General features: G+C 44.1%; 101 protein-coding genes and 1 pseudogene (2 of these 102 cut by a window edge). 72 read left to right on the top strand and 30 right to left on the bottom strand.

Annotated elements, in window-relative coordinates:
• Together HFE01_RS05735 and HFE01_RS05730 are read left to right on the top strand one after the other, a co-directional pair.
• A protein-coding gene (locus tag HFE01_RS05735; protein WP_044786059.1) for a M20 metallopeptidase family protein crosses the window boundary here: on the top strand, nucleotides 1-600 show its 3' portion. It extends 573 nt beyond the left edge of the window; only the last 600 of its 1,173 coding nucleotides appear in the window; the start codon falls outside the window, past its left edge; it ends in the stop codon at nucleotides 598-600.
• A 467-nt stretch (nucleotides 601-1,067) separates the two neighbouring features.
• The gene (locus tag HFE01_RS05730; RefSeq protein WP_167438468.1) at nucleotides 1,068-4,139 is read left to right on the top strand and encodes a X2-like carbohydrate binding domain-containing protein; all 3,072 of its coding nucleotides are present in this window, start codon (nucleotides 1,068-1,070) and stop codon (nucleotides 4,137-4,139) included.
• A 282-nt stretch (nucleotides 4,140-4,421) separates the two neighbouring features.
• Here HFE01_RS05730 and HFE01_RS05725 read toward each other — a convergent pair whose 3' ends face one another.
• Nucleotides 4,422-5,339, bottom strand: a complete 918-nt coding sequence (locus tag HFE01_RS05725) for an AEC family transporter (RefSeq protein WP_013371415.1) — start codon at nucleotides 5,337-5,339, stop codon at nucleotides 4,422-4,424.
• 237 nt (nucleotides 5,340-5,576) lie between these two features.
• Here HFE01_RS05725 and HFE01_RS05720 point away from each other — a divergent pair, with 237 nt between their 5' ends.
• Entirely contained in the window at nucleotides 5,577-6,488 is a 912-nt protein-coding gene (locus tag HFE01_RS05720; RefSeq protein ID WP_107733533.1) for a copper amine oxidase N-terminal domain-containing protein, read from the top strand.
• Between the two features lie 159 nt (nucleotides 6,489-6,647).
• A complete protein-coding gene (locus tag HFE01_RS05715; RefSeq protein ID WP_016820742.1) occupies nucleotides 6,648-7,436 on the top strand; it encodes an SDR family oxidoreductase in 789 nt (262 codons plus the stop codon).
• 90 nt (nucleotides 7,437-7,526) lie between these two features.
• Here HFE01_RS05715 and HFE01_RS05710 read toward each other — a convergent pair whose 3' ends face one another.
• Nucleotides 7,527-8,255, bottom strand: a complete 729-nt coding sequence (locus HFE01_RS05710) for a DsbA family oxidoreductase (protein ID WP_107733534.1) — start codon at nucleotides 8,253-8,255, stop codon at nucleotides 7,527-7,529.
• A 208-nt stretch (nucleotides 8,256-8,463) separates the two neighbouring features.
• Here HFE01_RS05710 and HFE01_RS05705 point away from each other — a divergent pair, with 208 nt between their 5' ends.
• The 11 genes from HFE01_RS05705 to HFE01_RS05655 all read left to right on the top strand — a co-directional run bounded on the left by HFE01_RS05705 (nucleotide 8,464) and on the right by HFE01_RS05655 (nucleotide 20,574).
• Entirely contained in the window at nucleotides 8,464-9,492 is a 1,029-nt protein-coding gene (locus HFE01_RS05705; protein ID WP_107733535.1) for a LacI family DNA-binding transcriptional regulator, read from the top strand.
• The gene (gene rbsK, locus HFE01_RS05700) at nucleotides 9,485-10,363 is read left to right on the top strand and encodes a ribokinase (protein ID WP_017427746.1); all 879 of its coding nucleotides are present in this window, start codon (nucleotides 9,485-9,487) and stop codon (nucleotides 10,361-10,363) included. The genes HFE01_RS05705 and rbsK overlap by 8 nt, the downstream gene beginning before the upstream one ends.
• On the top strand, nucleotides 10,363-10,797 hold the full coding sequence (rbsD, locus tag HFE01_RS05695) for a D-ribose pyranase (protein ID WP_017427747.1): 435 nt from the start codon (nucleotides 10,363-10,365) through the stop codon (nucleotides 10,795-10,797). The genes rbsK and rbsD overlap by 1 nt, the downstream gene beginning before the upstream one ends.
• 31 nt (nucleotides 10,798-10,828) lie before the next feature.
• Nucleotides 10,829-12,310 carry a sugar ABC transporter ATP-binding protein gene (locus HFE01_RS05690; RefSeq protein WP_107733536.1) on the top strand — a complete coding sequence of 494 codons (1,482 nt, stop codon included), beginning with the start codon at nucleotides 10,829-10,831 and terminating at the stop codon, nucleotides 12,308-12,310.
• Nucleotide 12,311: 1 nt separating this feature from the next.
• Nucleotides 12,312-13,280 (top strand): ribose ABC transporter permease RbsC, encoded by a 969-nt coding sequence (rbsC, locus tag HFE01_RS05685; protein WP_017427749.1) that lies wholly within the window; start codon nucleotides 12,312-12,314, stop codon nucleotides 13,278-13,280.
• A gap of 35 nt (nucleotides 13,281-13,315) precedes the next feature.
• On the top strand, nucleotides 13,316-14,236 hold the full coding sequence (gene rbsB / locus HFE01_RS05680) for a ribose ABC transporter substrate-binding protein RbsB (RefSeq protein WP_019687388.1): 921 nt from the start codon (nucleotides 13,316-13,318) through the stop codon (nucleotides 14,234-14,236).
• Between the two features lie 222 nt (nucleotides 14,237-14,458).
• Entirely contained in the window at nucleotides 14,459-15,466 is a 1,008-nt protein-coding gene (locus HFE01_RS05675) for an ABC transporter substrate-binding protein (RefSeq protein ID WP_107733537.1), read from the top strand.
• A gap of 32 nt (nucleotides 15,467-15,498) precedes the next feature.
• Complete coding sequence (locus tag HFE01_RS05670) at nucleotides 15,499-17,214, top strand: ABC transporter ATP-binding protein (protein ID WP_107733538.1); 1,716 nt, start codon at nucleotides 15,499-15,501, stop codon at nucleotides 17,212-17,214.
• Between the two features lie 37 nt (nucleotides 17,215-17,251).
• Nucleotides 17,252-18,232, top strand: coding sequence for an ABC transporter substrate-binding protein (locus HFE01_RS05665; RefSeq protein ID WP_107733539.1), 981 nt, complete (start codon nucleotides 17,252-17,254; stop codon nucleotides 18,230-18,232).
• Nucleotides 18,233-18,461: 229 nt separating this feature from the next.
• A complete protein-coding gene (locus HFE01_RS05660) occupies nucleotides 18,462-19,526 on the top strand; it encodes a FecCD family ABC transporter permease (RefSeq protein ID WP_107733540.1) in 1,065 nt (354 codons plus the stop codon).
• A 1-nt stretch (nucleotide 19,527) separates the two neighbouring features.
• Entirely contained in the window at nucleotides 19,528-20,574 is a 1,047-nt protein-coding gene (locus tag HFE01_RS05655; RefSeq protein WP_107733541.1) for a FecCD family ABC transporter permease, read from the top strand.
• Between the two features lie 80 nt (nucleotides 20,575-20,654).
• Here the strand turns inward: HFE01_RS05655 and HFE01_RS05650 are convergent, their stop codons facing one another.
• Together HFE01_RS05650 and aiiA are read right to left on the bottom strand one after the other, a co-directional pair.
• Entirely contained in the window at nucleotides 20,655-20,822 is a 168-nt protein-coding gene (locus HFE01_RS05650; protein ID WP_167438469.1) for a hypothetical protein, read from the bottom strand.
• Nucleotides 20,823-21,181: 359 nt separating this feature from the next.
• Nucleotides 21,182-21,937: a quorum-quenching N-acyl homoserine lactonase AiiA gene (aiiA, locus tag HFE01_RS05645; RefSeq protein WP_107733542.1), complete on the bottom strand. Its 756-nt coding sequence runs from the start codon at nucleotides 21,935-21,937 to the stop codon at nucleotides 21,182-21,184.
• Between the two features lie 466 nt (nucleotides 21,938-22,403).
• Here aiiA and HFE01_RS05640 point away from each other — a divergent pair, with 466 nt between their 5' ends.
• The 5 genes from HFE01_RS05640 (at nucleotide 22,404) to HFE01_RS05620 (ending at nucleotide 28,114) form a co-directional block, all read left to right on the top strand.
• The gene (locus HFE01_RS05640) at nucleotides 22,404-23,360 is read left to right on the top strand and encodes a tyrosine-type recombinase/integrase (RefSeq protein WP_019687381.1); all 957 of its coding nucleotides are present in this window, start codon (nucleotides 22,404-22,406) and stop codon (nucleotides 23,358-23,360) included.
• A 244-nt stretch (nucleotides 23,361-23,604) separates the two neighbouring features.
• Nucleotides 23,605-24,606 (top strand): ROK family protein, encoded by a 1,002-nt coding sequence (locus HFE01_RS05635; RefSeq protein ID WP_019687380.1) that lies wholly within the window; start codon nucleotides 23,605-23,607, stop codon nucleotides 24,604-24,606.
• A gap of 33 nt (nucleotides 24,607-24,639) precedes the next feature.
• Nucleotides 24,640-25,860, top strand: a complete 1,221-nt coding sequence (locus HFE01_RS05630; RefSeq protein WP_019687379.1) for an MFS transporter — start codon at nucleotides 24,640-24,642, stop codon at nucleotides 25,858-25,860.
• Nucleotides 25,861-26,333: 473 nt separating this feature from the next.
• Nucleotides 26,334-27,140, top strand: a complete 807-nt coding sequence (locus tag HFE01_RS05625; protein WP_107733543.1) for an HAD-IIB family hydrolase — start codon at nucleotides 26,334-26,336, stop codon at nucleotides 27,138-27,140.
• A gap of 68 nt (nucleotides 27,141-27,208) precedes the next feature.
• The gene (locus tag HFE01_RS05620; RefSeq protein ID WP_107733544.1) at nucleotides 27,209-28,114 is read left to right on the top strand and encodes an ROK family protein; all 906 of its coding nucleotides are present in this window, start codon (nucleotides 27,209-27,211) and stop codon (nucleotides 28,112-28,114) included.
• Between the two features lie 117 nt (nucleotides 28,115-28,231).
• On the opposite strand, the gene HFE01_RS05615 is transcribed toward HFE01_RS05620, so the two are convergent.
• Nucleotides 28,232-30,193 (bottom strand): endonuclease MutS2, encoded by a 1,962-nt coding sequence (locus tag HFE01_RS05615; protein WP_107733545.1) that lies wholly within the window; start codon nucleotides 30,191-30,193, stop codon nucleotides 28,232-28,234.
• A 702-nt stretch (nucleotides 30,194-30,895) separates the two neighbouring features.
• Here HFE01_RS05615 and HFE01_RS05610 point away from each other — a divergent pair.
• The 3 genes and pseudogenes from HFE01_RS05610 (at nucleotide 30,896) to HFE01_RS05600 (ending at nucleotide 35,588) form a co-directional block, all read left to right on the top strand.
• Nucleotides 30,896-31,885: a helix-turn-helix transcriptional regulator gene (locus HFE01_RS05610; RefSeq protein WP_019687376.1), complete on the top strand. Its 990-nt coding sequence runs from the start codon at nucleotides 30,896-30,898 to the stop codon at nucleotides 31,883-31,885.
• A gap of 138 nt (nucleotides 31,886-32,023) precedes the next feature.
• Nucleotides 32,024-33,858, top strand: a pseudogene (locus tag HFE01_RS05605) (ABC transporter ATP-binding protein); the annotation flags it as partial.
• Nucleotides 33,859-33,866: 8 nt separating this feature from the next.
• On the top strand, nucleotides 33,867-35,588 hold the full coding sequence (locus HFE01_RS05600) for an ABC transporter ATP-binding protein (RefSeq protein ID WP_107733621.1): 1,722 nt from the start codon (nucleotides 33,867-33,869) through the stop codon (nucleotides 35,586-35,588).
• A gap of 82 nt (nucleotides 35,589-35,670) precedes the next feature.
• Here the strand turns inward: HFE01_RS05600 and HFE01_RS05595 are convergent, their stop codons facing one another.
• Nucleotides 35,671-36,885, bottom strand: a complete 1,215-nt coding sequence (locus HFE01_RS05595) for an MFS transporter (protein WP_090890561.1) — start codon at nucleotides 36,883-36,885, stop codon at nucleotides 35,671-35,673.
• 383 nt (nucleotides 36,886-37,268) lie between these two features.
• Here HFE01_RS05595 and HFE01_RS05590 point away from each other — a divergent pair, with 383 nt between their 5' ends.
• On the top strand, nucleotides 37,269-38,372 hold the full coding sequence (locus HFE01_RS05590; RefSeq protein WP_167438470.1) for a DUF3900 domain-containing protein: 1,104 nt from the start codon (nucleotides 37,269-37,271) through the stop codon (nucleotides 38,370-38,372).
• A gap of 123 nt (nucleotides 38,373-38,495) precedes the next feature.
• Here the strand turns inward: HFE01_RS05590 and HFE01_RS05585 are convergent, their stop codons facing one another.
• Nucleotides 38,496-39,425, bottom strand: coding sequence for an L-lactate dehydrogenase (locus HFE01_RS05585; protein ID WP_107733547.1), 930 nt, complete (start codon nucleotides 39,423-39,425; stop codon nucleotides 38,496-38,498).
• 232 nt (nucleotides 39,426-39,657) lie between these two features.
• On the opposite strand from HFE01_RS05585, the gene bcaP reads away from it, so the two are divergent.
• The 11 genes from bcaP to HFE01_RS05530 all read left to right on the top strand — a co-directional run bounded on the left by bcaP (nucleotide 39,658) and on the right by HFE01_RS05530 (nucleotide 50,000).
• Nucleotides 39,658-41,049, top strand: a complete 1,392-nt coding sequence (gene bcaP / locus HFE01_RS05580; RefSeq protein ID WP_090890563.1) for a branched-chain amino acid transporter BcaP — start codon at nucleotides 39,658-39,660, stop codon at nucleotides 41,047-41,049.
• A 163-nt stretch (nucleotides 41,050-41,212) separates the two neighbouring features.
• On the top strand, nucleotides 41,213-42,463 hold the full coding sequence (locus tag HFE01_RS05575; RefSeq protein WP_102998020.1) for a YCF48-related protein: 1,251 nt from the start codon (nucleotides 41,213-41,215) through the stop codon (nucleotides 42,461-42,463).
• A 152-nt stretch (nucleotides 42,464-42,615) separates the two neighbouring features.
• On the top strand, nucleotides 42,616-42,798 hold the full coding sequence (locus HFE01_RS05570; protein WP_013371387.1) for a hypothetical protein: 183 nt from the start codon (nucleotides 42,616-42,618) through the stop codon (nucleotides 42,796-42,798).
• A 188-nt stretch (nucleotides 42,799-42,986) separates the two neighbouring features.
• Nucleotides 42,987-43,382, top strand: coding sequence for a DUF2500 domain-containing protein (locus HFE01_RS05565; RefSeq protein WP_016820772.1), 396 nt, complete (start codon nucleotides 42,987-42,989; stop codon nucleotides 43,380-43,382).
• Between the two features lie 134 nt (nucleotides 43,383-43,516).
• Nucleotides 43,517-44,266, top strand: a complete 750-nt coding sequence (locus tag HFE01_RS05560; RefSeq protein ID WP_016820773.1) for an SDR family NAD(P)-dependent oxidoreductase — start codon at nucleotides 43,517-43,519, stop codon at nucleotides 44,264-44,266.
• A gap of 119 nt (nucleotides 44,267-44,385) precedes the next feature.
• Nucleotides 44,386-44,808 carry a cell wall hydrolase gene (locus HFE01_RS05555; RefSeq protein ID WP_016820774.1) on the top strand — a complete coding sequence of 141 codons (423 nt, stop codon included), beginning with the start codon at nucleotides 44,386-44,388 and terminating at the stop codon, nucleotides 44,806-44,808.
• Between the two features lie 59 nt (nucleotides 44,809-44,867).
• Nucleotides 44,868-45,323, top strand: a complete 456-nt coding sequence (gene gerQ / locus HFE01_RS05550) for a spore coat protein GerQ (RefSeq protein WP_017427029.1) — start codon at nucleotides 44,868-44,870, stop codon at nucleotides 45,321-45,323.
• 389 nt (nucleotides 45,324-45,712) lie between these two features.
• A complete protein-coding gene (locus HFE01_RS05545; RefSeq protein WP_172494064.1) occupies nucleotides 45,713-47,014 on the top strand; it encodes a hemolysin family protein in 1,302 nt (433 codons plus the stop codon).
• Nucleotides 47,015-47,214: 200 nt separating this feature from the next.
• Entirely contained in the window at nucleotides 47,215-48,222 is a 1,008-nt protein-coding gene (gene bioB, locus HFE01_RS05540) for a biotin synthase BioB (protein WP_017427027.1), read from the top strand.
• 36 nt (nucleotides 48,223-48,258) lie between these two features.
• Entirely contained in the window at nucleotides 48,259-49,377 is a 1,119-nt protein-coding gene (locus HFE01_RS05535; protein WP_019687369.1) for a glycerol dehydrogenase, read from the top strand.
• Between the two features lie 131 nt (nucleotides 49,378-49,508).
• Entirely contained in the window at nucleotides 49,509-50,000 is a 492-nt protein-coding gene (locus HFE01_RS05530) for a hypothetical protein (protein WP_016820779.1), read from the top strand.
• A 74-nt stretch (nucleotides 50,001-50,074) separates the two neighbouring features.
• Here HFE01_RS05530 and HFE01_RS05525 read toward each other — a convergent pair whose 3' ends face one another.
• The gene (locus HFE01_RS05525; RefSeq protein WP_016820780.1) at nucleotides 50,075-51,307 is read right to left on the bottom strand and encodes an aminopeptidase; all 1,233 of its coding nucleotides are present in this window, start codon (nucleotides 51,305-51,307) and stop codon (nucleotides 50,075-50,077) included.
• A 163-nt stretch (nucleotides 51,308-51,470) separates the two neighbouring features.
• Between HFE01_RS05525 and HFE01_RS05520 the strand changes: the two genes are divergently transcribed.
• The 10 genes from HFE01_RS05520 to HFE01_RS27225 all read left to right on the top strand — a co-directional run bounded on the left by HFE01_RS05520 (nucleotide 51,471) and on the right by HFE01_RS27225 (nucleotide 61,972).
• Nucleotides 51,471-51,767, top strand: coding sequence for a hypothetical protein (locus tag HFE01_RS05520; RefSeq protein ID WP_013371376.1), 297 nt, complete (start codon nucleotides 51,471-51,473; stop codon nucleotides 51,765-51,767).
• A gap of 126 nt (nucleotides 51,768-51,893) precedes the next feature.
• A complete protein-coding gene (locus HFE01_RS05515; RefSeq protein ID WP_107733549.1) occupies nucleotides 51,894-52,697 on the top strand; it encodes an MBL fold metallo-hydrolase in 804 nt (267 codons plus the stop codon).
• Nucleotides 52,698-52,833: 136 nt separating this feature from the next.
• A complete protein-coding gene (locus HFE01_RS05510; protein WP_016820782.1) occupies nucleotides 52,834-53,853 on the top strand; it encodes an aldose 1-epimerase in 1,020 nt (339 codons plus the stop codon).
• Between the two features lie 153 nt (nucleotides 53,854-54,006).
• Complete coding sequence (locus HFE01_RS05505; protein ID WP_019687367.1) at nucleotides 54,007-54,717, top strand: FadR/GntR family transcriptional regulator; 711 nt, start codon at nucleotides 54,007-54,009, stop codon at nucleotides 54,715-54,717.
• Between the two features lie 99 nt (nucleotides 54,718-54,816).
• The gene (locus HFE01_RS05500) at nucleotides 54,817-56,361 is read left to right on the top strand and encodes a 2-isopropylmalate synthase (protein WP_019687366.1); all 1,545 of its coding nucleotides are present in this window, start codon (nucleotides 54,817-54,819) and stop codon (nucleotides 56,359-56,361) included.
• A gap of 165 nt (nucleotides 56,362-56,526) precedes the next feature.
• A complete protein-coding gene (gene fumC / locus HFE01_RS05495; protein WP_019687365.1) occupies nucleotides 56,527-57,915 on the top strand; it encodes a class II fumarate hydratase in 1,389 nt (462 codons plus the stop codon).
• Between the two features lie 203 nt (nucleotides 57,916-58,118).
• A complete protein-coding gene (locus tag HFE01_RS05490) occupies nucleotides 58,119-59,585 on the top strand; it encodes a potassium/proton antiporter (protein WP_016820786.1) in 1,467 nt (488 codons plus the stop codon).
• A 219-nt stretch (nucleotides 59,586-59,804) separates the two neighbouring features.
• Nucleotides 59,805-60,926: a phosphodiester glycosidase family protein gene (locus tag HFE01_RS05485; RefSeq protein WP_019687364.1), complete on the top strand. Its 1,122-nt coding sequence runs from the start codon at nucleotides 59,805-59,807 to the stop codon at nucleotides 60,924-60,926.
• 41 nt (nucleotides 60,927-60,967) lie between these two features.
• Nucleotides 60,968-61,570: a copper amine oxidase N-terminal domain-containing protein gene (locus HFE01_RS27230; protein ID WP_243208145.1), complete on the top strand. Its 603-nt coding sequence runs from the start codon at nucleotides 60,968-60,970 to the stop codon at nucleotides 61,568-61,570.
• Nucleotides 61,571-61,594: 24 nt separating this feature from the next.
• Nucleotides 61,595-61,972, top strand: a complete 378-nt coding sequence (locus HFE01_RS27225) for a hypothetical protein (protein ID WP_243208144.1) — start codon at nucleotides 61,595-61,597, stop codon at nucleotides 61,970-61,972.
• Nucleotides 61,973-62,088: 116 nt separating this feature from the next.
• Here the strand turns inward: HFE01_RS27225 and HFE01_RS05475 are convergent, their stop codons facing one another.
• The gene (locus HFE01_RS05475) at nucleotides 62,089-62,628 is read right to left on the bottom strand and encodes a helix-turn-helix domain-containing protein (protein WP_016820789.1); all 540 of its coding nucleotides are present in this window, start codon (nucleotides 62,626-62,628) and stop codon (nucleotides 62,089-62,091) included.
• A 271-nt stretch (nucleotides 62,629-62,899) separates the two neighbouring features.
• Between HFE01_RS05475 and HFE01_RS05470 the strand changes: the two genes are divergently transcribed.
• Entirely contained in the window at nucleotides 62,900-63,313 is a 414-nt protein-coding gene (locus HFE01_RS05470; RefSeq protein WP_016820790.1) for a DoxX family protein, read from the top strand.
• 49 nt (nucleotides 63,314-63,362) lie between these two features.
• Nucleotides 63,363-64,229, top strand: a complete 867-nt coding sequence (locus tag HFE01_RS05465) for a VOC family protein (protein ID WP_019687362.1) — start codon at nucleotides 63,363-63,365, stop codon at nucleotides 64,227-64,229.
• A gap of 70 nt (nucleotides 64,230-64,299) precedes the next feature.
• Here the strand turns inward: HFE01_RS05465 and glsA are convergent, their stop codons facing one another.
• A complete protein-coding gene (gene glsA, locus HFE01_RS05460) occupies nucleotides 64,300-65,238 on the bottom strand; it encodes a glutaminase A (RefSeq protein ID WP_013371363.1) in 939 nt (312 codons plus the stop codon).
• 175 nt (nucleotides 65,239-65,413) lie between these two features.
• On the opposite strand from glsA, the gene HFE01_RS05455 reads away from it, so the two are divergent.
• Nucleotides 65,414-65,695, top strand: coding sequence for an AMP-binding protein (locus tag HFE01_RS05455; RefSeq protein ID WP_019687361.1), 282 nt, complete (start codon nucleotides 65,414-65,416; stop codon nucleotides 65,693-65,695).
• Between the two features lie 162 nt (nucleotides 65,696-65,857).
• Here the strand turns inward: HFE01_RS05455 and HFE01_RS05450 are convergent, their stop codons facing one another.
• A complete protein-coding gene (locus HFE01_RS05450) occupies nucleotides 65,858-66,169 on the bottom strand; it encodes a hypothetical protein (RefSeq protein ID WP_017427018.1) in 312 nt (103 codons plus the stop codon).
• Between the two features lie 291 nt (nucleotides 66,170-66,460).
• On the opposite strand from HFE01_RS05450, the gene HFE01_RS05445 reads away from it, so the two are divergent.
• From HFE01_RS05445 to katA, 5 genes are all read left to right on the top strand, one after another.
• Nucleotides 66,461-67,366 carry an NUDIX hydrolase gene (locus tag HFE01_RS05445; protein ID WP_019687360.1) on the top strand — a complete coding sequence of 302 codons (906 nt, stop codon included), beginning with the start codon at nucleotides 66,461-66,463 and terminating at the stop codon, nucleotides 67,364-67,366.
• Between the two features lie 30 nt (nucleotides 67,367-67,396).
• A complete protein-coding gene (locus HFE01_RS05440) occupies nucleotides 67,397-67,888 on the top strand; it encodes an NADAR family protein (protein ID WP_019687359.1) in 492 nt (163 codons plus the stop codon).
• Nucleotides 67,885-68,784, top strand: a complete 900-nt coding sequence (locus tag HFE01_RS05435) for a TIGR02452 family protein (protein WP_107733550.1) — start codon at nucleotides 67,885-67,887, stop codon at nucleotides 68,782-68,784. The genes HFE01_RS05440 and HFE01_RS05435 overlap by 4 nt, the downstream gene beginning before the upstream one ends.
• 49 nt (nucleotides 68,785-68,833) lie before the next feature.
• The gene (cysC, locus tag HFE01_RS05430; protein ID WP_017427014.1) at nucleotides 68,834-69,436 is read left to right on the top strand and encodes an adenylyl-sulfate kinase; all 603 of its coding nucleotides are present in this window, start codon (nucleotides 68,834-68,836) and stop codon (nucleotides 69,434-69,436) included.
• 288 nt (nucleotides 69,437-69,724) lie between these two features.
• Nucleotides 69,725-71,182 carry a catalase KatA gene (katA, locus tag HFE01_RS05425; protein ID WP_017427013.1) on the top strand — a complete coding sequence of 486 codons (1,458 nt, stop codon included), beginning with the start codon at nucleotides 69,725-69,727 and terminating at the stop codon, nucleotides 71,180-71,182.
• Nucleotides 71,183-71,303: 121 nt separating this feature from the next.
• Here katA and HFE01_RS05420 read toward each other — a convergent pair whose 3' ends face one another.
• The 7 genes from HFE01_RS05420 to HFE01_RS05390 form a co-directional block, all read right to left on the bottom strand.
• On the bottom strand, nucleotides 71,304-72,614 hold the full coding sequence (locus HFE01_RS05420) for an MATE family efflux transporter (RefSeq protein ID WP_107733551.1): 1,311 nt from the start codon (nucleotides 72,612-72,614) through the stop codon (nucleotides 71,304-71,306).
• Complete coding sequence (locus tag HFE01_RS05415) at nucleotides 72,581-73,423, bottom strand: ABC transporter ATP-binding protein (protein WP_107733552.1); 843 nt, start codon at nucleotides 73,421-73,423, stop codon at nucleotides 72,581-72,583. The genes HFE01_RS05420 and HFE01_RS05415 overlap by 34 nt, the downstream gene beginning before the upstream one ends.
• Nucleotides 73,416-74,252 (bottom strand): ATP-binding cassette domain-containing protein, encoded by an 837-nt coding sequence (locus tag HFE01_RS05410; protein WP_107733553.1) that lies wholly within the window; start codon nucleotides 74,250-74,252, stop codon nucleotides 73,416-73,418. Before HFE01_RS05410 ends, HFE01_RS05415 begins: the two co-directional genes overlap by 8 nt.
• Before the next feature lie 7 nt (nucleotides 74,253-74,259).
• Nucleotides 74,260-75,114, bottom strand: coding sequence for a nickel transporter permease (gene nikC, locus HFE01_RS05405; protein ID WP_107733554.1), 855 nt, complete (start codon nucleotides 75,112-75,114; stop codon nucleotides 74,260-74,262).
• Nucleotides 75,111-76,055 carry a nickel ABC transporter permease gene (nikB, locus tag HFE01_RS05400; RefSeq protein ID WP_025364966.1) on the bottom strand — a complete coding sequence of 315 codons (945 nt, stop codon included), beginning with the start codon at nucleotides 76,053-76,055 and terminating at the stop codon, nucleotides 75,111-75,113. Before nikB ends, nikC begins: the two co-directional genes overlap by 4 nt.
• 1 nt (nucleotide 76,056) lies before the next feature.
• The gene (gene nikA, locus HFE01_RS05395) at nucleotides 76,057-77,592 is read right to left on the bottom strand and encodes a nickel ABC transporter substrate-binding protein (RefSeq protein WP_107733555.1); all 1,536 of its coding nucleotides are present in this window, start codon (nucleotides 77,590-77,592) and stop codon (nucleotides 76,057-76,059) included.
• A 204-nt stretch (nucleotides 77,593-77,796) separates the two neighbouring features.
• Nucleotides 77,797-79,260, bottom strand: coding sequence for a DHA2 family efflux MFS transporter permease subunit (locus HFE01_RS05390; protein ID WP_174821092.1), 1,464 nt, complete (start codon nucleotides 79,258-79,260; stop codon nucleotides 77,797-77,799).
• A gap of 137 nt (nucleotides 79,261-79,397) precedes the next feature.
• On the opposite strand from HFE01_RS05390, the gene HFE01_RS05385 reads away from it, so the two are divergent.
• The 3 genes from HFE01_RS05385 to HFE01_RS05375 all read left to right on the top strand — a co-directional run bounded on the left by HFE01_RS05385 (nucleotide 79,398) and on the right by HFE01_RS05375 (nucleotide 80,658).
• Nucleotides 79,398-79,967 (top strand): TetR/AcrR family transcriptional regulator, encoded by a 570-nt coding sequence (locus HFE01_RS05385; RefSeq protein WP_016820806.1) that lies wholly within the window; start codon nucleotides 79,398-79,400, stop codon nucleotides 79,965-79,967.
• Between the two features lie 195 nt (nucleotides 79,968-80,162).
• Entirely contained in the window at nucleotides 80,163-80,414 is a 252-nt protein-coding gene (locus tag HFE01_RS05380) for a YolD-like family protein (protein ID WP_025364962.1), read from the top strand.
• A gap of 37 nt (nucleotides 80,415-80,451) precedes the next feature.
• Nucleotides 80,452-80,658: a hypothetical protein gene (locus tag HFE01_RS05375; protein ID WP_107733557.1), complete on the top strand. Its 207-nt coding sequence runs from the start codon at nucleotides 80,452-80,454 to the stop codon at nucleotides 80,656-80,658.
• A gap of 126 nt (nucleotides 80,659-80,784) precedes the next feature.
• Here the strand turns inward: HFE01_RS05375 and HFE01_RS05370 are convergent, their stop codons facing one another.
• Nucleotides 80,785-81,114 carry a DUF3817 domain-containing protein gene (locus tag HFE01_RS05370; protein ID WP_016820809.1) on the bottom strand — a complete coding sequence of 110 codons (330 nt, stop codon included), beginning with the start codon at nucleotides 81,112-81,114 and terminating at the stop codon, nucleotides 80,785-80,787.
• A 330-nt stretch (nucleotides 81,115-81,444) separates the two neighbouring features.
• On the opposite strand from HFE01_RS05370, the gene HFE01_RS05365 reads away from it, so the two are divergent.
• Nucleotides 81,445-83,484 carry a fibronectin type III domain-containing protein gene (locus HFE01_RS05365; RefSeq protein WP_107733558.1) on the top strand — a complete coding sequence of 680 codons (2,040 nt, stop codon included), beginning with the start codon at nucleotides 81,445-81,447 and terminating at the stop codon, nucleotides 83,482-83,484.
• Between the two features lie 110 nt (nucleotides 83,485-83,594).
• On the opposite strand, the gene HFE01_RS05360 is transcribed toward HFE01_RS05365, so the two are convergent.
• Nucleotides 83,595-84,476 carry a helix-turn-helix domain-containing protein gene (locus HFE01_RS05360; protein ID WP_167438471.1) on the bottom strand — a complete coding sequence of 294 codons (882 nt, stop codon included), beginning with the start codon at nucleotides 84,474-84,476 and terminating at the stop codon, nucleotides 83,595-83,597.
• A gap of 185 nt (nucleotides 84,477-84,661) precedes the next feature.
• Between HFE01_RS05360 and HFE01_RS05355 the strand changes: the two genes are divergently transcribed.
• A complete protein-coding gene (locus HFE01_RS05355) occupies nucleotides 84,662-85,693 on the top strand; it encodes a quercetin 2,3-dioxygenase (protein WP_107733560.1) in 1,032 nt (343 codons plus the stop codon).
• Nucleotides 85,694-85,703: 10 nt separating this feature from the next.
• Nucleotides 85,704-87,041 carry an MFS transporter gene (locus tag HFE01_RS05350; protein WP_107733561.1) on the top strand — a complete coding sequence of 446 codons (1,338 nt, stop codon included), beginning with the start codon at nucleotides 85,704-85,706 and terminating at the stop codon, nucleotides 87,039-87,041.
• 222 nt (nucleotides 87,042-87,263) lie between these two features.
• Here the strand turns inward: HFE01_RS05350 and HFE01_RS05345 are convergent, their stop codons facing one another.
• The 5 genes from HFE01_RS05345 to HFE01_RS05325 are packed head-to-tail and all read right to left on the bottom strand — an operon-like array spanning nucleotide 87,264 to nucleotide 91,540.
• A complete protein-coding gene (locus tag HFE01_RS05345) occupies nucleotides 87,264-88,652 on the bottom strand; it encodes a HAMP domain-containing sensor histidine kinase (protein ID WP_167438472.1) in 1,389 nt (462 codons plus the stop codon).
• Nucleotides 88,643-89,302: a response regulator transcription factor gene (locus HFE01_RS05340; RefSeq protein ID WP_167438473.1), complete on the bottom strand. Its 660-nt coding sequence runs from the start codon at nucleotides 89,300-89,302 to the stop codon at nucleotides 88,643-88,645. The genes HFE01_RS05345 and HFE01_RS05340 overlap by 10 nt, the downstream gene beginning before the upstream one ends.
• 37 nt (nucleotides 89,303-89,339) lie before the next feature.
• On the bottom strand, nucleotides 89,340-90,098 hold the full coding sequence (locus tag HFE01_RS05335; RefSeq protein WP_167438474.1) for a lantibiotic immunity ABC transporter MutG family permease subunit: 759 nt from the start codon (nucleotides 90,096-90,098) through the stop codon (nucleotides 89,340-89,342).
• 1 nt (nucleotide 90,099) lies between these two features.
• Nucleotides 90,100-90,831, bottom strand: coding sequence for a lantibiotic immunity ABC transporter MutE/EpiE family permease subunit (locus HFE01_RS05330; protein WP_167438475.1), 732 nt, complete (start codon nucleotides 90,829-90,831; stop codon nucleotides 90,100-90,102).
• A 1-nt stretch (nucleotide 90,832) separates the two neighbouring features.
• Nucleotides 90,833-91,540, bottom strand: coding sequence for a lantibiotic protection ABC transporter ATP-binding protein (locus HFE01_RS05325; protein ID WP_044786015.1), 708 nt, complete (start codon nucleotides 91,538-91,540; stop codon nucleotides 90,833-90,835).
• Between the two features lie 149 nt (nucleotides 91,541-91,689).
• On the opposite strand from HFE01_RS05325, the gene HFE01_RS05320 reads away from it, so the two are divergent.
• Nucleotides 91,690-92,817, top strand: coding sequence for an NAD(P)/FAD-dependent oxidoreductase (locus HFE01_RS05320; protein ID WP_167438476.1), 1,128 nt, complete (start codon nucleotides 91,690-91,692; stop codon nucleotides 92,815-92,817).
• Between the two features lie 179 nt (nucleotides 92,818-92,996).
• Here HFE01_RS05320 and HFE01_RS05315 read toward each other — a convergent pair whose 3' ends face one another.
• The gene (locus HFE01_RS05315; RefSeq protein WP_016820820.1) at nucleotides 92,997-93,863 is read right to left on the bottom strand and encodes a MurR/RpiR family transcriptional regulator; all 867 of its coding nucleotides are present in this window, start codon (nucleotides 93,861-93,863) and stop codon (nucleotides 92,997-92,999) included.
• Nucleotides 93,864-94,037: 174 nt separating this feature from the next.
• Here HFE01_RS05315 and HFE01_RS05310 point away from each other — a divergent pair, with 174 nt between their 5' ends.
• Nucleotides 94,038-95,057 (top strand): Gfo/Idh/MocA family oxidoreductase, encoded by a 1,020-nt coding sequence (locus tag HFE01_RS05310; RefSeq protein ID WP_167438477.1) that lies wholly within the window; start codon nucleotides 94,038-94,040, stop codon nucleotides 95,055-95,057.
• Nucleotide 95,058: 1 nt separating this feature from the next.
• Entirely contained in the window at nucleotides 95,059-96,054 is a 996-nt protein-coding gene (locus HFE01_RS05305) for a Gfo/Idh/MocA family protein (protein ID WP_025364952.1), read from the top strand.
• Between the two features lie 119 nt (nucleotides 96,055-96,173).
• Here the strand turns inward: HFE01_RS05305 and HFE01_RS05300 are convergent, their stop codons facing one another.
• Both HFE01_RS05300 and HFE01_RS05295 read right to left on the bottom strand, forming a co-directional pair.
• Nucleotides 96,174-96,536, bottom strand: coding sequence for a TetR-like C-terminal domain-containing protein (locus HFE01_RS05300; RefSeq protein WP_243208143.1), 363 nt, complete (start codon nucleotides 96,534-96,536; stop codon nucleotides 96,174-96,176).
• A 1-nt stretch (nucleotide 96,537) separates the two neighbouring features.
• Nucleotides 96,538-97,449 carry an AraC family transcriptional regulator gene (locus tag HFE01_RS05295; protein WP_102998039.1) on the bottom strand — a complete coding sequence of 304 codons (912 nt, stop codon included), beginning with the start codon at nucleotides 97,447-97,449 and terminating at the stop codon, nucleotides 96,538-96,540.
• A gap of 406 nt (nucleotides 97,450-97,855) precedes the next feature.
• Between HFE01_RS05295 and HFE01_RS05290 the strand changes: the two genes are divergently transcribed.
• Nucleotides 97,856-98,842, top strand: a complete 987-nt coding sequence (locus HFE01_RS05290) for an aldo/keto reductase (protein ID WP_181955916.1) — start codon at nucleotides 97,856-97,858, stop codon at nucleotides 98,840-98,842.
• A gap of 123 nt (nucleotides 98,843-98,965) precedes the next feature.
• Here the strand turns inward: HFE01_RS05290 and HFE01_RS05285 are convergent, their stop codons facing one another.
• Nucleotides 98,966-101,200 (bottom strand): alpha-galactosidase, encoded by a 2,235-nt coding sequence (locus HFE01_RS05285; RefSeq protein WP_167438479.1) that lies wholly within the window; start codon nucleotides 101,198-101,200, stop codon nucleotides 98,966-98,968.
• 502 nt (nucleotides 101,201-101,702) lie between these two features.
• Here HFE01_RS05285 and HFE01_RS05280 point away from each other — a divergent pair.
• The 7 genes from HFE01_RS05280 to HFE01_RS05250 all read left to right on the top strand — a co-directional run bounded on the left by HFE01_RS05280 (nucleotide 101,703) and on the right by HFE01_RS05250 (nucleotide 108,923).
• Nucleotides 101,703-102,560 (top strand): GRP family sugar transporter, encoded by an 858-nt coding sequence (locus tag HFE01_RS05280; protein ID WP_102998041.1) that lies wholly within the window; start codon nucleotides 101,703-101,705, stop codon nucleotides 102,558-102,560.
• A 103-nt stretch (nucleotides 102,561-102,663) separates the two neighbouring features.
• Nucleotides 102,664-103,725, top strand: coding sequence for a LacI family DNA-binding transcriptional regulator (locus HFE01_RS05275; RefSeq protein ID WP_181955915.1), 1,062 nt, complete (start codon nucleotides 102,664-102,666; stop codon nucleotides 103,723-103,725).
• A gap of 52 nt (nucleotides 103,726-103,777) precedes the next feature.
• Nucleotides 103,778-104,950: a Gfo/Idh/MocA family protein gene (locus HFE01_RS05270; protein ID WP_167438480.1), complete on the top strand. Its 1,173-nt coding sequence runs from the start codon at nucleotides 103,778-103,780 to the stop codon at nucleotides 104,948-104,950.
• 36 nt (nucleotides 104,951-104,986) lie between these two features.
• A complete protein-coding gene (locus HFE01_RS05265) occupies nucleotides 104,987-105,715 on the top strand; it encodes a ThuA domain-containing protein (RefSeq protein WP_167438481.1) in 729 nt (242 codons plus the stop codon).
• Nucleotides 105,716-105,789: 74 nt separating this feature from the next.
• Nucleotides 105,790-106,896, top strand: a complete 1,107-nt coding sequence (locus tag HFE01_RS05260) for a Gfo/Idh/MocA family protein (protein ID WP_090890615.1) — start codon at nucleotides 105,790-105,792, stop codon at nucleotides 106,894-106,896.
• Nucleotides 106,897-107,311: 415 nt separating this feature from the next.
• The gene (locus HFE01_RS05255; RefSeq protein ID WP_167438482.1) at nucleotides 107,312-107,683 is read left to right on the top strand and encodes a hypothetical protein; all 372 of its coding nucleotides are present in this window, start codon (nucleotides 107,312-107,314) and stop codon (nucleotides 107,681-107,683) included.
• A 58-nt stretch (nucleotides 107,684-107,741) separates the two neighbouring features.
• On the top strand, nucleotides 107,742-108,923 hold the full coding sequence (locus HFE01_RS05250) for a DUF4272 domain-containing protein (RefSeq protein WP_019687328.1): 1,182 nt from the start codon (nucleotides 107,742-107,744) through the stop codon (nucleotides 108,921-108,923).
• Nucleotides 108,924-108,996: 73 nt separating this feature from the next.
• On the opposite strand, the gene HFE01_RS05245 is transcribed toward HFE01_RS05250, so the two are convergent.
• Complete coding sequence (locus HFE01_RS05245; protein ID WP_167438488.1) at nucleotides 108,997-111,735, bottom strand: putative Ig domain-containing protein; 2,739 nt, start codon at nucleotides 111,733-111,735, stop codon at nucleotides 108,997-108,999.
• A gap of 329 nt (nucleotides 111,736-112,064) precedes the next feature.
• Between HFE01_RS05245 and HFE01_RS05240 the strand changes: the two genes are divergently transcribed.
• Nucleotides 112,065-113,675, top strand: coding sequence for a response regulator (locus HFE01_RS05240; protein WP_031461504.1), 1,611 nt, complete (start codon nucleotides 112,065-112,067; stop codon nucleotides 113,673-113,675).
• Nucleotides 113,676-113,693: 18 nt separating this feature from the next.
• Nucleotides 113,694-115,343 carry the 5' portion of a cache domain-containing sensor histidine kinase gene (locus HFE01_RS05235; RefSeq protein WP_107733577.1) on the top strand. 102 nt of this gene lie beyond the right edge of the window, so the window shows 1,650 of its 1,752 coding nt (coding positions 1-1,650); the start codon lies at nucleotides 113,694-113,696; its stop codon lies off the right edge, out of view.

The following is a 115,343-nucleotide window of genomic DNA, read 5'->3' as shown; positions in this document are numbered from 1 at the left end:
ATCAACGGCAAGGGCGGACATGGCGCCAGACCGCATCAGACAGTGGATTCCATTGTTATTGGAAGTCAAATTGTGAACGGACTACAACAGGTCGTGAGTCGCAGAGTGGACCCTACGGAATCAGCAGTGTTAACGATTGGGGTATTTCAAGCAGGAACTGCCTTTAATGTAATTGCAGATAAAGCCAAAATTGAAGGGACCGTACGTACGTTTAATAAGGATATACGCAAGGAAGTCGAAAACGAAATTCGTAGTATCGTAAAAGGTCTAACGGATGCTTATCATGCGAGATACGAAATTGATTATTTGAATGGTTATCCTGCTCTGGTGAATGCCGAGGCCGAAACAGAACGGGTACGTGAGCTAGTCAGTAGGCTGTATGGAGCAGATGCTTTTATGGACTTAAAACCGGCCATGGGAGCAGAGGATTTTGCCTATTATCTAGAACAACGACCTGGAGCTTTTATTATTGTGGGCGCTCGTAATGAGGATGAACGAACCCATTTTGCTCACCACCATCCTCGCTTTGATTTTGATGAGCGTGCGTTACTCATCTCAGGACATATTTTTTTAGCGCTGGCGCTTGAATATTTGCAGTAATTTCAACCTATTAATGAATAGCCATAGCATTACGGAAGCCCGAACCGCGCATAGCGCGGTTTTTTGCTGTAAATCAAAGTATTTTGGTACCTCGTTCGAATGAAATTTAAAGAAAATAATTCATTATATGAAAAATTCATATTAGTAATTTATAAGAGGTATCAACTGTAAGTGGAAGCCAACTCTTTTATTACAAGTTATCAAGCAGAAGATCCTATTACATTATCTTGATTTTTCACACAAGGAAATGAGAAAAAGATGACGAATCTTTTGAGCAGACACCGATGTAAGCGCTAACAAAAAAGAGGTTGCAAATCTATTGGATTACTGGAGGTGAGCTTGAGAGAACGCTTGTTTGATTGATGAATGGAATAATAACGATAGGAACGAATCCGCAATTGACTGCTTACTTTTAGCTCGAAATGACTTGCATTTTTAAATGATTACGGAGAAGGAGGTTGAATTCATTGACTAAGGCAAAAAGCAGGTTGAGAATTGTATGTTTGGCGCTTATAGTAGCGGGTGCTTCCTGGACAGGCATGATAGCACCCACCCATGCTGCTCCAAGTGACGATTATACTTGGAAAAGTGTCGTTACAGGCGGTGGAGGTGGTTTTGTACCTGGTATTATTTTTAATGAAACGGAAAAAGATCTGATCTATGCCCGTACAGATATTGGAGGAGCTTACCGCTGGAATCCTGCGAGTGAAAGCTGGATTCCGCTGACGGATTCTGTGGGCTGGGAGGATTGGAACAAAAATGGTGTCGATGCACTAGCCACCGACTCTGTGGATCCGAATCGTGTATATATAGCTACAGGCACGTATACTAATTCCTGGGATAAACAAAACGGGCAAATTATGCGCTCTACCGACAAGGGGAATACGTGGCAAACTACAAAGCTTCCCTTTAAGGTAGGAGGCAATATGCCGGGACGCTCAATGGGTGAACGTCTGGCAATTGATCCGAATAAAAACAATATATTATTCTTCGGAGCTCGAAGTGGTAATGGATTGTGGAAAAGCTCCGATTACGGGGCGACCTGGAGCAAGGTGAGTAGTTTTCCGAATCCGGGGACGTATGTACAGGACCCTTCCAATGAATACACCAGTGATATTGTCGGTTTAGCCTGGATCACTTTTGACAAAAAAACGGGCTCTTCCAGTAAAGCAACACAGACCATCTATGTGGGTGTCGCAGATAAAAAGCAAAGTGTCTATCGCAGTACTGATGGCGGGACAACCTGGTCTGCTATAGCGGGCCAGCCTACAGGCTATTTGCCACATCACGGCGTTTTATCGCCAGATGGCGACCTGTATATTTCTTACAGCGATGGAGCTGGACCGTATGATGGAACAAAGGGTGAGCTGTGGAAACTGAATACAGCCAGTGGACAGTGGACTAACATTAGCCCCGTTGCCAGCAGCAGCGCAGACAATCATTTTGGATATGGTGGACTGACAGTGGACGCCCAGAAGCCAGGTACACTTATGGTTGCAACGTTGAATGCCTGGTGGCCGGATGAAACGATTTACCGCAGTACTGATCGTGGGGCAACTTGGAGCCCTATTTGGGAATTTGATGGTTATCCAGCTCGTAAGCTGAAGTACAATTTGGATATATCCGGTGCGCCTTGGCTGACTTTCAATGCCAATCCTGCACCGCCGGAAGTATCGCCCAAGCTGGGCTGGATGATTGGAGATCTGGAAATAGATCCATTTAATTCAGATCATATGCTGTACGGCACAGGAGCTACGATATACGGCTCTAAAAATCTGACCAATTGGGACAAGGGAGGTAAGCTGGACATCTCGGTAGCCGCTAAAGGGGTAGAGGAAACGGCGATTTTGGATTTGGTGAGCCCTCCAACTGGAGCTCCTCTGGTGAGTGCAGTGGGTGATGTCTCCGGATTCAGACATGATGACCTGTTCAAGGCTCCTGCTAAAATGCTGGATAATCCAACCTTTACAAGCAGCGAAAGCATTGATTATGCCGAGTTAAGCCCTTCTTTTATGGCTCGGGTAGGTAAAGCGGACTATAAAAAAGATCCAAACGCCAAATCTATCGGATTATCCAATGATGGCGGAGCGAACTGGTACAAAGCTAATAGCGAGCCTTCCGGTACAGCAGGAGGAGGCAGCATCGCTGTAGCGGCAAATGGTAATGGATTGCTGTGGAGTACATCGGACAAAGGTGTATTTTATTCCAAAACCGGAGGAAACTCATGGACAGCAAGCACGGGAGTTCCAGCTAATGCAAAGATCGCCTCTGACCGAGTAAATCCTAACAAATACTACGCGTTTGCTGCTGGGAAAATATATGTAAGTGTTGATGGAGGCGCATCCTTCACACCATCCACAGTTACTGGTTTGCCAAGTGTAGGGAATGCAGATATTGGTGCTGTACGAGGAGCGGAAGGAGATGTGTGGTTTGCTGGAGGCTCCGAGGACGGAGGGCCATACGGCTTATGGCATTCCAAGGATTCAGGTATTACATTCACCAAGCTTGATCATGTGCAGGAGGCGGATTTTGTAGGCTTTGGCAAAGCAGCACCCAATCGTACGAATGCAGCAGTGTTTATCGTTGGTAAGATTGACGGAACTCGTGGATTTTATCGTTCGGACGATGCTGGCGCAAACTGGGTGCGCATTAATGATGACAAGCATCAATATGCTCGAGTGACCACCATTATTGGGGACCCTCGGGTTTACGGACGTGCTTATCTGGGAACGAATGGCCGAGGCATTCTGGTGGCAGATCGTGTGGGTGGTGACCAGCCATCTACCGGGCAAGCAAGTATTACGCCGACGGCTGCAACCTATGAAGTGGCTAACAGTAATACCGATATTACTGTCAAGCTTACTCTTAACGGTAATACACTAGAAGCGATCAAGCAGGGGAGTGTGGCACTGAACAAAGGTGAAGATTATATGGTTAGTGAAGAAACAGTTATTCTTACCAACAAGTATTTATCTAAACTTCCTAAAGGAGAGACAACGCTCAACTTCCATTTTAGTACAGGCAATGATGCGTTGTTCACGATTACGGTGAAAGGGGATACGCCAAGTGAGCCGGGAACAGGCGAGGGTGCTCTGAAGGTGCAATCCTTCAATGGGAATGTATCTGCAACAAGTAATACGATCAGTTCCAAGTTTAAAATAACCAATACAGGAAGCTCACCCGTTTCCCTAGCAGATGTGACATTGCGTTATTATTACACCGTTAACGGCGAGAAATCACAAAACTTCTTTACGGATTGGTCAAGCATCGGTACAGAGAATGTCATTGCTAACTTCAAAAAATTAACTAATACGAAGCCAGGTGCAGATTCTTATGCAGAAATTGGTTTTAAGTCGGCAGCAGGTTCTTTAGAGCCTGGTCAGAGTGTTGAGCTACAAACCCGGATATCCAAAGCGGATTGGAGCAATTATACACAAACTGATGATTATTCCTTTAATCCCACAGCAAACAGCTTACAAGATTCCACTAAAATAACCGCTTACCTGTCTGGGATCAAGCAATGGGGAATTGAGCCTTAAATCTTCATAAAAATAATCTTAAGTCAGCCACTCTAATGAGCGAGCTGGCTTTATTTTTGGAGGAATCAGAGGTTTAAATTCAAACACATAACTATTTCACTATATGAAAAATTCATAATAGAAAAAATTCCTTCTCGCATACCATCATCGTCAAACAAACATACCACTTGAAACGAAAAAGAGAGATCGACAAGAATGTATGTTCTTATTTTGATTAAAAAGAAACGCTCCTGTCCTCAGACAAAAAGCGTTACAAATAAAGTTTTATATTTATCATACACCTCAAGTAAGATGACGGGATATTGAAATTAATAAGGTCATCGTAATGACATTCACAATCGTAGAAAGTAATACTGTCTGTGCCGCAAAGTCAGGTTCATTTTTATATTCTTCCGCCAAAATACTCGTGTTAACACCAGTAGGCATACCTGATGCAATGAGCAATGCTTGAGCGGGAATCCCCTTAAGACCTAGGAAAAACACGAGCATAAAGCCAACTATTGGACCTGCAATCAGGCGTAATACCATACTGATATACACGGCTGTCCGGCGCAAATGAAAAGGATACTGCACAATTTGTGCTCCCAAAGTAAGCAGAGCCACTGCGACCATCGAATGGCTAATATAATTTAGAGGCTCAGCCAGCAAATTAGGCAATGGACTGTGCAGTAGATTCAGGAGCAGGCCCAGCACAAGCGCGTAGGGGACAGGCATTTTTAAAAAATTAATTAAAATTTTTCGTGTATTGGCCTTACCGTTCTGTACAACAAAAGTACCATATGTAAATGTAACAAAGCTTTGAAAAGTCATAATCAGAGCTTGGACAGAAATAGCCAGCGGATCACCTTTAAACACCAACTGATTAATTGGTAGACCATAATTCCCTGAATTATCTAGCATGACACTGTTTGTAAAAGCTCCACGCATTCCGGGGCTGTATTTCAGAGATCTGGCAACGGTAGTACTGATTACGTACAGAATAGCTATGTACAGGGCATAAAAAAGTGAAACCTCACCCATGAGAATTAAAGAAATTTCAGAGTTATAAAGACCGGTGAACACAACTGCAGGGGTGATATAATAAAAATTAATTTTAGCTAGGGTATACAAATCCAATCGAAAATAATATTGCATGATACAGCCAAAACCGATAAGGACAAAAATAGGTAAAACAACGTCTAAAAGAATGGTGCCGAACATGTCTGTCTCCTCTTCTTTTTATTATACGAATGTAAACGTTAACCCTTAAAATACACGTGCATTTCCCATTATACTGTGGAAATAGGTTCACGCATAATAAAATTTATTATATTGGATTAGCCATCAGTCCCTGCAAATGCAACACTAGTAAAAAAGGGCTTCATATTTAGCTTATAGTAGCCGTTAATATATGTAGGTTATTAAACCTGGTCTTTTACTATAAGGAGGAATTGCATCATGAGAAACACATGGACAGCATTATTAGCGTGTATACTGGTCTTGGGACTGGCAGCGGGAACTGCCGAAGCTAAGCAGGGGCACCGAAATGATCAGGAGAAGAAACAGGAAGCAAATACGTCTGATAAAGACCGGAATGAAAAGAGCAGCAAAAAAGATAAACACAATGAAATCAAAAAGAATACCCCTGTTGCAGTAACGGATGATACATACGGGGAGTCCAAAGACCAAAAAGGTCGCAAGGGACACAACGGATATAACGGTCTGCTACAAGCAGTAGAAAATACAAAAGATAAGCCGGCAGGAGCGGTTATTGCGAATCTGCTGCTTACAAAATACCCGGATCGTTTGACCTCGGAGCAGGTAGCTGAACTTGAATTGATCCGAAATTCTGACAAAGCACTAACTAAGGCTGCTGAGCTACTGGATAAAAACGGAAATGTAACAGATGCCGTTTACATGCAGGAGGAGGCAGTTTTGGCTGATGTGTCCAATCTGGATAGCTACAAAAAGCTGGATGTACTCTTGAGCAAGGCTGGACGGTCATCAGGTATGAAGCTGTTCGTGAATGGTGAAAAATACGATGCCAAGCCGATTAACCGCAATGGCACCACACTTGTCCCGTTTAGAACAGCTTCCGAAGCTCTGAATGCCAAGGTTTCCTGGGATCCGAAAGAAAAGGCTGTTACTGTCAGTCGCAATGGTGTGTCCGTCAAATTATTCGTGAATAGCGCCAAAGCATATATTAACGGCCAGCCGTATTCTATCGAGCAACCAGCATCCATAGTGGATGGAACTACAATGGTACCTGTAAGGGTAATCGGAGAGGCTTTGGGAGCAAATGTTAAATGGGAGCCTGAGAGCCAGTCCGTTGTTGTATATGAGCAGTCAACAATATCTGAAGCATTATAGTGCTATAAACTAAGAAAATAGTGTATAACAGAAAGGGCGCCTGACTAAATGTCAGGTCCTTTTTTGTGTTGCCTTGCTACTTTGTACCTAGCTATTCGCATTATGTGCTGGTCATGTGTACAATTAAATAGAGAAATCTCAGAAAAGGGAGTGTCATAGATGGATTTAGGATTAACGGGAAAAGCAGCCTTTGTTGCAGGCTCCAGTAAAGGACTTGGCAAAGCAAGTGCACGCGAATTGGCACGTGAGGGTGCGAATGTTGTTATTTCTGGACGAAATGAAGCAGAGCTTCAGCGGACTCAGGCCGAATTACAGGAAACAGCGAGTGGTCGCGTTGAATATGTAGTTTGTGATGTAACCAAACCTGAACATATCTCCCAGGCCATCCGCCGTACAGTTGATTGGTTTGGCACCGTCGATATTTTGGTTAACAATGCGGGCGGCCCTCCTGCGGGCACCTTTGATGATTTTACAGATGAAGTATGGATGCAGGCCTTTGAGCAAAATTTACTTAGTCATATCCGGTTGATCCGTGAGGCGTTACCCTATATGAAAAAACAACAAAGTGGTAGAATTTTGAATATCGCCTCATCATCAGTGAAGCAGCCGATTCCGGGCCTAATTATTTCCAATACACTACGTACTGGAGTTGCCGGATTGGCGAAAACATTGTCCATGGAATTAGCCCCATATAATATTCTGGTACATACTGTAGCACCAGGGAGAATTGCAACCGATCGCGTACGTAGCTTGGACGAGCATCGAGCCGAAAAATCCCACCAAACGACGGATCAAGTTCGCAAACAAGCAGAAGAGGGCATTCCGTTGGGACGGTACGGTGAGCCTGAAGAGTTCGGTAAAGTCGTTGCTTTTCTGGCGTCATCGGCTTCATCCTATTTGACCGGCAGCACCATTCTTGTGGACGGCGGAATGATTAAATCACTATAAAAAAATAAAGAAGCGTGCCGCATCAGGTTTAATTGGTGCAGGCACGCTTTTTCATAAGTTATCTAAAAAGAGGTTTAGTTCATTGGCTGATCAGCTCTCGCGGCTTGGAAGCTCACAACCATCATCAGTACATACACCAGCTGCATCCTGTTTGGACGAGCTGCCGCTAATCATAGTGAAAGGAGAACGTTCATCCCATGCTTTTTGAAGCGCATCGTGAAATACCTCCTCAGGCTGAGCACCAGAAACAGCAAATTTTCGATCAAATACAAAGAATGGAACACCCTGAACGCCTAACTTAGCACCTTCAGTTTCATCAGCTCTAACTTCGTCGGTAAAGCGGTCACCGGCTAATATGGCAGCGGCTTCGTTATGATCCAAACCAACTTCGGCTGCCAACGCTGCCAGTACTTCATGATCCCCAGTATGCTTGCCTTCCATGAAGACAGCCTGAAATAAACGCTCGCTCAATTCCAGCATTTTGCCTTGTGTGTGAGCCCAATGCGTTAGACGGTGAGCATCGAAAGAGTTTGTCGGAACCATGGCATGAATATTGTACTCCAGACCTGTAGAACGTGCGTTTTCGGTCATGCGATCATTCATGGCATGAGCCTCTTGCAGACTAACGCCATATTTTGCTGATAGTTCCTCATTAATCGTCTTACCACTTTCTTTCACAGCATTCGGATTTAATTCAAAACTCTTGAATGTCAATTGAACCTCATCGCGATGTGGGAACTGCTGCAAGACTTGCTCCAAACGGCGTTTGCCAATATAACAGAACGGACACATATAATCAGACCAAACTTCGATATTCATCAGGAAATGCCTCCATATATATATTTTATTAAGCAACTGAGAGTGAATCAGCATACTTTAGTATAAGCAAAAGGTGAAACTTCATCAGTTACAAAAAGATTATACGGCTATTGCTTTCGATGTGCAAATAATTAATGCTTGTCAAAAAATAAATGCTATGATATTTTATATGTGTAACCGGTTACACAATTGGAGTTGAACCTACATTATGACAACAATTAAGCAAGTAGCAAGTTTTGCAGGTGTTTCCGTGGCGACCGTATCCCGAGTTATTAATGAAACCGGCTATGTCCACGAGGATACACGGCGAAAAGTTGAAGCTGCGGTGAAGCAGCTAAATTACAAGCCTAATGAAGTTGCACGTTCTCTGTATAAAAAGAAATCCAGATTAATCGGCCTGCTGCTGCCGGATATTACAAACCCTTACTTTCCCTTGTTGGCTCGTGGGGTGGAGGATCGAATGCAGGAAAATGATTTTCGTATTATTTTCGGTAATAGTGATGAGGATCGCCAGAAAGAATTAGATTACATGGATACTTTTGTTCAGAATAATGTTGTTGGGGTTATTTCATCTACCAATGACCCTGCTGCCGACTGTTACGCCAAACTGAAAATACCAGTCGTTTTTCTCGATCGGACTTCCAGTGACAGTCTCTCCGTTTATGCGGATGGAGCTCATGGCGGTCGCTTGGCTGCTCAGGCTATGGTTGCTCGTGGCAGCAGACAAATTACAGTCATGCAGGGTCCTGCTCATATTCGTCCAGCACAAGATCGTTTTCGCGGGGCGGTGGAAGAGCTTCAGCAATCCGGTATTGCTTACCATGTCGTTGAGACAACGTCCTTTTCGTTCAAGGAAGCTGAGTTGTGGGCCAAAGAGCTGTTCAGCAAGTATCCTGATACGGACGGAGTTATTGCCAGTAACGATATTGTAGCTACCGCGGTGATGCATGAGGCACATAGATTAGGAAAAAAAATCCCGGAAGATGTTCAAATTATCGGGTTTGATGATATACCATTAAGCAGCTTGTTATTTCCGCCATTATCAACAATCCGGCAGCCTGCTTATGAAATGGGCTGGGAAGCGGCAGGTCTGCTCATTCAATTGATTGAGCAGTCGCAAGCAACGAAGTCAAGTGTACCTATCCTTCATTCGAAAGTACTTACCTATTCAAGCATACAATTGCCCGTCAAATTTATCGAACGGGAAACAACGAGAAAGGTGGATCATCATGGCTAAAATTTCGGTTATCGGAAGCAGTTCGATGGACCTCGTAGTTACTTCTTCCAAGCGTCCCGGTGCTGGTGAAACGGTATTGGGAGAAAGCTTTACAACCGTACCTGGCGGTAAAGGAGCCAATCAGGCAGTAGCTGCAGCACGACTCGGGGCGGACGTTACGATGATTGGACGTGTAGGAGACGACCATTTGGGACAACAGATTTTACGCAATTTTGAAGAAAATCATGTTCATATCAACTATGTGAAACCGGTTACACATATGGAAAGCGGTACAGCACACATTGTACTAGCCGAGGGTGATAACAGTATTGTCGTGGTAAAAGCAGCGAATAATGAAGTTACACCCGCTTACGTGGAAGAAGCGCTTGATGTTATTCGAAGTTCGGATATTGTATTAATTCAACAGGAAATACCGGCGGAGACGATTGTCTATGTAAGCGAAATTTGTGCGAAGTATCAGGTACCCTTGCTGCTGAATCCAGCCCCGGCTCGTGAGGTGGAAGAAAGCGTAATTGCCAATGCAGCCTACATTACGCCAAATGAGCATGAAGCCGCCATCATGTTTAAGGATATGAGTCTTCAAGAAGCGCTGCGCAAATATCCGAACAAGTTGTTTGTAACGGAAGGCAGCAACGGTGTACGGTTTTTCGACGGAGAACAGGAAGTTGTAGTTCCTACTTACAAGGTCGAAGCCGTGGATACAACAGGTGCAGGAGATACGTTCAACGCTGCTTTTGCGGTGGCACTGGCTGAAGGAAAATCGCTGGCAGACAGTGTGAAATTTGCTAATCGTGCTGCGTCATTGTCCGTTACCAAATTTGGAGCGCAAGGTGGAATGCCAACCCGTCGTGAAGTAGAGGAGCAATTATAATGAAGAAACATGGAATTCTAAACAGTCATATATCCAAAATATTAACGGATCTCGGCCACACGGACTTTATTGTCGTGGCTGATGCCGGCTTACCAGTTCCTGAAGGCGTTACCAAAATTGATTTGGCATTGAAACTGGGTATTCCGTCCTTTCAGGACGTTGTTGATGTCATTGCCGCAGATATGATGATTGAAAAAGTAACACTGGCTGAAGAAATCAAACAAGAAAATGAACAAGCGTTACAGTATATTATGCGCACCTTTGCAGGAGAGCAACTAGAGCATTCGCAGATTATTCAGCCGACTGCCGTCATTGAGTTTTGCTCACATGAACAATTTAAGACATTAACTCGGCAAGCCAAAGCTGTCATCCGTACAGGAGAGGCTACGCCGTTTGCCAATTGTATCTTACAGGCAGGAGTTCTTTTTGGATAAATTAGTGTTGAATAAAAAAGGGGGGAATAGCATGCAGATTCAAATGAAAGGAATTCACAAAGCCTTTGGAACCAATCAGGTACTAAGTGGTGTTGACTTTGATCTCCGTGAAGGAGAAGTACATGCCCTCATGGGTGAAAATGGTGCAGGCAAATCAACGCTGATGAATATTTTAATCGGACTGCATCGACGCGATGAGGGAACGATCATCATTGACGGTCAGGAAACCTATTTTGCCAACCCCAAGGAAGCGGAGCAAAAAGGAATTGCTTTTATTCACCAGGAACTGAATGTATGGCCAGAGATGACGGTACTGGCAAATCTATTTATCGGCAAGGAAATGACTTCCAAGTGGGGATTACTAGATAGCTCTAAAATGAAAGCGCTAGCAAATGAGCAATTTAGCAAGCTTTCAGTAAACCTTCCTTTGAACGGTGAAGCAGGCGAGTGTTCAGTGGGTCAACAACAAATGATTGAAATAGCCAAAGCACTCATGACGGATGCCAAAGTGATCGTAATGGATGAACCGACAGCAGCCTTAACCGAACGGGAAATACAAAAGCTGTTTGAGGTTATTACTTCCTTGAAAAAAGATGGTGTTTCAATTGTGTATATATCTCATCGGATGGAGGAGATATTCGCGATCTGTGATCGGATTACCATTATGCGTGACGGGAAAACTGTAGATACTCAAGCGATCCCCGATACGAATTTTGACGAGGTTGTACGGAAAATGGTTGGCAGAGAGCTGACTGAACGCTACCCGGTAAGAACGCCTGCTTTTGGAGAAGTGGTGCTAGAGGTCAAAAACGCATCACATAAAGGTCTATTTGAAAATGTGAATTTTACAGTGCGCTCTGGGGAAATTGTAGGTTTTTCGGGCTTGATGGGCTCGGGACGGACCGAGATCATGCGGTCGTTATTTGGACTGGATACTTTGGATCGTGGTGAGATACACGTACGTGGGAAAAAGGTGTCTATTCGCAAGCCGGATGATGCAGTGAAACTAGGGATTGGCTTCATTACAGAAGATCGAAAAGATGAGGGCTTAGTGCTGGATTTTTCCATTCGGGAAAACATGGTGCTGACGAATCTGTTCAGTTTTACATCAAAAGGATTTATATCAGGCAAAAAAGAGATGGATTTTGTTAATACATTAATTAAGCGCTTACAAATCAAAACCCAATCAGCCGAAGCGACGGTTGGCAGTTTGTCAGGTGGCAATCAGCAAAAGGTGGTTATTGCCAAATGGGTAGGTATCGGTCCCAATGTGCTCATTCTTGACGAACCGACGAGAGGCGTGGATGTAGGAGCCAAACGGGAAATCTACCAGTTGATGAACGAACTGACCGAACGTGGAGTCGCAATTATCATGGTATCCTCAGAGCTTCCCGAGGTACTTGGCATGAGTGATCGTATTGTCGTGGTGCACGAGGGAAAGATCAGCGGAGAGCTAAGCAGGGAAGAAGCCACACAAGAAAATATTATGACGCTAGCTACAGGAGGACAGTAATATGACAACTATGAATGAAGCAAAAGGTAGCAAAGGCATCCAAATATCACAAATCACACAGAAGCTTGGCCCATTGTTGGGGCTCATTATTTTGGTGATCATTGTATCGGCCTTAAATCCCAGCTTTTTGGAACCGCTTAATATTTTGAATTTGTTGCGCCAGGTATCTATTAATGCGTTGATTGCGTTTGGTATGACCTTCGTTATTCTTACAGGCGGAATCGATTTGTCCGTTGGCTCTATATTAGCACTATCCAGTGCGTTTGTCGCAAATATGATGTTGGCCGGCTTCGATCCGATTTTGGCGATTATCATTGGCTGTGCATTGGGTGGCGTGATGGGAATGGTCAACGGCTTGATGATTACGAAAGGTAAAATGGCTCCGTTTATCGCCACACTCGCAACCATGACTATTTTTAGAGGATTAACATTAGTTTATACCAACGGTAACCCTATTACGGGGCTCGGAGATAGTCTGGTATTTCAATTATTCGGTCGTGGTTATCAGTTTGGTATTCCGGTCCCGGCGATTACGATGCTCATTACCTTTGCTGCTCTTTGGATCATTCTGCATAAAACACCTTTCGGACGCAAAACGTATGCCATCGGCGGCAACGAGAAAGCTTCGATTGTTTCAGGTATTAAAGTACCACGTGTAAAAATCTGGATTTACTCTTTGGCGGGAATGCTTTCCGCATTGGCGGGTGCTATCTTGACCTCACGCTTGAATTCAGCGCAGCCGACAGCAGGTGCTTCTTATGAACTGGATGCCATTGCGGCTGTCGTACTAGGTGGAACAAGCCTTTCGGGAGGACGCGGACGGATTGTAGGTACATTAATTGGTGTGCTAATCATCGGGACACTAAACAACGGCTTGAATTTGCTGGGGGTTAACTCTTTTTACCAAATGGTCGTAAAAGGGATCGTCATTGCTATTGCTGTATTGATTGATCGTAAAAAATCCGCATAATACACCTAATCTTGCATAGAAGGAGACACACAAATATGAAAAAGCTTACATTAATCATGACGGCCTTGCTGCTCCTGCTCATGACAGGGTGTTCCCTGGAACCGCCTGAATGGGCGAAGCCTAAAGCGGCCGCAGACCTGAAGGACATAAAAATCGGCTTGTCGATCTCAACATTGAATAATCCATTCTTCGTTTCCCTCAAAGACGGAGTTGTTGCAGAGGCCAAAAAACAAGGATTGCAGGTTATTGTGGTCGATGCACAAAATGATTCTGCGAAGCAAAGTAATGATGTGGATGATCTGATCCAACAGGGAGTAAATGCGTTACTCATTAATCCGACAGATTCGTCGGCTATCTCCACTGTGGTCCAGTCAGCGAATGCATTGAACATTCCTGTAATTACGCTGGACCGTTCCGCTGACAAAGGTGATGTGAAAGCGCTAGTCGCTTCAGACAACGTCGAGGGAGGACGGATGGCTGCCAGATACGTGATTGATCAAGTCGGAAAAGGCGCCAAGGTTATTGAGTTGGAAGGCGTTCCAGGCGCATCGGCTACCCGTGAACGTGGGAAAGGCTTCCATGAAGTGGCAGATAAGGACCTGAAGGTCATCGCCAAGCAGTCGGCTGATTTTGATCGGACCAAAGGTTTGAATGTGATGGAAAATCTACTGCAAGGCAACCCGGATGTTCAGGCGGTATTTGCCCACAATGATGAAATGGCGTTGGGAGCGATTGAAGCCATTCAAAGCTCTGGTAAGAATATTCCAGTCATCGGCTTTGATGGTAACGAGGATGCGCTTAAATCAATTAAGGAAGGGAAGCTGACAGCTACTGTGGCTCAGCAGCCTGAGTTGATTGGACAATTGGCAGTGCAAGCAGCCAAGGATGTACTTCAAGGTAAAACCGTGAAAACATCGATTCCCGCCAAACTGGAGTTAGTGGATCAATCCAAATAGGAATGGGCATGGGAACCAACCTATGAAGCATTCGAACTGATGCAAAGAATACGCATCAGTTCTTTTTTTTTTGGATATTTTGCCAAGACGATATATACACATAAATGGAAGTTTTTAATTTTTGTATTGTAAGAAGAGACGGTAAAAGATAGAATAACACTTGTATGATAATGAGAATCACTATCATTTTATGAAGGCATATATCTAAGGAGGACGTATATTGTGCAACAAAAGAACAGATTAAAAAGAGGAATTATGCTTGGTTTTGCCGTTTTTTTGATGGTTGTATTGGCTGCATGCGGAAACACAGCAAGTAGTAACCAGACCAATGAAAAGAGTGGAACGGATACTCTTAACGGGCAATCCAAATCAGTTGCCACGCGCGAATATGTTGATGCCACTGGCAAAAAGATCAGTATCCCTGCAAATCCACAGCGGGTTGTCACGACACAATATTTGGATGCGATGCTGGCTTTAGGTGTTAAACCAGTAGGGGCTGCTTCTCATGTGTTAGAAGGCGACTATTTGAAAGGAAAGATTGACGGGATTGCTGATATTGGGAATCCGACAAATGTGGAAAAGGTATTAGAGCTACAACCTGATCTGATTATAGCAACAGAAGATACCTCGCCAGAAGTGAGGGAGCAACTGGAGAAGATTGCTCCAACCGTAGCTGTTTCTTTTGGAGATGGAGATGTATTTAAGCAACTGCGGGATGTCGCAGCCGTACTAGGTAAGGACAAGGAAGCCGATCAGTGGATTGCTAGTTTTGACAAAAAGGCTGAAGAAGGTCGAAAAAAGATGGCTGGAAAATTCAAGAAAGATGAAACGATTACCATTTATATGACCTACGGTAAGGACGTGCTGAGAGTGTACGGGGCGCGAAATGTAGGACATGTCATCTACCGTTCACTGGAATTGAATCCTCCAGAGTACATACGTCAGAAGCTCGCAAAGGACCCGAAGTATAACTTTGTATACGATAGCATTTCGATGGAAAAACTGCCTGAACTGTCAGGAGATCGTATTATTATGCTGGTTTACGATGAAGCGACTAAGGACGGGATGTTGAAGGAAATTGAACAAAGTGCGCTGTGGAGAAATCTCCCGGCTGTCAAAAACCACAAAGTGTATTTCATCAAGGCCGATCCTTGGTTTACCTACTCACCACTGGCTATCGATCAATCACTGGATGAGGCCGTTAACATGTTTTCCGTCGAACCTAAATAATCAGCTCATTTAAATAGGAAGGGAGAAGTCTTATGCTAAGACGATTTTTTGAATATTACCGTCCCTACCGGACTTTGTTTATCATTGATTTTACTTGCGCCATACTAGCTGCACTGCTGGAACTGGCTTTTCCACTTGCAGTCAATCGGGTAGTTGATGATTTGCTACCCAGTGGAAATTGGAAATGGATTTTACTTGCCTGTTTATCTTTGCTTGGGATTTATGTCGTAAGCGCCGGATTGAATTATGTCGTTACCTATTGGGGACACAAGCTGGGGATTAACATTGAGTCAGATATGCGTAAAAAGCTGTTTGATCGAGTACAAAAGCAATCCTTTCGCTTTTTTGACAATAACAAAACAGGCCATCTGGTCTCCCGTATGACCAACGATCTGATGGATATTGGAGAGATTGCCCACCACGGACCAGAAGATTTGTTCATTGCACTGATGACTCTGGGCGGGGCTTTCGGTATCATGCTCAGCATTAACTGGAAGCTGGCTGTGCTGACATTCATTATTGTTCCGCTGATGATCTACCTGTCCTTGTATTTTAGTCGCAAAATGAATGCTGCTTTCCATCGCATGTTTTCTGATATTGCGGATTACAACGCCCGGATTGAAAATAACGTTAGCGGTATCCGTGTTGTTCAAGCGTTTTCCAACGAAGCACATGAAATGGATCGTTTTGCTGAGAATAATGGACGGTTTCGTAAAACAAAGCTGATCGCATATCGCATTATGGCATGGAATTCTTCAATTAGCTTTATTCTGATGAAACTGGTCTCGTTGTTTGTGCTTGTATGTGGAACATGGTTTGTTATTAAGGGGCAGATGTCCTATGGGGAATTTATCGCATTTGTAATGCTGTCCAATGTATTCCTCGCACCCATCAAACAAATTAACTCTGTCATTGAAACGTATCCCAAAGGAATTGCCGGCTTCCGACGTTACTTGGATTTGCTGGAAAGTGAATCTGACGTAGAGGATCTTCCAGGTGCGAAGACCGTTAAGCATCTCAACGGAGATATTCAATTTGAAGGTGTAACGTTTGGCTATGAAAACAAAGACAAGGTACTGCGCAAAGTGGACCTTGCTATTCATGCGGGAGAAACTGTAGCTCTTGTGGGTCCTTCAGGAGCAGGCAAAACGACACTTTGCAGCTTGCTGCCACGCTTCTATGATGTCGAGGAAGGCAGCATTAAGATTGATGGCATGGATATCCGTGAAATGAAACTGGATTCGCTGCGGTCCATGATTGGAATCGTACAGCAGGATGTATTCCTTTTTGATGGAACGATTCGTGAAAATATCGCTTACGGCAAACTTGATGCTTCAGAAGACGAAATCTGGGATGCTGCCCGTCGAGCCCAGATTGAAGAACTTGTTCGATCCTATCCAGAGGGGCTGGATACGATGATCGGTGAGCGAGGCGTAAAGCTGTCCGGTGGTCAAAAGCAACGTTTATCCATTGCCCGGATGTTTCTGAAAAATCCGCCAATTCTCATTTTGGATGAAGCGACATCGGCATTGGATACAGAGACAGAAGCTGCAATTCAGCAAGCCCTGACAGAGCTATCTCAAGGTCGCACGACACTCGTGATCGCCCATCGTCTGGCAACGATCAAAAATGCTGACCGTATTATTGTAGTTGCAGATCAGGGGATTGCCGAGCAAGGAAAACATGAAGAATTAATGGCTGTAAAAGGTGCATATAGCCGCCTGCACCAAGCTCAGTATGGAACGTAAGAGTCAATTGCGACTTCGTAAATAGAGAGAGGAATGAATGAGTTTGACAAAGAAAATGTGGATTGTGACGATGCTTTTGTCAGTCATTGTCATTCTTAGCGCCTGTAGTGGAAAGGTAAATCAGCCAGACGAAAAGCAAAATCAAGCTTCTGGTGAATCAAAGTTAGCTGCAACGAAAACAGTTAAGACGATTCATGGGGATATTCAGATACCTGTCCATCCTCAGCGGATTGTAGTAGATATGTACCAGAATGATTTATTAGCATTAGGAATTAAACCTGTGGGAAGTGTTAAATATTATCTGGATAATCCGTTTTCGAAGGATCTTGTACAAGGCATTGCAAGTATTGGAGACCGCAGTAGTGTATCCATTGAAAAAGTATTGGCTCTACAGCCGGATATGATTCTGATTGGTTCCAAGGATGCTTCTGAATATGAAAAATATAGTAAAATTGCTCCGACGATAGTCATCCCTTATGGAACATACAAGAATGTGCATGAGGAACTGACAGCTTTTGGTGAGCTGCTGGGAAAAGAACAGGAAGCCAAAACATGGCTTGCCCAATACGACCAGCGATTGCAAGCTGCACGTGACAAATTAAAGGGAATTGTTCAACCCGGGGATACTTTCACAGTAATGGAAGCCACAGATAAAGAATACTATGTATACGGTGATAATTTTGGCAGAGGAGGACAGGCGGTTTATAGAGGATTGAATTTGACACCTCCACCACTTGTCCAAAAAGAACTATTAGGCGAGACTCAATGGAAGTCAATTTCCAAGGAAGTTATTAATCAATATGCTGGCTCTTACATTTTTCTGACGGTTAACAAGGATTTGAGCGGTTATGAAGGAGACAGCATATGGAAATCACTAAGTGCAGTCCGGAATGGGAAGGTTTTTGAGCTTCAGGAGGATCGATACTGGTACTTCGATCCGATTGCTATTATGGGGCAAGCTGAAGAATTGGCAGATATGATCGTCCAGCGGAATAAAGAAAACGTCTCACAGAAGTAATGGTTTCGGTAATGTTGGCAGCCCTTTGGTATTTTTGCCGGAGGGCTTTGTTTTTTCACAAAATAGCAGGGCATTAGAGAATCGTCGAAATTTTGCTATTGAAGCCGTTGCCACATTAATTTACAATAGTAAAGATTGCATGATAATAATTCTCATTATCAAACATCATCTCCACTACAGGTTTTCGTGATACCTACATACTATTCAACAGTAAGGGTGAACCATAGTTATGAAATTATCAGAATCTTCGGATAGTCCTGCTCAAAGTAATCACAATCAGCCGCCGACTCAATTTCACTCGCGGCCATGGGCGGCTTCGCTTATCCTGACAGCCGGATTAGCACTGTTAGCGTTCGGTATCGCTCTGTCCTTATCATTTGGTGCAGCCTCAATCAGACTGGAGGAGGTCTGGAACGCCGTCTTTCATTTTAATCCAGAGCTGCAAAACCATCAAATTATATGGGAAATCCGACTGCCTCGGATTCTGGGTGGTGTGCTAATCGGAGTTTGTTTTGCCGTAGCAGGAGCCATTATGCAGGGGATGACCCGCAATCCGCTTGCGGACTCTGGCTTGCTTGGGCTGAATTCGGGCGCCAGCTTGACGATGGCGATTTGCTTTGCCCTTTTTCCAGGTACTTCCTTTTTGCAGTTAATGTTGTATTCTTTTGTAGGTGCAGCCTTGGCGGTTGTGATGGTCTATGGTACAAGCGCTATTTCCAAATCAGGTATTACGCCAGTTCGTCTTGTATTGGCAGGTGCAGCTGTCACGGCGTTGCTGTCTGCCTTAGGAGATACGATCAGTTTATATTTTAATGTTGGACAGGATTTGGCCTTTTGGTATGCTGGAGGACTTAGTGGGACCAAGTGGGTTCAGCTAGGCATTGTTGTTCCATGGGTTGTGGCAGCTTTTATCGGTGCTCTCATGTTATCACGCTCCATTACGTTACTTAGCCTAGGAGACGAAATTGCATTGAGTCTTGGTCAGCGAACTGGGATGGTAAAGGGCGCCGGGATGATTCTCGTATTGATCCTGGCGGGTGCCGCGGTATCGTTGGTTGGTTCTATAGGGTTCGTAGGGTTGATTATTCCCCACATCACGCGCAAACTGGTTGGGGTCGATTATCGCTGGATTATTCCTTGTTCGGCTATTATGGGAGCTTTACTTATCGTTTTTGCCGATCTGGCGGCCCGTATGATTAACGCACCTGAGGAAACACCAGTGGGCGTACTTATTGCCTTAATTGGTGTTCCATTCTTCCTTTATCTGGCACGTAAAGAAAGGAGGGCACTGTAAGATGAGTAACGTTACGAATGGCGCTATTGCCAAAGCAAGTCACCGTAAAAAAATCCATGATTGGATCGTTGTTATCATTTTGCTTGTATTGCTCGTTGCTGCATTCACCATAAGCGCGAATACGGGAACGATCCGGCTTTCGCCAATGGAGCTTTTTAGAACCTTGTTCGGACAAGGGACTCCACAGCAGGAATTAATTCTCTTTGAATTCCGGTTGCCGCGAATGGTTATTTCCATTCTGATCGGCGCAGGTTTGGCTGTTTCCGGTTGCATCATGCAGGGGGTATCGCGTAACAGCCTAGCGGACCCTGGTATTCTGGGGATTAATGCAGGTGCCGGGCTGATGGTTATGCTGTTTGTACTGCTTTTCCCATCGATGCAAACGATGAATTCATTATTTTTACTTCCCGCTCTTGCACTCATTGGATCGGGAGCGGCTGCTATTCTGATTTATGCTCTTTCTTACAAAAAAGGCGAAGGTATTTCTCCGACAAGGCTATTGCTGAGCGGAATTGGGGTAGCGGCGGGTATCAGTGCTACCATGATCATTATGACTCTTAAGTTAACACCTGAAAGCTACACGTTTGTAGCTAATTGGTTAGCAGGAAGCATATGGGGTTCAAATTGGAAATTCGTAATGGCTCTGCTGCCTTGGCTAATTGTATTGCTTCCTTTCGCATACTATAAATCAAATGTTATGAATGTGCTTAATTTGGGGGATCAGACGGCATCCGGGTTAGGTACACCTATCGAAAAGGAACGTATTCTTCTCCTCGCGGCTGCGGTCGGACTGGCTAGTTCAAGTGTGTCGGTTAGTGGCGGAATCGGTTTTGTCGGTTTGGTAGCTCCACATTTGGCAAGAAAGCTGGTGGGTCCGAAGCATAAAATGTTGCTTGTAACGTGTGCTTTAGTCGGAGCACTTCTGGTACTCGTAGCGGATACGATCACACGAGCCTTACCTTTACAGAAAGAAATTCCGACAGGATTAATTGTTGCCATCATAGGTGCGCCATACTTCTTATATTTGCTGAGTCGCTCAAAAGGATGAAAAATAAAAAATAACCTTCAACACCACTAAGGAAGTGGAACTGAAGGTTATTTTTTTATTTCTTGTAGCAGCCTTTCATCTCAACGGGAAGTATTCAAGGCATGAGAGGTTTGATGCAGCTCTCTGATCATTTTATGCAACGTGTAATTTTCCTGCCGTGTCACACCGTGGTGATTTTCCTGAACCAGCAGCTGATGAATGTTTCGTTTTAAAATCTCACTTCGACGTTCCAGCATTTCGGTACTCATAAATAAATGAACACTCCCTTTGTCATGAATAAATCTACATTTTAGAAATAAGCATAGACTGAATATAAGGTTGCCTTTCGACTTCTTTAAGTATATCGTGCTGGATGATCAAGGGAAAACGGAACGAGACAGCAAAATACTTATCCTCATCATCCCTACCGTGTCGACAGCTACTCACCCCATGAGTTCTTAGATATACTTCCTTATGCTGGCGATAACAGGAGATTAGGGACAATTAGCTTCACATATATGGAATCACTTATCAATTTGCTGGAAGCTGTGGTGAGGAGCCAACCAAAACTGCAAAGGTTACAACTACCTAATGAGAAGAAAAGAATAAGAGGCTACAACATTTATCATTATTTATATTGTGGATATACCGGCTGAACAGCTACTTGCTCAGGATCATGACCGAAGAACAACAGACTCGGCTTGACCTCCTGCACAATCTGCTGAATGCGGGCAATTGACTGGCGCGTCTGTTCACGGTCAAAGCCGTCAAATGGCACGTCGTTTGCGTAATTCTCCTGAGTGTAGGCAACATCAATCGTCAGCATGATCGGACCCGATTCCTTTGTTGTGATCAGCGCGGACTGATGACCCGGCGAATGACCCGGAGTATAGAGCAGTTGCAAGCCCGGAACCAGCTCATGGTCCCCTTGGAGCAGTCGGTAATTCAAGGTTGTCTGCACGCATTCCGGCGGCGCATACTCTAGATTACCGATCGCAGCGTCTGCTTCGGTCTGCTGCACATAAATCGGTGTATTCGGAAAATGCGGATTGCCTCCGGCATGATCCATATGCATATGGGAGATAACGATGGCATGAATATCGTCTGGTTGATAGCCGATCCGATCCAGTACTGCCACGATACTATCATCGGCTGTCATACGGGGGATGAAGCGTCCTTCAAACGGTGTACTTTTAAAATAATCTGGGTTGTCGATAAACGAATCTGGCATACCGGTATCTATGAGGATCGGACCGTGATCTGTCTCCAGCAGATACGACCAGATTTGCAGACGCACCAGTTCACCGGGCTGTGCATGATGGTTGAGTGAGGAGCGATCAATATCAAGCTGACCGACCGGCAACCAGTGCAATTTGTTAATCATACAATCATCCTCCAGTATTAGTTTACATAATAATTATTATGTAGTTTATAAACGAAATTATAGCTGGCAGAAAATGATGCTTGTACTTCATTGTAAGATGGGGCGATGGAGTCTCATGCTTTCGCCGTAATCCCATCTCTTTCAAAAATTAATTTCTAATAGTTTAAATGATAAGGCATGTAGGCGTCCAGCAGGAATCTGCCGTCAGACAGGCAGTATGTGTTGACGTATAATCGGATGAACAAAAAAGGGTAAGTACATAGACTGGACAAGAGAGACACGCTTTATTTATACTTAAAAAGGGCTCAAAAAACTGCGTATAATATAAATTATACGCAGTTTAGGTTTAAAACGACTTTTAGATGCTCTCCTGCATAAGATGTCGATTGGATTGTCGATAAAAATCAGACGAAAATGATTGTTTTACAGCATTTTTCGGATTTTGAACTGAATGGAGGCAAGCACGATGAAAAAAGAACTGCGTCATATGAATCTGGATACTATAGACGAAATTGATGAAGTGTATAATGAGGAGCTGGAAGCATTTTTGATCTGGATGAAGGATGCCGGATATACGATACATACGCAAAAGAATTACACAGGGGATGTAAAACAGTTTTTACGTACATTGCGTGATAAACCACTCGACCAGGTGAAAAAGATTCATGTGATGTCATATTTATCTAAAGCGCGGGAGGGAGGCGCCGGAGATAGTACGCGGAACCGCAAGCATGCTGCGGTGAATAGTTTTTTTAGAGCGCTACAGGAATTTGAATTATGCAGCACCAATCCGGCAGCGGGAATCAAAAAAGCAAAGACTGAAAAGAATCGTATGCCCGTTTATCTGGACGAGAAGGACATTCAGCCATTTTTGCTTGCGGTGGAAGGGAAATATGCAAATCGTAATATGGCTATTTTTCTGCTCATGGTCTACATGGGATTGCGGGTGGGGGAGGTTCATTCTTTGAATGTCTCGGATTACAGCCGAGAAAGACGCACATTAGATGTGTTCGGTAAAGGGCGTAAATGGCGTACCCTGCCAGTACCAACGGCTGTATGTGATTTTATAGAGCAAGCGTTGGAGGAAAGATTGACGCCGTGGAGAGGTAAAGAAGACGCGATGTTCGTATCCCAAAAAGGCCGACGTCTGGCAGTGCGTTCTATTCAACAGATTGCTACAGAAACGTTTGAACGATTCCAGCAAGAAAAGGGTATAGAACGTCGAGAGGCTTATTCCAGTCATAAGCTGCGGCATACATTTGCGACGATGCTATTACGTAAGGGAGCAGATCTACGTACCGTACAGGAGCTACTAGGGCACTCATCCATCCAAACGACCACGGTATATACTCATGTTACAGATCGAGAAAAAGAAAAAGCGATGGATAAGCTGGATATTCAGATCCCAATAACGGGATTGTAAGTATGTTCCACGAGTGTATTGTATATTGAAATAAATTTAGGTTTACATAAATATTATTATGTAAACAAATTAAAAGAATTAAAACTTGAATTGCAAATTTTAACCATGATTTTACGTTCTTATTTAATAGCCAGTATCCTATGGTCTTGACAAAGGTAATATTTTGCTACAAGATTAGTGAGATCACTTTATAAATATGGTTTATGAAGTGGTCTTACTAATTTTGTAAACAAAGGAGCACTGTATGGAAAAAGCCAATACAAATTTAATTAAAGAAATAAACTTGAATCTGGTTCGCAAAGTATTGAAGCAGGTTAGCAAGGCCACAAAGCCCCAACTGGCCGCATTGACTGATTTAAGCGTGGTGACTATCAACACTCTTATGCAGGAATTGCTTAATAATGGAGAAATTTTTGAAGATGAAATCGTTCCTTCAAATGGTGGTAGACATGCGTTAACCTATCGTTTTAATTATGAGTATAGTCTGGCACTGATTATACACATTAATGAAAAACAAGGAATGGATGTAGTATCGACCACGGTAGTTAATTTAAACGAGGACGTCCTCATGAAAGAAGAACATCCCTTTCAAATTTTTGATGCTACACAATTTTATTCCATAATTCAAAATATCATTTCTCTTTATCCCTCCATTAAAGTTATTGGTATTGGAATCCCGGGACAATCTGTAGATGGAGAGATTACAGTCAGCAGTCATGAAAGGTTGAATGGAATTCGGCTGGCAGAGGATGTGCAGAGCCAATTTGGTTTGCCAGTTATTGTGGAGAATGATGTAAATGCGGCTGTATGTGGATACGTTTACAGAGAACAGATCGATGAAGATCAATGTGTGCTAGCTGTCTATTTTCCTGAAAATTCACCACCGGGGATGGGAATTTATTTGCGTAATGGGGTTTTAAAGGGCAAGCATGGATTGGCTGGTGAAATCAAATTCCTTCCGTCTATAGTTTGGAATGAAAGCAAGGGAAGAGAAGTTTTTTTCAAAAGTGTATGTGAAATTATTCAAATATTACAGTCTGTATTCGATCCTAATCAAATTGTGATCTATAGAGAGAATATAGAAGAAGAGGCTTTCTATCATTTTTTGGAAGCCTACAAAGCTAAGCATGAGATGCCTTTGTATCCTGACATTGTTCTCTCAGATTTATTTTATGAAGATTTTAAAACAGGGTTGAGAGGGTTAACTCTAAAAGAATTAGAACGTCCTATTATTGTCTTTAAATAATGACATCATCGTATTGAGCAGAGGAGGAAAGGAATGTTGGCAACCTGGTTTCTGATTATTATTTATCTAGCGTTTATTAGCTTGGGAATCCCGGATTCCCTGTTTGGGGCAGCATGGCCTGTGATGTGGCCGGAACTTGGGGCAGCTTTTGGGTCAGCTGGAATAGTATCCATGGTCGTTGCAGGCGGAACCATTGTATCAAGTCTAGCTAGCGGAAGTATCATTGAAAAAATAGGTACAGGTAAGATTACTCTATTGAGCTGCTTTTTGACTGCAGGAGCGTTACTTGGATTTTCTTTTGCGCCTTCATTATTTTGGCTTGTACTATTAGCAATCCCTCTTGGACTTGGCGGGGGAGCTGTTGATGCAGCACTCAATCAGTATGTGGCTACTCATTATAAGGCACATCATATGAGTTGGCTGCATTGCTTTTGGGGAGTTGGAGCTACGATGGGGCCGATAATTATGTCTTTCTACATTTCGAACTACAATTCATGGAGAAGTGGTTACACAGCCGTATCCATGATTCAGTGGGGCCTTGTTATTATTTTGCTCATTACACTGCCATTATGGAAACGTGTTACCGCGATACAAAATCCCATTATTTCTGAATCCCCATCAGACTACTCACAGATGGATGACAATATCGTACATGTTGAGAACATACCCAAACAAAATCCAATTCGAATGAAAGGAGTTAAGAACACGCTCATTGCTTTTTTGTTTTATTGTGGTGTGGAAGCCACGGTGGGCTTATGGGGAGCCAGCTATTTGGTAGGCGCAAGGAACATCACAGCCGACACTGCTGCTGGTTGGATATCTTTATACTATGGTGGAATCACGGTTGGCAGGCTTATTACGGGGTTTGTAACTATAAAAATAAATAATGGTATGTTAATCCGAATTGGCCAACTTACTGCTGTTGCAGGAGGACTCATTTTGTTGCTTCCTTTGCCTGTTGCCTTTTTATTACCCGGTTTTATTCTTATTGGTTTAGGGCTTGCGCCGATTTACCCTGGACTTCTTCATGAAACACCAACACGGTTTGGTAAGGAAAATTCCGCTAAACTCATGGGGTATCAAATGGCAGTTGCTTATACAGGAACGACTTTGCTCCCGCCCATTTTTGGGATTATAGCTTCACAGGTAAGTATTCATTTTTTTCCAGTTGCAGTCGTTGTGTTCCTTCTTTTTATGCTGCTCAGTTCAGAACAAGTGAATCGGATACTGAAGAAGAAAATTTTGAAGAGTTAAGACAAATTACAACTTGACCTGAAACGCGTTTCATCGGCTAAAGTAAATATATAACCTAAAAGAGAAAGGAGAGTACCCTATGATCTCACTCATTTTATTGTGTTTAGTTATATGGGGGGGAACGTATTGTTGTTTAGTGTTATCAAGAGATCCTATAGAAGTAAAGCCTTACCGCTCCATCGATGATTTTTTCGAGTAGCTTTGTATCCACTTAATAAAGATGCTTTTTTTACTCACTTTATTAACATGTTTAATTAAGTGATTTATGAAGTGAACCGAATCTGTTTCGAGCCCATTACATTGGATAGGTTTTGCTAAAGGTCGAGATACGAATACAAGGGAGTGGGACAATGTGGGGATTGAAAATGTCTTAGGTTAATAGAGACTTTGATATTGATCCCTGGAAAGAACATAAAAAACCGTAAGTATGAACTGACAGGTAGGAAACTCTAACAATTAAGGGAGGCTTATTTATGTTTAAACTGGTAGTAAGTGATTTGGATGGTACTTTTCTGAACAATAGTGGTACTTTTGATGTTGAATTATTTAATCAGGTGTACGGAGAGATGAAAGAAAATAATATCGCCTTTGTTGCTTGTACAGGTAAGCAATGTGAAAGAGTAGAAGAGTTGTTTGATGAGCACGGAAAAGGAATCTGGATTTTGGGAGACAGTGTTACTCGTATTAAAAGGGATGGAGTTGTTGTAAAAGAGTTTACAATTGAACGTAATTTGGCATTACAAGCGATCAGTCAAATTGAAGCTTTCGCTAAGGATTTTATTATCATCGCATGTACAACTGAAGCAGCCTATGTCCACTCTCAAATTCAAGAGGAATATTACAAGATTGTGAAGGGCTCCTACAAGGAAGTGCTGAAGATTGATTCGTTTGATCAAATAAATAGCAACTTTCTTAAAATAACTGTTTACGATCCATCAGGGAGAAGTTCCATTTTAAGAAAACATATTGAAAAGACGCTGCTAGACCAAATTTATATTGTAGATTCTGAAGCAAATTGGCTGGATATTACAGCCCTTCATACCCATAAAGGGGAGACGGTAAGAAAACTCCAAGAGATATTGGGTGTTACTATGGACGAAACCATGTCTTTTGGAGATGGTGAAAATGACGTGGAGCTTATGAGTATTGCCAAATACAGTTTTGCTGTAAAAAATGCTTGTGAGAATACTAAAAATGCAGCAAGTTTTATCACCAAATCCAATGAAGAGAACGGTGTGTTATTAACGATAAAGAAAATGATGGATTTACAAAAGCATTAATATTAATTATCGTTATTAAGAGATACACTCCAGATTTCACACTACCCAATGAGAGGACTATAAGCAGCATGAAAAATAAAATACTGGTTTTTGATATTGGTGGCTCTTTTATTAAATTCAGTTTATATTTTCAAGATAAATTTATGAGGAAAGGTAAAGTTGCTACACCATTAGATTCACTAGAGAATCTGCTTATAGTCTTGAAGCAAATTCATAATCAGTTTATAGATGAATGTGAAGGAGTAGCCGTCAGCATGCCAGGTATTGTGGACTCGGTCACTGGTCATATGGTGCATGGTGGTTCGTTAAGGTATATAAACGATATCAATATGATCGAAGTTTTCAAGAAAGCGTTTCATTTGCCTATAGCTATTGAAAATGATGGGAAGTGTGCAGCTCTTGGAGAAGTATGGCGCGGCTCACTACAGGGGATCGCTGATGGTGTTGTTTTGGTAGTTGGAACAGGAATGGGCGGTGGAATCATCTCTCAAGGGAAATTGCTGAAAGGCCATCATTTATCGGCTGGGGAATTCTCCTTCATCAGAACTAACAATGAGCATGCAGACAATGTTGATTATCTGCTTGGTATGCAAGGGAGTAGTTCTGTTTTAGCTAAAACTGTTGCCAAGGCTAAAGGACTTCCTGAAGATGCTATAACAGGTGAAAAAGTATTCAAGCTTATTGAAGAAGGTGATCACACGGTACAAAAGATTTTTCAAGAATACTGTAGGAACATCGCAACACAAATTATTAATTTACAAACAATTCTTGACCCTCAAAAGTTTGTGATCGGGGGAGGCATATCTGCCAATCCTTTGCTGGTTGCTACCATTAAAGAAGAATTAGAGAAACTTTACCTGCATTCGATCTTAAATTTTGTGCGTGCAGATATTGAACAAAGTAAGTTAGGCAATGAAGCGAATTTGCTAGGTGCTATATACAACTACATGCAGTCACACCATCTTGAGGTATAAGATAAAATAAAAGTAAAAGAGCGTGCCTTGAACTTAAGACACGCCTTTTTGCTTTTTTAAGTTTACATAATATATATTATGTTTATTTGTTTGATACGTATAACATTTCAAAGCAACTTATTTTTCATTTTCCGGGGGAGATTCAATTATCAGCCCCTGAACATGCTTGCGCGTTAGAAGCTTCCGTTTTTTGCGGTTTTCCTTTGTTTCTAACACAATATCCAAATCATAGTCGTCAGGATACAATTCTGTTGCAGCGATGTGAAGAGTGAGCCTCTTTTTATTTATGATCAGCTTTTGTCCTTGAATCAAAATTCCAACATTGCCTCGTTCATCCTCGGTTTTGTAAACAATACCGGTTCGATCTAGGTAGCTGGCATAAACACTATCTCCAAGAGCAAATGGCTTGGTTATGAGCGGGTGCTCTTGTTTTCCCTGTTTTGCGACTGTGCGGTCTGTAGATGCTTTTTTAGAGGCAGGTTTATATACATCGTCAGACTTTTTATCATCAAAAGAAGGGGGAATAACCAAAAACTCCTGTGCATCCTGAGACGTTCTTCCAGCAGAAATGGCCTCAGAACGCTCGATAATGCGAGTCCACATGCCTAGCTTCAAAGCAATTGCGTATGCGTAGCTTTCCCCGGCCTCGCCGATGCGAAGTCGGTACAAGGGTTGCAACGTTTCGGTATCAAACTCCATACGAGCATTTTGGAACCCCGGTGTGTTTTCAGCAAAATGCTTGATTTCGCTAAAGTGCGTGGTAGCCACTACTGTCGCACGGCGACGATGAAATTCTTCCAGCAACGCGATAGATAGGCCTACGCCTTCTCCCGGATCAGTACCAGAGGCCATTTCGTCGATCAGGATCAGAGTAGAGCTGCCTGCCGTTTCCAAAATGCCAATCATATTGCGAATATGAGCAGAAAAGGTGCTCAAAGCATGTTCAATGCTTTGGCCATCCCCGATGTCTACCACAATGTCCTCGAATACAGCCATTCGGCTACCTTGCAAAACAGGTACCAGCAGGCCGGATTGCACCATGAGTGTTAACAAACCTACGCTTTTGAGAGCCATCGTTTTTCCGCCTGTATTCGGCCCGGTAATAATAAGTGAAGAATAACCTTCACCAATTGAGAAATCAAGCGGCACCATAGTATGGGCCATCAATGGGTGACGTGCACCATAGATATCTATTATCCCATCATCGTTAAGCTCGACAGAGACAGCATCCAGAGTCATAGCGTATTTGGCTTTAGCTAATAAAAAATCCAGTATGCCTACCGTCTCTGTATTAATGCTTAGTTCACGGTTGTATGACTCAGCCATTGCGGTCAGGTCTCCTAGCACTTTCATTTCCTCTTTTGATTCTTCTGCCATATTTGCGCTCTGTTCGAATTGCAGATTTATGATCTCGGCAGGTTCCACATAGACGGTCTGACCGCTACCTGACTCATCCAGTACATTGCCTTTCACCTGTTTGCGGAATTCTTTTTTGATCGGAAGGACGTAACGGCCATTGCGCTGACTGATCATATTTTCCTGCATGATGGATCGGTGACGGCTGATAAGAGAATCTAGTTTCCTCTTGATACGTTCTTCAGTAACTGCAATTTTTTTGCGAATTTTAGCTAGTTCTTTACTGGCATTATCCGTTACTCGACCCGAATAAATGCATCTCTCGATTTCGGATAGGAGTGACTCCATGCCATACATGGAAGAGGCATAAGCACTGACGGTTGGAGCTGATTCCGCCTTGGCATGCATATATTTCATCAGCTGCATGCAGCTTCTGATGAATTGGGCCAAATGAGAAAAATCACGCTCGCTGAACATATAGCCAGTTCCCAAGAGGTGCAGAATGTGCTCCATTCCTTCCAATGAAGGAACAGGTACGCTAGCTCCGTGGCGAATGAGCTGTAAAGCTTCGCTCGTTTCGTTAAGACGAATTTTGATTGTACGGATATCTGTAATTGGCTGCATGGAAGTGGCATGCTGCTTACCTAGGTATGAAAAAGCACATTCAGACACTCTTGTTTTAATCTGATCATATTCCAAACGCAACATTGTAGTTTCATTCATGGATAAATCTCTCCTTTAGTTGTGTATTGACAGGATTTTTTAAAACCTTTCTGAAAAACAAAAAAAGGGCGGAGAATGAACAAAACGTTCATTCTCCGCCCTTTAAGGGAGAGGGAGTGTATCATCAAATAAGCCTATAATCCAGCATGTGCTCTCATCAATTCTGCGTTTTAATCCACAGGCCAACCAACATATCAGTTCATTGGCTTATGAATAGAAAAACGTGTAAAAGGAGTTCACAAAAGTTGGAAACAAAAAAACCGTGCTGAACACAGCACGGAATAAGGCCTAGATGAAAATAATCCCTAAGGCGATTTATGATATCCGCATGTTCTTAACTAATACCAGGGTAAAAACTCAGCAAGAAACAAACCTGTCCCTAAAGGGTACAAGCGCCTGATGGTCTTCCCTGAATATGCAATTGCTTAGTTAAGAACGTTCACCGACATTAAAATCTCTCCCTTAATTGAAGATCTATCCATAATATACGATCAGACAGGTAATGAAGTCAAGGGCAACTTCTTCAATTCGATGTAAAAGTGACCATGAGGATAATGGGTTTATGTAATATATATTATGTAAACCCATTACTCAACGAATGATTATCATCTTTTAATTGAGAATGATAATCATTATAATTGTAATGGTGAATGAAACTCGTATGTCCTGCGAATCCAGCTATAAGAAGGAAGTGATGACAAGATGAAGACACAAACTTCACCGTCTACTTTTAATGAATATTTTAATCAGATAATCGATTCCAACTTAATGATTCATGAAAATAGCTCCACTCCAGCAGGAATACAGCACGAACATTTTTATCAGATACCCGAAAAGTGGGGAGACGGAATACATCGAACACATTTTTTACGCAATGGCCTTGAGCTATCACAAAGCAAAATGTTATTTCATGAGCCAGTCCAGATATCAAGAAGAATTGATAAGCCTTATCTGGAGTTGGCACTAAACATCGATTATTCCGCCACTTGGTCTGTGGATGATTTTCGTTCAGATCGTGAGCACGGGGGACATGTACAGCTCGTCTACATGAATGATGTGAAGATTCACGCAGAGATAGCAGCTAGTAATGTGATGAATCATCTAGAGCTGCGTTTTAATCCATTGCTATGGCAAGAGTTACTACAGGAACTGGGTATTCGTTTGGAGCAATCTTTTGCTTGCATAGAAGCGTTGATTACTCCTGATATGCGGGCTATTGCTCAGGAATTGTCGTCTCATTCTTATGAGGGCATAACCCGTCAGCTTTTCTTGGAGAGCAAGACGCTGGAATTGATGGCTCTGTTTTTGCAAGAAATACGCACTTCTCCACCTAAACTTTCTATGACAATTAAACCCACTGATGTGCAATGTATTCACGAGGCGCGAGACATTTTACTCCGTACACTGGTGCAGCCTCCCAGTCTGATTCGGTTGGCACAGATGGTACATATTAATGAGCAAAAACTGAAAAATGGCTTTAAAGAGCTATTCGGCACAACAGTATTTGGCTTTGTGCGCCAGCAGAGACTGGAAAAAGCCAAGCAACTGCTAGAACAGGAGCAGATTTCAGTCAGTGAAGCGTCAGCGATAGTCGGCTATAGTAACTTTAGTCATTTTGCCGCACTATTCCGTAAAACATATGGCTACAATCCAAGTGCCTACCGAAAAAATAAGAATTTATGCTCCTTATAAAACCTTCATCTTTATAAAACTCTCCTTCCAGTGGTGATGTTTCTCCCGGAATTGGCGGTAGGAAGCAGAATGTGGGCCTACAATAGACACAGGCTCAAGCATTCTGCAACTGCCGTATTTGGAAAGGAGAAATGATTCATGCAACCAAAAACGGGCATTGCCCGATTACTTCAAATCGCTGGGGAAAAACGCGGATTACTTGCTGTTTCCGCTTTATTTTCCGGTTTAAGTGCCATTTTCATGCTGGTGCCTTATGCTTCAGTTTATTTTGTACTCAAGGAGCTACTTGAGCACGCTGCACAACCTACAACAGCAGACGGGCCATTGATGATTCAATGGGGACTGATTGCTTTAGCAGGTTTATTAGCCAGCCTTATTACAATGTACATCGGCGGGCTTATCTCACATATTGCGGCTTTCCGTATTTTATACGGCTTACGCGTCAAGCTGTCTGCGCACATCGGTAAGCTCCCCTTAGGATGGCTTGGCTTAATGGCACTTCCACGGGGGCTGTCAAAAAGACCTTGGAGCAAAATGTGGAAAAAGTAGAGACGTTTGTCGCTCACCAATTACCGGATCTGGTGCAGGTTATCGTGACAGCAGTAGTGATGATTGTTGCCATGTTTAGCTTGAATATATGGTTGGCGTTCGCTTGTATCGTGCCGATTCTGCTTGCTTTCACCGTTCAAATGAGGCTGATCGGTGGCTCCAAAACACAGGATAACATCAAGGAATATTACAACTCACTGGAACGTCTAAACGGATCGGCTGTGCAGTATGTCCGTGGTATACCCGCAATCAAGGTGTTTGGACAGACGGTGCATTCGTTTCGTAAGTTTTATTCCGATATGGTGCATTATCGTGAATATTGCATGAGATTCACTGACCAATTTGAAACTGGCTTTCTCGTCTTTAAGGTAATTATTGGCTCATTCGCTGCTTTTGTACTTCCTGTCGGTGTATACCTGTTGAGTGGTAACCCGCAGAATGTTGCATTTGCCTCGGTGTTACTATTTTTTCTGGTAATGGCCCCCGGGGTGTCAGCACCCATGTTTAAAATTATGCATCTCATGTCTTCAATGCGTGATATTAATGAAGGCGTTGATCGGATTGACCGTATTTTTAAAGAACCTGCAATACAAGAGCCAGCACATCCGCAAAAGCCGACTACTTATGATGTGCAGTTCGAGCAAGTTTTCTTTTCCTATGGAAACACAGAAGAGGTTAACAAGCATGAGGACGGAGATGACAATCCATCGACCTATGTGCTGTCTAATATCACTTTTACGGCAAGACAAGGGAAAATGACCGCTTTAGTCGGCCCGTCTGGTTCCGGTAAATCGACGATTGCCAATTTGGTGCCGCGTTTTTGGGATGTACAGAAAGGTGCAATCCGCATTGGTGGGGCCGATATCCGCCAGATGAGCACATCTAACCTGATGGATACGGTTGCTTTTGTATTTCAGGAAACTTTTTTGTTTTATGACTCCGTATTTAACAATATTGCCGTAGGTGATGCGAAGGCTTCTATGGAGCAGGTTATAGCGGCTGCAAAGGCAGCACAGTGTCATGAGTTCATTTGTAAGCTGCCGAACGGCTATGATACGCTCATCGGAGCTGGCGGGGTATACCTATCGGGCGGAGAAGAGCAGCGACTTGCGGTAGCACGTGCCATTCTCAAAAATGCACCTATTCTCGTATTGGATGAAGCTACGGCATTTGCTGATCCTGAAAATGAATATGAAATGCAGCTGGCATTAAAAGAACTAATGAAAAATAAGACGGTTATTGTTATTGCACACCGTTTGTCTACTATTCAGCATGCGGATCAGATTCTGGTGCTTCAGGAAGGACGTATTGCTGAACGGGGTCAGCACAGTGAGTTGCTGGAAGTAAACGGCCTGTATGCCCACTTATGGCAGGCCTATACGGATGTCGGACAATGGCAGATTGGGGCACGGGAAGAGGAGGCGGCTCAATGATGAGAATGTTGCAAAGTATCACGGCTGGAAATCCAAGGGTACTGTTAAAACCGATATTATACACAACCTTAGCCAATATCGCAGGGTTGGTTCCTTTTGCCTTGCTGGTAGGGGCGGCCCGTCTGATTTTCGAGCCTTTCATCCATCCGGGAGCTTCGCTCCAATCTGCTGGCTTATGGTGGATTAGTGGAGGTCTGCTCCTGTCGCTACTTCTGCTGTTTCTGTGTGAGATTCCGGCTTATCGTTCCCAATACCGTGGAGCCTATGATGCCTCGGTAACCGGGAGGTCGCGTCTAGCTGAGCATTTGCGTAGACTATCTCTGGGATTTCTGAACAAACGCGATCCCGGTGACCTAGCCAATATGATGATGGGTGATTTTACAATGGTGGAACATGGGATTTCCCATTTGGTGCCGCAGATGATCGGGGCGGTGACGATGCCACTGCTGGCATTAATTGGATTATCCTTTTTAGATTGGCGGATGGCGCTGGCATTGTTTGCTGCTTTTCCGGTGGCTATTTGCTTGGTATTGCTTACTTCCCGTATCCAGCGGCGGCTGGGGGCCAATCATATGCGTGCCAAAATCAATGCTGCGAATCGTCTACAAGAGTATTTAAATGGTATTCGGGTGATTAAAGCCTACCAGCTAACTGGTGAGCGTTTTGTCCGGCTGGAGCTTGCGTTTAGAGAACTGATGCGGCACAGCATCCGTATTGAAGGGTTGTTAGGACCGATTGTATTGGCTGCTATTGCTTTCATGCGGTCTGGCTTGACGTGGATGGTTATGATCGGTGTATATCTACTGCTGGCGGGTCAGTTGGATGTTATTGTGTTTGTTTCTTTTCTGATTGTAGGAACACGTATTTATGATCCCCTAACCACTGCACTTGTAAACTTCGCTGAATTTAGATACCACGAGCAGGCAGGTGAACGTATCGTCCAATTGCTGAACGAGCCAGTGATGCCGGGTGACCAGTTGCCTTCGGAGAGACACGATATTGAACTAAGAAACGTAAGTTTTGGATATGGTGATCAGCCAGTATTGCGGAATGTGAGTATGTCTATACCGTTTCGTTCTTTCACAGCACTAGTAGGACCCTCCGGCAGCGGAAAAAGTACGGTATTGCGGATGATTGCCCGCTTTTACGACCCGGATCAGGGCAGCGTGCTATTAGGTGGAAGCAACATACAACAGATGAATACGGAAGCGCTATTGCGCAAGATATCTATGGTGTTCCAGGATGTATATCTGTTTCAAGATACCATTGCGAACAATATTCGATTTGGCAAAAGCGATGCTACACAGGAAGAAATCGAAGCTGCTGCTCGCCAAGCTTGTTGCCATGATTTTATATCCAGGCTACCCAAGGGATATGATACCCGGGTAGGTGAGGGAGGCAGTACGTTATCGGGCGGTGAGAAACAGAGGATATCCATTGCCCGCGCTATACTTAAAAATTCGCCGATTGTTTTGCTAGATGAAGCTACGTCTTCGCTGGACCCTGAGAATGAAAGGGATATTCAGCAGGCTATTAATCGTCTTGTACAAGGTCGAACAGTTATTGCGATTGCTCATCGGCTTAAAACGATTCGAAACGCAGACCGTATTGTAGTGTTGGACAAAGGAAGGGTCGTGGAGCAGGGAAGACATGATGAACTGTTGGGTAACAACGGCCTATATGCACGATTGTGGAACAGACAGCATGAGGTAAGAGAGTAATAGTCTGTATGAACTCAGGATACAAACATTAAGAAACCGCCCCGGGAGATGTCATATCTACCAAGGGCGGTTTCTTGTGGTGTTATTCAGAATCATCGGCTATGACAGCTTGTACAGGCTGCCTGTCACGTAGCAATGGTAACAACAGCATCGCTCCCAGTAAAAATAAACCGGCACTCACGGTATATACGGTGTTCAGGGAGGATTCGCGTTTGAGTGTACCGCCGATGCTCATACCCACGACCATCATCCCCGAGAACAGGGGAGAGAGGGCACCACCGACGCGGCCGATAAAAGCAGCTTCGGCATTTTTCATCATCATCGTGTTGATACCAATATGAATGCAAGGATAAAATAGACCGCTGAGTACTTGCAATGCCATTGTCAGCACAATATTGTGCGACCATCCGACTCCAAAGGTTGTCAGTGTGCTGACCAGAAGTCCAGCCGCCAGCAGCAATTGCGGCTGAACTTTTTTGGCAACCCCCATAATCAGACCGCCGCCCAACAGCATAGCCGCTCCGTTCGCCATTAACGGCCATTGTAAAAATTCCTTATCTTGTCCAAGGTTCTCGATAGCTACAAAAACCATTAATGGTTGAATAAGTCCGACCGCCAGCCCAATTATGGTAAATGTTCCTCCAAGCGTGCGAAGTGTACGGTTATTCCATACATAACGTATTCCTTCTTTAAGCTCTTCAATGAAATGAGTTGGTCGATCTATCTCAATTACTTGCTCATCTTGTGGGATACGAGTTAGAACAAGCGCAGAGATAAGAAACAACATTCCTGTTATAGACAATGAAGAGAAAATTCCAAAGTGTTGATAAATAAATGTACCGACGACAGGACCAATAACCATAAATAATGCCATGAGAGACTGAAAAAGAGCCATCACTCCCTGGAGCTGTTCTGGTGCTACATGCTGCTTTAATATTTTCATCGCAGATGGCTGAGAAAATTGAGATAGAATGGCCGAGAAGAAAGTGGATAGCAAGAGCACCTGCCATGACCCGTACCACAATGCGAGCAACACGATAAAAATAGACGCGGCCGACAGCAGATCGCAACTAACCATTGTCCGTTTAGGCCGCCAACGATCTGCAAATGTACCTCCAATGATGGCAAACAGAAAGATAGGCGCAAATTCAGCGACCGAAATGAGCGATACGTATACAGGATCATTATGGGTCAGATCTGTTACATACAACAGTATGGCAAAGTTCCGCACCCAGATGCCCAAATTTAGCAACGCATTGGAGGCAATAATGGTCCTTATATATGGATTTTTAAACAACAACAAACTCTCCTTTCTTATTTTCAGAGTATTTCTTTGAATATTTTTATAAACAAAATTATAATTTGTCTATATAATAATAGATAATATAATAAATATACTGCTATTTAGTCAAATGTTTTTTGTAATCCCTGAATAAAATAGAGAATAGAAAAGGAAATAGTCAATCATGCAAAAAAAGCGGATTAGAATAGAAAAGGGGTGGAGCACTACATATTTACAAATTGGATGGGATATCCAAATAAAAAAACAAAATTACATAATAAATATTATGTTAACTATTACGTGTCTATTATCTACCAGAATCTGAATCCGATGTACCTTTTAAAATCATAGTGATATAATTACGCGTACATGCCTGAAAAGGAGCGTATAGAACGTAAATGAACTTTCAAGTGGACTTTTTATCTTTTTTTGTGATTCAGGTAGACGGGAAAGAAGGACAAGGCGGTAGGTCCTACAAGCATTATGCTACAATGGATGACTATGATTACGATGAGAGTGATGTCAAAAAATTTCTGGACGGGGAATTTGCTCGCATTAGCAAGCGAAAGGTTGAAAAAAATCCAAGCACAGAGCAGGCACCGACTAAAATCGGCCGCTTTATCGTTGAACCGGAACATGAGCTGAGCAGTAATCCGAATTTCAATATGTTCGCTCGACTACGAGCAGCAGAGGATAAGGAAGATTTTAAAAATGCATGTGATGACCTGGTGCGGATGTACCTGGATACAAGCGCGGTACGAGGTGGAGCACTGATCATTGTACAGGCTACATTAAATACCCACTCTGACGACCCGTTTATTTTTGTACTCAAATGTGATTTTGAACCCAAAATTGCACGAATTACTGAAAGCAGCCTGGTCAGTGAGGTCGAAATGGCCATTTCAGCCCGTAATATGAAATCCATCATGTATCCCTACATGCTGGAGGAGGGTATGAACGATGAGTGGGAGCTTAAAATACATCAGTCTTCGCATGCGCGGTATTTTGAAGATTTTTTGAAATTCGTCACTTATGAGCAATCCATGCCGGAAATCGTTAATGAGCATGTCATGGGCTTTGTTCAGAACTATGTAGAAACCAAATGGCCGGATGCATCTAATGAGGAAAGACAGCAGGAAGAGCGCGATCTGGAGCTGTGGGCGGCCAGCGAAAAACGGGATCTGCAAGGAAAATGGGAACCTCTTCAGGTCGTAGAAGCTGCGCAGCATATTGTCGAGCTAAAACCGGAAATTGAAGTTCGTTTCAAACTGGATGATACGGCTGTGCGTGGGTTACTATCCGACTTTGGTGCCAAGCTGCATATCACGAAACTTCAGGATAGATATGCACTTATTATTGAAGGTGATGCATTTACGTTTGAAAAGGGATTTTCTCCGATTGAGCTGCTACAACCTGAATCCTTTGAAACGGTGGCTGAGCGGCTCAAAGAGAAACGGCAACATGAAAATGAGGGTATGGATGGCGATACACCACCTTGGTAATTTGGAACGCATAGCAGGGCGACAAACGAACGGAATTATATTATAAAAAAACGGACCTCACAACGGATGTATCCGCTGTGGAGGTCCGTTTTTGTTTAGCTTTTATATTCTTGACTTACTGAATTACATATGCACTTTACTAATTTGATCTTTCAGCTTGTCCGCAGATTGAACCAACCTTGCACGTTCCTCGTCATTGAGCGGAAGATCCAAAATTTCACGTACTCCATTGTGATCCACGATACTTGGAACACCTAAATAAACGTCAGATACACCGTTATAATCTTCCAGCAGGGTGGACACATTAAGTACCGACCCCTCGTCTCCGAGAATAGCGGCTACGATACGGTCAAGAGCCAGCCCGATGGCGTAGGATGTAGCGCCTTTGGCATCTATAATTTCATAGGCAGCATTCTTCGTATTCTCAAAAATTTCATTTTTCGTTCCTTCGTCCAACTCCAGTGGAGTTCCAGCCACGTTGGCTGTGCTCCATACAGGTAACTCAGAGTCACCATGTTCTCCAATAATATGGGCGTGGATGCTTCGTGGATCGATGCCCTTTTGCTTCCCGATCAGATAGCGGAAGCGTGCGCTGTCCAGCAACGTTCCTGATCCAATGACTCTGCTTGAAGGCCAACCACTGCGTTTCCAAGAGATGTAGGAGAGAATGTCCACTGGATTGGTTGCGATCAGCAAAATGCCATGTGTATTGACCTTGATGATATTATCAATAATACTTTCAAAAATTTCGGCATTACGTTTAAGCAGATCAATACGTGTTTCTCCCGGCTTTTGTGAAGCTCCCGCTGCAACAATGATGATATCTGCATTACGGCAGTCTTCATAATCACCCGCCCATACTTTGACACCGCCGAGAAAAGGAAGCCCATGATTCATATCGAGCATTTCCCCCTTCGCCTTTTTGACGTTGACATCAATAAAGACAAGTTCTTGCATGCGTTGGCGCAGCAGCAGGGTGTAGCCGGTTGTTGTGCCAACCGCTCCCATGCCGACAATAGCCACTCTACTTCGTTTGTAAGGTTTTAAGCTCATAAAATCCTCATCTCCTTCTCGGGTTGTATACCTTTTCATTTTGGGATATTACTTAAAAATTTATCTTTCCAACTTAGTGTACCCTATATACTAACCCACCGCAAAGAAATATGACATTTTTCCTTGACTTCAAAGGCGAGCTCGCTAATAATTAATCGAATGATAAGAACATGCACTAAAGCGTTGCAGCACCGATATTGACGCATGAAATTATGGAAAGAGGATTAGGAATATGGACTTATTTCGAAAAAAAACAGGACTGCTCTCGCACGAGGAAAGCGGATCTACAGGTCACTTAAAGAGAACAATGGGGCCTTTTGATCTCACCATGCTAGGAGTAGGATGCATCATCGGGACAGGGATTTTTGTTATTACTGGCAAGGCAGCAGCAGAAAATGCAGGTCCCGGCTTGATGCTTTCTTTTGTTATTGCAGGGATTGCCTGCGTATTGGCAGCCTTGTGCTATGCAGAGCTTTCATCTACAGTTCCCGCGGCTGGGAGCGCTTATGCATATAGTTATATTGTTTTTGGAGAAGTTCTGGCCTGGGTACTAGGTTGGGACTTGATTCTGGAATATGGAGTGGCGGCCGCCTCTGTGAGTAGTGGCTGGTCTGCTTACTTTCAAGGCTTGCTGGCCGGATTTGATATACATCTACCGTTAGCTTTAACCGCAGCCTTCGATTCGACCAAGGGGACCATTATTGATCTGCCAGCGGTGTGCATCATCATGCTCATCACACTGTTGCTTAGTCTCGGAGCCAAGGAAACGGTCCGATTCAATTTCATTATGGTTTGTGTCAAAGTCGGGGTCGTACTGCTATTTATTGGAATTGGAATCTTTTATGTTAAGCCTGCCAACTGGACACCGTTCTTGCCTTATGGATTTTCTGGTGTATTGAGTGCTGCGGCAATCGTATTTTTTGCTTATCTAGGCTTTGATGCTATCTCAACTGCTGCTGAAGAGGTACGCAATCCGCAACGGAACATGCCCATCGGCATTATTTCCTCTTTAGCGATCTGCACGATATTGTATATTGCCGTTTCAGTTGTGTTAACGGGAATGGTACCTTATACGCAGTTGGGCGTTAGTGATCCGGTTGCGTTTGCTCTCCGCTTTATTCATCAGGATTTTGTAGCTGGATTAATTTCAGTTGGTGCGATTGCTGGGATGACGACCGTTTTGCTGGTGCTGTTGTACGGCCAGACACGATTAATTTTTTCTATGTCACGAGATGGTCTTTTACCCGTTTTTCTTTCTAAGATAAATGCCAAAACTCAAACACCGATTCGAAGCACATGGCTGGTGGGTAGCATTATCGCATTGGCAAGTGGTTTGTTCCCGTTACATGCACTGACCAACTTGACGAGTATTGGAACCCTGTTCGCTTTTGCTGTAGTTTCGGTTGGGGTCATCGTTTTGCGGAAGACACGACCAGATTTAAAAAGAGGGTTTACCGTACCATGGGTTCCGTTACTTCCGCTACTGAGTGCTTTGGTTTGCATCGGTCTGATGCTTCAGCTTCATATCAGCACCTGGATCGGATTTATCGTGTGGCTACTGCTTGGATTACTGATTTATTTCTTCTATGGATATCACAAAAGTTTGTTGAATCATAAATCCTAACAATATTAGTATGAAAAAAGCCGGCATTCTTCACTTTTGTGAAGGAGCCGGTTTTTTTTGTCATTACGCGAAAAGTGTCACATAGGGGTGTTTATGGTATAATTCTGTTTCAGATAAGCTTTTGGCACGTGATTACCGCATGCCATCGAGGGAGGATTTTGATATGAAACTGCGCTGGCGTGCGCTCTTGGGAGGAGTAATGCTATTGACGGGCATCCTGCTAACTGCCTGTTCTGCTGAACCCCCAAAAACTGTAACTAAACCTCCGATTGAGGAACCAGATGACCAGGGACAAACGATAACTATTAATCCGCCGGTAACCCCAAAGGCTGGCGATCCAAACGCCAAATATGTAGTACAGACACGAATCGCGGATTTTCATTTAATCGATAACAATAAAGGGTTGGTTTGGGGAGTTACCCATAATGAGCTTCGACTTTATGATACCCATGATGGTGGGAAAACATGGAATAATATTTCTCCTTCTGAAAACGTCCAATTTCAAGACAAGCTTGAATATGGCAAGGATATCAGTTTCACAGATTCACGTCACGGTTGGGTCGTCCGCCAAAATCTGGACCAAACAGCAACAGTCATTCTAAGAACGGCAGATGGAGGGCAGAGCTGGGATGTTTCAGCGCTACCTAGCGGAGACCATGTAAGCTCGATTCAATATGTAAATCCAACCACAGGCTGGATCATGGCTTATACAAAACTGAATGAGCAGGATCAACAAAAAATGTTGTATCACACCACGGACGGAGGAGCCACGTGGAATAAAGTTGCGCAAAGTTCTGGTATGACTTCCAACAAATCAGGCTCAGGTTTACCCGATCAAGGCAGTATGGCGGGAATGAGCTTTTCTTCCAACAATCAGGGTTTTGTGGCGATTAACGTGGACAATAGCGTGAAATTGTATAAAACTTCGAATCAAGGGAAAACGTGGACTTCAGTCGCTAACAGCATGCAAGGGTGCCCTCAGGCTAAGGCAGAAGCTCAGCAGTCTCTTAAAGGTAACAGTTCCTCATACTGGATTCCGGTTTTCTGCTATGGGGATAACGGTACCAAATATAACGGGCTGTTTACGAATAATACAGGAACACAATGGAATGATGTGCCATTGGGTCTGAGTAGCAATAATAATTCTATAACTCCTGGGCGTACCTTTCTAAGCGATAAAGAAGGATGGGTTATAACCGTAAACGGAATGAGCCGTACAATAGATGGAGGCAAGACGTGGACAAGTCTCAAAGGCAACAAGGTGCTGCCTTCGAAGCTAAAAGACTACCCACGATCAGTCAAGCTGCGTTTTGCTTCTTCATCGGTAGGTTGGCTGCTTTTGGAACGACTCGACGACAAGAAATCACTGCTGTTAAAAACAACAGATGGTGGTGCGAACTGGAGAATTTTGTAATCACGATAAAGGTGATTGCCCTGGGATGTCTTCCCAGGGCGTTTTATTTTTAAAAAATTTAAATTTTATACGACAACATGTGAAAAAAATCACAAACTAACAAATGAGCCACTGTTATACTAAACCTGTAAACAACGATAGGAGTGATAATCATGAGAGCGAATCAGGATCATATGTTAACCCAATACTACCTTCAATTTTGCTACACTTGTCAGGATGCCTACGGTTGCACGACGGAAGAGGACTGCAAGCAATGCGCAGAGCGTTACGCCGAAGAAGAAGATCATGAAGTTCTGGATGAAACACAACGTTATCTCCAGCTTGTACATGTGTAAATCGATGAGCCATTCTGATATCGCCATATCTTGAGCCTCCCGGATTAATCCGTGGAGGCTCTTGGCGTTCTTGAGGGTTGCTATCAAATTTGGGCAGCAACATACATATACTGTTATAGAAGGCTTGAGGCAGGTCAGGATGCCCAGTGGTTTCCCTGTGGAATGCCTGGCGGAGAGGAGTGCGGTGCATGGGATTTGAGTCATTATGGATGTTCGATTGGCTGGGTACGGTATTGCCCGTATTTTTCGTAGTTGTGTTGGGTATTGTCGTGTTGTCTGCGGGCAGGGAAGTCATGGAATGGAGCCGGAACAAGCGGCAGCCTGTGTTGACGGTGGGTTCCCGCATTACGGCCAGAAGGACACATCTCCAACAGAGGCGCCAAGAGGAACAAGGGAGTCGTACCTATACTTTCTATTATGTAACCTTTGAAGTGGAGAGTGGCGACCGGATGGAGTTTAAGGTATCAGGGGAAGAATATGGTCAATGTGCTGAAGGGGATGAGGGACGGCTTACTTTTCAAGGTACAAGGTATATCGGGTTTCAGCGTCTTAATCGTTATAGCTTGGAGCAGGTTAAAATGTAGGATTCAGTCAAAAACATTCATGCTCATTTACAGCCTTCTGCGAGGAGCCAGGGTAGGGGGCTGTGAATGTTTCTTGTACGGCACATTTTGGTACATATATACTAAAACAGAGTAGTTCAGAGGAGGAATAAGTCGTGTCATTTGAAGGACAAGTTGTTATTGTAACAGGAGCGGCGCATGGCATCGGGAAAGAGGTCGCTTTTGCCTATGCTGCTCAGGGTGCCAAAGTTGTATTTGCTGACTACAATGAGGAAGAGGGCGCCGCAGCCGCTGCAGCAGCCCGGAACGAGGGTCATCAGGCTATTTTTATTCCTTGTGATGTGCGTAAGGAAGCAGATATTGTAGCGCTGATCCGTGCCACGGAAGAAGAATACGGTACAATTCATACGTTGATTAACAATGCAGGCGTATCCAGATGGAAATCTCCATATGAGTTAACCGTAGCAGAATGGGATGACATTCTGAATACAAACGTACGCAGTTGTTTTATTGCAACCAGAGAAGCGGCTAAGGTAATGAAGCGAAACGCAGAAGGGGGCTCAGTGGTTAATATGACCTCTACACGAGCTTTCATGTCAGAGCCGGACACAGAAGCCTACGCAGCATCCAAAGGAGCCATAGCCGCCCTTACACACGCGATGGCCATATCGCTAGGAAAGGATAGGATTCAGGTCAATTGTATTAGTCCAGGATGGATTGAAACCGGGGATTACGAGCAATTACGTGCGGAAGACCATCAACAGCATCCGGCTGGGCGAGTAGGGACCCCTAAAGACATCGCACGAGCCTGTCTGTATTTAACACAACCCGGCAATGATTTTGTAACAGGCACGAATCTAGTGGTCGATGGTGGCATGACGCGTAAGATGATCTACGAGCCATGATAAAAGCCTAAATGAGTAGTCCCATTCTTGGGGCTATTTTTTTATTTTCTGGACTGTCACCTATTGGGCATTTGTACCATAGGATAGGGTATGTGAAGGAGAAGCAAGGAGGGGACGCGGTGGCTGTAATCAAGACCAACTCAGAGGATGTGAGGACCCTCGCCCGGCTGATGCGGGCTGAGGCTGAAGGTGAAGGCGAGTCAGGAATGCTCATGGTTGGCAATGTCGGTGTGAACCGAATTTTAGCCAATTGCCTAGATTTCCAAGGGATACGCCTCATGAATGACATGGTGTTTCAAAGCCCCGGAGGTTTTGAGGCTACTCAGAAGGGGTATTTTTATCAGAGGGCCCGTGATCGGGACATTCGACTTGCCCAGCGTGTAATCAATGGTGAAAAAATACGTCCAGCATCCAATGCATTATGGTTTTTCAGACCGGCTGGAGACTGCCCGGGTACCTGGTATAACCAGACCAATACCGGACGCTTTAAAGCCCATTGCTTTTTTAGCCCGACTGCACAGGACTGTCCTAATGTATATTAGACACCTTTCAGGATGGCTTGAAGAATTTAAAAATTAAAACCATTTTAGGAGGAATTTAAATGATTTCACAGCAAGCTTACCGTCCCGTATCTTATGCTTCCGGCAATGGATATCCCGAATGGCCAAGAGGAATGGCTCCAGCCGGAACCATGCAACCTATGACTGGCTTTCCACCTCAAGTAAGTAGTGGCAGCCCTATGACACCAACGGGTACGGTAGTGCAGGTTCAGACTCCTCAATACGAGCAATCATACATCGAGAATATTTTACGCTTGAACTTGGGCAAAACGGGAACTTTTTATATGACCTATGAAAATAACCGAGAATGGAATGCTAAAATATTCAAAGGCATTCTGGAAGCAGCAGGTCGGGACCATATTATTATTAGTGATCCGGCGACAGGCAAACGGACCATTCTGCTGATGTTAAACCTAGATTATGCAACTTTTGATGAGCCATTGTTGTACCAATATCCCGGCGTCATCGGGAACCCGGGCGGATCTCCGGTTCGCTGATGCCTTCATATATATGAGTTTACATCCTCTGCCAAACGGCAGGGGATGTATTTTGTTTATATTCTTTCTCAAATATAGTTGCTTTCTTGGTGGTAAGAGGCGAAAATGAGAGCTTTTCGACCTAAATGATAGAGGGATTGATTTTTCTGACATTGCTTGTAGTTTGACTGTATAGAGTATAGTTATATAATTAAATATAAGCTGATGAATGATTTAAACATTTATGCGGAATATGGCTTATGGAAGCCGGAAGGGGTGAATGTGTTGGGAAGTTGACGCTGCTTATGATGTGTTATCGTTCTGTCTATGATGAAAATATCCGAAGGAGGTGCGCCTGTCTGCCGTAATGACGGCTGATGGGGAGCATATTGAGTGACCCTTTACCGAGTATGTTTAACTTAATTATTGTTTTTGCATTAGTATTATTGAATGGATTTTTTGTATCTGCGGAATTTGCCATGGTGAAGGTCAGGGGCAGCCGTATCGAAACCTTGGTGGAGGCGGGCAATAAAAAGGCCGTATACGCCGCCAATATGATACACAATTTGGACGCTTATTTGTCTGCCTGCCAATTGGGTATTACCTTAGCATCGTTGGGACTGGGATGGATCGGAGAGCCGGCCATCGCACATTTGATTGAGCCTATATTTACTGCCGTTGGCTTGGGAGCGGTATACGTACACGGTACTGCCGTGGTGATTGCATTTATTGTCATTACGATTCTGCATATTGTGTTGGGTGAATTGGCACCCAAAACGATAGCTATTCGTAAATCTGAGACTATTACACTGTATTCGGCCATGCTGATGACTTGGTTTTACAAGTTGATGTATCCATTCATATGGGCGTTGAATGGAATGGCGAACAGCCTGTTGCGTTTGTTCCGTCTGGAGCCGGTATCCGAATATGATGATTCCGCGCATACGGGGGATGAAATACGCATTCTGATGAAAGAAAGCAATAAGAGCGGACTAATTGATAATACGGAATTGGCGCTTGTTGATAATATATTTGATTTTGCCGACACGACCGCCAGGGAAATCATGATTCCGCGCACGGAGATGATCTGTTTATACAGTAATGAGTCCACAGAAGAAAATCTCGCGATTGCAACGGAAAGCATGAGAACCCGTTATCCAATCTGCGCCGAAGATAAGGACCATATTATCGGCTTTATCCATATTAAAGATCTTCTACGTGCGAACACGCTGGATACCCGTACGATGATTCGCCCGATTCTTGCTGTTCCTGAATCAACGCAAATTAGTGATCTGCTCAAACGCATGCAGCGTAGCAAGACGCAAATTGCAATTTTGATTGATGAATACGGTGGCACATCGGGTATGGTAACATTGGAAGATATTATGGAAGAAATCGTCGGTGAAATTCAGGATGAGTTCGACCAAGAACGTCCGAGTTGTGAGCAGATTAATGACGAGGAATTTTCCATTGACGGTATGTTATTAATTGATGAAGTGAACGATCGTTTCGGGCTAGATCTTGATCATGAGGATTATGATACAGTAGGGGGCTGGCTCTACTCACATGTAGAGGTTATCCCTCCACAGCCAGGTCAGTCTGTAGTGTTTGAAGGATGTATGTTCATTGTAGAAGAAGTTGAAAACAAGCGGATTTCACGTATTCGGCTAATCAAACAGCCTATCATCGTGGAGGAAGCAGGAGTCTCATAATGGAATAAATATGGAAAGCGACCTTTAATGATGTGGGGTCGCTTTTTAATTTGTCTTCTTTACATAAAGGATGTGAATTGGTATGATATCTGTGTTATTGTCAACCTAATACATAATTATTAAGTTGACAATAGAGTGGATTTCCTTACGGTAAAAATCTTATCTGCTTACATAACCATCTAAATGAGGGAGGATGAAGTATGAATTTATTCAATAAGGCTGTAAATTGGGACTCATTAGCTGAAAAAGCAATACATTTCAGCAATCTGACGCTGGAAGAAGGCACGGCGGTACTGGAAGCGGACGATGTGGAAATATTACCGATTATGCAAGCTGCATTTCAGGTAAGGCATCATTTTTACGGAAAAAAAGTAAAGCTCAATATGATCATGAATGCCAAAAGTGGTCTGTGCCCGGAGGATTGTGGTTATTGCTCACAATCCATCGTTTCTACGGCACCTGTCAGCAAGTATAGTATGCTGGATAAGGAATCATTGTTGGCTGGGGCAAGGGAAGCCCTAGCACGAAAAGCGGGGACATATTGCATTGTAGCTTCCGGCAAAGGTCCGACAGATCGGGAACTGGATCAGGTGATTGATGCTGTACAAGAAATTAGTCGTACCATGCCGCTCAAAATTTGCGCTTGCTTGGGGATTCTCAAGGGAGATCAAGCACAGCGATTGGCAGATGCTGGGGTACACCGTTACAATCATAATTTAAATACAAGTAAAGCCAACTATCCCTCGATTACGACCACACATACATATGACCAACGCATCGAAACTGTGAAAATGGCTCAATCACACGGAATGTCTCCATGCTCTGGCGTTATTATCGGTATGGGGGAGACGAATGAGGAAATCGTTCAAATGGCTTATGCCTTACGAGAGTTGGATGCCGACTCTATTCCGATTAATTTTCTGAATCCAATCCCCGGAACCCCTTTGGGAGAAGCACAGCGGATCTCGCCGATCCAAGCTTTAAAGGTGTTGGCACTGTTTCGGTTCATCTGTCCATCCAAAGAAATACGCGTCGCAGGCGGAAGGGAATTGAATTTACGCTCATTACAACCGCTAGCCCTTTATGCAGCAAATTCGATTTTTGTAGGAGATTATTTAACGACAGCAGGCCAAGAAGTTACCGCTGATCATCAAATGATAGAAGATTTTGGCTTTGAAATTGAGATGTGTGCCCTTTCAGCCGTATAATAGAGATTGTACAAACATGGAAGGGAGAGTTGAATGATGAGCGAAAAAGTATTTATTAGTCCAGGTAAATATGTGCAAGGGAAAAATGTGATTGATAAAACAGGTGAATATGTTAAGCCTTTAGGCCATACGGCTTTGGTTATTGCGGACAAGCTGGTTTGGGAGATTGCAGCCGATCGAGTGGTCAAAAGTCTGGAGCAGGCTGATATCACTGCTATAAAGGTTGAGTTTCAAGGAGAAGCATCCAAAAATGAAGTAAACCGTATTGCTGATGAGGGACGAAGCGGCCAGGTTGATATTGTCATTGGTGTAGGTGGCGGTAAAACACTGGATACCGCCAAAGCCGTTAATGAGCTACTCGGTTCCTCGGTGGTGATTGTTCCAACAACCGCCTCTACAGATGCCCCTACCAGTGCTCTATCTGTTTTGTACACGGATGAGGGTGCATTTGATACGTATACCTTTTTCAGTAAAAATCCGAGCTTAATCCTGGTTGACACGAAGGTCATATCTCAGGCACCGCCTTTGTTCCTCTCCTCAGGTATTGCGGATGCCATGGCAACGTGGATTGAAGCCCGTGCAGTCATTGAAGCTCGTGCTACAACTATGGCTGGCGGCTTGCCAACCTTGGCGGCAGAAGCCATTGCGTCCAAGTGCGAGGAGGTTCTTTTCGATTACGGACTGCAAGCTTATGAATCTGTGAAGCGCAAAGTCGTTACACCAGCGCTTGAAGCGGTGGTGGAAGCCAATACATTGCTAAGCGGTTTGGGCTTTGAAAGCGGCGGCTTGGCAGGTGCACATGCCATTCACAATGGTTTTACCGTACTCGAAGGAGACATTCATCACCTGACGCATGGCCAAAAAGTAGCTTTTGGCACCTTAGTACAGCTTGCCTTGGAAAAAAGACCTTTAACTGAGGTGGAGCGGTATATTGATTTTTACCTAAAACTCGATCTGCCGGTTACGCTGGAAGACATTAAGCTGCAGGAAGCTTCCCGAGAGGATTTGTACCGAGTAGCTCAGGCTGCTACCAAAGAAGGCGAAACCGCTCACAATTTACCATTTGCTGTTACAGCGGATGATGTGCTTGATGCGATTTTAGCGGCTGATCAGTATTCAGTTGCCTACAAGACTAAAATTGGACATAGAAACTAATCGCATACGAAATAAGTAGATTCAAAGGTCGCTGATAAGCGGCCTTTTTCCATTATTTAACTTGCAGCTTATGGTATGATTTTCATGGTACATAATTAGAAAATTACCTAAAATTTGAGAGGGGTTTAGCGATGGCCAAATGGAATGTAGAAGACCAAGGTATTCAATATAGTATTGAGTACAAGCGTGGCTTTACCGGAGGAAAAATTATTGTGAATGGTAGCGAGCAGAAGGTGAAAAGCCAGAACGCATTTTTGAACTTGATTGATTTTCCAATTCGATTGAAGGAGAAAGCTGTGAATGTTGTGGTCATTGGCAACAAAGCAGATTTAGCTGTGGACGGTATTTATCTTGGGTCCAATCAACCTTATGTTCCAGTAAGTAAGGCTCCGGGCTGGAGCTGGGCTTTTGTCGTGGTCAGCTTAGTTATAGGGTGGCTATTTGCAGGTATCTTTGGTCTGTGTTTGGGGATATTAGGCAGCATGTTTTATGTGAAATCATCTTTATCCTTACATCAAACCATTAATCGAAGAGTTGTAAGCTGCTTTATTGTCTTTTTCATCATCAGCATAGTACAAATCGTATTTGGACTTGCAGCGAATTATTGGATTAATACACTGTAAATGTATGTAACATAACTTAAAGATGAAGCAAGAAGGCTCTCTCGCATCAAGCGGTGAGAGCCTTTTTTACCGTGTTAAATCGCCCAATTTCCTTTACGGAAGATCGGTTCCTCAGTACCGTCTTCGGTAACGCCATTGATGTCCATTTCACCTGAACCAATCATAAAATCGACGTGAGTCAGACTGGAGTTCAGACCGTTGGCAGCCAACTCCTCTTGAGTCATATCCTTACCGCCTTTAAGATTGAATGCATAAGCATTACCGATAGCCAGATGGTTAGAGGCATTTTCATCAAACAATGTATTGTAGAATAAAATGTTTTTATCAGAGATCGGTGACTTATGAGGCACGAGCGCAACCTCGCCCAGGTAGTGTGAACCTTCGTCCATTTCTACGAGATGCTGGAGAGTCTCCAAACCGGTTTCGGCCTGTACATCGACAATACGTCCATTTTCAAAGGTCAGTGAGAAGTTGTCGATGATATTGCCACTGTAGCTGAGTGGCTTGGTGCTGCTGACTTTACCGTTTACTCCCGTTTTAAGTGGAGCAGTAAATACCTCTTCAGTAGGCATGTTGGCTACAAAAGTATGTCCCTGTTGGTTGACGCTTTCGGCTGCTACCCATAGATGGTCTTTTGCCAGTTCGATAGTGAGGTCTGTACCTGGCGCCAGATAATGCAGCTTTTTATAGCGTTTGGAATTTAAAATATCAGCTTTGCTGGATAGGGTTTTCAAATGCTCATTCCACGCCTCCACAGGGTTGTCCAGATCCACACGTACAGTGCTGAAAATGGCTTCCCACAGTTTATCCATTTGCTCGGAAGCTGGCAGATCAGGGAATACTTTGGCTGCCCATTCTGCTGAAGGATAAGCAATCAGAGACCAGCTAAACTTGTCAGCCATTTGGTATTCACGGTATTGACGTAACTCATGGGATCGCACACGCTGGGCAGCGGTAATTCTGCTGGACGGAATCCCTTGAAGCAAATCAGGATTCTCGGCAATGACATGGAGCACTGCAGCGCCATTTTCGACTTCTTCTGTCATTTCGGCTGCGTACCATTTGGGGGCAATATTAAAAGTTTCATCAGGAGCTAGTTCATACTGTAATCGGGTAACCGTCTCATCACTCCATTTTACTTTTACCAGCTTAGCTCCCACAGTATACGCTGATTTAACGATAAGTCGTACGAGTTCGGCGGACAAGATTGGCGCATGAACGATAAGTGTCTGCCCAGGTTGGACATTGGCGCCCACTCGAACGGCTAATTCCGCATATTTCTGCAATTTTTGTTGAAAATCTGACATGTAACTTTCCTCCATTTCACGAACAAGCCTCAAATAAGAATAGGGTAATTCGCACAGTTTTTTTGCAAATTCCACACATAGCTTATATATTGTACAATGTAACGAAAAGGTTCACAAATCAGTTTTGGTACTTTTTAGTGAAAATGAAAGGGCGGATAAATAAATGACGGAGCAAAATTCTTCTCAGGAATTGAAAGAAGTACATATTCAGCAGGCGCAAATGACTAGAGATGAGAACGGTGCATATTTAGGCCAAGTGGTATTTGGAGTAGACGGACAGAGTTCTATATATGAAATCACCTTCCACAGTAAAAAGGGAAAGGAGTGGGATTATAGTCTCCATTTTGCAGGAGAGCCACGCTTGGAGGAAGAGATGCTACAGATGGATAGCTGGATTGAAGAGAACGATGATCTTTTCGACTATTTGCTGGATGCGGCATGGAGTAAATTACCCGAGTAATGTAAACATGGTCTATTTTCGTGACAAGCGGATTATATTTAGCAGTGTCCGCATAATCTGCTGACATGGGGGAAGCCTAAAGGTCGAGTATAACAGGAAATTCCATGTGAATAGGAGGGTGAAGCTTTGGCAAATCATCTGTTCACCGAAGGAATGACGGCAAATGAAGAGGCTGCTCCCGATCTCCTGAGCTTACGGACGCTGTTTGTAAATGTGTGTTTTATTGGAGAGCCGGGAAGCCGATCCTGGGTGCTGGTGGATACGGGGATGGCAGGATTCACAGACTCGATTATACGCCTAGCTGAAGAACGGTTTACGGGTCCTCCGGTTGCTATTGTGCTTACTCACGGTCATTTTGACCATGTAGGTTCGGTTATTGAGTTGGTTCAGCATTGGGGTACACCTGTTTATGCACACCCTTTGGAATTACCTTATTTAACGGGAATGAAAGATTATCAAAAACCTGACCCTAGTGTTGGGGGAGGCTTGATGTCGGGAATTTCCTTCTTGTATCCCAATGATGCTATAGATCTAGATGATCGCATCACCTCCTTGCCCCAAGATGGCAGTGTCCCCGGCGCCCCTGGTTGGAAGTGGCTGCATACACCAGGACATACGCCTGGTCATGTATCGCTTTTTCATGAGCGGAGACGCTTAATGGTAGCTGGTGACGCTTTTATCACGGTAAAGCAGGAATCGGCCTTGGCTGTGCTTTTACAGGAAAAAGAAATCCACGGACCGCCTGCGTATTTTACAACAGATTGGCAAGCTGCACAGCGGTCAGTGAAGATGTTAGCCGGCTTAAAGCCTGCAATTGCAGTTACAGGGCATGGACATTTCATGCAAGGTACCGAGCTGACTAATCAGTTGGAACAGCTGGCTGGAAATTTTGAACACATGGCAGTACCCAAACAGGGACGTTATGTGTAATATGTGTGAAGGACGATGCCTTGTGGGGCATCGTTTTTTTGCGTGGACGTGGAATTTTTTTGCTGGACATGGTATAGTCAAGCCAAAAGCTAAACGCTTTCATTAAACATCGTCATTTCATCAAGGAGGATTTTTGATGACACAACAGCATACTGCAATTGGTGATCTTTATTATGGAATACCGGCGATTCGTCTTAAATTTGGACGATATGAAGCGGTTGCCCTGCCAGGAAACGGCGCAAATCTGATTTCTTTTCGTGACAATGAGACGGGATATTCTTTTTTACGTGAGCCGGATGCTGAGAGCATAGAGGCTTTTAAGCAAAGCCCATCCGTTTACGGAATTCCTTTCTTATTCCCTCCGAATCGATATGAGGATGGAAAATTCCTGTGGAATGGTGTTACATATGAGCTGCCAATTAATGAAGAGGCTACCCATAACCATTTGCACGGCTTTTTACACACCGTTCGGTGGGAGGTTGAGGATTACGGTTCCGGGGAGCAAGGTAGTTATGTGGTAATGAATCAGCATGTAAGGGAAGGGCATCCTATGTTCCGTTATCTACCCTTCACCTTTACGATGAAGCTGACGTACAGCCTTGACGAATTTGGCCTGCATCAGCGTTATGTGATCCATAACGAGGGGGATCAGCCGATTCCCAACTTGTTTGCCTTTCACACAGCCATTCGGGTACCGTTTGTACCTGATAGCTCGCCTGAGGATTACAAGATTAAGGTTACGATCGGTGAGCGGCGTGAGCTGACAGATCGGTTGTTGGCCACTGGACAGTTCCAACCTTTATCCCCGGAAGAGGAACTGATGAAGACAACAGGAGTTAGCCCTTATTTTGCCTCTATGGATAATCATTATACGGCGGCTCCGCAAAATGGACGTAACTATATGGAACTCACACACAGTAAGACAGGTGCTACCCTTGTATACGATGTAGGCACTGCTTATAAGCACTGGATGATCTGGAACAACAAAGCGAACCAGGAATTCATCTGTCCTGAACCGCAAATGAACATGATCAATGCACCGAATCGACCAGACTTGCCTGCGGAAGACATCGGGTTAATTGCACTGGCTCCGGGACATATTTTTGAAACAACCAGCCGTCTGTATTGTGTTACTCCGAATAAAACGAAATCTTAATATGTTCTTTATCCAAATAAGCTTGCATCGTGGTGAACGGTGCAGGCTTTTTCGATTGCTAAGGCTGCAGTTACAAGACCACTAAGAAAGATTATGAAAAAGGTTGCAGAAAAGCAATGTGTCATAGTATGATACGAAACAGGAGATGATCAGATGAATCATGGAATGATGCCTTTTCAAGCTGTTAAACGCAAGCAAATTGCAGATGAAGTGGCTGAGCAGTTGCAACGAAAAATTGCTGCTGGTGAATGGAATGTAGGCACTAAGATTCCAACCGAGCCCGAGCTTATGAAGCTATTTGGAGTCGGGCGATCTACAGTTCGGGAGGCGGTTAGCGTACTGGTGCATGCCGGTCTATTAGAGAAAAAGCAAGGACACGGGACCTTTGTCTGCCAACCGACGACTTCTCAAGAACCATTGGATTACCGACTAAGCCGTGCTGAAATTATTGAAGTTTATGAAGTGCGGAGCGTGCTGGAACTGGAGATTGCCAGATTAGCTGCGTTACGTCGTAATGACGAAGATTTACGCTTGATGCGAGAGGCACTGGACCGTCGAGCTGCGACATTGGCCGCTGGAGATATGAATGGGTACTTGGATGCGGATATCACTTTTCACTTGGCTGTTGCAGCAGCTACAGGCAATAAGGTGCTTACGGACGTATACCGCAGCTTTGTAGAGGCTATTCGCAAGGCGCTGAGAAATCTGATTACCGATCCGGTGATGCCAAATCATTTTACACTTCAGCATGAAAAAATTTATGAAGCGATCTTGGATCAGGATGGTAAGGCTGCAGAGCTATATAGTATTCAGCATTTGGACGGCACCAAGCTGGAGCTGCAAAAGCATATGGGAAGTTCCTAATTTTTTTAATCCTAAACATCAGATGATCGGATGAATAAAATGATGTATAAACCTTCTACTTTGAGCATCTCCTAAAATCAAACCAAAGGTGGTATCTGTATGCGCAAAATATGGGTGTTGGACACAACGTTAAGAGATGGAGAACAATCACCAGGAGTTAGCTTAACCAGCACAGAAAAGGTGGAAATCGCTCTTCAGCTTCAAAAATTAGGCGTAGATCGGATTGAGACCGGCTTTCCGGCAACCTCACCTGGTGAGATCATCAGCATGCAGGAGATTGCCAAACAGGTCACCCAAGCAACACTGGTTGGTTTTGCACGCTCGAAAGAGCAGGATATAGATGCGGTCAGAGAAGCTCTACGGGGAGCGGAGGACGCTTGTCTTCACTTGTTCCTGGCTACCTCACCTATTCATCGCCAGCATAAGCTACGAATGGATAAAGCGAAGGTATTAGAGACCGCTGCTGCTGCCATTCGTTATGGACGTAAGTATTTCAGCAAGGTAGAATTTTCGGCAGAGGATGCCAGTCGTACCGAGTTGGACTTTATTTGTGAAGTTGTAGATATGGCAATTCGCGCTGGAGCGACCGTCGTCAATTTACCGGATACCGTGGGTTATGCCTCGCCAGATCAGTTTGGAGAAATGTTTAGATTCGTAAAACAACAAGTACCAGGTATTGAAAAAATACAGCTTAGCACACACTGTCATGATGATCTTGGGATGGCAACAGCTAATACGCTGGCAGCTATCCGTAACGGTGTAGATCAATTTGAAGGTACCATTAATGGCATTGGCGAGCGAGCCGGAAATACACCTATCGAGGAGGTCGCACTGGCCCTTGACACGAGAACCGATCTCTATGGTGCACAAACGAGTCTGGTTTTGGAGGAACTGTATGCTACCAGTCGACTGGTAAGCAAACGTACTGGAATGTCGGTACCGGGGAACAAGGCCATTGTTGGGGCCAACGCATTTGCACATGAGTCCGGTATACACCAGGACGGAATGCTAAAGGAGCGTACAACATATGAGATCGTGTCTCCTGAGCGCATTGGTTTGAAGACCAGTAAACTTGTATTAGGCAAGCATTCGGGAAGTCATGCGTTTAAGGAAAAACTGGCGGACATGGGGTTTGATGTTTTGACAGAGGAACAACTTCAGGCTGCATTTCGCAAATTCAAAGCCTTGGCAGATAAGAAAAAACAGGTGTTGGATGAGGATTTACTTGTCCTGATGGATGAAAGCCGCAATGCCTCACCTCAAATTTACACACTAAATTCTATTCAGGTGTCCTATGGTAATCAGTCGGTTCCAGTCGCCTCTATACGGTTGAATAAGCAAGATGGCACATCAATTGATGAAGTTGCGATGGGTAATGGTTCTGTAGATGCGATTTTTCATGCGATTGACAAGGCTAGTGGTGAAGTGGTGGAGTTGGAGGATTACTCCATCCAGTCTGTAACGTATGGCAAAGATGCGTTGGGGGAAGTTCACGCTATTTTGAGGCAAGGTGAGTACACAGCACTGGGAAGAGGTACTAGTACAGATATTTTGGAAGCTAGCGCTAAAGCTTATATCGACGCACTAAATAAGCTACTGGGCAGAAAAGTAGTGCATGCCAAAAGCAACATCACGATTAACTGAGGCTGGTAATCAAGCTCATAGCTGAATTTTTTCTTCTATCTCCTCTAACCTTATCGTAAAAAAGCGCTTGCAAAATATATGATAACATTTGAAATTTAATGTATAATAGGCAAAGAAGATCACCATATTTTGTCTGAATTACATAGGCCAAGAGGAGGAAATGAGTTGAACTACCGCATTGAAAAGGATACGTTGGGCGAAATCAAAGTACCGGCAGATCGTTTGTGGGGAGCGCAAACACAGCGCAGTAAGGAAAATTTCCCGATTGGCTCGGAGAAAATGCCATTAGAGGTCATTCAGGCGTTCGCGGTACTCAAAAAAAGTGCGGCGATCAGCAATTATAAGTTGGGTAAGCTATCTCAGGAAAAACAGGATGCCATTATTTATGCAGCGGATGAAATTCTAGCTGGACGAGTGGATGACCATTTTCCATTGGTTGTATGGCAGACAGGGAGCGGTACGCAGTCCAATATGAATGTCAATGAAGTGATTGCTCATCTGGGCAGTGAATGGTTACAAAAACAGGGAAAAGATGCGAAGCTGCATCCGAATGACGATGTGAATATGTCGCAAAGCTCAAATGATACGTTTCCTACAGCGCTTCATGTAGCGGGTGTCATTGCGGTCGAGGACCGTTTGTTGCCTGCCATTGATAAGCTGAAAGAGACTTTTCAACAGAAGTCAGAACAGTTCAAGGATATTATCAAAATTGGTCGAACCCATTTGCAGGATGCTACACCACTTACACTGGGTCAGGAAATTAGCGGCTGGTATGCCATGCTGGATAAAAGCAAGCGGATGATCGTCGACATGGTTCAATATATGAAGGAGCTGGCGATTGGCGGAACAGCAGTGGGCACAGGAATTAATGCTCATCCAGAGTTTGGTTCCCGAACCTCTGCGGAAATTTCCGGCTTCACTGGCAAAACGTTCACTTCTGCACCTAATAAATTTCATGCGCTGACCAGTCACGATGAAGTGGTGGCTGTACATGGAGCAATCAAAGCGCTAGCTGCGGATTTGATGAAAATCGCCAATGATGTTCGCTGGCTGGCTAGTGGTCCGCGAAGCGGCTTGGGGGAAATCACGATTCCTGCTAACGAGCCGGGTAGCTCCATTATGCCAGGTAAGGTAAATCCTACCCAGAGTGAAGCACTGACGATGGTCGTTACGCAAGTCATGGGTAATGATGCAGCTATCGGCTTTGCAGCAAGTCAAGGTAATTTTGAACTGAATGTGTTTAAGCCAGTAATCATATACAACTTTTTGCAATCAGTTCATCTACTGGCCGATTCCATCATTGCTTTTAATGACAACTGTGCCGTTGGCATCGAGCCCGATCTCGCCAAGATTGAGCACAATTTGAATAATTCACTAATGTTGGTGACAGCATTGAATCCACATATTGGATATGAAAATGCTGCTAAAATCGCTAAACTTGCACATGCAGAAGGGCTGTCTCTAAAGGAAGCGGCACTCCGCAGTGGACTGCTGACGGAAGAGCAGTTCGACCAATATGTTGTACCAGCACATATGATTCAGCCCAAAGCCTAAGCACGACGAACGGGTACAGCTTGAGAAATTTAAAAAAATGTACAAACCAGCTTGTGGAGTGCGGAATTTAGCACAGACCATGAGCTGGATTTTTTGATTTTCTCATATATTTTTTTACTTATGATTAGTATTCTGTGTGATTTGAGGGTATATAGTTAGAAGGCGAAAAAATGAACATTTATTTTCAAGATAGGAGAAGCCGTATGGAACAGACAACCGTGATTAATTTGATTGTGCTTTTGCTGTCCGGCTTGCTGCTGGTCGGTGTGCTGACTACCAAATTTTCCAGCCGTTTCGGTATGCCTGCGCTCGTTTTGTTTATTGCTGTAGGCATGGTGCTCAGTCAGTTTATTTATTTTGATAATGCCTTTATCACACAGCTGGTGGGCATTCTCGCGCTCATTGTAATCTTGTTTGAAGGCGGGATGCAGACAAAGTTTACAGATGTTAAGCCAGTAATTCGACCTGCGTTGTCATTATCAACGTTGGGGGTCATCATTACGACTGTAGTCATTGGCGTCTGCGCCAAGTTTATTTTAGGCGTGAGCTGGATGGAATCCATGCTGTTTGGCGCTATTGTTGGTTCGACGGATGCGGCAGCTGTGTTTTCCGTTTTAGGAGGTAAAAACATCAAAAAGCGAATTACCTCGACGCTTGAAGCGGAATCCGGCAGCAATGACCCGATGGCTGTATTTCTCACAGTAACATTGATTGAGCTGATACATCACCCTGAGCAATCCATTTGGATACATATCTTGTTGTTTTTATGGGAAATGGGTTTTGGTCTAGCCGTTGGTTTTGTACTCGGACGCTTAGGTGTATATGCGATTAATAAAATGAATTTTGATTCATCCGGTTTGTATCCTGTAATGGCATTGGCATTTGCAGTCTTGACGTATGCGGCGGCATCGTTACTGGAGGCGAGCGGATTGCTGGCGGTATATGTCATGGCCATTGTATTGGGAAATTCCGACTTGACCTACAAGCGATCCATTATTCATTTTAACAATGGCTTCGCCTGGATGGTGCAGATTATGATGTTTGTCCTGCTCGGCCTATTGGTCTTTCCCGATCAATTGCTGGGCATTGCGTGGCAAAGTTTGGCGCTCTCCTTCATCCTCATGCTGGTGGCTCGTCCAATAGGTGTGTTCCTAAGCTTGCTTTTTTCCAGGTACTCTGTTCGCGAGAAGACACTGTTATCCTGGGCAGGACTGCGGGGAGCGGTACCCATTGTACTAGCAACTTATCCATTACTGGACGAAATGGATGTAGGACCTTTGTTTTTTAATGTCGTATTTTTCGTTGTGCTCACCTCTGCGATTATTCAAGGTACCACGATCTCGTGGCTAGCGGTGAAGCTTGGCTTGATGGACCCTAACGAGACATCGTCGCCTTCACTGTTGGAATTAGTTTCTTTGGGAAAAACCACTTCCGAAATCAACCACATTCAGGTACAAAAGGGGATGTCGATAGCCGGCAAGGCGATTCAGGATATACAGCTGCCTGAAGACATCTTATTCACAGCCATTATTCGGAACGAGCAAATTATTGCCCCGAGAGGTACAACTGTGATTGAACCGGGCGATACTTTGTATGTGCTTAGTCCCAAACTTAAGCGACAGCAGATGAAAGAGCTGTTCATGCTACTCGAACCGGAGGCTGCTCCGTAAATAGGATATCCCCCCTATTTACAGTCCTTCACATTTATGTGAAGGGCTTTTTGCTGTATTCTTTTTCAGAGTGGATGAATCTGTTAAAAAATTGACACTATCATTCTACAAAATTAGTTTATGATATTGTCGTTAGATGTCGCAGCCTATCGCTACTGATCATTTGATGGGCAATAGTGAAGAAATACGATAGAAGTCACCAAACAGGAGAGATGATGAATGAAACCGGAAGTCTTGCCACAGCGTGCAGCAGCTCGCAGGCAGAAAAATAAGAAAAAGAAACGAAAAGGAAAATTTGGTCGCTTTATGTTGCGACTTTTTATTGTATTCCTGTTAGCAGGAATTGGGGGCGGTGCATGGTTGTTTTTAACCCCTTCTGGCAAGGAGATGCGCTATTTGGCTGCGGATACGCTGATTACGACTCAGCATCGTCACTGGGCGAAATATTTTATCGGCGAAGCAGAGGCGAAGAAGCGCGTGGCTGAATATTCGGCCCGGTTCGAAGAGATGGGAGAGGAAAAGGATAGACATACAATCAATCTGCCTGATCTGATACCTACTAAAGTACAACAGACGCCGTTGGTTGAAGTGGAAGAGGTATCGGGTCGTAACTATCATGGCTATGTTATGACGGTGCATGACCCCACTAAAATTAGGCTCGGGGTTCCTGCTAAAGTCGGCCGGGGAGAACATGTATCTAGTATGGTCGAGCGTTTGGGGGCCGTTGCTGGTGTAAACGGCGGTGGATTCGCTGATCCCAACTGGAACGGGAATGGCTTTAAACCGATTGGTGTTGTCATTTCTCAGGGCCAGATATACTACAACGATATGGGTAAAAATGCCTCTGTTCAAATCGTAGGTATTGATAAACAGGGAAAAATGATAGCCGGTCACTATTCGTTGTCCGAGTTGTCCAAAATGAATGTGCAAGAAGCGGTTACTTTCCAACCACGCCTAATTGTGAATGGAAAAGGCCTGATTCGTAATGCAAGCGAGGGATGGGGCATTGCTCCCCGTACCGCGATGGGACAGAGAGCAGACGGGGCAATCCTTTTCGTAACCGTCGACGGTCGCCAGCCTGGGTACAGCATAGGTGCCAACTTGTATGATATGCAAAATATTTTACTTAAGCATGGAGCGGTTATCGGTGCTAATCTGGATGGAGGTTCATCAACGGTGCTCGTCAAGGATAACACCATTGTCAACAAGCCTTCCTCTGAATACGGAGAACGATATTTGCCGACTGCGTTTCTCGTATTTGAGCATCCAGAGGCCGTCAGTATCCCGAACATCTGGGCAGGGATGAGACCTGGAGACATTGACGCAGCCAAAAAGAAATAGAGCCGGAATGAACAAGTCTATTAAGTGAACGGAGACTCATAATGAAGCTAGATCGAACAGGATTTCAGCGATTGTTTGTCGCCTTGCTGATGCTTCCATTACTCTTGACAACAATGCATCAAGGAGAAGCCAAAGCGGTTGAACAGGGAACCACAGCACCTCAATCAACACAACTAACAGATATTGTTATAGCCGGTCAACCCTTAAACAACAAGACCAAATCTCTATTGATTGACGGTAAGCTCATGGTACCGCTTAACCCTTTGGCTGAAGCTGTAGGTGCAAGCTACCATTGGGATGCTAAAAAAAAGCAGGTCACGCTGCAAAAGTGGGCTGAACCCTTAGTTCTTAAGGAGAAATCACGTAAAAACAAGCAGCAGCTTACATTTGAGGTTGTAGGTAAAGACGTATATGTGCCTCTTAGAGATGTATCGCTTGATTTAGGTTATACGTTGGAGAAGACAAATACACAGATTCAGATCCAGCCACCGATTCACGGTAAACTAAAAGAACAAATATATGAGGGAGATCTCGTGGCAGCACGTGAAGCGTTAATCCACATAGAAAGACGTTCTGTCCATCCTTATATAGAAGAACATCGTCCTAACACTGAGCTGCTGTCCAGTGTCTATATGTTCCCCTAAGGCGAAGCATTGCGGTATTTTACAGTGAACGGGGATGTGCTGAGTCTGGTTGAAGTGAAGGACGGTTTTCCGATTGTTACCTATCAAGGGTATGTGGGAGCTCCCTTTGATAAAACCTTTACGATGGAATACGATCCACTGGAGCTGTTTTTGGCTAATAAAGCCAAAGATCAGTGGGGAACCTATCCGAAATTAAATAAGCCGCTGATCTACGAGTATACTACAGGATGGGGAGACAGCAGCACTACTTTTTATGGGCGTGTTACTATAGATAAAAAAGAAGAGCTGCTGGGTACGACGGGCGATCCGGTAAGCGGACTCCGAGCCGATGCCAAGCAGATCATGAAAACCATCAAGCTGCCGTGGGAATCGCGTACAGATGCCCAGCAGGCGATGGGATAAGTTTAGTAGAGCAGATACTACAAAAAAGCGTGTATCGTTGAAGTTAATTTAACTTCCCGGTACACGCTTTTTACAATGAAATGGATAATGAATATTGTGATATGCTCAAATCTTGTTTAGGCGTCATTTTCTGCTTCGAGAAACACGGAGATCAGAATACGCGCGTTGTTTTCTCCAACATTTTTGGCATAGTGGGGGATGGCTGCTCTCCAGCTAAAGGAATCTCCTGCTTCCAGCGTAGCTGAATCCTCACCCTGCTCCACGTATACCGTACCCTCCAAAATAAAATGAATCTCATCCCCTGCATGAGCATGCTCTTCTTCTGTAGATGAGCCTGGCGGCATGTCCACCAGCATCATTTTGACATTACCCTGACCACCCAAATGATCGACCTGGAGTTTGTTTTTACCATACAATGTTTTACGACGCTCGTCCTTACGAATCACTTGCATCCGTTCCTCTTCTTTAAGAAGCAGAAAAGCGAGAGGTACGTTCAGCGCATTAGCGATGCTGTCCAATGTAGCGATGGAAGGGGAGGTTTTATTATTTTCTACTTGACTCATAAACCCTTGAGATAGACCGGTTCGTTCGCAGATTTGCTGGATGGATAAATTTTTACGTTTACGAGCCGCACGAATGTTGCATCCTATACCCATAGAGCGTTCCTCCTTTTAGGGAAATATAATATATACTAATTTATTATTCATCATACCAAATAATTTGTTGACAGACTATAGTTTCTTATGCTAAATTCACATTACAAAATAATTATTACTATTACTAATAATTTGAGTGTAATTCATACTTATGTGTTGCAGTATAGATTCGGACGTCATTATTTTTTTGGCTAAATTATTAGTAATATAAATTAATTATTCATATACGCTTGTATGAGTGTATTAAAACAAACAGAATGGAGAGATAAACATGAGTTCAGCAAGCAGAAATGTTTCTACAATTATGCGGGTGGCGCTCGGAATTTTGTTTTTGGCACACGGAATTGCTAAATTCCAAATGGGATTGGGTAATGTTGCAGGCTGGTTTTCCAGCATTGGTGTCCCAGGATTTTTAGGTTATGTCGTTGCGGTGATTGAGTTGGTCGGCGGGATTGCATTAATTCTTGGATTGCTTACTCGCTATGTATCCGGACTTTTAGTTATTGTATTGATCGGCGCTATTTTCACGGCCAAATTGTCCGGCGGGTTGATGGGGAATGGTCAAGGCGCTGGCTATGAGCTGGATATTGCTTTTATTCTGGTAGCTCTTCATCTCGTATTTGCGCCGACAACTCGCTGGTCTCTGGATTCTTTGTTCAGCCGTCGTGGGTCAACAGAACAATAAATTTGATTAAGCCTTAGTCCTCCAATCCATGTAGAAAGAGGGAAATCTCATGACAGCACATATTCATGACAACACTAAAATCGGGCAGGTTTCATTAAAAGTTAGTAACTTGGAGCGCTCTATTCAATTTTACACTGAGGTCATTGGTTTACAGCTTCTACGTCAAACAGCGGATACCGCTGAATTGACTGTTGACGGAAAGCATGCGCTACTGATTCTTAACTATATTGAAAATGCAGTTATTCTGCCGCGCCAGTCTGCAACCGGATTGTATCACTTTGCTATTCTTCTACCAGATCGTATAGCTCTGGGTTTGTCTTTGCGTAATCTGCTGGCTCATGAGATTGAAATCGGACAGGGAGACCATGATGTAAGTGAAGCATTATACATCCATGATCCCGATAATAACGGAATTGAAATCTATGCGGATCGTCCTCGTAATCAATGGAAAAAAGATGCAAATGGATTTTACATGATGGGAACTGGACCTGTGGATGCAGAAGACCTGATTGCCATTTCTGAAAACTTACCTTGGCAGGGACTGCCACAGGGAACAGTAATTGGGCATGTTCACTTCCATGTGTCTAATTTGCTCACAGCACAGCAATTTTATTGCGATGTGCTTGGCTTTGACATTACATGCCGATATGGATCTTCAGCCTTGTTCGTTTCCGCAGGTGGTTACCACCACCATATGGGCTTAAATATATGGGCAGGTGAAGGAGCGCCACCAGCTCCCGAGCAGGCTGCTGGATTGGATTATTTTGAACTGAATGTTCCAGACCAACAAGAATTGGATGCCATTACTGCTCGTTTGACTGCGGCAGGTTATCGATTACAAGAACGTGATGGGGCCTTGTATGTGGCTGACCCGTTCCGTATTCAAATCAAATTGGTTCAGGGTCAAACCATTTAACATAGCAAGAACGTAACAGAAAAGGGTATTCCTATGAGCCGTACTGGCTGGGAATACCCTTTTTTATATCCTAAAACAAACTCCAATCCAAATCGCGGGACATTGTCTCCAGCAAGTGTACCCCCGCTGTACTGTTGCCCATACGATTCAATGAAGGCCCCACTAACCCGATGCCGTATCGTCCAGGTACCATCGTCATTATACTGCCAGATACGCCGCTTTTGGCAGGGAGTCCGACTTGAATGGCAAATTCACCAGAGGCGTCATACATACCGCATGTTGTCATAAATGTTTTGGCGATCTGTACATAGCGACGGGGGATCAAAGGTATACCTGTGACCGGATCACGGCCGTTGTAGGCTAGTATGAGTCCCATACGTGCTAAATCTGTACAGTTTAATTTGACAGCACAATGTCTGAAATAGACGTCAAGCACATCCTCCACATGACCTCTTAAAATCCCCTTTTCCATTAGAAAATAAGCAAGGGAACGGTTCAAATGGCCTGTGGCTGATTCTGAGTCGTAGACATCCTGATCATATTCCAATGTGTCATTATGAGTAAGCAGACGGAAAAACTGAAGAACACGGGCAAATCTCTCTTCTGGACTGTTTCCGCGAATCAGAGAGGAGACCGCGATTGCTCCGGCATTAATCAGTGGGTTAAATGGAATCCCCGGCTCGACTAGTTCTAGCTTTAGCATGGAATTAAAACGGTCTCCGGTAGGCTCCATACCTACCTTAGAGAAGACAACGTCCTCTCCATTATCCATCAAGGCCAGAATGAGCGTAAATACCTTTGAGATGCTTTGCATCGTAAACTGGATTTCCGTATCTCCGGCTACCACGGTCTCACCCGCACCGTTCATGACCACAATACCCAGCGCGTCGGCCGGGGCCTTGGACAGTTCGGGAATATACGCTGCTACCTTGCCATGAATATACTCATGACGGCTTTGTTCTACCCATTCCGGCAGTTTGGTCTGTAGTCTCTGCCACTCCGATGTCATTTCTTTTCCTCCAGTCGAGTAACCAATCTGTGGTATTTATTGTAGAGCAAGAAGTAGCTATATACTTATTTTAAAGAAATGTTCAGTCGAAAAACAAGCTCTGATGTCATTTCTTTTTCTCCAGTTAAATCCCCAATTATTGTAATATATGGATTATAACTTACAGGAGAAGGAGATGAAGTTGAGCATGTTACATGGTATGTTAGCGGATTACCCACGGGAGAAAACGATTCATCAGTTGTTTGAGGAGCAGGTTGAGCGCACACCGGACCATGTGGCGATTGTACTTGGGGACAAGCACTTGACGTATGCTGATCTGAACAAACAGGCCAATCAGCTTGCACATGCTTTGCGGGTCAAAGGTGTAGATAAGGACGAGCCCGTCGGGATCATGGTCGAATGCTCATTGACTATATCGATACCGAACTTTATGTCGATAACTCAAAATCGTTTTTGAGCAGTCTACAGGAGCTTGAAACCGATGATCTTTGGTACAAGTAAAGTGAAGTGAAGTAAGGTGAAGTAAAAAAACTGTCGACAGGGTCGACAGTTTTAGTTTAAAGACCTTCTGATGATTCAATTGGATTCATCAGAAGGTTATTTTGCTATGTACTAGAAATCAATAATAGCTGCTGGAATTTAATGAGCTTATGATCGCAGGCAATAGAGCAACAGCCATAATGATATAGATAACAATTACAATAGCGGCCCATAGCAGGCCTGCCTTAGCGTAGTTCGCTTTGCTCGGATTTGTCGAGCCGCTAAAAGCCCACACAAACAGCATAACAATTCCAACTACTGGTATTGCCATCAGGAGTAAGCTGATCATCCACTCCTTGAATGAAACAGGTGGCGGGTAAACAGGGGCTGGTCTGGACGGTGCTCCTTGTTGATTGTATTGCGGATTAAACGGGTTAGACGGGTTAGACAATTGGATCTTCTCCTTACGTGTTTAGTATGTTGTGTTTCCTATATTGTCCAAAACATCATACATGATATGACAATAAGCAACAAGTAAAATTCAGTAAACAGTCTAATAGTACTATCACATGACCAAAAATAGGTCTATACACCCTATTGACGAAGCGCTAATTATATATTAATGTATTGATATTAACATTTTGTTTTTATCAAATGATTTAAATTAAAATTTACATAGAGCATTCGTTGCTTTTGAAGGAAAAGCGATGATGTCCCAAATATGAGCAGGTAGGTGACACAAGTGACAGATAGATCGAAATACAACGACAGTGGCTTGACGGAGGAGCAATTTTTGGCCCTTTATGATGCGAATCAATATGAGCGTCCATCCGTAACGGTAGATATGCTGCTATTTACTGTAATGGATCAGCTCCAGCAGAATTACCGTAAGCTACCGGAGAAAACACTTCAGCTCCTCTTGATCCAAAGAGGAGAGCATCCTTTTATAGGGCAATGGGCGTTGCCCGGCGGTTTTGTAGGCATGAATGAAAGCCTGGAAGAGGCTGCACGCCGTGAGCTTAAAACTGAAACCAATGTGGATCAGATTTATATGGAGCAGCTGTACACTTGGGGAGATGTAGCACGTGATCCGCGTATGCGGGTAATCAGCTGTGCTTACATGGCGTTAGTAGACCATGAATCCTTGGAGGTGCAGGCAGGGGATGATGCCGCAGATGCTCAATGGTTCGAACTGGATTACAGTGTGGCTCAGGAGACGCGGACGAATCAACCGGAAGGTTACACATGGGAGCAAAACATTGACATTACATTGAAGCATGCGGACATCCTTTTAACAGCCAAAGTGAAAGTAACTGAAATTCTTAAGGGGAAAACCATAGAAATCAAGCGAGAAGTGCTGGAGTCACAGGGAATTGCTTTTGATCATGCCAAAATTATTGCGTACGGTATTGAGCGTCTACGCAGCAAAATTGAATACACAGATATTGCGTTTCACCTGATGCCAGCTCTGTTTACACTGAGTGAACTCCAACAGGTGTATGAAATTATTTTAGGTAAAGAGCTGTTAGCCGCGGCTTTTCGTCGTAAAATAGCAGATCTCGTGGAAGAAACCAATGAATACAGGAAGGCGGCCGGACATCGTCCGTCCAAGCTATACCGATTTAAGCCACGGTCACGTTTTATATAGCATAAAAGGAAGAAGAAATGAGGATTAGTCATGGAGAAGTTTACATTTTTTTATCGCAGTCATTCACCATTTTCGCAATGGTACCCTTGTGAATTTGTCGTGGATGGATTGGAGTTTAACTGTGCTGAGCAATATATGATGCTAAAAAAAGCGCAGCTTTTCGGAGATGAAGAGGCAGCTCTGAAAATTATGCAAGCCCCTACCCCAAGGGAGCAAAAAGCCCGTGGTCGCAGTGTGCGCGGATTTGACCAATCCTTATGGGAAGCAAATTGCCAGCAATTCGTGTATGACGGAAATTATGCCAAGTTCACCCAAAATACGAATTTGCTCAAGCACCTGCTTAAAACGAAGGGAACTACTCTGGTTGAGGCTAGTCCCACGGATACCATTTGGGGTGTAGGTTTAGCTGAAAATGATGCTCGTATACGGCACCGGAAGCTATGGCGGGGTACGAACTGGCTGGGGGAAATATTGACGAATTTACGTGAAGATCTATTGCAAAAGGAGGATTGGTCACCATGAAAAACACAATGAATTCCCGAAGTAAGCGGGATGCCAGGTCACATATGGCGCATGAAACATTATCCATTTTAGAGAATGGGCATTATACAAATACCAAACAGGTACAAGTAAATATAGCAAAAGAGGTAGGGAATGCGGTCACAGGCTCGAAGCTATATAGACCTTCTCAACTGGTAGCGATAAAGCAAGATGCAGAGCAAAGAATAAAAAGTATATTAGGAGCTTCTTCCGATGTAGTCGAACAGGCGATCATTAAAAAGATGGAAGTAACGGGAGAAAGTACGTTGCAGGCCGCACATAGACTCCAGGTCGAGGAGAAGCGGGAACACGTAGCTTGTTTGAATTTTGCATCAGCCAAAAACCCCGGGGGCGGATTCCTTGGAGGCAGTCAGGCTCAAGAGGAAAGCTTGGCTCGTTCGTCAGCACTGTATCCTTGTATTTCACAAATGGAGGAAATGTACCAACATAATCGGAAGCTGCGGAGCTGTTTTTATTCAGATTATATGATTTATTCTCCTCAAGTTCCTGTATTTCGGGATGATCAGGGAACATTGCTGGAAGAGCCGTATCTAGTCGATTTCCTGACCGCGCCTGCTGTGAATGCTGGAGTCGTGCATGAACGGGAGCCAGAGCAGGTCAATCGGATTGGAGAAGTTATGTTGGAGCGCATTCGTTACATTTTGGGAATGGCCATGCAAAACGGTGTAGAACATTTTGTGCTTGGTGCTTATGGTTGTGGAGTATTCCGCAATAAGCCGGAGGAGGTAGCCAGTTGGTTTAAGCAAGTACTTGTAACTGAAGGATATGGATTCCTGTTTAAACGGGTTGTCTTTGCGGTATTGGACCACAAAGCAGAGCAGCGTACTTTAAACAGTTTTAAAAATGCTCTATCCTGATGTTAGAGACAGATTAAACATTAATACTGATGAAATAGGAGAGTGCTGAATGAACCCATCTTCCAACATTACCTGGCATGTATCAGAAGTGGATAAGCAAGCTCGACAGCTTCTGAACGGACATAAGAGTCCGGTGCTTTGGTTTACGGGGCTGTCTGGCTCGGGAAAGTCAACGGTATCCTCCACACTCGAAAAAGCGTTATATGCAAGAGGTATACGTACATTTATTTTGGATGGGGATAATGTTCGGCATGGTTTGAATCGCAATTTGGGTTTCCTGCCCGCTGACCGCAAAGAAAATATTCGTCGTATAGCCGAAGTGTCCAAGCTAATGGCCCATGCGGGTGTTCTAACGATTTGCGCCACCATTTCGCCTTATCGTGAGGATCGTGAAATGGTAAAGGACATTTTACAGCAGGAGGGCTGTTACGAGATTTATATCCGATGCAGTCTAGAGGAATGCGAGCGTCGTGATCCAAAAGGCATGTACAAGAAAGCAAGAGCTGGAGAAATCCAACATTTTACAGGGATTGATGCTCCATATGAAGTACCGCTGGAACCTGATTTAATCGTATCTACGGAAGGCCGGGAGGTAAAGCAGTCGGTACAGGATATTTTGGATTTTCTCGATAGAAAGCAGCTCTTATTATGATTTTATGATGAATTCTATATGAATATTGTCTGAAAGTCTCTATAGCAAAACCTAAAGAAGTGATCAATGCGATCATTTCAGAATATAGAAATTGAAGTCACTTTATTGTAAATAAATACAGCACTATATTACGGCAAGCCTTAAGGGGCTTGCTTTTTTATTTGTGATTTTAAACTAATTCTAAATCCTAGATTATAATTATTATAAAAAAGTATTGATTTTTGTTTGTGCACAATTTATAGTGAAAGGCACAAGGTCAACCAATTCAATCAAGAGGTGATTTCAATTATGAGTAACCAACCAACGAACCTGACTACAAGCTGGGGCGCTCCTGTTGGAGATAATCAGAATTCGATTACAGCAGGCTCACGGGGGCCTGTACTAATTCAGGATGTGCATCTGCTGGAAAAATTGGCGCATTTTAACCGGGAGCGTGTGCCGGAACGGGTTGTTCATGCCAAAGGTGCGGGGGCACACGGATATTTTGAAGTCACTAATGATTTGTCTTCATATACAAAAGCGAGCTTTTTGTCCGAAGTGGGTAAGCGTACACCGATGTTTATCCGTTTTTCTACTGTGGCAGGTGAGCTAGGCTCGTCCGATACTGTACGCGATCCACGTGGATTTGCGGTAAAGTTTTATACAGAAGAAGGAAACTATGATCTCGTGGGCAATAATACACCTGTCTTTTTTATTCGGGATGCCATTAAATTTCCTGACTTTATTCATACGCAAAAACGTCACCCCCAAACGCATTTGAAAAATCCGAATGCGGTCTGGGATTTCTGGTCCTTGTCTCCTGAATCGCTGCATCAGGTAAGTATTCTCATGTCTGATCGCGGTATTCCCGCTACACTTAGACATATGCATGGTTTTGGCAGCCACACGTTCAAGTGGGTGAACGCCGAGGGACAGGCCGTATGGGTGAAATATCATTTTAAAACAGAACAAGGTATACAAAATCTCGATGTGGATTTAGCTGCGAAAATTGCCGGTGAAAACCCGGATTATCATATACAAGATTTGTTTAATGCGATTAAAAAGGGCGATTTCCCAGCATGGAAACTTTATGTGCAGATTATGCCCATAGAAGATGCGGATACGTACCGTTTTGATCCATTTGATGTGACCAAAGTATGGTCTCAAAAAGATTACCCGCTGATCGAGGTAGGGCGCATGGTGCTGAATCGCAATCCTGAGAACTACTTTGCTGAGGTAGAGCAGGCGACATTCTCGCCAGGTTCATTTGTTCCTGGTATTGAGGCTTCCCCGGATAAGATGCTGCAAGGACGCCTGTTTGCCTATGGTGACGCACATCGCTACCGTGTAGGTGCAAACCATAATGCGTTGCCAATCAACCGGCCGCATGCGGAAGTACACAACTATCAACGCGACGGTGCATTGCGCAGTGACGGTAATGGCGGGGGATCTGTCTATTACGAGCCGAATAGTCTCGGCGGACCGAAAGAATCATCAGCTCACAAAATTGCTCCTTTTGAAGTGTCTGGCGAGGCACAAAGTGTAGCCTACGATCATCACGATCACTACACACAACCAGGGGACCTGTACCGCTTGCTGAGTGAAGAGGAGCGCTCACGTCTGGTCCGAAACATTGTAAATGCCATGAAGCCTGTAGAAAGTGATGAAATCAAACTGCGTCAGATCGGTCATTTCTATAAAGCTGATCCTGAATACGGGCGTCGTGTAGCGGATGGTCTGGGCTTGACCGTACCACAAGGCGAGTAGAAGGATTGGCAAACGCCTAACCTGAAAGCCGTATGAATAAATAATAAAAGGATGTCCCCACACCACATATATGGTGGAGGGGACATCCTTTGTTTTTGAGAGTCATGTAAAGCAGGGGCTACTAAATTCTCTTCAACCGAGGTAAGTAAACCACCAGAAACAGTGACCGTCCCAGGGCAAAGATGATAAAGGATAACCAAAGTCCATGATTCCCATAATGAGGAACGCACCAGAAGAGAGCAATCAAAAAGCAGACCAGTGAAATCAGCATCGAATTACGGATCGGATACGTTACCGTCATCCCTGTAAACACACCGTAGAATACGAGTCCCAGCCCGGCTGCTAGGGGAAAGACCACCAGCCACCCATTGTAAGGAGCTGTCAGGCTAATCACTGTAGTATTCCCTGTAAATAGCGAGATCAGCGGCTCTTTCAGTGCAAGATACAATCCTCCTGTCACTACACTGGTAACCAGTGTCCAGAACCAGGATAAATGAATAACTCTCTGCAGCATTTTACGATCTCCAGCACCACGAGCCTGTCCCGTCATGATGCTACTGGCGTTGGCGAACCCGTCAAAAAAGTAAGCCATAATGTAATGGATCTGCAACAAAATAGCATTTGCCGCCAACTGATCGGTTCCAAAGCTCGCACTGCGCGCCGTAAACAGATTAAACATCGTCAACAGGCAGGCAGTACGAATCATGAGATCAAGGTTCGTCGCCATGACACTTTTTAACTCTGAGGCACCGAACCATTCTCGCCAATTCCTCTGTCCGCTGCGCTTCCATTCTCTCCAAATCGGTGAACGGAACACCAGTACAAGACCCAATACACATGCAAGAGCTTCTGCAATCAGGGTAGCGCTTGCGACCCCAGCGACATTCCAATGCATGACCTGTGTAAATACAATAGCTAATAGCATATTAATCACATTCATGGATATTTGTAAAAATAGTGTAGCTTTCACGCGGGACAATCCCATCAGCCATCCGAGCAGCACATAGTTCACTAATGTAAGGGGTGCTCCCCAAATACGGATGTTAAAATAAATTGCTGCTTGCTCTGCCACATCCTGAGCTGGATGGATGAGCTGGAGAGAAGCTAGCAAAATGGGCTTTTGCAATACAATAAATACTGCACTAATAAGTAGAGCTATGGCAAGTGGGCGCATGAGAGCAGCTATGCCTTGATCGTTATTTTGTGCCCCTGCGGCTTGTGCTGTGAAAGCTGACGTACTGACTCGCAGAAAGCCAAACAGCCAATATAAAGTATTGAAAATAAGAGTACCGACTGCCACGCCGCCTAAATAGGCAGACTGGCTCAAATGACCGATTACTGCTGTATCCACCGCACCGAGTAGCGGGGTAGTAATCGTCGAAATAATTAAAGGGATTGCTAAAGCAAGATAGGCTCGGTGGGAAGGCAGCATGTTGAAAAAACCTCCAGTAACGATTGTGTATAGGGATGCCGATCCGAATGAAATAATGATTCCTTGGAAAAATGCTCAAGCACACGGCCATCTTTCATAACCATGATTCGATCACTCATAAAGTGCACAGCCGCCAGATCATGCGAGATAAACAGATAAGCCAGTCCAAACTCATCCTGCAAATCCTTAAGCAGATTCAAAACCGTGGCTTGTGTGGTCACATCCAAACTTGCAGTCGGCTCGTCCAATACGATAAAATCCGGTTCTGTGCTAATGGCACGTGCAATGGTTACACGCTGCTTTTCCCCACCACTGAGCTGATGTGGGAACTTATCCAGATAGCTGGCCGGAAGCTTTACCATACCTAACAGCTGTTCTGCTATATTCCGACGTCCGGAGGGCAAACCCGCCATAAAGGAAGGAACATAGCACTTGAGCTGATCCAATGGCTCCAGCAGTGATTGCAGAATGGTTAGTCTGGGGTTCAAAGCTGCGGATGGATGTTGAAATACCGCCCCCAGTCTGCTGCGAATCCGTTTTAATTCACTTCGCTTTAATCCTCGAATGGACTGTCCATCCAGTCTAAGCTCACCTTGATCAAACGGGTCTAATGTTAAAATACAGCGAGCGAGTGTGCTTTTCCCACTGCCGCTTTCTCCGACAACACCCAGACATTCTCCGGGCAAGATCGATAGAGCAACATCGTGCAGCACAGTTTTGCCCCCAGTGTAAGCCTTCGTCAACCCGGAGACGGTAACAACAGGGTAGGGGCTGTCTTGCCACTGAGCGCAGGCGCCTTGATTATTCATGTATTGTGCTCCTTTCCGGTGCAAGCTGTTCATCAGTGCTATTGCATGGCAAACGCGAAGGAGCGCCTGGAGACAGCGGTGGAATAGCCGCCAGCAAGCGACGCGTATAGGGATGGACTGGATGGTCTAGCACCGCTTGCGTTTGGCCAGCTTCAACCAAAACACCTGTACGCATTACTGCAATTCGATCCGCATACTTCCGTACATGCCGTAGATCGTGAGTAATCCACAAGACGGAAATTCCCGTTTCCATCCGGATTTGATCAATGAGCTGGAGTACTCGGTGTGCAGTGAGCGTATCCAGCGCAGTTGTGGGCTCGTCGGCAATAAGCAGCTTTGGCTTTAGAAGCAGTGCAGCTGCAATAGCCGCTCGCTGCAATTGACCGCCGCTGAGCTCGAATGGATAGCTGCGGTACACACGTTCGGCGGGAAGCTGTACGTGCTGAAGCACCTCGATACAACGCTGTTTACGCGCTTTACGGTCTTGCTTGCCGTGAGCACACATCAGCTCGTCGAGTTGGCTGCCTACACGTAAAAAAGGTGTAAAAGCCCCGTGATAATCTTGAAAAATGTAAGATATTTCACTGCCAAGCAAGGAACGTCTTTGTTTAACAGGTAGGGCAAGCAAATTCTCGTCATTCCACATGATGATTCCTTCAGCGCTAACAGAAGCGGGGAGCAGACCGCCAATAGCGAACGCAGTCATGCTTTTACCGCTGCCGCTTTCGCCTGCCAGAGCACACCATTCTCCCGGATGAATGGCAAGTTCCAGTTGTTCTACAATCGTTTTTGCTTTTGTCCGAATCGTTAAGCCTTCAATAGTCAGCATGTATAGTTCACTCCTCTGACCGGGTTCTAACATCATATCGGTCGCGTAGCTTGTCTCCAAACACGTTCGCCAGTAGCACGGTGAGTACGACAGCTATGCCGGGACCCAGCATTAAATGGGGTGCCATTTGAAAATATGCACGCCCTTCATTCAACATCGTTCCCCATTCGGGAATGGGCGGCTGAGGACCTAAGCCCAAAAAAGATAGAGAGGCGATCATTAAGATGATTTTGCCGATATCCAGCGTAGCCAGTACCAGTACATTCCCAATGGCATGGGGCAGAATATGCCGCATGACAATTCGCAGGGAGGAGGTACCCGCAAGTATCGATAGCAAAATGTAATCCTTTTGCTTTTCAGCCAGAACGGTACTGCGCACCAGGCGGGCATAACCAACCCATTTTACTGCAGACACCGCAAATATAAGATTCCCTAAGCCTGGTCCAAGCAGGCCGCTTAGCACAATGGCAAAAATATAATCAGGCAAAGTCATGAAGGCATCGACTACACGTTGAAATACACGATCCACCCAGCCTCCAATAAATCCTGACAGCAGACCGAGGGGAACCCCGACAACCAGTGAAACGATCAAAATCAACAAACTGGTTCCGACTGTCGTCCGTAGTCCTGCTATGACTCTCGACAGCACATCTCTACCCAAATGATCGGTTCCCAGCCAGTGCATTGCGCTGATCGGTTGAAGTCGACTTCCCATTTGGATATGATACGGATCTTGCGGAGCTAAGAAGGGTATGACTGTAATGGCTGTAAGAATAAACAGGATGGAAAGTGATCCGATCCATGCTTTGGACAATCGTGCCCTGGTGAACTGCCTGTTTTCCGCATGTACGGATTTTATCATGATAAACCTTTCTCCTTCAAAGCAATTTCAGGATTGACCCAACGGTAGGACAGCTCTACCAAGATATTGAGACATATAATGAATACGGCCATAAAGATTGTATAGCCCTGTATAATGGGGTAGTCTCTCGCGGCAATTGCATCCACAATCCATTTGCCAAGCCCCGGATAGGCGAATAGCACTTCGATCACCACCGTACCTCCCAATAGGCTGCCAATGCTCTCGCTGAACACCGTAATAAGTGGAACTAAGCTGTGACGGAACATGTGTCTGAAAAAAATGCGAACCGGACTGATTCCACGCGCTTGCGCTGCTTTGATAAAATCCTGCCCCGAGCTTTCAATCAGACTTGCGCGAATCATTCGTACATAAACAGCCGCCATTGCCAATCCGAGGGTAAGAGAAGGGAGGACCAAATGGAAAACAGTTCCATCTCCCATGGACGGCAAAATACGCAATTTAACCGCAAACCATTCGATAAACAAAAGACCTAACCAAAAGCTAGGAATCGAGGAGCCAATTAAGGCAAACACACGACTGGCACTGTCAATCCAGCGGTTACGGTACAGCGCGGACAATGTGCCCAACGGGAGAGCTATCAGCAGCATAATGAACAGGGAGCCTCCAGTCAGGAGGAGTGTATAAGGCAGCTTTTCTATAAACTCTGTCAAGACTGGACGATGGGTTAAATAAGATTGTCCAAAATCCAACTGGAGCAACTGAACCAGCCACTTACCATATTGCACAGGCAATGGCTGATCCAGCCCCAATTGGCTACGCATATCTGCAATTTGCTGATTGGATACAGCTACATCATCTACTCGAAGAATGCTCCGAACGGGATCGCCCGGAACAAGCTTAAGCAGACAGAAGCTCACAAAGGAAAGAATAAGAAAAAACAACATAAACGTCAGAAATTTTTTGGCAATGGATTGAAACATGCTAGTTCACATCCAAGTCCTGGGTCAGCAGATAGTATTCACTTTGGCTGGTTACCCAGTTATGTACGTAATTACGATAGGCCACTACGTTGTTTGGATGAACTAGAAAGGATTGCAGATTTTCTTGGTCAATCAGCGTGACAGCCTTCAGCGCCAGCTTGTTGCGCTGCTCCTCATTCACAGTTGTGTTCAGTTGTGTAATCATACGCTCGAGTTCTGGTATATGCACACGACCGTAATTCAATGCTCCCTCCGGCATATAGGCCGCATTCAGGAAGTAGCTTGCATCGCCGCGCGGGGCTGTAATGTTACTGTAAGTCGCCAAATCCCAATCCTGATGAGCGGCCAGATATTCATCAATATTATCAACCTGACGGATATCAATCGTAATGCCAAGCTCCTTAGCGTTAGCCTGAATCAGCTGCGAAATGAGTGGAAGCTCTGCTCTCGACTGGTAGGTTAACAATGTAAGATGAAGGGAGGACCCGTCAGGATTCGTAACTTTTCCGTTCTGCACTGTATATCCAGCCTTTTTGAAGCCTTCTCGTGCCGCATTCAGATCAAACTTTTTCGTGATATATTTCGGTGAAAAAGGAAAGTCCGGCAAGAACGGACCTTGCGCAGGGGTTCCCTGACCAGACATGATACCGCTCGCAATCTCATCCCGGTTGATCAGATGATCGAATGCTTTGCGCACAGCTGTTTTTTTCAGATCATGATTGTTCATATTGTAAATAAGTTGGTGCGTCCGCAGGCTGGGGAGAGAGTCAACTTTAACGGTAGAATCAGCTTTCAAGAGTTCCAGACTTTCAATGGGCGGACGGTACACAATATCGGCTGTTTTAGCTTGAAATGCAAGCTGACGTGCATTGGCGTCTTCGTTAAACATGAACTTGGCATGTTTCAGCTTTACTTCACCGTTCCAATAGTGCTCGTTGCGCTCCAGATTCAGTTCACTTCCGGCACGGAAACTGGCAACCTGGAACGGCCCCGTTCCCGATGGGAAGTCACCTGTGGCTGTGGTGTCCATAATTGCGGTATTCGGATGAACCAGCTCAGATACAAATTCCGGGAAGGGCTTGTCCGTCGTAATGCTCAAGGTCTGCCCTTCTGCATGAATATCACGGATATGTAGTGCATTTTTGACCGATGGATTGAGCTTTAGCGCTCTTTCCAGAGAGGCTTTGACAGCTGCCGCATCTACGGCTTTACCGCTATGGAATTTCACGCCTGGTCGGATGCTAAAGGTCCAGTGTCGCCCGTCCTTACTATCCCATTTCTCTGCAAGCCAAGCTTCCAGCTTGAGATCCTTATTCACTTTGATTAGTGTTTCATTTACTCCAGCACGAACGGCTGTGTAATTAATATCTGTATGAGGATCAATAGAAGGGCTTTGCACGTTGAACAATAAGGTGACACTCTTATCTTGTGGTGCCGTAGAGGATGTGGATGTAGTGGATGGAGATGAAGCACAGGCTGTCATCATCACCGCCATTACCGCAGGGATACATAGTTTGAAATATGAACGTTTAAACAACAGGGAGTCCTCCTTAATAGTAATCGTAATTTTTACGCTTTACTCCGTGAGTCATATCGTAACCAAATGAGGAGGATTTGTAAATATGTAATTATATGAATACCTATCTAGATTCGTAAAAAAAGGCTGCTTAACCATAAATGAGATGGTTAGCAGCCTTTAAATTTATTCAGGTATTATATTTGGAATAAAAATAATGGTTAATCAGTGCATGGGTGCTTTAGCAGTGCCATGTTCAACATGAACTCTGCGAATGAAAAACGCAAGGATCAGACCGATCACGCTGATGACCATTGCAAAGAAAAATGAATTCTGAGATCCGATTACCATGGCATTAGCCATTTCATTTACGGATTGAGGCATGCTGGATTGGCTCAAATAGCTGTCCATGCCTTTGGAGAGAATACTTACCGCTACGGCAGTACCGATTGCACCAGCGACTTGCTGGAGCGTACTCATAATAGCCGTTCCGTCTGGGTATAGATCCATAGGCAGCTGGTTTAGACCGTTTGTTTGAGCTGGCATCATAATCATAGAAATACCGATCATCAAGCAACTATGAAGCACAATAATGAGTACGAGAGTGGATGTCGTTGTAATGCCTGACAGGAAAAACAACACAGCAGCCACGATTACAAGTCCTGGAATCACAAGCCATTTGGGACCGAATTTATCGAATAAGGAGCCCATAATAGGCGACAAGAGACCGTTGATAATCCCACCGGGCAGAAGCACCAAACCTGCTGTTAAAGCGGACAAGGCCAGCCCTTTTTGTAAGAACAGTGGAAGAATCAGCATCGTAGAAAGGATCGTCATCATACATAAGAACACCATGATAACGCCGATCACAAACATTGGATATTTAAATACACGCAAATTCAGCATAGGTGCCTTCATTTTCAACTGTCGTACAGAGAACAAAATCAACGATACCACACCGACAATCACAGGAAGCAAAACAACCAAGCTGGTCCAGCCTTCGCCACCTTCTCCGGATTTACTGAAACCAAACACGACACCGCCGAAACCAATGGAAGATAGGATAATAGATAAAAGATCAATCTTGGGCTTGGTCGGTTCTGAGACGTTCTGCATAAACAAAATACCGCAGATCAGCGAGAGTACCAGGAACGGAAGAGAGATCCAGAAGATCCAGTGCCAAGATAAATTTTGTAGCACCAGCCCTGCAATAGTAGGCCCTACCGCAGGTGCAAACATAATAACCAATCCGATAATTCCCATAGCCGCGCCTCTTTTTTCAGCAGGGAAGATAATTAAGATGGTGTTAAACATTAACGGCAATAACAGTGCTGTACCCATAGCCTGCAAAATGCGTGCGATCAATAACACTGAAAAGGTAGGGGCAAGCGCCGCAACGAGACAACCAGCTATTGAGAACAGCAACGATGCCACAAACAGCTGTCTTGTAGTAAAGGTTTGAAGCAGCAATCCCGATACAGGCACCAAAATACCAAGTGTCAACAGATAAGCGGTAGTCAGCCATTGAGCTGTTGCTGTTGTAATATGCAAAATCTGCATCAAATCATTCAACGCAATGTTAAGTGCCGTTTCACTGAACATTCCAATAAAGCCACTAAGGAGCAGGGCAATCATAATAGGTAGCACCTTGAACGTCTTGGGTTCAGAGGGTGAACTTGTTTGACTCATTGTACTCATGTTGTTTTTGTTCCTCCAATAAATTAATGGGTATTGAATTATAACGATCGGTCTATATATAATAAACATGCTATTATTTTTTTGTCAAAGTAAAAGTTTCAAATATTATATAATGAAGGATGCTGTATATGGCTGCTAAACCCGAATCATATGAGAATATCGTACAAACGGCGTCGAGACTCTTTTTTCACCAGGGGTATCATGCGACCGGACTGAATCAGATTCTTGCCGAGAGTGGATCACCGAAGGGATCACTTTATTATTATTTTCCACATGGTAAAGAAGAGTTGGCTTTGGAGTGCATAAGAAGAGGGAATGAGTTTATTAAGCAAAAATTAAAACAGGCACTGAGCGGAAACGAAAATCCTGTAGTAGCCATTCAGGATTTTATTCGTCATACAGCTGAGGAGGCAGACCGTCTCGGCTTTGACAGCTTCATGCCGATTGGCTTCTGGGCTGCTGCGGAAACTTCCTGTATCAGCGAATCGCTACGTCATGCTTGTGTGAATACGTTTACAGATTGGCAGCGCATTTATATGGAGCGTCTTCAGGAATCGGGCTTGGATGAGGAAAAGGCACACAGCCTGGCGGTACTGATCATTTCAATGCTCGAAGGTGCATTAATTTTGGCCGTTACGCAACAGAGCAGTGCTCCAATTTATAACATCGTGGATTACATTCCACAATTGGTCAAATGACTTAGCTGGTCGGTTTTCAAGCGCCCCTAATGAGCTCCAACAAGCGACTTTAGAGAGTCGATGTTTTCATTTTTGAGAACTCGGCTTTTTGGTGCATCCTGGGATGTAATTTTACTCACATTACCAGCACCAAATGATGAAAAGTATGGTAAAATGGAATGAATTTGATTTTGCGCGAAAGGAAGAGTGATGCAAGTGGCAAAAGCGAAGGTACCCAAACGGCCTACTCGGGATGAATTTGTACTTGAGGAAATCGGGAATCAGCTTGTAGAAGCACAACAAGAGCAATCCGAAGTTGTATTGACAGTATGGGGACGCGAAGAAGCAACCCGCGGACAAATCGTTAAAATGGACCCGAGAACAGGCAAGGTTCATGTAGAGAGTAATGGAGAAACGGATAAGGTTCCTTTTATGGATATCATGAGTGTAAATTACCCGAGAGATTAGTTGTGATTACATAAATATAACAGAAAGGGATGAAAGAATGTCAAAGTTAGGCGTCTCCCTTACAATCGGTATTTTTATGATCATCTTTTCAATGATTTTCGGTTTTAAAGTATATATAGTTGTTTCTGCTGCTATGTTCGGATTTTTTGCATATCTAGCTGTAGCAGGATATCTCAAACGTAATAACCAGGATGATCCGTCAAATGATGGCTATTATGAATTTTTGGAAAATGCCAGGAACTAATAATTATTATTCATGAATAAAAAAACAACCGAGTGGTTTACAGCCATCGGTTGTTTTTTTATATTCTGCTATATAAGTGGTAAAGAGAACACCGCATGGCTGCGTTGACCTAGGCCTGGTATAGGTTTATGTAGCTTTGATCGGGCTGGCATGATTGGTGCGGGCTGCGGCTTTCTTAAGCACCTTACGATCGAAAATGAAGGGGCCGAACGGCAACAGCGAGGCAATCAAGGCTGCAAGCCCTTGCAGCAGCGTAATTTTACGCAATATCAACATGACTAACGTGGCAACCACATAAGCCACAAACAGTACCCCATGGATCATTCCCACCCAGCTTACCATTTGCGGCATTCCAGCTGCGTATTTAAGTGGCATGGCAATACATACAAGCAGCAAATAAGAAATCGCTTCAATATTACCAATGGCACCAAACGTTTTAAAAGCATTTTTGAACATAATAGACCTCCTTTTTCTGTTACTTAAAATTTAATATATCCTATAATGCAATGTTATTAAACGGTAGAAAGTTACGATATATCGAAAATTTACAGCTAACTCTTAATATTTACTTTGATACTCGGGTCACAACGTCCGGGTTGTTTAGATTAACGTAAGAAAAAAATGAGGTCTAAACATTTGGTATGGAAATTCCGATAACAGTTAAATGAACGTCTGTACGTTATGGTATATATTTTAAAAGCTGGATTGCAGCAGAAGGGTTTGTGCGTTTACTTATTCGTTTTAACAAATAAAATTTCCATACTGGTATCAAGGAGAGCATAGCATATGAATAAAAAACGTCTGCGTCAATGGATGGCTCCGTTCGCAACGGCCACACTGATTTTGAATACGGGATATGGCATTTTGGGACCCGATGCAGTGGCTAGCGCGTTGCCGACTGAAAGGCATAACTCAAATCTGACAGGTTTGAATAGTGCACAATCACATACCAAATTAGCAACCGTTCAAGGGCGCCAAATGCCGTTCACTTCTGGCGCGAAATTGACTTCGTTAACTGGTCAGAAGACCACTCTTAACCAAATGATAAAAGTAATGTCGAGCCAGCTGGTTACTTCGAATATTGCGCCAGCAGATGTAAGCAGTCTTACTGCGGTTCCTACAGAAACAACAAAAGTAAATTTGTCTTGGATCAATCCGTCGGACATCAATTTTGACCATGTAAAAGTGGTTAATGTCACTAACGATGTATATGTAGATAACATTCGAAGTAACTCTTATATGATGAGCGGTTTACAGCCGAACACGACATATACCTTTCGCGTGAAAACGGTGAATAAGAGTGGAAATGAATCTCTCGGTACAACAATACAGGCTAAAACAGCTTCCGTTGATGGTCCTGTAGATAAGACACCCCCAGGAGAAGTAAGCGGGCTGACAGCGACGAATGTAGGTTATAATGGATTTACCATCAATTACATATTGCCTAAGGATACTGACTTAAGCCAAGCGATTATCTATTTAAATGGTACAGAAATTCAGAGAACCACAGGCACGTCTTACACGTTTAATGTCTTGAATGCTGCTACAGCCTACAATGTAACGGTCAAAACGATAGACAAATCCGGAAACTTATCTCAGGGAGTTAGTATTCCCGTTACAACGTCTTCAGTCTCTACCGATATTGTGCCCGAAGTGACAGGTGCTTCAGTGACATCAGTTAATAACTATAGCGTTACTGTTTCCTGGACAAGACCTAGCGGAATTAGTACAGTCAGCCTGTATAAGGATGGCCAGCTGGTAACGGATTCAACAGGATCATCCTATACATTTAACAATCTATCGGCAAGCCAGACATACACATTCACGATAAAATCCAAGCGAAGCACAGGTGCGTTGTCTTCCGGTGTGAAACTGACTGCCACAACGGATAGTACATCCTCCAATTCGTCAGAAGTGTCCAATCTTGAAGTCGATAGCAAAAGCGACACCTGGATCAAAATCACCTATGACATGCCGAGCAGAGCAGAGAAGGTGAAAATATATGTTGATGGCGATTATAAGGGAACTACAAGCTCAGAATCCTATAAAATTACGGATTTACGAGAGGGACGCTGGTATGAGATTAAGGTCATAACTGTAAATAGTAGTGGAAGGGAATCTAGTGGTGTAAAGATATCGGAACGCACGAATTCGGATGGTTACTACTCTTCGTCTTCTAGTTCATCGAACTATGAGAAAGCAAGAGATTTGATGCGGATTGCAGAGAACAGTCTAAATGCGTCCGACTGGCGTTCTGCCAGAGATGCGATTAGTGATCTGCCAACCGGTACACGTAAAAGTGATCTGCTGGATCGATTGGAGGCTATTCGCAATAGGGCATTAGGCACCAGCAGTTCATCGTCCGGGACAAGCTCTACTACCACCACTTCCGGTACTACGACGAATTACACGAACAGTGCGGTTGCTTCCTATTCAACGTCGTTCACCCTAACACCAGGAGCTAAAACAGCTTATGTGGATGGTCGGGCTACAACGATAGCTCAGGCGCCGAAAATCATAAATGGCGTAACGATGGTCCCGTTACGATTTATCAGTGAACGGGTGGGTTACGATGTAAATTATGAAAAAGGCACCAAAAAGATCATTCTGAATCGTCCTACAGACGGCAAACAAATAGTACTTCAAGTCAAGAATTCCACACTTGCTGTATATGAGTTAAACAACTCCCGGAATTATTCGACGAGCATCACTGCTCCAGTTATTGTTAACGGCTACACGCTGGTTCCATTACGAGTCATCAGCGAGCTTTCGGGTTATCAGGTAAACTATAATACTGCATCCAAACAAATTACGATTACCAAATAAATACTTCTGAAAAAAGAGTTCTAAAGTAAAAACTTTAGAACTCTTTTTGTTAGGAAATGTATATGAACATGCGAAAAAGAGAGCTTTTAGACGCCCGTAAGATCTACGCATTACTGAATATTCGAACAGGCATGAAAGCGAAATTCATGAGGGGTTAATCCACATCGTTCCTTGAAGATTCGATAGAAATATTTCATATCATGAATACCGACTTCAAGTGCGATCGTTTGAACGCTCCAATGAGTATCTAATAGTAAGCTACAACTCTCGTGAATACGAATATCCTGCAGCATTTTGGTGTAGGTCATTCCGCTGGCTTGTTTAAATTTGCGTTGAAATTGCCGTGAGCTAATTAAAAATTGCTTGCAAATTTGGTCAACAGACAACGGATTTTTATAATTTCTGGTTATATCATCAATCGCATATTGAATGGGATCGGTTATGATTGGCTTGGAAACATGAGCTATTTGTTGCATAGCATGGCTGATATGTTCTAATAAATCGATTAAGTATAGATAAAGTTTATATCTAAATCCGGTGGATTTACATTTTTGCTCCATTTCAATAGTGTACATAATTTTAGCAAATTCTTTTGCGTTTTCTCGAACTTGAATATAGTCAGTACATTCCCGAAAAAGAAGAGCCAAACGATAGAAATCCTCTTGAATTTGGCTATCAGCAGGCTCTCCGGGCAATGTTAGTATTTGCTTGTCAAAAAGACAGTTCATAACCTCAAGCGGTGTATGATCTGTTGTATTACTCTGAACAAAGAGATGTTCTTTTCCATAAGGGATAAAAATAATATCACCCTTGGAGACGGGCAACGTTTGTGTAGAAAATTTTAGTGTGCCGATACCTTCCTTGATATAAGATATTTCGTAAAAATCATGAGCGTGTTTTTGAATATTTCCCTCTATTTGAATAGGATAAAGAGAAATTGGAGTCCCATTTGTGAAATTATGGTCTAGATAATATGCCTCTTCGCTAACCAATGCGATCCCCTCCTTTGTTGGTAGAAAGCACACCATTTTTTAGTCATAAATTTTATTATATCAATTTTTAAGATGTATTCAATTGGTACAGGTCGTAATTGCCCATAAGCTGTCGCTCATGACCATTTAAGTGAAAAATCGAAACCATTAAAATTTTAAATATAAATACAAAGGAGGATAACATGATGAGTGTTAGTTTAATTACAGAGCTTCCAGAAGAAAAAATGCCATATTTGCTGCGTAGCGGGGATGGAAGAAAGTATGTATTTGGTCAACAGGTAGCTACTGTTATTGCCGATTTTAAAAGCACTGGGGATGTACTCGAATTAACGACGATTTCAGGTGGGAAAGGAGAGACCTTTCCGCTACACAGACATAAAGATGCTTTTGAATCTATCTATGTAATGGAAGGTAAAATTGAATTTATGCTCGATGGAGTGAACTATTTGTTGACTGCCGGAGACTATGTTCATATCCCTCCTGGAATCGCACATGCGTATCGAATGGCTGGGCATCGAAATCGCTTTGCTTCCTATTCGATTAAAGGCAATCTTACAGCAATATATGAGCTTTTAGGAAAGCCGTATCCTTACTTTGAACATCCAACCACAGCGATGAATTCGTATTCTGAGAATCAATTGACGGAAGCTTCCAATAGAGCAGACATTGTATTCCTTCAAGATGCTGTTCAATGGGGGAAGTATAACTCGCCTGAAGAAAGCCATAATCCAAGATGCGTAGCTCCTTATGTTCTAGAAAATGGAGAGGGAGACCGGTTGCTCACTGGAGACCAGCTCCACAGAATTCTAGCTACTCAAGAAAATACGAACGGGGAATACATTTTTGTAGCTTCTGATGGCCCGAAAGGAGAGCCCATTGTTGAACATTTTCATAACCACCATACGGAAACTTTCTTCTGTGTGCAGGGACAAATGACGATGTGGGCAAACGGAGAAGAAGTAAAACTATTCCCTGGAGATTTTCTTCATGTACCTGCAGGAACACTTCATTCGTATAGACTGGACTCTCATTATACGAAAGTCGTAGGTATGTTGGTGTCTGGATTGTTCGAACCTTTCTTCCGGGCATTGGGTGAACCGCACGAAACATACACCTTTCCAACAGAACCAGGCCCGCTCCGTATGGATCGTGTAATGGCTATTATCGACGAACTTGATCTGAACGTGGTGGCTAAATCTCCGCTCGATCGTAAGTAGGGAGGACGCAGTGTCAGCTAACAATCGCACCAAACAGTCTGAGTCCTATGCTATTATCTGGATACTCGCATTTGCAATGGTGATTTCAGTGATGAATTCTACCATGTTTAATGTCGCGCTACCTTCACTACGCGAAGAATTTCAATTATCTTCTTCCCAAGTAAGCTGGGTTGTAACAGCATATATCATTATTTATGCTATTGGATCAGTGGCTTACGGAAAATTGGCGGACATGTTTAGGTTGAAGAACCTAATTACCTTTGGATTATGTTGCTTTGCGCTAGGATCTATAGTCGGCTTCTTCTCTTCTAATTATTGGATGGTTATTGTGAGCAGAATTTTCCAATCCGTTGGAGCATCTGTTGTTCCAGCCTCATCTATGTTGATCCCGATTCGCTATATATCTATCGCAAATCGTGGCAAGGCTTTGGGGATTACTTCTGCCGGAATGGCTTTAGGGACGGCAATAGGTCCAATTATTGCTGGTTTTGTTATTGGATTCGCAAGCTGGCGTTACCTATTTTTAATCTCATTTTTAATAATTGTTACCATTCCTCTTTTCAGAAGGTATTTAATCAATGAAGCACCTTCAAAAGGAAAATCTGATCTCATAGGAGGTATTTTGCTTGCCGCTTCCATTACGCTGCTGCTGCTCTCCATTACTGGTCACAGCTGGAGCTATTTCGCGGCTACGATCCTCATATTCGTATTGTTCATTATTCGTATTAACAAAACAGATGAACCCTTTATTGAACCGACACTCTTTAAAAATACAAGATATACGATAGGCTTGACTATCGCTTGTATGGTTCTTACCCTTAATTTATGTGTTCCGTATTTGATACCGCAGGTGCTAAGCTCAATACATCACTTATCTTCTGTAAATACAGGACTCGTAATGTTTCCCGGTGCTTTGATTGCTGCATTGCTTGGGCTGGTAGGTGGGAAAATCGCGGATGCAAAGGGCAACCGCTTTGTATTTTCGTTGGCTTTCCTGTTTCAAGTGATAGCATATCTTATATTAGGTATTTTTATAAAGGCGGTTCCAGCAGTTATTGCGATCATTTTAATTCTAGCGAATACTGGGTTAACGTTCGCTCAGATTACAATGGCAAACACCATTTCTCGAACATTAAGCGGTAAGCAAACCGGAGTTGGTATGGGTATCTATATGATGGGAAGCTTTATGGCGGGGGCTATCGGAACGTCTATTTTAGGATCCGTACTTGATCAAGGAGCACAAAGTCAAAGTGTGTTCAGCTCTATTTTTTGGATTATGGGCATATGGATCATAGGATTTGCCATTCTTTATTTTTCAGTTTTTCGTAAAAAAGCAACATTCATTTAGCAACACATACAGTAATCCAATAACCACGTTCCTTATAATAATCGCCATAGCCTGTGCCAGGAGTGTTTTCATTCCGATGGCAAAATGATAAAACGCTACTGACCTTCGAAGGTCAGTAGCGTTTTATATCGTTTCAATAACAAACGAGGAAGAGGGGGGAACTTAGGAAATCGATCCAACCTAATAGCTACTACTTATTTTGGTGGTTTTAACTTTAGGTCATCAATGCACCGATGGTATCTCAATGCTTACTTGTCCGCCGCCTGTCTGGGTGGAGTTGGCGATGATCAGCTGACCGCCATGTAGGTTCACAATGGATTTTGTTATATATAGGCCCATACCGTAATGTCCACTTAATCTTCTGGACGAATCACCCATATAAAATTGCTCCGCTGCTTGTTTGAGGCCTTCGTGAGAGAAGCCCGGGCCTTCGTCTACGATGCTGAACCGAATACATTCTTCCACAGACTCTACAGTCAGCCGGATTTCGCTATTTTCTGGTGCTTGATCTACCGCATTAGAAGCAACATTCATGATGGCTCGCTCAAGCAGAACGGGGTCTGCATACAACGTCTTAGGGAGGTTGTATGCAGCAAATGCGACGGATGTTTTTTTGACAGCAGCCAAGGCCTTTACCTGATCTTTCACCTTCGTTACATAGTAGTCCGTATCTATCGTTTCCGCCTGCAGGGTGGCTACTGTTTCTGCTTTTGAAATTTCAATAAGAGTTTTGATATACTGTTCCATTTGCCTGGTGCTCTCCGCTATATAATCGGTATAGTTCTTTTGCTCTTCCGATTGATCGGTTTCGGACAGCAGCTCTACGTTTCCGCGAACGATAGTGAGCGGTGTTTTGACATCGTGTGCAAGCGCGGATATTTGCTCGCGGCGTGATTTTTCGAGATTCCATTGTTTCTGAAGCGAAGTCTTTAACGTTTCTTTCATTTTATCCATAGAATGGAGCACTTGGTCGATTTCCATCACACCACTGAGCTGAATTGAGAAGTCCAGGTCCTGTGCCTGAATTTGCTTTGTAGCCTGCTGCAATCCACTCATTTTGCGTGTCAGCTTTCGTCCGAAGGAGGAAGCGAGTAGGGCTCCTCCCCCCAGGAAGGCGATACAAAACACGGCAAAAAAGGACAATTCTGCGTTCGGCAGATATTGACGTAGAATAGGATGTTCAAACTGTGCCGAGACAGAGTAGCGCATCACAGTAACTTTATTATTATGTGAAACTTTTACATAGTTATAGGGAAATTGATAGGCAGTATTGCTCTGCTGCGTAACACTCCAAGCGGCTTGAGCCTGCTTTTCAGGAAGATTTCCCTCAATGTGGCTGCCTTCCGAAGTGAATAACGCGTATCTATATAGTTTCTGCCGAGAATCCGGCTGTAGGGTCTTGCCAGCTTCAATGATTGCCTTATCCTCCCGTACTTGATTTTCAGCATAGTTCGCGGGAAGAATGGTTCCACAAGACATCAGGACATAGAAGATGAGGACCAGGAACAGCGCGAGCGCAATTGTCCCCATACAGAACATAACTAAATAGCCCAGGAAAATGGTTCGCAGTTTGGTTGTCTTGCGTGCTTGCTGTACTTTGGCTACTTCCATCGGTACCCGATCCCCCAAACTGTCTCCACTGGCGAAACCTCTTCTTTGCCAAGCTTGGCCCGGATATTTTTGATATGCTCCACAATGGTAGCGGAATCGCTGTCCCCATCAAACCCAAAGACGGCTTCATAAATCTGCTCTTTAGAGAATACCTGGCCCCAATTTAGAGCTAAAAACTTACATATTTCATATTCACTTTTGGTAAACGGAATTACAACATTCTGAACGGTGATTTCCTTACCAGACAGATTAAAATGGACTTCCCCGATGCAGAATACATTTCGTCGTTCACGATGCTCCCGTCTGAGATGGGCGTTGATTCGAGCGCGCAGCTCTCCAGCCCCAAACGGCTTGATAATATAATCGTCAGCCCCTTCCCCAAGGCCCAACATCACATCGTTCTCCATGGATTTTGCTGTGAGGAACAGTATCGGACAGTCCACCTTGCTGCGAATTTCCCGACAGAGTGTGACTCCATCCATGCTTGGCATCATCACGTCAAGCAAGATGAGGTCAAAGGCTCCAAGCTGCATAGTGAGAACCTGTGGGGAGGCGGAGACCACCGTGACAACATGGCCATCTTTTTGCAAAATATTTTGAAGGAGTGCCAAAACGGCGGTTTCATCATCAACGGCCAATAAGTTTGCCATGCTTAATTCACTTCCCTTGCTTTCTTTACTCTAATCCTTACTCCGATGAATTTTGTCCTTCCCAACGACCAATCCATAACCCTAATAATACCATGATGACTAAGGTCCCTACTACGCAATATCTGATTCCCAAATCAAGCTGTATAGTTTCAGGGATAGAATCTGCTGGGCTTACGCCGTATTGCACCCAGATGGTGATGAACCGGGCCGCCCAAGCAGGGGGGATGAATATCCAATTATGATCACCCAGCCCTGTAAGGAGCAAAGCAGACAATAGACTCTCCATGATGCCCAGACCGATAGAAGCTCCTTTGCCGAATCGCAAGCTAATGAAAAAATGCAGAATATAAAGGAATACACTGGACATAAACAGAATGCAGGCAGCCAACACATAAAACATCAAGCCATACGGGGACTCTTTCATCAGATATATATAACAAGCTCCAAAGCCGCCTGAGGCAAGCAGCACACTACCAAATCCCAAGCACAGAAGCAGGCTAAGCTTGCTCAAAAAAGGTAGCAGCTTCACCGGCGAGGTCAAGAGGTGTTGGAAATTTCCAGCGACTGACTCCTGCTCAACAGCAATGGAGCATACAATACCAATCATGGTAGGAAGAGCCACAGCTAGGACCTGCAAATAGCCGTCTACCTTCGAAATTGGTGAGTACGGAGTGAAGGAATAATAGGCTAGAAAGATTGCTATGCCTAGGAGTGGCACAAGCAGCTGCACCAGCAATAAGGGCTGCCTTCTAAGTTTAAGCACATCAGATTTCAGATTGCGGAAGAAAGATATCATCTTACTTAGCCTCCCGCTTGCGGAAAGACATGGCCGTCAGGACGGACAGAATCATGAATAGACCAACGGTGATCACTAGGCCGGGCACAATTACGCCTCTATCCAAAAGTGGATCTTCTGAAGGAATAGCAAGCCCATTAGGCAGCACTTGAATGACGGCGCACATCAATCGAGCTGGAATAGCATAGGGTACCGCCCACCATATAGAAGACGTTGCGAACAAGATGGTGCAGGCTACATTGCCCAGCATGTTGATGATTAGGGTGGCAAACATGCCTATTCGGTCCGTTAAGAACAGGCAAAGTGGAATTTGCCACAAAAAGGTAACAAAAGGTATCAGAGTTGCAGCGACGCTTCCTGCTAGTGTCACGGAAGATGAGAATACGAATCCGCCAAGAGTTATTCCTACAAATAGGATAATAGATGAAACCATTAAGAGCCTTACGCAAACCCCGATTTTCCCGTACCATACCTGGGCCAAATCCACAGACATGCCGAGGATAGCACGGTATTTCAGCTTCTTGCCATCCTTTTGGATGACTCCTGAGCACATTAAGGTGAGAGCACCTGGCAGCAGCATGATATACCACCAGTTGTAGCTGGCGCTTTGGAACATATGTCCTCCCATGAGCCCGGTACATAGAAGAAGAGTAACGATGGGAGCCAGCCAGACTAGCTTTTTCGTGAAGGTGCGCTTTAATTTTAAATGTTCGGCTGCTATGTTTTGCTGCATGCTACTCACCTCCCTTTCGGTATTCCTGTGCAATCTGCATGAACAACGATTCCAGGTTTTGTCCTGAAGTGACCGCCTCTTGATAAGCTAATACGCCGCCAGCAATGATCCCAACATGGTCAACGATTTGTTCGACTTCGGATAGGATATGACTGGAAAGAATTACGGTAATTCCTTGCTTCGGGAAGGAGCGAATCAACTCGCGTTGCTCCTGAATACCAATGGGGTCTAGTCCGTTGGTTGGCTCATCTAAGATCAATAGCTTGGGATGATTGAGGAGAGCAATCGCAATGCCCAGCCGCTGTTTCATACCCATCGAGAACTGGCCCGAGCGCTTTTTCCCGGTATGGGTCAAATCAACAATGTTCAGCACTTCATCAATCCGCGAGTCAGGTAGTCCAAGCAACGTTGTGCGAACCTTCAGGTTCTCTCTAGCTGTCAAATTCTCATAGAGGGGAGGAGCTTCGATCAGTGCACCGATCTGAGCCAGATCTTTTCGGGACCAGGGTTTTCCTTGAAATAAAATCTCACCGGCCGTGGGGCGTAGCATACCGGTTAACATTTTTAAGGTAGTTGATTTTCCTGCCCCATTCGGGCCGAGCAGACCATACACGGAATTCTCCTGAATAGACAATGTGACGTTGTTCACCGCCTGTTGTCGTCTGAAGGTTTTGCAGAGATTTTTAGTCTGTAAAATAATGTTATCCATATCAGTTCATCCTTTTCATTCGTTCTGACAATTACTTTACAGATCAATTCTAAGAACTTTATAAGGATTGAAATTTAATGTTTCAAACTTTATGCATTCATGCAGTATTCGCTATAATGGATACAGTGATTTAGGAAAGGGATGTATTCATGAAGAAGGTTATCGTAATCGGAGCAGGAATTCTGGGGGCATCGACAGCATACCAGTTAGCAAAAATGGGCGCTGATGTCATTCTTGTAGACCGCAAAGATAAAGGACAGGCGACAGATGCAGCTGCTGGCATTATCTGTCCCTGGCTATCACAGCGACGCAATCAGGCTTGGTACCAGCTAGCCAAAGCGGGCGCACGTTTTTACCCCGAATTGATTGAAGAACTTAAGAACGAGGGAGAAACAGAAACTGGCTATGCTCAAGTCGGAGCTCTCAGTATTCATGATGATTCGGAGAAAATTAAAAAAATGCGGGAACGGGCACACTTACGACATACAGATGCACCAGAGATCGGCGAAGTTACGCAACTAAATCAAAAGGAAACTCATGAACGTTTTCCTTTGTTAGTAGATCACTATCATTCTGTTCATATTAGCGGTGCCGCTCGTATAGATGGTCGAGCGCTGCGTGATGCATTGATCCGATCAGCCCAAAGAAATGGGGCAACCCTTATCCATGGGGATGCTGTGCTTCAATACGATTCCGACCATGTAACCGGAGTAGCGGTCGGTGCAAACAGTTTCTCATCTGACGAAGTTATTGTTTGCGCAGGTGCATGGGCCAATCAACTGATGCTGCCGTTGGGCATTCGCTTTAAGGTTAGTTTTCAAAAGGCACAGATTATGCACTTGCAGGTTCCTGTCAAACAAGATACCGGCACCTGGCCTGTAATCATGCCGCCTACTGATCAATACTTGTTGGCGTTTGATCAACAGAAGATCGTAATTGGGGCAACTCACGAGAATGAAATCGAAGGCTACGATACAAGAGTAACAGCAGGCGGGATGCAGGAAATCCTAAATAAAGGTTTAGAATTAGCACCTGGTTTAGCAAATAGCACTTTTCAGGAAGTAAGAGTCGGTTTTCGTCCTTTTACCCCCGGTTTTCTACCAGTGCTTGGAGCTGTCCCTGGCTGGAACGGCCTTATCGCTGCCAATGGGCTTGGAGCATCCGGGCTGACCATGGGTCCCTTCATTGGAGATCAACTGGCAAAGTTAGCACTTGGAATGGTCCTGGATATTAACATTGATGATTACGATATTCGAAACGCTATTGATGAAAATTGACCTTCAATGTGGACAATAGTTGAAAAGCATAAGAAGTCGCCAGTATGGCAGATTCTTAGCAAGCAATAAAAAACAAAGGTCTAGTTAGCATAATACTAACTAGACCTTATTTGCCGAAAAACAACCATCTATACTTATAAGTTGCCGCTTATTTTGAAGTTAGAGAGAAGCTAATCTTTCTATACGTCATTCATCATGTCATTGAGATGCGAATTCTCCAACGATTGTGTTAGGGTTTGCATATTTTTCAAGTAGTCGATTTTATAGATACAGGAGTAAATCACGTTTAATACATAGTCAAAGGCAATTTGCGACGAAAATGTACCAATCTTAGCATGCTTTACTTCGTCATTAGGCACCTGAATACATATACTACTTCGTTTGGCCAACTCACTTTGATTGGTAGCTGTAATGGTGATAAAAGGGATATTCTCACGCGTAAAATGTCGTGCCGCTTTTAAAAAAATCGGTGACTTACCGTGGTAAGTTAAGAAAATAGCGCAATCCTCTGTAGTTAGATTAGCCGTATGATAAGCCCATTCAGACAGCTCTGTGGCTATAACCACGTATTTGTTGATTTTTACTAATTTATTCTGAAAACTTTTCGCTCGGATTTGTGAATCGCCTAACGCATATATAAAGATCCTGTTCGCTTGATCCAGCAACTGAGCCGTTTGTGACAGCAAGTTATCATCCATGAATGTAAAGTTTTTTTCAATCGTTTCCTTCATTAATTCTGCAATTTCTTTCGCCACTTGAAGTGGGGTTTCATCAATCCCGAATGGATAGTTAGGGTCAACATTGGATATATTCTGGGTATCTTGCTGAAATTCCCGAGCGAGTTTTATGATAAACTCCTTGAAGCCGGATAGCCCAAGTTTGTGAATTAATCGATTAATGGCGGAATGCGAAGTATACGTAGCTTTGGCAAGCTCCTGAATATTTAAGTGCAGAATCGCTTCCTTGTGGACCAAAATATAGGAAGCAATGCTTTTTTCGTTTGGTGTAAAGTTTTGCATTTCAGATAATTGCATCAGTATTTTCAACAGGTTCCCCCCGGTTCAATTGAACTAACGTTTTACAAAAGAATAAACATTTTGTTTAAAAACAAGCCGCCATGCTTACAAATATTCGGTTAAATGTACCATTTTGATGGCAAATTCTTTACGATCGACGTTCTTCTACTATAATAAATGAAAAAGAGCCTAGGGGGAATTAATATGCTTACTATCGGTTATATTGGGAATGGCAAAAGTACCAATCGGTATCATCTTCCTTTTTCATTGACCAGAGATCATTTGAACGTAAAGACGATCTACGCTCGTAATCCAGATAAAGGGGAGTGGGAGAAAACCCCAGGCGTTCAGTATACGGATCATCTTGATTCTCTAATGAACGATAAGGAAATTCAGTTGATTGTTGTCTGTACACCTGTAGAATCCCACTATACTTATGCGAAAATGGCACTCGACCACGGAAAAAATGTACTTGTTGAGAAACCCTTTATGTTAACGAAAGAAGAAGCTGTGTCCATCTTCCAATATGCCAAAGAGAAAAATCTGATTATACAGTGCTATCAGAATAGACGTTACGATTCGGATTTCCTCACTACAAAGAAGGTTATTGAATCAGGAAAACTCGGTGATTTGTTGGAGGTGGAAATGCATTTCGATTATTATCGTCCTGAGACCCCTAACTCCACCTCTCATTTTTCCAAATATAACAGTTACCTCTATGGACATGGCGCTCATACCATTGACCAGGTTCTTTCCTATTTTGGGAAGCCTGACACGATCCATTACGATGTGCGCCAATTGCTCGGTTCTGGAAGAATGAATGATTATTTTGATCTGGATTTTTATTATTCTTCACTCAAGGTATCCATCAAATCCAGCTTTTTTCGTCTAAAAGAGCGGCCGAGTTTTGTAGTATACGGCAAAAAAGGTGTTTTCATAAAGCAGACAAAGGATCGTCAAGAGGAGCATCTTAAATTATACTATCTGCCTAAGGGACACGCCGATTTCGGCATCGACCAGCCTGAGCATTATGGTATTTTAACGTATCTTGATGATGATGGTCAGTATCATGAAGAAAAAGTTGTTTCTGAAAAAGGAGATTATGCCCGAGTATATGACGATCTCTATCATTCGATCATACACGGCAAAGAAAAAGCGATTACAGATGAAGAAACAATAACTTCAATGGAAATACTTGAGAAGGGTATAGAGGAGTGTAACTAGAATGAAATTGGGAATTGTCGGAGCAGGAATGATTGTAGGGGATCTATTGAGCTTTATTCAGGAAATCCCGACTATCTTATTAAAGGCCATTTGTTCTAGACCTAGCCATGAGGAGAAATTACTAGATTGGCAACGTAGATATGGAATCTCTCAGATTTATTCGGATTACAGCAAAATGCTGATGAATAATGACGTTGATACTGTCTATATTGGGTTGCCTAATCATCTTCATTATTCATATGCCAAAGAAGCATTACTGAGTGGTAAACATGTCATTTGTGAGAAGCCGTTCACATCCAATTTGCATGAATTTCTAGAGCTAAAAGAAATTGCTCAGCAAAGAAAACTGGTATTGGTGGAAGCCATTACGAATCAATATTTGAAAAATTATTTTTCCATGAAGGAGTATCTGCCTAAGCTTGGTGAGATTAAAATAGTTGAATGCAACTATTCTCAATATTCATCTCGGTATGAGGCTTTTAAATCGGGAGTAATCCAGCCTGCGTTTAATCCAGAAATGTCTGGCGGAGCCTTGATGGATATCAATTTATACAATATTCATTTTGTTGTTGGCCTTTTCGGGAGCCCTAAGAAGGTAGAATATTTGGCGAACATGGAACGTGGAATTGATACTTCAGGCATACTGCTACTTGATTACGGCGATTTTAAGTGTGTTTGCATAGGTTCAAAAGACAGTACGGCACCCAATGCAGTGAACATTCAAGGCAATAAAGGCTATATACACATGGCGAGTTCAGCTAATATATGCGATTATTTTGAATACACTCCTAATAAGGAAACGCCCATCCGTGTGGATCTGAAGGATCATTCGCATCGTATGTATGACGAATTCGTTGAATTCGACCGTATCATCCGTGACAACGATTTGGAAAAGGTCTCGGATATGCTTGAACATAGCGAAAAGGTTATGAATGTCATTGAGGAGGCCAAACAGTCGGCGAATCTTGTGTTTGGTCCTGATAAACATAATCTTTAAAATACTTGTACCTAAAATTGAAGAAGCAACTCGCTTGAGCTGCTTCTGACTCATGGATGTGAGAGTAGCAGATAGATACGTCTGCTACTCTTTTTTCGCCCAGATTCACAATTTCCGGTCTAAAAGCATGCCAATTTGCTCGGCCATCTCGACCGGTGGAGAGGTTTTTCGTTCATAAACCACCACTCCATGATCCCCACTACAGCGGACGCTGCATAACGGACAACTACTTCTTTGTTTAATCCTCGATTTCTCTCTTCATTCATGTCGACCTCTTCCCGAAGTTCATCCATCATAAATTCAAGGAATTGAGTGCCGAAGTAAGGAGCGCCCTTACTCACCAGCATTGTGGAGAAAAATAAATAGTTAGCCTCAAAATATTCAAACCAGATCATTTCGGCTTCTGTAAAGCTCAAATGGGCCGATTCATTGCACAATCTTCGGAGTTCATCAATATGTGTGGCGATCAGCTTATCCAGCAAATCATAGGACCTGGTCGTATTTTTCCCTCAATCGCTTGATGTCCGCTCTTGGGGGCGCACCGAACATGCGAGAGTATTCACGGTTAAATTGGGAAGAACTCTCGTAACCGATCCTGTAAGCAACGTCCGCAGCGTCCGCCGATTCAGCTAATAAGATGCGACGGGCTTCCTGAAGTCTCAGCTGTTTCTGAAACTGGATCGGGCTCATGGAGGTTACTTCTTTAAAATGCCGATGGAATGAGGAAATGCTCATACTGGCGGTCTCTGCAAGATCTTCGATCTGAAAAGACTGATCCCAATGTTGAACAATATAGTCGATAGCTTCCCGGATTCGATAGGTGCTGCTTCCTTCGACCGCAATCTGAGCCAATTCGGCTCCATAGGGGCCCTGAAGGAGTCTGTACAGAATCTCTTTTGTGTAGAGTGGGGCGAGAAACGGGATTTCTTCTGGAGTATCCAGCAGGCGGGCAAGTCTAAGCACAGCATCCTGAATAGACGGTTCCATTCGGCCGACGAATAAGGCACGTTTGGCGTTTTCTTTTAATTTGACCTGGATTTTAGAATCGTTCAGTACCTCAAGGATCTGATTATGGGTAAATTCGAGCTTGAGACTTAGGTAAGGAGATCCTGGAGAAGCTTTTATAATTTGACCGATCACTGGCAGATTCATAGACGCGATCAGATAGTCGGAAGGTCCATATTTGAAATTTTCCTGTGCCAGCAAAATTTCTTTCAAACCTTGAATAACAAAACAAAAGGAAGGTTTGTAAACCCGGTAAACAGGCTCGGTTTTGCTGGAATGCTGATAGAAAAAAAGGGAAGGAATTGCTGTTTCCCTCGAACTATTTTGAAGTGAGTGACGCTCGATCAAACTGGTGAGCTCTTTTTGTTGTTCAAGAATGTTCGCCGACATTCAAATCCTCCTTGCGAGTTTGTCTGGCTCCATTATAAAACGCAACTGCCTGTAACAAAAGTAGTGGTGATAGGATCAGGCAATCAATTAAGACAAATGAGATACCGCTTTGCTTCTTCTGTTCGGCATAATAAAACTAAACTCACAGAATCAAGCAAGGAGGTGGATAACGGAATAGGAAGTGGGTTCAAGATAACGACATTTAACAAGAACAATTTTCAACAGAGGGAGAAGATGAATCATTTGAATCGTTGGTTTAGGAACTTATTGGTTCAAAGGCTTATCACATTAATAGAGTTTGAAGAGCATGAAGGTTTCAAACAATTATATAATAGTTCTCTTGACAGAATCGTAAGCCAATTAACTATAGAAAGATAATTAACGTCTTAAGGAAGGATGAATTATGATGCAAAAGCGTAAATTGGGAAATAGCGGTCTGGAAGTTTCTGCGATGGGGCTTGGATGCATGGGAATGAGCTACGGTTATGGCCCAGCTTCTGATCCAAAGAAAATGATCTCAATCATTCGGGAAGCAGTCGAGCGCGGCGTAACTTTCTTTGATACCGCCGAAGTATACGGACCTTATACGAATGAGGAACTTTTAGGCGAAGCGCTTCTTCCTGTTCGCGACCAAGTCGTGATTGCCACGAAATTCGGCTTCCATATTCAGGATGGCAAGCAGTTCGGTATGAACAGTCGCCCTGAGCATATCAAGAAAGTTGCCGAAGCATCGCTTAAACGTCTCAAGATTGAAGCCATCGATCTGTATTATCAGCACCGGGTCGATCCAGATGTGCCAATTGAAGAGGTAGCGGGAGCCGTGCAAGATCTGATCCGAGAAGGAAAGGTGAAGCACTGGGGATTATCTGAAGCAGGAGTGCAGACGATCCGTCGAGCACACGCCGTTCAGTCGCTCACTGCAATTCAGAGTGAATATTCTCTGTGGTGGAGACGTCCTGAAGAGGAACTCCTTCCTGCGCTTGAAGAGCTCGGCATTGGCTTCGTTCCGTTCAGTCCTTTGGGCAAGGGGTACCTAACGGGGAGTTTTAACGCAGACACGACATTCAGTCATGGTGATTTACGCAATATTCTTCCGCGTTTTACTTCAGAAGCGCTAGAGACCAATCAGGTGCTGGTGGACCTGCTTAAAGAGATGGCTGAGCAGTTAAAGGCAACACCAGCCCAAGTTGCACTCGCCTGGCTGCTTGCCCAAAAGCCGTGGATCGTTCCGATTCCGGGCACGCGGAAATTGAGTCGTTTGGAAGAAAATCTAGGTGCCGTGACCCTTCAGCTTACGTCTGAAGATGTGCGGAACATTAGCAACGCAGCCTCACAAATCACATTGATGGGCGCGAGATATACAGAGGAGTTGGAGAGAAGAACGGGTCTGTGATTTAATTCTTCAAGTCTTTCGTAGCTATGCAGAATGGATTGAAGGAAACCCTTATTTTCAGAGAGTTGTACCGGGTAAAATCATCGGATTTACACGAAAATGATTTCACCCGGTACGATATGTTTAAGAGGAAGTCTCTTTAGTTAAAGTGAATAATTGAGATGAAAAATCACATTTCTCCGCAATATTAAAATCCTGGTCAGCCTGATAAGGCGGGGTGAGTATAAGTCCGATGTTCATTAACTCGCTGCCTGTAAAACGTCGGTCCAGTTCTTCCACGAAATATACTGCCTTTTCGTCCAGTCCGATGAGCTTTAGCCTTGAATAAGCTGCATTGGGGCGCGAGAGCACCTGGTACCAGCCGACGAGAGCATGCTCACGTTCTGCATCAATAGTCATCCAAGCTGTCTCATTTTTTTCAAAAGGACTTAGCAGACGATGAAACGTTCCCTGGGTAACTAATCGTTGGTGACGTTTATACAATTGTATTTGCTTTTTGATTATACTGCACTCTTCCTCGGTCAAGGCCAAGGGATCAAGTTCATAACCGAATACACCGAAGTAGGCGACATTTGATCTGGTTTGTAGCGGTGCAGTTCTGCCTACCTGGTGGTTCGGAATGGTTGACACATGAGCACCCATGCTGCTAAGCGGATAGGCCATGGAAGTGCCATACTGAATCTTAAGACGTTCAATAGCTTCGCTATCGTCGCTCGTCCATGTTTGCGGAGCATAATAAAGCATCCCTGGATCAAACCGTCCCCCACCGGAAGCACAGGACTCAAACAAAATCTCAGGGTATTTGGTAATCAGCTTCTCATATAAAGCATATACGCCTAGAACGTAACGGTGAAAAAACTCGCCCTGTCTTTCCTTGCCAAGAGATAATGAATAGGCTTCTGAAATGCAGCGATTCATATCCCATTTTACATATTCGATGTGAGCAGAAGAGAGCACGTCATCCATTAACTTAAACAGGTAATCCACAACAGGCGGTTGGGAATAATCAAGAACATACTGATGCCGTCCATGCTTGCGTTTACGCCCGGGTGTTCCCACAACCCAGTCTGGATGTTCCCTCATAATATGAGAGTCGGAGTTAACCATTTCCGGCTCGAACCAAAGACCGAATTTCATACCGAGCTCATTGATCTTCTTTGCCAAATTCGAGATTCCGTTCGGTAGCTTTTCACGATTTTCAAACCAGTCACCGAGTGAGGAAGTATCATTGTTTCTTTGACCGAACCAACCGTCATCCAAGACAAAGAGCTCAATCCCTAGTTCACTTGCTTTTTTAGCCATATCCACTATTTTCTTCTCGGTAAAATCAAAGTAGGTTCCCTCCCAGTTATTGATTAATACAGGTCGTTCCCGTTCGGCCCAGCTACTACGAATTAAGTGTTTATTGTATAGGCGATGGAACGCCTGGCTCATTCCGTTCAAACCGTTCTGTGAGTAGACCATAACTGCTTCGGGCGAATAAAAACATTCTCCAGGCTTCAGAGTCCAGCAGAATTTGTCAGGATGAATACCGAGGCTCAGTCGGGTAGTTGAGTAGCTGTCCACTTCCGCCTGGGCAAGAAAGTTTCCACTGTAGACGAGATTAACTGCATATACTTCTCCTTGGTGTTCCTGAGACCCCGGTTTGGCAAGCGCCATGAATGGATTGTGAATATGACTACTAATTCCTCGTGTGCTCCCAATGGACTGAACACCTGGTCTGAGTGGTGTACGTTCCACATGTCGTTCCCTACCCCATGCCCCCGACAAATGAATAAATTCATATTCGGAGTCAGGAAGATCAAGGCTCATGCTCATTAGACGGTTGACTCTCAGAGTACTATTTCCGGAGTTCGTTATGGATACGGATCTCGTGATTACAGGCAGTTCACTGAAGATGGTGTAAGCAAGTACGGCAACCGCCCCTGTAAGGGAATCGGTCAGCGTGATCAGGAGAGTCTCTGCTTCATCTGCTTCCTTACAAAACGTAGCAGGGAGATGGGGGATTTTAGGTTTCCCCGTGATGACCTCGTAACGGTCAAAAATGAACTCCATGACATGAGAACCATCCTCCTGTATGATCTCAACTGCTGGTTCTCTAAAGTCTCCACTTCCCGAAGAAGGAAATTCCTGCTTAATGCTTTCCAATGATGTTACCAAGTCGCCATCAAACTCACCGACAGACACAGAGCGGTAGCTTCGTTCAATAAAACGGTCATATTGACCTAGGTACTCCATTTTTTTGCCATAATATAAATGCTCCAATTGCCCGTTCTCCATGACACGGAAAAGATAACTGCAGTATTTGTTCGTTAAGTGAAATGTACGTTCCTTTGGGTTAACTTGTATACTAGCCATGTACATAGCTCCTTTCAAAATATAACAGACCTGTTGAAAGCGTTATTATTGAACTCAGCATAACAAAGCCAGGGATAGAAAATACATTACTTTTTTTAAGCGTATTATGGGAAAAACAAAGAATCTTCCAAAGGGGATTTATAGTTAAGTTCAACCTTATTTCTTGTTATTTGTCATCCTTAACTTATGCTATACTGATAAATTAACAAACATAGATTCTATGTTGGGAAAAGTACGAGGAAGGTGCGAATGGACCAGAATATGATTTTCAGGATTTGGATACACATCCCAGTTCAGAGCTTAAAAATATATTGGATCTGATTCTATATAATTGTGGGACAAGCACATATAGGGAACAACTTCTTTGGTTTTACTATATAAATCTATAAAAATATTAGTATTTGAAAGCGATTTTTTTTGCTATCGTAAAATTGTTGGTTTTTTCCTGCATGGTATTTTTAGCGATTGTAGGAAGAGTACTTTTGCGGGAGGAGAACCGTGCGTGGATTTCTTAACTGCTTTTATTCCAGCTGTCGGCTGGGGAGTCATGCCGATATTGGCGTATATGACTAAAGCCAGTCCCCGAGAACAGCTGACAGGTACTGTTATTGGTGCTGTGTTGTTTGCCCTGTGCTTGTATATCATTCAGCCAGCCTCATTAGCACCGATTCCTTTTGGGATAAGTTTTATATCCGGTATTTTCTGGGCCGCTGGACAATTGCTCCAGTTTCGATCTTTCCAAAAAGTAAGCGTATCGATCGCCATTCCTGTCATTTGCGGTCTACAGTTGTTAGGGACGACGTTATTTGCTGCACTTATCTTGGGTGAATGGATAACAGGTTACCAATATGGGATGGGTGTTGGTTCTCTTCTATGTATTTTGGCGGGAGTTCTATTGACCAGCTATCAGGGCAAGTCTGCTGGGCTGTCTAAGCCTTTGCGATTAGGAATTATCATGATGCTGTTTTGCTCCGGGTTAGCGTTAAGCAGTTATGTAGTTATCAATCAGTACTTTAATATATCTGGGTTGTCCATCATTCTGCCGCAATCGTTCGGGATGTTATGCTCGGCCATAGTCATGAATCTGAAAGGCAAACATCGGCTGCGATTCTCTCCAGTACTTCGCAATTTGTCTACAGGATTGGTTTGGAGCATTGCTAATCTAGCACTATTTATTTCCAACGGTTTGATCGGCATGGCGGCTAGTTTTCCGATCTCTCAAGCGAGCATTGCGATTGCTTGTGTCGGTAGCATTTTAATATTTAAAGAAAAGAAAAGTTCTCAGGAATGGATAGCTATACTTGTGGGAATTACGGTGCTGATGATAGGAGTAGGAATGATCAGCCTGCTTAAGCCCTAGAGAGAATTTGTGGAGAAAAAAGCTTATATATCCATAGGGCACGTTTTTCGGGATTGACAGAGATATAGCAGCATGAGAAAATGTACGCGCGTACATAAAATGATTGGAGGTGGGAAATATCGTTTCGCGCAAGGAAGTAGCAGAACTCGCTGGCGTGTCTGAAGCGACGGTGTCTCGAGTATTGAACGCGACCGGTCCTATTAAGGAAGATACGCGGAAAAGGGTCCTGGACGTTGCCAATCAACTTGGATATGTTCCCAGTGCATTGGCCCGCAACTTTGCCCGAAGCAAGAGTGGCCATCTTGGTGTGGTTATGCCTTATGTCCCGAAGGCGCATCTGTTCTCTGCTTATTTTTTCTCTGAGATGCTGAGCGGCATCGGCAATAAAGCCAGAGACAGCGGGCTCGATCTACTACTATTATTCCGAAAACCGGGGGAACGGATGGACTACAGCAGTCTTTTCCGTCAGCAGAAGGTCGACAGTTGTATCATCCTTGGAGCAAGAGATGACCACGATGAGGTGGAGGCTCTGAAGAGACTTCAGCAAGAGGGGCGACCGTTCTGTGTCATGAATCACCATTTCGAAGGGCAGTCGTTCTGTGAAGTGGATGCAGACCATGTAGAAGGAAGCCGAGTGGCTGTTAGTCATCTCATTGAGCAGGGGTGCAAGCGGATAGCCTTTCTCAACGGTCCGGATATCTATTCCAACAGTACGGAGCGCTTGAAGGGTTATCTCATCGCGCTTCAGGAGGCTGGTATTGAATATGACTATGAGCTGATTCTGCAAGGCAATTACAGTCGTCGAAGCGGGCTGGAAGCGTCGGCTACCATCACAGACAAATTAGATGATATTGATGCCGTCTTTGCGGCGAACGACCGGATGGCCCTCGGCGTAATGCAGGGTCTCCGTGAGCGCGGACTGGCAATTGACCAGTTCCCAGCATTTGTGGGCTATGACGATTCGGATGCGGCTGAGATGGCTGTTCCCCCACTAAGCAGTGTTCGTGTTCCTTTTTATGAGATGGGGGAGCTTGCAGCCTCGAAGCTTATACCCGATTCTCAGGACCACATTCCGGCTCTGGAACTGACTGGGACTGGGTGCGACTCAATAAGAGAACTTCTGCCCACAGAGCTGATTATCAGGGCGTCATCCATTCGTCAATAACACCATTCATCAATAATTCGTTGAAACTCATACCTATAAGGAGGATCACGACATGTCTAATCGTCTTCGTATTGGAATGGTTGGCTACAAATTTATGGGCAAGGCTCACAGCAACGCTTACCGTAGTCTACCTATGTTCTTCCCAGATGCCCCGCTGCAGCCAGAGATGTCCGTCATCTGTGGACGTAACGAGCAGGGGGTTCAGGCGGCTGCCCGCCAGTTCGGCTGGACCGCGAGTGTTACGGATTGGCGTGATCTAGTGAAGCGTAACGATATTGATCTCATTGACATTAACGCCCCGAGTAATGCCCATAAGGAAATTGTTATCGAGTCTGCCCTCCATGGCAAGCATCTGTTTTGTGAGAAGCCGCTTGCGCTTTCACTGGCGGATTCCCGTGACATGTTGCAGGCAGCAGAGAAAGCAGGAGTCAACCATATGATTGGCTTCAACTACCGCTTTTCTCCGGCTGTCCAGCTGGCGAAGCAGCTCGTCGAAAACGGTCGCCTAGGCAAAATCTATCATTTCCGTGCGTTTTTCCTTCAAGACTGGATCATGGACCCGTCCTTCCCGCTGGTATGGCGGTTGCAAAAAGAAGTGGCCGGTTCTGGCTCTCATGGAGACCTTGGCGCCCATCTGATTGATCTCGCTCGGTTTCTGGTCGGCGAGTTCGACGAAGTTATCGGCATGAGCGAGACGTTCATCAAACAGCGTCCGCTGGCTATGGAGATGAGCGGATTGAGCTCCAAAAGGAGTACCGAGGCCAATGCACCAATGGGAGAAGTGACGGTCGATGATGCCACGCTGTTCCTAGCACGCTTTGCTGGAGGTGCGCTGGGCAGCTTCGAGGCCACACGCTTTGCTGCCGGACATCGGAGCACAAATTCATTCGAAATCAACGGTAGTCTAGGCAGTGTACGGTTTGACTTTGAGCGGATGAATGAACTGGAAGTGTATTTCACACAGGATGAGGAAGACGTTCAGGGCTTCCGCCGCGTGCTCGCCACTGATCCAGCACACAAATATTCCGAAGCCTGGTGGCCTGCAGGACATACAATCGGATTTGAGCATACCTTCACCCACGAGATGCTTGAGATGTTGAGTGCCATCTCCGAAGGACGGCAACCTTCGCCGAATTTCCACGACGGGGTCGCTTGTCAGGCTGTGCTTGAAGCAGTAGAACGATCTATAAAGGAACGTCGCTGGGTATCCATTGAAGAAATGTAGTATAACTACACATTCCGAAAGGTGAGTGGATTATAGATGCACAAGGCACTGATTGTATGGGGTGGATGGAACGGACATGAGCCGGAGCAGGTGGCGGCTATTTTTGAACGCATTTTAAAGGAAGAACAGTTCGAGGTGGAGGTATCTAATACCCTTGATGCCTACCAGGATGCGGAGAAACTGCTTGGCCTGGACCTGATCATTCCCATGTGGACTATGGGCCAGATCGAGCAGGAACTGGTCAATAATGTCTCAGCAGCGGTTCAAAGCGGTGTAGGTCTGGCAGGCTGTCACGGTGGCATGTGTGATGCCTTTCGGAACAACGTGGACTGGCAGTTCATGACAGGCGGGCAATGGGTTGCTCATCCCGGTAATGATGGAGTGGAGTATATGGTGAACATAAAGCGTGGCTCCAGCCCGCTGCTGGACCATATTGAGGATTTTCAGGTCAAAAGCGAGCAGTACTACCTCCATGTAGACCCGGCAGTTGAGGTGCTGGCAACCACACGCTTCCCGGTCGTACCAGGACCTCATTCGGCTAATGGGCCGGTGGATATGCCTGTTGTATGGACAAAGCGGTGGGGAAGCGGACGCGTATTCTACAATTCGCTAGGTCATCACGCAGATATCATAGATATACCTCAAGTGACCGAGATGATGCGCAGCGGGTTCCTGTGGACCGCGGCAGGCAAACAGGCAGCGACCAGCTACGGTAGCTTGCTGGCAGAGGCATACACGGGTATGGCAGACAACCAGCAGCAGTAGCGCGAACAGGATGGTATCCGATGTAATAAAAGAACGCCATTATCCATTTTTTCTCAAGGAGAAGGGAGTCCAGCATGAACAAAATGAAAGTAGGCATTATCGGATGTGGTAAAATTAGCGGAATTTACATGGAAAATTGCCATCGTTTCGACATTCTGGAGCTGTTCGCAGTAGCGGATCTGGACCAAGGTCGAGCAGAGGAGCAGGCGATAGCGTTCAACGTTCCGAACGTATATACAGTAGATGAGATTTTAGCTGACCCGCAGATCGAACTTATCATTAATTTGACCATTCCGGCCGTTCACGCCGAGGTGTGTCTCAGAGCTCTTGCGGCTGGCAAGCATGTCTATGTGGAGAAGCCACTTGCCGTCACCCGTGAGCAGGGCCAGGCTGTCTTGGATCTTGCTCGTCAAAAAGGACTACTTGTTGGCTGCGCACCGGAAACTTTCTTCGGTTCCGGTATACAGACATCATTGAAGCTGATTGAGGACGGTGTCATTGGGAATCCAGTAGCTGCTACAGCTTTCATGATGAGCCGTGGACATGAACATTGGCATCCCGATCCTGAATTTTATTATGCAGTCGGCGGCGGGCCGATGTTTGATATGGGCCCTTATTACTTGACGGCTCTGGTACAACTGCTGGGACCGATTACTGCTATTTCGGGCATGACCAGCAAGGCGATGGATCAGCGAACAATTACGAGCGAGAAAAAGAAAGGCCAGACCATCCCAGTCGATATTCCGACCCATGTAGCCGGATTGCTGCGCTTTAAGCAGGGGGCTGTCGGCACGCTGATTACCAGCTTTGACATCTTTGGTGGAAGCACTCTGCCACCGATCGAGGTATATGGAACGCATGGCACGCTACAGGTGCCTGACCCGAACACGTTCGGAGGACCAGTTCGCTATAGACTGTTAGGCGAGCAAGAATGGACAGAGGCACCGCTGCAGCCGGGATACAAGGAGAATACACGGGGTATCGGTGTTGCCGATATGGCCTATGCTCTCCGTAGCGGACGGCCTCACCGCGCTAGCGGGGAACTGGCCTACCATGTGCTGGAAGCGATGTGGGCGTTCCATGACTCTTCCGATCAAGAGACCTTTTATACGATGCAGAGCACCTGTCAGCGCCCGTCGGCTTTACCGGAAAACCTGCCCTTGTATACATTAGATGTGTAAACGAGTATCAGTCTGAAGCTGACCTGCAGCATACAAGAATTATAAGACTGGAGGGCTGTCCCAAAAGTCGGTCTGGGATTTGCACATTCTGCTTTGACTATTTATTACTTAAAAAAGAAGGCTCCAGCCCCGATTTGACTGCGGCTTAGGAGTCTTCTTAGTTAACTTTCAAGACATCATGCTACAATGATTTCGAGCCTTGAACAAGATTTTTATGCTATAAAAAATAACATCACTACTGCGAGGAATGCGCTAGAACGGACCTTTTAGCTTGATTAGTTCTGTAATTTCGCTCTAATATAAAAGAAACATCAGCTGGACATCAATGTATTCTTAATACGGTGGCGCTGTGAATGTATTCTGATAATACAAGAAAAATATCAGATCAATTTCAATTTTTGAAGAGGGTGAAAATATGTGTAGATATGCAATGTACGGTCCATACAAAGATATCTTTGCCTGCTTTACTTGTAGGAAGGTGTATAAGCAAACATCCCGCTTTGAGATGCCAAAGGATGAATATGAGCGGCTTGTTCATGTCTGTCCGCAATGCCAGACGCCCATGCATGACATGGGTCATGATTTTCAGGCCCCGAAGCAAACGGATATCAATCAGTGGAAAAAGGTAGAGCTTTTGTATCGAAATGGATATTCTTACCATTCCTGTGGGTGTGGCGGTCCTGGGTACAGACCTTCCCGGTTGCAAGATGTTCCTGAATTTCTGAAGGAACACCGAAGGTTTGAGAATGAGGGAGAGGCATTACTGCATCGAATTTTGCAGAGTTAGTTGAATCGTGCCCATAACAAACATCGGCTATTCGTAGTATTTTCATAAGGAGGTCATCATGAGAAATTGTGCGCTTTACAGCTCAACCTTCGATCTGGATCAGGTTGAGAGACTATTAAAGTCGATTTATCCCAACAACAAGATACACGTGAATGAAAGCAAAACTAAGTTTGAGGTCAAAAGCCGGGGCTGGTTTAGTAGAAAGATCAAAGGATTTAACATAATGACCAGCAAAACGAATCCGGAGGAGTTTGCCTCCATGCTTAACGGAATGATAAACTTTTTTAGTCAAATTCCTGCTGAAAACGAACAGTTGCAGCAAAAGCTGTTGATCAAAATGAGTACGCTGAATATGGTGATTGGTGTGGAGACTGAGGAGGATATATCTGAAGCCTTTTTTGCCGAATTACTTGATATCATAAATTCGCTGGATGGACTGATGTTCCGAGGTGGCGGTGATTTGCTTGCACCTGACGGAAGTCTGCTACTAGATGTGAATGGACGTTCGGAAGTGGAAGATTATACAGTGACTGCTCATGTTAGTTATTTGTACGGAGAGGATCAAATTAGCGAATCCGGAATGGAGCGAAAGCTGCAGTCAGAAAAGATATTGCTGGATCAAGGCTTTACGCAAATGCCGCCGATCCCAGGAAGGCTAGGAGATGAAGCCGCAGACAGCATCCGTTCCCTTAAGGAAGTGGCTGGCCGTGCCGTTGCTTTGTGTATTGTAGCCCTGAAAGGCGAGTGTATCGGTGCGGGCGAAAACATGGATGATACGAATCGAATGATAAATCAAGTGACTGATCAGTATGGCGCGGACCGTTTCTTTTCACCAGAAGAGAAGAGGTTCCTATCCAATGAGTATGACGATGAGTCAGAGGGTGTCCAGTTCTCCTGGCGTTATGAAGGCTTTTGGACTCTGTTATGGGCTTTGGGCCATCTTGAGAAGCTAGGTGACCCAACTGGTATTTGCGACGTGCCATTGTCTGTTTCAAAGTTGCAGCAATTTGACTCATTTGAGGCTTTTCTGTCAAGCTCAAGGCTGCGCAGTAGCAAGGAAATTTTAGATGAAGCCGATTTAATCTGTCGTTACGACTGGATGTGTGTGGATAGCCGCATTCATAAACAGCCAGCCCCTGGAAATCTGGATGATGGTGTAGTGTATGAACGTCATCGTGTGCTAAAATGGCTCACTGGTTACATGGGACAGGATTGGGATGATGTGCGCACAGATACATAATAGGAAGCGTAAGAAAGCAACAATCCTCTACCAAATAGGTAGAGGATTGTTTGTTTGGTGTGGGGCACTTTACTTAAAATTCATGACGTTGACCGTAAATTCGCAATTCACTGATCTCAAACATCGTACTTTGCGGCTCGATTATCGCCAGCTTGAAAAAGCGGAAAGAGGTGTTTTTATACTCATCCCTCACGTAAAGCCGTTGCTTTTCTTCGGTTCGTACAGTGAGCTGATCCGTCAAACGGGTCCAATTCTTCTCATCATTCGAGCCAAACACGGCAAGACCGGAGATCCGCTCGGGAAAACTTCTTCTGCCTTGGACCTCGAAAACATGCGCATTGATTTTAAACTTACTTCCAAAGTCAAGGGTATGGTACTGATTCGAAGCCAATCCGTAAGCGACATAACTGTTGTCATTATGATCCGTGAGACTTGATAAATAATTACCGAAGGAAGACGTAGATAGCATCTTCACAAAGTTGAGGCTTCCATCCTGCAAATTGATATTTAGAAGCTCTAATCCTTCTACTGCCTCACGAACGGTTTGCAATTTGGCATAAAACGCTGCATCTGTATCCGTTGCAATATGATTGATAACGTCTGTATATGCATTTGTGTAAGTCGCAAGGGAGGCTGACACATAATTCTCAGCCGAATTATATCCGGTGGTAGCTGCAGTAACAGCAGATGGTCGGTCAGCTGTCACCTCAATTTTTACATGTTTCGTAGCTAATGAGGTTTCGTCGCTGACCACGACGGTAAAAGAACTTGTTCCGATTTGCGTAGGAGTCCAAGTGAAGGCGCCGGTGTGGGCATCCAAGATGGCGCCCTTAGGCCCATCTGCCATTTCATAGGTAATGATACCTGAAGCGCTCGAGTCCGTAGCCGAAAAATCTGCGTTGATCGTTCCGCCTGTATACGTAAATAGGTTCAGTGTGGATGAACCGGAGGCAAACGCTGGAACGGACAACTGGCTACCCGCCAGGACATGGAAGTGATCCAGGTCTACCTGGGCACCGTTTCCCTTTACCTTCATATACATAAGACTATAGTTTTCATCCATCTGAGCATATGAAACTCTGTCGATGGACATATCAAAGGTGACATATCTCCATTGTCCTTTTGTATCCGGCAGCGAAATCGTATGGAAAGGAACAGAGTTTTTTTCTTTACTTAGTTCAAGAGTTGCGATTCCTTGGGTCCTGATTTTCAAGCCGATGAGTTTGGTGGAGGTTCGCTGACCGAAGGAAAGATTCAAAGGTACAATAGTGCTGCCCTCGTCCGTTGCTGTAATTTCCACATAGGAAATTGTACCTTCCTGCTTGGTTGTCGAACGGCTGTCAAGAGCCGTGTATCGGTCTTCAATTTCTACTACAGCATCACTTGTCATTTCCTTCGGGACATTATTTGACCCCTCCAAAACGGCTGCCGGAGGAATATACAACCAGAAATCACCGCCTCCGTCTGGACTCTCCCATGCTTTGGATAGTGTACCTTTATAATAATAATTTGGTGGGATACGTTTTCTAAACGCTTCATAAAAGTATGGCGCCTTCTCTGAGAGATTGACTCCTTTGCTGTAAGTATAATAGTAGTATATGTCCCAAAACTGGGCGGTGTTCATTCTACCTCTATAAAAATCGGATATCGTCCTATAGATGCCCATGGGGTTACCATTCGCATCCATGGTATAAACCACTGGGGTCCAAGGGGTATCATATCCCAACATGTATTGCCAAAAATAATTGGCTGCCGTCAGAATTCGGTGATCCAGAAAATCAAAAATATCCACCGCATTCGGAGCATTTGAGACCGTGCCTTTTACCGGATCTATTTTTGTGCCTTGGGCAAGAAGCATTCGGGAAATAATCGCTGCATTTGTAATGTCTCCCGCGCCGTGAGCCTGGTCCCTGCCCATTTCCACGTGCTGGATGACCGGTTTATCCAGTTTCTCTCCCGTTACAGAATTGGTGTCAACTAGACGAAATAGTTGTTTAATTGAGCCGTTAATTCCTTGATCTGTTGCCGTTTTGTTCACAGTAAACCATTCTACAGCCTCTTCATATCTATCGGTGTTGTCTGTAAAAATATATCCTGCCATAGCTCCCAGCAGGGGATAAGTGTGTTGGTTCATGAAATGATTGTTATCGTGAAGAAACGTTTCCGTAACCGGAATAATGAGATTGTTGCTGAAATTGGCCGTATCCTGGTCCGTCCACCTCAAGGATTCCGTCTTGCAACTGGAGTACCGCAATATCTCTGCGGCTGTTACCATCCGGTTCAGCGGAATCCCAGTATGAATGTGAGCATCGGTGAAATAGGTGTATTTCGCAGGGTCCATTTGGGACCAAATGCGAATAATGCGCATAGCATTAGCCCGGTAGATTTCATCGCCTGAACTATAATATAGCAGCGCTTGTGTATACGCTTTCAAACCATCGGATATAAATCGCGAGTTAAAACTCTGGCTGTTAAAAGCATCACTGGCCGGTTTCGTTGGTTCCATAGGATTTTGGTTGCTTGATGTAATCGACTTTGAGGTGGTTGACGATACCAACATGGCCTTATAATACGAATACCAGGGTTCCTGCTTCGCCATAATTTGTGCCCGCATGTTTTCAAGAATGTCCTTGGTTACTCCGATCCCGGGATGCAGAAATCCGTTGTTGGTTGTTTCCATAATTTCTACAGCATCGGTTGCCTTCGGCAGTTCCATTGTAGACACCGAAGCAGATGCGGGCGACCAAGGTATACATATGGCGGCAAAAATTAGGGCAGAAAAAAGGGCTGTCATTCGTCTCCACATACTCATTTGGTATAGTTTATACATTCTGTTCAGAAAATCTCCTCCTTTGCTGTTTATTCAAGAAACACAATAGCAGAATGGAGAAGGAGAGGTATGCTGTTTTTTTTAGAGAAATATGCATAAAAACTAGTGAATTCCAACAACACATGCAACTATTGGCTGAAGTCCACAACTGGAGTAGAGGCCAGCATATTCAAACAATTGGTTAAAAAAACCACACATAAAGATGCAATAAGTTCATTTATATGTTTTCATTCGCATGATATTTTATGAAACAAAAATAGGGTTTAAGAACATACAAACAAGTAATAAGCTCAAGCAAGGAGGACTTATTCATGAAAACTATTAAATTATTGCTTGCAGACGATGAACCTGTCATATTACGCGGCTTAAAAAAACTGATTTCCTGGAAAGAGCTTGGGATTACCATTGTTGGTGAAGCTAATGATGGGAAAGAACTCCGCGATCTAATACGTATACATGAACCTCACCTCATTATCAGCGATATTAGCATGCCAGGTGGAAGCGGCATTGATATTATTTCAGAATTGAATGAACAAGGATTCCATGCCAAAGTTATTTTTATCAGCGCTTTTCAAGAATTCGTCTATGCCCGTCAAGCTATTCAGTTAGGAGCGCTGGATTATCTGGTAAAACCTATAAATAAAAATCAGCTCGAAAAGGTAATAGCAAAGGCAGCCTCAATCCTCCGGGAAGAATCCAACGGTGAGCGCAATAAAGAGATGTTGACTTATTACGAAAAAAAGAATCGCTCGACAACAATAGAACAGCTGCTTGACGGGTTGTTGGATGGAGAACAAAAGACACTCACCGCACTCACACAAATGGGAGCCATAGCGATAAGCCGATTGACTACCGTGTGTGTGCTGGAGATTGATGAGAATACCAACAGCTCACAGTGGGAGGAGCGGGAACGCAATCTAGTAAACTTTGCCTTATCCAATATCATTAGAGAGACATTAGATCAGGAACTGAACGCGGGCAACGGATTGCTGGTTCAGAAAGAAGGAGGCTTTGCAATTCTAATCCAACATGAACAGAGAGAATACCCCCTACAACTGGCCACTGACCTTCACCATAAAATTAACAGCTATTTAAAACTGAGCATTTCGTGCGGCATAGGACTCAGTGTAACGAGCATTGAAGAAACAGCGAAATCCTATCGCTCTGCTTTGAAAGCGCTTAAAATAAATTATTTTATAGGAATGAATCAAGTCATTCGGTATGGAGACGAGCTCACGAGGGTCCAGCCAGAGAATAGAACCATTACAGAGCTTCAATCTGATTTGGTCAAAGCGCTGATTAACCAGCAGAAGGAACAGCTTCAACTACTGATAGAGCAGTTACTTGAGCAGATCAGGATTCAAACCGGGGAGAATAAGAACTTGGCCATTTCGGGGGTTTACAACTCTATCTTGACCATCAATCAGGAGCTTACAGAGATCGGGGGAGGAATGGAATACATTAGTAGCAAGCAAGGAGCCCTACTGGAAAGACTGGCGCCTTGTCCTTCCTACGCCGATGTTGCTCATGTTATTGAGGAGATTTTATCGGAAATGCTGCAGCAGCTTGCAAGCAAGCTGACAAGAAAAGAAAGTGCATTGCTTATCAAGATTAAGACCTATATCGAAGAGCATTATGCAAGCAATATAACGCTGGAGTCCATGGCTGCTCTTTTTTATATGAACTCTTACTATTTTAGCAGCTTTTTCAAGAAGCATACCGGCCAAAATTTTAAAAACCACGTCACTGATGTGCGAATGAAACATGCCCTCAAGCTGCTTATAGAGAGTGATCTGATGGTGTACGAAATTGCCGAGCAAGTAGGATATAACAATGTGAGGCATTTCAGCGATATGTTCAAAAAAAAGTTCGGCAAGGTGCCGCAAGAGTATCGGCAATCCTTCCGTCAACCACAATCATAATGAAGTAGGTGCTCCTTCATGCGTTCATGGATACCGATACCTAAAAGTATATTCGTTAAATTCTCTGCTTCTTTTATTTTGGTTGGGCTTATTCCTTTATTCGCACTTAGTTTCTTTTCCGTTCAGATTTTCTCAGGCTATGTGGAGCGATATACAACCAGCAACTTACAGCAAATGGTGATGTACATGAGCTACAATATTAATTCTGCCTTCCAGCAGTACAATGATATTTCGAAGCTTATGTATAACGTTCGTTATGAGGGGTTATCAGAAAATATACGTCGGAACCAAACCTATAATGTCAATGAACTAGAGCAGATTAATTCAACTCCTATCGACTCATTTTTGAAAACCGTCCTATATAGCGGCCCTTATATTACAGGCGCTTATTTTGTGCGGGAAGCCGACGAGAAAATCTATTACCAAGAAAGGGAGAATAGGGCGCTTAGAAGCGAATTCCTCCCTTTCCGTCAGTGGAAAGAGAAAATGAGCAGCCAGCCTTCGAAGGTGGCTATCTTCCCAACACATCAGGACCAATATTTTACCGGTGCAAGGCGTGACGTTTTCACTATAGCGCGAAATTTGATCGATACTTCAGGCCCGCTCAAGCATGAACATAAAGTGGTGGGTACGCTGTTTCTGGATATCGATAAGTCTATGTTTAATCGGTTTTTAAGTGAGCTTTACCTTGGAGACCAGGATGAACTGGTACTGATCGATGGCAAGGATGATATTTACTTCGGTCATTTAGATGTCAGGTTGAATGAAAAATTATTATTGAATTCTAATAAAAATGAAATGCTTGTGTTGCAGGAGGAAATCCCCTTTCTAAACGGTAGGCTGATTGCTGGCATTCATCGCGAGGGGTTGTTTGATCAGCTTTTTTCCGCGAGGGCTACCGTGTATATTGCGATTCTGATCTGCTCGTTAGTGCTGATTATTATGGGTACCTGGTTCTCCCGCCGTCTCGCTTCGCCCATCCAAAATCTGATACAGCAAATGGCTGTCGTGGAATCTGGAAAATTGGACATGAACCTCCCAGTGAACAGCAACGATGAAATGGGCAGATTGACCCAAGGCTTTAACCGGATGGTCGAACGTCTTCAAGCACACATTGATGAGGCCTATGTGGCTCAAATCAAGCAGAAACAGACTGAGCTGAATGCACTAAAAAGCCAAATCAGACCTCATTATCTCTACAATACTTTAGAAGTTATACGGATGAATGCAGTGGATAAGGAGGCTGATGAGGTCGCTGATATGATTCACTCCTTGGCCAATCAATTGAAATACGTCATTGATTACGGTGAAGACCGTGTAATTCTATCCAGAGAGCTTGAACACCTGCATGATTATTTCTATATTATTTCGGTCCGTTATGAGAACAGATATACACTCCGCTGTGATATTTCTCAGGATGTTCAAATGGATTGGCCGATCTTAAAATTATCCTTGCAGCCAATCGTAGAAAACGCAATCCAGCACGGGCTACGAATGAAGAAAAGAGGTACTGTCGCAATCACTGTGGAAAAGAGGGAAACAAATCTGGCGATAACGATTTACGATGATGGTGTAGGCATGGATAAAGCGACTTTGGCGCGTATAACTGAAATCCTGAATAAGCCTGATGCTCTCAGCAGATCTGTTGGTTTAAAAAATGTGCACGAG

Origin of the sequence: Paenibacillus sp. EKM10P, assembly GCF_011800655.1 — a bacterium.
In the GTDB taxonomy this organism is placed as follows: Bacteria; Bacillota; Bacilli; order Paenibacillales; family Paenibacillaceae; genus Paenibacillus; species Paenibacillus polymyxa.
Note: the sequence above shows the minus strand (reverse complement) of the source record. Positions and strands in the feature narration are given on the sequence as shown.

What these genes read in the sequence shown, in the direction of transcription:
- HFE01_RS05720 (WP_107733533.1), top strand. Translation starts at nt 5,577, where the DNA reads ATGAGAAACACATGGACAGCATTATTAGCGTGTATACTGGTCTTGGGA.
- HFE01_RS05475 (WP_016820789.1), bottom strand. Translation starts at nt 62,628, where the DNA reads ATGGGTATAGGATGCAACATTCGTGCGGCTCGTAAACGTAAAAATTTA.
- HFE01_RS05705 (WP_107733535.1), top strand. Translation starts at nt 8,464, where the DNA reads ATGACAACAATTAAGCAAGTAGCAAGTTTTGCAGGTGTTTCCGTGGCG.
- HFE01_RS05615 (WP_107733545.1), bottom strand. Translation starts at nt 30,193, where the DNA reads ATGAATGAAACTACAATGTTGCGTTTGGAATATGATCAGATTAAAACA.
- HFE01_RS05570 (WP_013371387.1), top strand. Translation starts at nt 42,616, where the DNA reads ATGAGAGCGAATCAGGATCATATGTTAACCCAATACTACCTTCAATTT.
- HFE01_RS05365 (WP_107733558.1), top strand. Translation starts at nt 81,445, where the DNA reads ATGAATAAAAAACGTCTGCGTCAATGGATGGCTCCGTTCGCAACGGCC.
- HFE01_RS05505 (WP_019687367.1), top strand. Translation starts at nt 54,007, where the DNA reads ATGAATCATGGAATGATGCCTTTTCAAGCTGTTAAACGCAAGCAAATT.
- HFE01_RS05410 (WP_107733553.1), bottom strand. Translation starts at nt 74,252, where the DNA reads ATGCTGACTATTGAAGGCTTAACGATTCGGACAAAAGCAAAAACGATT.
- HFE01_RS05265 (WP_167438481.1), top strand. Translation starts at nt 104,987, where the DNA reads ATGCACAAGGCACTGATTGTATGGGGTGGATGGAACGGACATGAGCCG.
- HFE01_RS05325 (WP_044786015.1), bottom strand. Translation starts at nt 91,540, where the DNA reads ATGGATAACATTATTTTACAGACTAAAAATCTCTGCAAAACCTTCAGA.
- bcaP (WP_090890563.1), top strand. Translation starts at nt 39,658, where the DNA reads ATGGACTTATTTCGAAAAAAAACAGGACTGCTCTCGCACGAGGAAAGC.
- HFE01_RS05630 (WP_019687379.1), top strand. Translation starts at nt 24,640, where the DNA reads ATGTTGGCAACCTGGTTTCTGATTATTATTTATCTAGCGTTTATTAGC.
- HFE01_RS05255 (WP_167438482.1), top strand. Translation starts at nt 107,312, where the DNA reads ATGTGTAGATATGCAATGTACGGTCCATACAAAGATATCTTTGCCTGC.
- cysC (WP_017427014.1), top strand. Translation starts at nt 68,834, where the DNA reads ATGAACCCATCTTCCAACATTACCTGGCATGTATCAGAAGTGGATAAG.
- HFE01_RS05690 (WP_107733536.1), top strand. Translation starts at nt 10,829, where the DNA reads ATGCAGATTCAAATGAAAGGAATTCACAAAGCCTTTGGAACCAATCAG.
- HFE01_RS05715 (WP_016820742.1), top strand. Translation starts at nt 6,648, where the DNA reads ATGGATTTAGGATTAACGGGAAAAGCAGCCTTTGTTGCAGGCTCCAGT.
- katA (WP_017427013.1), top strand. Translation starts at nt 69,725, where the DNA reads ATGAGTAACCAACCAACGAACCTGACTACAAGCTGGGGCGCTCCTGTT.
- HFE01_RS05525 (WP_016820780.1), bottom strand. Translation starts at nt 51,307, where the DNA reads ATGTCAGATTTTCAACAAAAATTGCAGAAATATGCGGAATTAGCCGTT.
- HFE01_RS05310 (WP_167438477.1), top strand. Translation starts at nt 94,038, where the DNA reads ATGCTTACTATCGGTTATATTGGGAATGGCAAAAGTACCAATCGGTAT.
- HFE01_RS05565 (WP_016820772.1), top strand. Translation starts at nt 42,987, where the DNA reads ATGGGATTTGAGTCATTATGGATGTTCGATTGGCTGGGTACGGTATTG.
- HFE01_RS05670 (WP_107733538.1), top strand. Translation starts at nt 15,499, where the DNA reads ATGCTAAGACGATTTTTTGAATATTACCGTCCCTACCGGACTTTGTTT.
- HFE01_RS05650 (WP_167438469.1), bottom strand. Translation starts at nt 20,822, where the DNA reads ATGAGTACCGAAATGCTGGAACGTCGAAGTGAGATTTTAAAACGAAAC.
- HFE01_RS05655 (WP_107733541.1), top strand. Translation starts at nt 19,528, where the DNA reads ATGAGTAACGTTACGAATGGCGCTATTGCCAAAGCAAGTCACCGTAAA.
- HFE01_RS05290 (WP_181955916.1), top strand. Translation starts at nt 97,856, where the DNA reads ATGCAAAAGCGTAAATTGGGAAATAGCGGTCTGGAAGTTTCTGCGATG.
- HFE01_RS05500 (WP_019687366.1), top strand. Translation starts at nt 54,817, where the DNA reads ATGCGCAAAATATGGGTGTTGGACACAACGTTAAGAGATGGAGAACAA.
- HFE01_RS05260 (WP_090890615.1), top strand. Translation starts at nt 105,790, where the DNA reads ATGAACAAAATGAAAGTAGGCATTATCGGATGTGGTAAAATTAGCGGA.
- HFE01_RS05640 (WP_019687381.1), top strand. Translation starts at nt 22,404, where the DNA reads ATGAAAAAAGAACTGCGTCATATGAATCTGGATACTATAGACGAAATT.
- HFE01_RS05335 (WP_167438474.1), bottom strand. Translation starts at nt 90,098, where the DNA reads ATGATATCTTTCTTCCGCAATCTGAAATCTGATGTGCTTAAACTTAGA.
- glsA (WP_013371363.1), bottom strand. Translation starts at nt 65,238, where the DNA reads ATGACATCGGAGTGGCAGAGACTACAGACCAAACTGCCGGAATGGGTA.
- rbsC (WP_017427749.1), top strand. Translation starts at nt 12,312, where the DNA reads ATGACAACTATGAATGAAGCAAAAGGTAGCAAAGGCATCCAAATATCA.
- HFE01_RS05530 (WP_016820779.1), top strand. Translation starts at nt 49,509, where the DNA reads ATGGCCAAATGGAATGTAGAAGACCAAGGTATTCAATATAGTATTGAG.
- rbsB (WP_019687388.1), top strand. Translation starts at nt 13,316, where the DNA reads ATGAAAAAGCTTACATTAATCATGACGGCCTTGCTGCTCCTGCTCATG.
- nikB (WP_025364966.1), bottom strand. Translation starts at nt 76,055, where the DNA reads ATGTTTCAATCCATTGCCAAAAAATTTCTGACGTTTATGTTGTTTTTT.
- HFE01_RS05420 (WP_107733551.1), bottom strand. Translation starts at nt 72,614, where the DNA reads ATGCTGCCTTCCCACCGAGCCTATCTTGCTTTAGCAATCCCTTTAATT.
- bioB (WP_017427027.1), top strand. Translation starts at nt 47,215, where the DNA reads ATGAATTTATTCAATAAGGCTGTAAATTGGGACTCATTAGCTGAAAAA.
- gerQ (WP_017427029.1), top strand. Translation starts at nt 44,868, where the DNA reads ATGATTTCACAGCAAGCTTACCGTCCCGTATCTTATGCTTCCGGCAAT.
- HFE01_RS27230 (WP_243208145.1), top strand. Translation starts at nt 60,968, where the DNA reads ATGAAGCTAGATCGAACAGGATTTCAGCGATTGTTTGTCGCCTTGCTG.
- rbsK (WP_017427746.1), top strand. Translation starts at nt 9,485, where the DNA reads ATGGCTAAAATTTCGGTTATCGGAAGCAGTTCGATGGACCTCGTAGTT.
- HFE01_RS05520 (WP_013371376.1), top strand. Translation starts at nt 51,471, where the DNA reads ATGACGGAGCAAAATTCTTCTCAGGAATTGAAAGAAGTACATATTCAG.
- HFE01_RS05415 (WP_107733552.1), bottom strand. Translation starts at nt 73,423, where the DNA reads ATGAATAATCAAGGCGCCTGCGCTCAGTGGCAAGACAGCCCCTACCCT.
- HFE01_RS05710 (WP_107733534.1), bottom strand. Translation starts at nt 8,255, where the DNA reads ATGAATATCGAAGTTTGGTCTGATTATATGTGTCCGTTCTGTTATATT.
- HFE01_RS05575 (WP_102998020.1), top strand. Translation starts at nt 41,213, where the DNA reads ATGAAACTGCGCTGGCGTGCGCTCTTGGGAGGAGTAATGCTATTGACG.
- HFE01_RS05385 (WP_016820806.1), top strand. Translation starts at nt 79,398, where the DNA reads ATGGCTGCTAAACCCGAATCATATGAGAATATCGTACAAACGGCGTCG.
- nikC (WP_107733554.1), bottom strand. Translation starts at nt 75,114, where the DNA reads ATGATAAAATCCGTACATGCGGAAAACAGGCAGTTCACCAGGGCACGA.
- HFE01_RS05600 (WP_107733621.1), top strand. Translation starts at nt 33,867, where the DNA reads ATGAGAATGTTGCAAAGTATCACGGCTGGAAATCCAAGGGTACTGTTA.
- HFE01_RS05345 (WP_167438472.1), bottom strand. Translation starts at nt 88,652, where the DNA reads ATGGAAGTAGCCAAAGTACAGCAAGCACGCAAGACAACCAAACTGCGA.
- HFE01_RS05490 (WP_016820786.1), top strand. Translation starts at nt 58,119, where the DNA reads ATGGAACAGACAACCGTGATTAATTTGATTGTGCTTTTGCTGTCCGGC.
- HFE01_RS05610 (WP_019687376.1), top strand. Translation starts at nt 30,896, where the DNA reads ATGAAGACACAAACTTCACCGTCTACTTTTAATGAATATTTTAATCAG.
- HFE01_RS05340 (WP_167438473.1), bottom strand. Translation starts at nt 89,302, where the DNA reads ATGGCAAACTTATTGGCCGTTGATGATGAAACCGCCGTTTTGGCACTC.
- HFE01_RS05470 (WP_016820790.1), top strand. Translation starts at nt 62,900, where the DNA reads ATGAGTTCAGCAAGCAGAAATGTTTCTACAATTATGCGGGTGGCGCTC.
- HFE01_RS05240 (WP_031461504.1), top strand. Translation starts at nt 112,065, where the DNA reads ATGAAAACTATTAAATTATTGCTTGCAGACGATGAACCTGTCATATTA.
- HFE01_RS05320 (WP_167438476.1), top strand. Translation starts at nt 91,690, where the DNA reads ATGAAGAAGGTTATCGTAATCGGAGCAGGAATTCTGGGGGCATCGACA.
- HFE01_RS05270 (WP_167438480.1), top strand. Translation starts at nt 103,778, where the DNA reads ATGTCTAATCGTCTTCGTATTGGAATGGTTGGCTACAAATTTATGGGC.
- HFE01_RS05590 (WP_167438470.1), top strand. Translation starts at nt 37,269, where the DNA reads ATGAACTTTCAAGTGGACTTTTTATCTTTTTTTGTGATTCAGGTAGAC.
- HFE01_RS05635 (WP_019687380.1), top strand. Translation starts at nt 23,605, where the DNA reads ATGGAAAAAGCCAATACAAATTTAATTAAAGAAATAAACTTGAATCTG.
- HFE01_RS05585 (WP_107733547.1), bottom strand. Translation starts at nt 39,425, where the DNA reads ATGAGCTTAAAACCTTACAAACGAAGTAGAGTGGCTATTGTCGGCATG.
- HFE01_RS05245 (WP_167438488.1), bottom strand. Translation starts at nt 111,735, where the DNA reads ATGAGTATGTGGAGACGAATGACAGCCCTTTTTTCTGCCCTAATTTTT.
- HFE01_RS05355 (WP_107733560.1), top strand. Translation starts at nt 84,662, where the DNA reads ATGAGTGTTAGTTTAATTACAGAGCTTCCAGAAGAAAAAATGCCATAT.
- HFE01_RS05370 (WP_016820809.1), bottom strand. Translation starts at nt 81,114, where the DNA reads ATGTTCAAAAATGCTTTTAAAACGTTTGGTGCCATTGGTAATATTGAA.
- HFE01_RS05305 (WP_025364952.1), top strand. Translation starts at nt 95,059, where the DNA reads ATGAAATTGGGAATTGTCGGAGCAGGAATGATTGTAGGGGATCTATTG.
- HFE01_RS05620 (WP_107733544.1), top strand. Translation starts at nt 27,209, where the DNA reads ATGAAAAATAAAATACTGGTTTTTGATATTGGTGGCTCTTTTATTAAA.
- HFE01_RS05285 (WP_167438479.1), bottom strand. Translation starts at nt 101,200, where the DNA reads ATGGCTAGTATACAAGTTAACCCAAAGGAACGTACATTTCACTTAACG.
- HFE01_RS05535 (WP_019687369.1), top strand. Translation starts at nt 48,259, where the DNA reads ATGAGCGAAAAAGTATTTATTAGTCCAGGTAAATATGTGCAAGGGAAA.
- HFE01_RS05250 (WP_019687328.1), top strand. Translation starts at nt 107,742, where the DNA reads ATGAGAAATTGTGCGCTTTACAGCTCAACCTTCGATCTGGATCAGGTT.
- HFE01_RS05330 (WP_167438475.1), bottom strand. Translation starts at nt 90,831, where the DNA reads ATGCAGCAAAACATAGCAGCCGAACATTTAAAATTAAAGCGCACCTTC.
- HFE01_RS05485 (WP_019687364.1), top strand. Translation starts at nt 59,805, where the DNA reads ATGAAACCGGAAGTCTTGCCACAGCGTGCAGCAGCTCGCAGGCAGAAA.
- HFE01_RS05435 (WP_107733550.1), top strand. Translation starts at nt 67,885, where the DNA reads ATGAAAAACACAATGAATTCCCGAAGTAAGCGGGATGCCAGGTCACAT.
- aiiA (WP_107733542.1), bottom strand. Translation starts at nt 21,937, where the DNA reads ATGATTAACAAATTGCACTGGTTGCCGGTCGGTCAGCTTGATATTGAT.
- HFE01_RS05625 (WP_107733543.1), top strand. Translation starts at nt 26,334, where the DNA reads ATGTTTAAACTGGTAGTAAGTGATTTGGATGGTACTTTTCTGAACAAT.
- HFE01_RS05660 (WP_107733540.1), top strand. Translation starts at nt 18,462, where the DNA reads ATGAAATTATCAGAATCTTCGGATAGTCCTGCTCAAAGTAATCACAAT.
- HFE01_RS05295 (WP_102998039.1), bottom strand. Translation starts at nt 97,449, where the DNA reads ATGTCGGCGAACATTCTTGAACAACAAAAAGAGCTCACCAGTTTGATC.
- HFE01_RS05440 (WP_019687359.1), top strand. Translation starts at nt 67,397, where the DNA reads ATGGAGAAGTTTACATTTTTTTATCGCAGTCATTCACCATTTTCGCAA.
- HFE01_RS05725 (WP_013371415.1), bottom strand. Translation starts at nt 5,339, where the DNA reads ATGTTCGGCACCATTCTTTTAGACGTTGTTTTACCTATTTTTGTCCTT.
- HFE01_RS05375 (WP_107733557.1), top strand. Translation starts at nt 80,452, where the DNA reads ATGTCAAAGTTAGGCGTCTCCCTTACAATCGGTATTTTTATGATCATC.
- HFE01_RS05665 (WP_107733539.1), top strand. Translation starts at nt 17,252, where the DNA reads ATGAGTTTGACAAAGAAAATGTGGATTGTGACGATGCTTTTGTCAGTC.
- HFE01_RS05455 (WP_019687361.1), top strand. Translation starts at nt 65,414, where the DNA reads ATGAAGTTGAGCATGTTACATGGTATGTTAGCGGATTACCCACGGGAG.
- HFE01_RS05545 (WP_172494064.1), top strand. Translation starts at nt 45,713, where the DNA reads ATGTTTAACTTAATTATTGTTTTTGCATTAGTATTATTGAATGGATTT.
- HFE01_RS05510 (WP_016820782.1), top strand. Translation starts at nt 52,834, where the DNA reads ATGACACAACAGCATACTGCAATTGGTGATCTTTATTATGGAATACCG.
- HFE01_RS05390 (WP_174821092.1), bottom strand. Translation starts at nt 79,260, where the DNA reads ATGAGTCAAACAAGTTCACCCTCTGAACCCAAGACGTTCAAGGTGCTA.
- HFE01_RS05465 (WP_019687362.1), top strand. Translation starts at nt 63,363, where the DNA reads ATGACAGCACATATTCATGACAACACTAAAATCGGGCAGGTTTCATTA.
- rbsD (WP_017427747.1), top strand. Translation starts at nt 10,363, where the DNA reads ATGAAGAAACATGGAATTCTAAACAGTCATATATCCAAAATATTAACG.